This window comes from Cellulomonas algicola, from assembly GCF_019024305.1.
Classification (GTDB): Bacteria; Actinomycetota; Actinomycetes; order Actinomycetales; family Cellulomonadaceae; genus Cellulomonas; species Cellulomonas algicola.
The window spans coordinates 230,392-345,124 of the sequence record NZ_JAHKSJ010000008.1; the positions used below are offsets into that span (position 1 = coordinate 230,392).

Below are 114,733 nucleotides of genomic sequence, written 5' to 3' on the forward strand. Positions count from 1 at the left end.
CGTGAGCACCACGTCGATGTCGGTGTCGGTCGCGGACGACCGGCCCAGGGCCTCGCCGAGCGCCCGCGTCTCGCTCGTGTGCAGCAGCAGCGCGAACGTGCCGAGCAGCGTCGCACCCACGAGCGCGACGGCGAGCACGGCGGCGAGCAGTGTGCTCTGCGCGGCGGCGCGGTGCCGCAGCACGCGCAGCGTCCAGCCCAATCGAGCCTCCGGGGACCTCGTCGTCAGCACGCGCCGACGGGGCGACGGGCGCGGGATGCGTCGATGCTAAGCAGCCGTTCGGCGGGTGTGGGAGCGATTCCGCAAGTCCGAGACCGACCTGTGACCTTGCGCAACTCAGGGGGTGAGGAGTCGGTCGGCGGCCCGCGGGGATCGCGACGGAGGCTACTCGTCTGTATATTCCGGCTGGAATAGTTCGACCGGAGGAAGGAGACACGCGTGCCCGAGCTGTCCGCCGTCGCCGTCCTCGTCCTCGGCCTCCTGCGCGAGCACCCGCGGCACCCCTACGACGTCTTCCAGACGCTCGTCGAGCGCCGCGACACCCGGCTCGTGCGCGTCAACCCCGGCGCGGTCTACCACGCGGTCGAGCGGCTGGCCCGCGACGGCCTCGTCGAGGCGCTCGGCACCGAGCGCAGCGGCAACCGCCCCGAGCGCACCACCTACCGGCTCACCGACGCCGGCCGCAGCGCGTACGAGCGGCGGCTCGCGAGCTTCCTGGGCGACGACCACCCGGTCCACCCCGTCTTCTCCGTCGGCCTCGCCGAGGCGGTGGACCTGCCGCGCGACGTCGTCCGCGACGCGCTCGTCCGGCGCCGCGAGCGCGAGGCCGAGCGCCTCGCCGAGCTCGAGTCCGCCTACACCCGCGTGCGCGCGCAGGGCCTGCCGCGCCGCCACCTGCTCGACGTCGAGCACGACGTCGCACACCTGCGCCACGAGGTCGAGTGGCTCGACCGCACCGTCGCCGAGCTCGACGACGACGCCCTCGGCTGGGACGACCCGTTCCCCGCCGCCTTCCTCGAGGCCCGGCACCGCCGCCCCGCGGCGACCGCGACCAGCCGCTGACCCCGCAGGTCGGGGCACGCCACGCCACCGACCCCGCGCCGCACCCACCCCGCACCGACCGTCCCCGGAGGACCCATGACCACCGAGCAGCCCCGCGCGCTCGTCGACCTGCACGGGCGCAGCCCGTGGAGCGTGCTCCCGCCGCTGTGCCTCGGCTTCTTCATGATCATGATCGACACCACGATCGTGAACATCGCCGTCCCCACCCTCGTCACCGAGCTCGACGCGTCGTTCACCGAGGTCGGCTGGGTCAACAGCGCGTACCTGCTGACGTTCGCGGTCCTGCTGCTCGTCACGGGACGCCTGGGTGACCGGTTCGGCCCCAAGCCCGTCTTCGTCGTCGGTCTCGTCGTGTTCACGCTCGCGTCGCTGTGGTGCGGCCTGTCCGGCTCGATCGGGATGCTCATCGCCGCCCGGGCCGTGCAGGGCGTCGGCGGCGCACTGATGACGCCGCAGACGATGTCGATGATCACGCGCGTCTTCCCGCCCGCGCGCCGCGGCGCCGCGATGGGTGTCTGGGGCGCCGTCGCGGGCGTCGCGACGATCACCGGCCCGGTGCTCGGCGGCCTGCTCGTCGAGACCGTCGGCTGGGAGTGGATCTTCTACGTCAACGTCCCCGTCGGCGTCGTCGCGCTGTGGCTCGCGCTGCGCCGCCTGCCCGCGCTGCCCACGCACGCGCGGACCTTCGACGGGCTCGGCGTCGTGCTGTCCGTGCTCGGCATGTTCCTCGTCGTCTTCGGCCTGCAGGAGGGCGACACCTACGACTGGGGCACGGTCGTCGGGCCGGTGACGATCTGGGAGATCGTCGGCCTGGGCGTGCTCGTCCTCGTCGGGTTCGTGCTGTGGCAGCGGCACCTGGGCGACGACGCGCTCATGCCGCTGCGCCTGTTCCACGTGCGCAACTTCTCGCTGTCCAACGTCGCCGGTTTCGCGGTGACGTTCGCGATGACCGGCATCTTCTTCCCGTTCACGATCTTCGCCCAGCTGGTCCTCGGCCTGTCGCCGCTCCACGCGGCCCTCATCGGCCTCGGCGGCTCGCTGCTCTCGGGCGTCGTCGCGCCCGTCGCCGGACGGATGTCCGACCGCGTCCCGGCGAAGTGGATCGTCGCGACGGGCTTCGCGATCCTCGTGGTCGTCGTCGCGTGGCTCGCGGCCGTCATCCGTCCCGAGGTGCCCGTCTGGCAGCTCGTCCTGCCCATGACGGTGTTCGGCATCGGCACCGGCATGCTCTTCTCGCCGCTGGCCGCGACCGCCACCGCAGGGCTCGACCAGCGCAACGCGGGCGCGGGCGCGGGCGCGTTCAACACGAACCGCCAGATCGGCGGCGTCATCGGGTCGGCGGCCGTCGTCGCGATGCTGTCGTCGCGCCTCGGCATCGCGATCCCCGCGGCCGCGCAGGACGAGGCCGCGGCGCTGCCCGAGCAGGCCCGCCAGGCGTTCCTCGACGGCTTCTCGCGCGTCGACCCCGACCAGTTCTCGACGGGTGCGGGCGCAGCGGCCGCACCGCAGCTCCCCGACTCGGTCCCGGCGGACGTCGCGCGGCAGATCACCGACGCCGCGACGCAGGCCGTGCACGCCGGCTTCTCGACGGCCGTCGCGCAGACGCTGCTGCTCACGGTCGCGGTCCTGGCGCTCGGCCTCGTCGCGTGCCTCGCGATGCACGCGGTCCGGCCCGCGCACCACCCCGCGCAGCCCGCGCCGGAGCCGGCGCGCGCGGAGGCCTGACGCGGCGGCTGCGCCGGTGCACGGCCGGGTCGGGTGTCACCACGCCCGGCCCGGCCGTCTGCTGTCGTCAGCCCGCGGCGGGCACCGGGCGGAAGGTCAGGAGCGTGCTGCCCGCCGGGAAGGCGCGGACGGACAGCCGCTCGAGCGTCGTGCCGCCGGCGCCGTCGAGGAACCGCCGGCCCGCCCCCAGGACGACCGGCTGCACGACCACGCGCAGCTCGTCGAGGACCCCGGTCGGCAGCAGTGAGGCCACGAGCGTCGACGAGCCGAAGACGGCGACGTCCTTGCCGGGCTGCTCCTTGAGCGCGCGCAGCCGCCCCACGACGTCGTCGGCGACGAACTCGGTCGGCCCCCACGGGTGCGCGCTCAGGGTCCGCGACGGCACGACCTTCGGCAGGTCGTTCATGAAGCCCGCCACGACGGGGTCGTCCCGGTACGCCTCGGGTGTCGGCCAGTACGACGCCATGAGCTCGAACGTGCGACGCCCCATGACGATCGTGTCGATCGCGTCGCCCTGCGCGGCGGAGTACCGCTCGAGCTCGTCGTCGGTCGTGAACCAGTCGAGGCCGCCGTCGGGTGCCGCGTGGAAGCCGTCGAGGGACACGAGGACGTAGGCGTAGACGGTGCGCACGGGCGCCTCCCGGGGGTCAGGGCCGGGCGGCGGCACGGGGACGCGCGACCGCCCGGCGGGTCGTCACCAGGATCGACCCGACCGGGCGGCCGGACTCGTCGGGGTGCGCCCGGCCGGTGCGGTCGACCGGTCGGGCGCGGGGTCACGCCTGCGGCGGGCGCGTCATGCTGAGGACGTCGAGGGCCGCGTCGAGCTGCTCCTCGGTGACCTCGCCGCGCTCGACGTAGCCGAGGTCGACGACGGCCTGCCGGATGGTCAGGCCCTTCTTCACGGCGTGCTTCGCGATCTTCGCGGCGGCCTCGTACCCGATGACGCGGTTGAGCGGCGTGACGATCGACGGGGACGACTCGGCGAACGCGCGGGCCCGCTCCTCGTTCGCCTCGAGGCCCGCGACGGTCTTGTCGGCGAGCACGCGGCTCGCGTTGGCGAGCAGGCGGATCGACTCGAGCACCGCGGACGCGATGACGGGAATCTGCACGTTGAGCTCGAACGAGCCCGACGCACCGGCCCACGCGACGGTCGCGTCGTTGCCGACGACGCGTGCGGCGACCATGAGCACGGCCTCGGGCACGACGGGGTTGACCTTGCCGGGCATGATCGACGACCCGGGCTGCAGGTCGGGGATGAACAGCTCGCCCAGGCCCGTGTTCGGGCCCGAGCCCATCCAGCGCAGGTCGTTGCAGATCTTCGTGAGGCTCACGGCGATCGTGCGCAGCGCGCCGGACAGCTCGACGAGACCGTCGCGCGACGACTGCGCCTCGAAGTGGTCGCGCGCCTCGGTCAGCGGCAGCCCGGTGTCCTCGCGGAGCAGCTCGATGACCCGCTGCGGGAAGCCGGCGGGCGTGTTGATGCCGGTGCCGACGGCCGTGCCGCCGAGCGGGACCTCCGCGGCGCGGGGGAGCGCGGCCTGCAGCCGCTCGACGCCGTACCGGACGGCCGCGGCGTACCCGCCGAACTCCTGGCCGAGCGTCACCGGCGTGGCGTCCATGAGGTGCGTGCGGCCCGACTTCACGACGGTCGCCCACGCGTCGGCCTTGTCCTGCAGCGCGGCGGCGAGGTGCTCGAGCGCGGGGACGAGGTCGCGCACGACGCCCGCGGTCGCGGCGACGTGCACGGACGTCGGGAAGACGTCGTTCGACGACTGCGACGCGTTGACGTGGTCGTTCGGGTGCACGTCCGCACCGAGGCCGCGCGTCGCGAGCGTCGCGAGCACCTCGTTCGTGTTCATGTTCGACGAGGTCCCCGAGCCCGTCTGGTAGACGTCGACCGGGAAGTGCTCGTCGTGCGCGCCCGACGCGACCTCGTCGGCGGCGGCGACGATCGCGTCGGCGACGTCCTGCGGCAGCACGCCGAGCTCGGCGTTCGCGCGCGCGGCGGCCTTCTTGATCCGGGCGAGCGCCTCGATGTGCCCGCGCTCGAGGGTGCTGCCGGAGATCGGGAAGTTCTCGACGGCCCGCTGCGTCTGCGCGCGGTACAGCGCGGCCGCGGGGACCCGCACCTCGCCCATCGTGTCGTGCTCGATCCGGAACTCGGGCGACGACGACGTGCCCGTGACAGGTGCGGAAGTCATGCGGTCCATCCTGCCGCACGGCGCCGGAGCACCGGACGCGTGACGATGGCCACATGACGTCTCCGACGCCCGCGTGCCCCGCCGAGAGGTTCCTCGAGCACGGCCGCCTGGTCCGTACCCCGCGCCGCCTCGACGACCGCACGCTCGTCCTGGAGCACCTCGCGGCCCGGCTGCTCGCACCGGGCGAGGCCGCACCCGAGCGGGCCCTGACCGCGCGACTCGCCGAGGTGTCCGACGACCCCGTCCGCCTGCGCCGCGACCTCGTCGAGGCCGGTCTGGTGGGTCGGCGGCAGGACGGCGGCCTCTACTGGCGCGAGCGCCTCACGGTCCACGACGAGGAGCCGGACGCGCGCCCGGGCCCCGAGGACTCCTGGCTCTGACGCGCGGCCCGGGGGTTCCGCTGCGCCCTGCGCGGGCGGTCAGCCGATGTCGCCGACGGACTCCGTCAGGTGCACCTGGCCGTCGGCGAGCGTGTACTCGAGTCCGACGATCGCGCAGCGTCCCTCGGCGATCGCCTCGGCGAGGGACACCGAGTAGCCCTGGAGCATCTGCACGGTGTGCCGGACGTGCTCGTGGCCGAGCGTCGCGGCGTCGACGTTGCCGATGCCGCCCTCGCCCGCGAGGTTGACGATCGACGGGATGACGCGGTCGACGACGGCGCGCACGAACCCGCGCGGGAGCGAGCCGTCCTGCAGCGCGGCGGTCGCGGCGGCGACGGCCCCGCAAGAGTCGTGACCGAGGACGACGACGAGCGACGCGCCCAGCACCTCGACGCCGTACTCGATCGACCCGATGACGGTCGTGTCGAGCACGTGCCCGGCGGTCCGGACCACGAACACGTCGCCCAGGCCCTGGTCGAAGATGATCTCGGCCGCGACCCGCGAGTCCGAGCAGCCGAAGATCACGGCGAACGGGTGCTGGGCGGTCGAGAGCTCGGCGCGGCGGTCGATTCCCTGCGACGGGTGCTCCATCTCGCCGCGCACGAAGCGGGCGTTCCCCTCACGCAGTGCGGACCAGGCTTCGGCGGGCGTCACGTTCGGCACGACCGACATGGTGGCAGCAACCCGCCCGGGCGGCAGCGGATGACCGCCAGGCGGTCGCGGACGGTGCCCCGCGACCCGCGTTCCCGTGGCGGACCTGCGACGACAGGAGTAGGCAAGGTCATGGCGCGACGCTGCGCCGACGGGGGAGGTGGCTCGTGCGACGCCGGACGAGAGCGCTCGTGATGGTGGCGGCGGTCGGTCTGCTCGCGCCGCTCGCGGCGTGCGCGGCCGAGTCGGGGCCGCCCGTGCTCACGTGGTACATCAACCCGGACGACGGCGGGCAGGCGGAGATCGCCCGCCGCTGCACCGACCAGGCGGGCGGTGAGTACCGCCTCGAGGTGTCGGTCCTGCCCCGCGACGCCGCCTCGCAGCGCGAGCAGCTCGCCCGACGGCTCGCCGCGAAGGACACGTCGATCGACCTCATGAGCCTCGACCCGCCGTTCATCCCGGAGCTCGCCGAGCCCGGGTTCCTCGCGCCGATCCCCGACGACGTCGCGCAGCGCGTCTCGCAGGACGTCGTGCAGGGCGCGCTCGACGGCGCGACCTGGGGCGACAAGCTCGTCACGGTCCCGTTCTGGGCGAACACGCAGCTGCTCTGGTACCGCAAGTCGGTCGCGCAGGCCGCAGGGCTCGACCCGGCGACGGCACCCGTGACGTGGCAGCAGGTCATGGAGGCCTCCAAGTCCCAGGACAAGTACCTCAGCGTGCAGGGCGCCAAGGCCGAGTCGCTCACCGTCTGGATCAACGCGCTCGTCGAGTCGGCCGGCGGGCAGATCCTCGAGAACCCCGAGGCCCCGGCCGACGAGCTCACGCTCGGCCTCGACTCCGACGCGGGGCGCGCGGCGGCCGAGATCATCGGCACCATCGGCAAGGACGACCTCGCCGGGCCGGCGCTGCCGACCGAGGACGAGAACGCGTCGATGACGATCTTCCAGGGGGATCGCGGCTCGTTCATGGTCAACTGGCCGTTCGTCTGGCCCGCGACCAAGGCCGGCGTCGAGGACGGCGCGATCGAGCAGTCGGTGCTCGACGACATCGGGTGGGCGCTGTACCCGCAGGTCGACGAGGCGCAGGAGTCCCGGCCGCCGTACGGCGGGATCAACCTCGGCGTCGGCGCGTTCAGCCGGTACGTCGACCAGGCGTTCGCCGCGGCCGAGTGCATCGTGCAGCCCGAGAACCAGGTCTACTACTTCGTCGAGAACGGCAACCCGCCGTCCAACACGACGGCCTTCGACGACCCGCAGGTGATCGAGGCGTTCCCGATGGCGCCCGTCATCCGCCAGTCGCTCGAGCAGGCCGCGCCGCGACCGCAGACGCCCTACTACAACGAGGTGTCGTCCGGTCTGCAGGAGACGTGGCACCCGCCGTCGTCGGTGAACCCCGACACGACGCCGCAGAAGTCCACCGACTTCATCACCGCGGTCCTCCGCGGCGACCAGCTGCTGTGAGAGGGGAGGGGTCATGACGAGCCAGGCGACAGCCCCCGCAGCGGCGGAGATCCGCGGCACGGCCGGGCGATCCGCGAAGGCGCTGCGGTCCGACCGTGCACGAGCCGAGGCGCGGCTCGGCTGGTACCTCGCAGGTCCGGCGTTCGTCGTCATGCTGGCGGTCACGCTGTACCCGATCCTGCAGGCGATGTACGACTCGCTGTTCCGGTACCGGCTCACCGCACCGGACGACCGCTCGTTCGTCGGTCTCGCGAACTACGGCGTCGTGCTCTCCGACGCGGTCTGGTGGCAGGCGTTCGGCGTGACCGTGCTCATCACCGTGATCACGGTGGCGGTCGAGCTCGTCCTCGGGTTCGCGCTCGCGCTCGTCATGCACCGGGCGATCAAGCGGCTGCGCGGGCTGCTGCGCACGGCGATCCTCGTGCCCTACGGGATCATCACCGTCGTCTCCGCGTTCGCGTGGTTCTACGCGTTCGACATCAACTCCGGCTACGTGAACACCTGGTTCGACTGGGTGCCGGGGATCGACGAGAACCTCAACTGGTTCGCCGAGTTCGGCACCGCGATCTTCGTCATCATCGCCTCGGAGATCTGGAAGACCACGCCGTTCATCTCGCTGCTGCTCCTGGCCGGTCTGGCGCAGGTGCCCGGCGAGCTCGACGAGGCCGCCGAGGTCGACGGCGCGACATGGTGGCAGCGCCTGCGCCGGGTCACGCTGCCGAACATGAAGGCCGCGATCATGGTCGCCGTCCTGTTCCGGGCCCTCGACGCGTTCCGCATCTTCGACAACGTCTTCATCATGACGAACGGCTCCGCGGGCACCACCGTGCTGTCGCTGCTGGCCTACCGGACGTCCATCGGGAGACTCGAGATCGGCCTCGGGTCCGCGATCTCGGTGCTGCTGTTCCTGGCCGTGATCGGCATCTGCTGGATCGCGATCAAGCTCTTCAAGGTCGATCTCGCCGGCGCGAGGGGGGAGAGCTGATGAGCGCCCTGACCACCCGCATGAAGGTCGCCTGGGCCGTCATCACGGTCCTGGTCCTGACCTACGCGCTGTTCCCCGTGCTGTCGATCATGGCGACGTCGTTCAAGCTGCCCAGCGAGCTGAACACGGGGACGTTCCTCCCGTCGCAGTGGACGTGGACGAACTACAACGAGATCCTCGGGCCCGACGGGTCCGCGCGGGACCTGTTCCTGCCGGCGCTGCGCAACTCGATCGGCATCTCGCTCATCGCCACGGCGATCGCCGTCGTGCTGGCCACGCTCGCCGCCTACGCGATCGCGCGGCTCGACTTCCCCGGCAAGCGGCTGATCCTCACGACCGCGCTGGGCGTCTCGATCTTCCCCGTCATCTCGATCGTCACACCGCTGTTCAACCTGTGGCGCAACATCGGCCTGTACGACACGTGGGCGGGTCTCATCATCCCGTACCTGTCCCTCACGCTCCCGATCTCCATCTGGACGCTCGCCGCGTTCTTCCGGCAGATCCCGTGGGAGCTCGAGCAGGCCGCGCAGGTCGACGGCGCGACCAGCTGGCAGGCGTTCCGCAAGGCGATCGTGCCGCTCGCCGCACCCGGCGTGTTCACGACCGCGCTCATCGCGTTCTTCATCGCGTGGAACGACTTCGTCTACGGCATCTCGCTCACCTCGACGAGCCGCGCGCGTCCCGTGCCCGCGGCCCTCGCGTTCTTCACCGGCGCCTCCCAGTTCGAGGAGCCGACCGGTGCCATCTCCGCCGCGGCGGTGATCGTCACGATCCCCGTCGTCATCCTCGTGCTGCTGTTCCAGCGCCAGATCGTCGCGGGCCTGACCCAGGGCGCGGTCAAGGGCTGACCCGAAGGAGACCTCCATGGCTGCGATCACCCTCACCGACATCCAGAAGCGCTACCCCGACGGCTTCCACGCCGTGAAGGGCGTGAGCCTCGACATCGCCGACGGCGAGTTCGTCATCCTCGTCGGCCCGTCCGGCTGCGGGAAGTCGACGCTGCTGCGCATGATCGTCGGGCTCGAGGACATCACCGACGGCGAGCTGAAGATCGGCGGGGAGCGCGTCAACGAGAAGGCGCCGCGCGACCGCCAGCTCGCGATGGTGTTCCAGAACTACGCGCTCTACCCGCACCTCACCGTCGCCGAGAACATCGCGTTCCCGCTGCGGCTCACCAAGGGCCAGTTCACCGAGGCGCAGATCCGCGAGAAGGTCAGGTTCGCCGCCGAGACCCTCGAGCTGCAGGACCACCTCGAGCGCAAGCCCGCGAACCTGTCCGGCGGCCAGCGGCAGCGTGTCGCGATGGGCCGCGCGATCGTCCGCGACGCGCGCGCGTTCCTGTTCGACGAGCCGCTGTCCAACCTCGACGCCAAGCTCCGTGGCCAGATGCGCACCGAGATCGCCCGCATGCAGCGCCGCATGGGCACGACCACCGTGTACGTCACGCACGACCAGACCGAGGCCATGACGCTCGGCGACCGCGTCGCCGTCCTCCGCAAGGGCGAGCTGCAGCAGGTCGCGTCGCCGCGCGCCCTCTACGAGCACCCCGTCAACCTGTTCGTCGCCGGGTTCATCGGCTCGCCGCCCATGAACTTCGTGCCCGGTGAGCTCTCCGGCGACACCCTGAGCCTGCCGTTCGCCGACGTGCCGCTCACCGACGACCTGCGCGCGCGCATCGGCAGCCGCCAGCTCGTCATCGTCGGCATCCGGCCCGAGCACTTCGAGGACGGGACCGTCGCGCAGCGGCAGGGCCGCACCGGCGGTGTCACCTTCGAGGCGGACGTCGACGTCACCGAGTGGCTCGGCTCCGACCTGTTCGCCTACATCCCCTTCGAGACGCACGAGTCGGTGCGCGGCAAGCTCGAGGAGCTCGACCGGGACCTCGACGGCGAGGGGCTGCGCACGCAGCTCGTCGTGGCGCTCGCGTCGGACTCCCGCGTCCGCGACGGCGACCGGGCCACGCTCTGGTTCGACGCGTCGAAGATCCTCGTCTTCGACCCCGAGACGGGCGAGAACCTCACCTTCGACGACCGTGAGGCGAAGGCGATCGACGAGCAGAACGAGCAGGACCGCAAGGCGTCGCTCGAGCGGGCGCACGCGCGCGAGCAGCGCGACCGGGAGCGCACGAAGACCGCCTGACGGTCAGGCGCGACGGCGTCGCCGGTCCACCGACGACGGCGACGGCGCGCCGCGCTGCCCGCGGACCGGGCGGGCGGAGGTCGCGACGGGCCGCCGTCAGGCGTCGAGCTCGGCCGACGTCGGGGGGTTCGCGCCCGGGCGCGACACGGTGATCGCGGCGATGCGCGCGCAGCGCTCGAGCACGCGCTCGACCGTCGCCGCGTCCACGTCGCGGAGCGCCTCGCGACGGTCCGCGCCCAGCAGCCCGGCGGACCACAGCCCGTCGATCAGGCCGCCCATGAACGAGTCGCCCGCGCCGACGGTGTCCGCGACCTGGACCTTCGGCGCCGGCACCGTGATGCGGGCCCCCGCCGACGTGCTCGCGAACGCGCCCTCGCCGCCGTGCGTCACGACCACGAGCGCGGGGCCCGACCGGCTCCACTCCTCGGCGATCTCCGCGGGCGCGACGCCCGGGTGCAGCCACGCGAGGTCCTCGTCGCTGACCTTGACCACGTCGGCCAGCCGCACGAGCGCGTCGACGTACGGCTGCGCGTGCGCGGGCGAGCCCATGAGCGCGGGCCGCAGGTTCGGGTCGTAGGTGATGGTCGAGGTCCCCTGACGCCGCGACACCTCGTGCGCGACGCGCGCGCCGCCGGGCTGCAGCACCGCCGCGATCGACCCGGTGTGCACGACGACCGGGTCGCCCGCGAGCTCGTCCCACGTGGACGGCAGGTCCCACTCGAGGTCGAACTCGTACGTCGCGACCCCCTGCGCGTCGAGATGCGCGGTCGCGACGGGCGTGCGTGCGGGGGAGCGGTCGCCCTGCAGCACGCGCACGTGCGACGCCTCGAGGTGCCGACGCACCGCGTCCCCCTCCGCGTCGAGCCCGAGCCAGGTCAGCAGGTCGACCTCGCGCCCCAGCCGACCGAGGCCCAGCGCCACGTTCGCCGGGCTGCCGCCGGGGTGCTCCGCGCGCGAGCCGTCCGGTCGACGCACCGCGTCGATGAGTGCCTCGCCGATCACCAGGGCCCGCTCGCTCACCGGTCGTCCTCCTGCTCGTTCGTGGGGGTCGTGGGCGACCCGGACGTCGGCTCGTCGGCCGCGCGCACCGCGGCCAGGCGCTCGCGGGCGCCGTCGAGCCACTGCTGGCAGCGTGCGGCGAGCGCCTCGCCACGCTCCCAGAGCCGCAGCGACTCCTCGAGCGACGCCCCGCCGGCCTCGAGCCGGGCGACCACTGCGACGAGCTCGTCGCGCGCCTCCTCGTAGGTCAGCGCCGCCACGTCGGCGTCCTGCTGCGGAGGGCTGTCGGGGGTGCTGCGGGAGGGCGTCGTCGGCACGACGCACAGTCAACCACCCGCCGCCGACCCACCCGTCCGTCCGTCACCGACCGGACGCCCGACGTCGTCAGGGCGTGACGACCTCCGCGGCGATCTCGCCCTGCGCGACGCGGACGCGCAGCCGGTCGCCGGGGTCGACGTCGACAGGGTCGCGCACGACCGCGCCGTCGGCGCGCTGCACGACGGCGTACCCGCGCTCGAGCGTCGCCGCGGGGGAGAGCGCCCGGACCTGAGCCGCCAGCCCCGCGACCTCCGCACGGCCGTGCACGAGCTCGGTGTGCAGCGCCCGCCGGGCGGCGTCGCGCAGCACGTGCACGCGCGCCTCGTGCCCGTCGACGAGCGCGGTCGGCTGCGCGAGCACCGGCCGGCTGCGCCAGTGGTCGAGGCCCGCCTGCTCGCGGGTGAGCCGGTGCACGAGCGCACCGCGCGACCGGTGCCGCAGCTGCAGCACGCGTGCCCGCTCCTCGCTCACGTCGGGCACGACGCGCTTGGCGGCGTCCGTCGGCGTCGACGCGCGGAAGTCCGCGACCAGGTCGAGCAGCGGCGCGTCCATGTGGTGCCCGATCGCCGAGACGAGCGGCGTCCGGCACGCCGCCGCCGCCCGGACCAGCGTCTCGTTGCTGAACGGCAGCAGGTCCTCGAACGACCCGCCGCCGCGCGCCACGACGACCACCTCGACGCGCGGGTCCGCGTCGAGGTCCGCGATCGCCGCCGACACCTCGGGCACCGCGCGCGGCCCCTGGACCGTCACGCGCCGGATCTCGAACCGCACCCCGGGCCAGCGCGCCCGCGCGTTCGACACGACGTCGTGCTCCGCGTCGCCCTGCTGCGCGCACACGAGCCCGACGACCGCAGGCAGGAAGGGCAGCGGCCGCTTGCGGGCGGGGTCGAACAGCCCTTCGGCGGCCAGCACGCCCTTGAGGTGCTCGATGCGCGCGAGCAGCTCGCCGAGCCCGACGAGGCGCACGTCGTCGGCCTGGAACGTCAGGTCGCCCTTCTTGGCGTGGAACCGCGGGCTCGCGTGCACCACGACGTGTGCGCCGTCGGCCGCCGCGTCGCCCAGCCGTCGGATCGCACCGGCGGGCGCGGTGACCGACAGCGACATGTCGAGGTCGGTGTCCCGCAGCGTGAGGAAGTACATGGTGTTCCAGCGCTTGAGGTTGAGCACCTGCCCCTCGACCCACACAGGCGGCATCCGCGCGATGTAGTCCGCGATCTTCGGCGCGAGGTGCCGGACGGGCCAGGGGCGCTCGGGCGTCGTCTCGGCCGCGCGCAGCGGCAGCGGCAGCCGCGCGGCGGGCTCCTGGGGTTCGGTGCTCACCCGCACAGCCTGCCCCACACCGCGGACAACCTCAGTCGTCGGCCGAGACCTGCCCCGCGCCGTCGACCCCCTCATGACGCCCGCTCACGTCCCCGACGCGGGCGTCATGAGGGGGTCGCGGTCCGGTCGACGCGTGCGAGGCCCGTGGACGTCGCGTGGAGGTGCGCGAACGCACACCCGCGCGGGGTCGTCCGCGCGCGGTGCGAACGTAGACTCGCGACGTGACCTCTGCGACCGACCAGGCCCCCGGCGTGCCCCCGACCAAGCGCGTGCTGCTCGCCGCGCCCCGCGGGTACTGCGCCGGCGTCGACCGGGCCGTCGTCGCCGTCGAGAAGGCCCTCGAGCACTACGGCGCCCCCGTGTACGTCCGCAAGGAGATCGTGCACAACAAGTACGTCGTCGAGACGCTCGCCGCTCGCGGCGCGATCTTCGTCGACGAGACCGACGAGGTCCCCGAGGGCGCGCGCGTCGTGTTCTCCGCGCACGGCGTCTCCCCGGCCGTGCACGCCGCGGCCGCCGCCCGCTCGCTCCAGACGATCGACGCGACGTGCCCCCTGGTGACGAAGGTGCACAAGGAGGCCGTGCGGTTCGCGGCCGAGGACTACGACATCCTGCTCATCGGCCACGAGGGCCACGAGGAGGTCGAGGGCACGCAGGGCGAGGCGCCCGAGCACATCCAGGTCGTCAACTCCCCGGAGGCCGTCGACGACGTCGTCGTGCGCGACCCCGAGCGCCTCGTGTGGATCTCGCAGACCACGCTGTCCGTCGACGAGACGATGGAGACCGTCCGCCGGCTGCGCGAGCGGTTCCCGCACCTGCAGGACCCGCCGAGCGACGACATCTGCTACGCCACGCAGAACCGCCAGGTCGCCGTCAAGAAGCTCGCGCCGCACTGTGACGTCGTCATCACCGTCGGGTCCGCGAACTCGTCGAACTCGGTCCGCCTGGTCGAGGTCGCGCTCGACGCCGGCGCACGCGCGTCCTACCGCGTCGACAAGGCGTCCGAGATCGACCCGGCCTGGTTCGACGGCGCGACGACCGTCGGCGTCACGTCCGGCGCGTCCGTGCCCGAGATCCTGGTCCGCGACGTCCTCGAGCTGCTGGCCGGCCTGGGCTACGGCGAGGTCGAGGAGGTCCGCACGGCGACCGAGGACCTCATGTTCTCGCTCCCGCGCGAGCTGCGCGCCGACCTCAAGGCCTCCGGTGCGACCCCGGAGCGCCCGCGCCGCGAGGGGCGCCGCTCCCTCGACGTCCAGCCCGCCTGACCCGTCGCAGGTCCGGACCGCGCCGACCGGCGCGCCCGCGCCGCTCACCGCCCGGGGCCGGGCGCGTGGGCGGGCCCCCGTCCTGAACCCGCGACCGGGGTGTGCGAGGGTGGAACGATGCCCCCCGCCAGCCCGTCGCGGCGCACCTCCCTGTCCTACGGCCGCGGTCTCGCCGGCATCCAACGCCGCGTCTTCTGGCCCGCGCTCGGGATCGTGCTCGGCGTCGCCGCCCTCGCGATCGCGTTCCCCGACACCGCGGAGGACGTGGTCGGCGTGCTGCAGGAGAACGTCATCGGCGTCTTCGGGTGGTACTACGTCCTGCTCGTCGCGGGCTTCGTGGCGTTCGCGCTGTGGCTCGGGCTCGGACGGTGGGGTGACCTCACGCTCGGCACGGACGACGACCGGCCGGAGTTCGGGCTGCGGACGTGGTTCGCGATGCTCTTCGCCGCCGGGATGGGCATCGGCCTCGTCTTCTACGGCGTCGCGGAGCCGTTGAGCCACTTCGCGAACCCCAAGCCCGGGGTGACCGGCACGCAGGCGCAGCTCGCCCAGTCGGCGCTCGCGCAGACCTACCTGCACTGGGGCGTCCACGCGTGGGCGATCTACGTCGTCGTCGGCCTGGCCGTCGCGTGGGCCGTGCACCGGCGCGGGCGGCCCGTCTCGATCCGCTGGGCGCTCGAGCCGCTCCTCGGCGACCGGGTCCGCGGCACGCTGGGCGACGCGATCGACGTCGCGGCCGTCGTCGGGACGATGTTCGGCGTCGCGACCTCGCTGGGCCTCGGTGTCCTGCAGATCTCGGCCGGCCTGCGGCACGTCGGTGTCGCGTCGTCCGGGCGGACCACCCAGGTCGTGCTCATCGTGGTCATCACCGCGATCGCGACCTGGTCGGTGCTCAGCGGCCTGGACCGCGGCCTCAAGTGGCTGTCGAACATCAACGTCGCGCTCGCGGGCGTGCTGCTCGTCGCCGTCCTCCTGCTCGGTCCGACGCTGTTCCTGCTGCGCGACTTCGTGCAGTCGATCGGCGTCTACCTCTCGTCGGTCGTCTCGCTGACCTTCAACGTGAGCGCGTACGCGGGCCCGGAGGGCGAGGCGTGGCAGGCCATGTGGACGACGTTCTACTGGGGCTGGTGGATGTCCTGGGCGCCGTTCGTCGGCGTGTTCATCGCCCGCATCTCCCGCGGGCGGACGGTGCGCGAGTTCGTGGCCGGGGTGCTGCTCGTGCCGACGCTCGTGACGTTCCTCTGGTTCTCGGTGCTCGGCGGGGCGGCCATCTACCGCGAGATCTTCGGCACGGGCGGCCTCGTAGGTGCGGACGGCACGGTCGTCGCGGAGAACGCGCTGTTCGACGTGCTCGCCGGCCTGCCGTGGGGATCCGTGCTGTCGGTGCTCGCGATCGTGCTGATCGGGCTGTTCTTCATCACCTCGGCCGACTCCGGGTCGCTCGTCGTGGCGATGCTGTCGTCCGGCGGCAACCCCGACCCGAGCCGGCCCGTGCGCGTGATCTGGGCGACGCTCGGTGGACTGCTCGCGATCGCGCTGCTGCTCGCCGGGGGGCTGGTCGCGCTGCAGACGGCGGCCATCCTCATCGCCCTGCCGTTCTCGCTCGTGATGATCGGGATGGTGGTGTCCCTGGCCCGCGCGCTCGGCCGCGAGCACCACGAGCTGCTCCGCGCGCAGCGCCTCGAGGCCCGCGCGCGGCTGACGCGGCACGTCACCGAGCACGTCACCGGCGAGGTCACCTCGCTGCTCGCGCGCCGGTCCCGCGCCGAGACGTCCCCGCGCCCGTCGCGCCTGCTGCGCCCCCGCTCGCACGGGAAGGACGCCCCAGGGCCCGACCGGCGCGACGACTGAGCGGCGTGACCCGAGCGGCCGCGCGACCCGTTCGGCTTCGTGGCTCAGCGGTCGCCCGAGCGTCAGGCGGTCGTCGACCCGTCGCCCGCGGCGCGGCGGTCCTCGGCACGCGCGAGCTCCGCGTCGAGGGCCCGCGCGTCGCGCCGCTCGACGCCGTCACCGAGCACGCGGTCGTCGAGCGCCACGATCTGCTCCTCGGCGGACGCGACGAGCTCGGGTGCGCTCACGACGGAGAGCTGCGGGTTGACCGGCGTCGGCGTCGGGAGGTCGCCGTCGACGACGTGCAGGTCGGCGAACCGGCGCGCGCTCACCAGGACGCGCGTCTCGAGCGAGCCGACGGCCTGGTTGTAGGCGCCCGCGGCGGAGTCGATCGCCCGCCCGAGGCGCGTCAGGTGGGCGCCCATCGTGGCGAGCCGGCCGTGCAGCTCCTTGCCGAGCGACAGGACGGCCTGCGCGTTGCTGGCGAGCGCGTCCTGCCGCCACGCGTAGGCGACGGTCCGCAGCAGCGTGAGCAGCGTGACGGGGGTCGCGAGCACGACGTTCCGCTCGAACGCGTACTCGACGAGCGTCGGGTCCTGGTCGGCGGCGGCGTGCAGGAACGACTCGGCGGGGACGAACATCACGACGAACTCGGGCGCGGGCGCGAACTGGTCCCAGTACCGCTTCGACGCGAGGTCGTCGACGTGCTTGCGGACGTGCCGAGCGTGCGCGGCGAGCCGGTCCGCGCGCACAGCAGGGTCGTCCGTCTGGGACGCCTCGAGGAAGCCGAGGAACGCGACCTTCGCGTCGACGACGACGTGCTTGCCGCCCGCGAGCCGCACGACCATGTCGGGGCGCAGCAGCCCGTCGTCGGTCCGCACCTGCTCCTGCTCGACGAAGTCGACGTGCGCGAGCATCCCGGCGGCCTCGACGACGCGGCGCAGCTGCACCTCGCCCCACCGGCCGCGGACCTGCGACGACCGCAGCGCGGTGACGAGCTGCGCCGTCTCCCCGCGGAGCTGCTCGGAGGCCACCCGCATGGCGCGGACCTGCTCGCCGAGCGCCGCGTGCCCCTCGACGCGCGCCCTCTCGGCCTCGGCGAGCTCGGCGCGGACCTGGTCGAGCGTGCGGGACAGCGGCTCGACGAGCGCGCGCACGGCCTGCTCGCGCTGGGCGAGCTCGCCGACCTGCGTCTGGTGGTCGGCCGCGAACCGCTGGTGCGCGAGCGCGAGGAACTGGTCGGAGCTCGTCGCGAGCGCGTCGGCGGCGAGCGCACGGAACTGGTCGGCGACGCGCTCGGAGTCGGCCTGCGCTGCGGCGAGGCGGTCGGCGGTCGCGGCGCGCTCCGCGTCGAGCACCGCACGGGCGCGGGCGACCTCGACCTCGGCGGCGTGCAGGCGGGCGGCCGTGCGGCGAGCCGACGACGACGCGAGCAGCCACGCGACGGTCGCGCCGGCGACGAGGCCGACGAGGAGGCCGACGAGCAGCGCGGTCGTGTCCATACCCGCACCCTCTCAGCCGCCACCGACACGGGCCCGGGTGTGCGCCGGCGTGGCGCCGACCCGCGCCGCACGGTCCGACATGCTGCCTATGCTGGGCCGATGCCGCCCGAGGACGTCGCCCCGACCCCGTCCGCCGCGTCGGTCCCGGCCCCCGGCCCCGTGCCGGTGCCCGCGCCCGACGCCGCCCACCCCGCCACGTCCGCCGCGCCCGCGCTCGCGCTGCGCGGCCTGTGGCGACGCTTCGGCGAGAAGATCGCCGTCGCCGGCGTGGACCTCGACGTGCCGGCGGGCTCGTTCTACGGGCTCGTCGGCCCGAACGGCGCAGGCAAGACGACGACGCTGTCGATGGCGACCGGCCTGCTCCAGCCCGACGCGGGCACGGTGCTCGTCCACGGGCAGGACCTGTGGGCGTCGCCGCTGCAGGTCAAGGCCATGCTCGGCGTGCTGCCCGACGGCGTGAAGCTCTTCGACCGCCTGACGGGCGAGCAGCTCATCACGTACGCGGGCCTGCTGCGCGGCCTCGACCGCGACACGACCGCGGAGCGCACGCGCGACCTGCTCGCCGCGATGGACCTCACGAAGGACGCGGGCACGCTCGTCGTCGACTACTCGGCGGGCATGACGAAGAAGGTCGCGCTGGCCTGCGCGCTCGTCCACGTCCCGCGCCTGCTGGTGCTCGACGAGCCGTTCGAGGCCGTCGACCCGGTGTCCGCGGCGAACATCCGCGACATCCTCGCGTCGTACGTCCGCTCGGGCGGCACCGTCATCGTGTCGTCGCACGTCATGGACCTGGTCCAGCGCATGTGCGACCACGTCGCGATCATCGCCGGCGGGCACGTGCTCGCCGCGGGCACCGTCGACGACGTGCGCGGCGACGCCAGCCTGGAGGACCGGTTCGTCGACCTCGTCGGCGGGCGCGTCAGCGGGGAGGGGCTCGCGTGGTTGCGCACCTCGTCCGACTGAAGCTCACGCTGCTGCGCAACGGGCTCAAGCGCAGCGTGTGGCAGGTGATCGGCCTGGTCGTCGGCCTGCTCTACGGGCTGTTCGTCACCGTGATCGCGGTCGCGGGGATCGTCACGGTGTCCGTCGCGTCGCCCGACCTGCTGCCCACCGTCGTCGTCCTCGCCGGCTCGGCCGTGATGCTCGGCTGGTGGGTCGTCCCGCTCGTCGCGTTCGGCGTCGACTCGACCGTCGACCCGGCACGGTTCGTGACGTTCGCGATCCCGCGCCGCCAGCTCGTCGCGGGCCTCGCGATCGGCGGGCTCATCGGCGTCCCCGGCGTCATGACGACCCTCGTCTCGCTGGGCACCGTCGGCGCGTGGTGGCGTGACCCCGCCGCGCTCGTCGCCGCCATCCCGGCCGCGCTGCTGTTCCTCGTGACCGCTGTCGTCGGCAGCCGCGCGACGACGACGCTCGTCGCACCGCTGGTCGCCCGTCGACGCGTGCGCGAGGTGCTCGCGATCGTGGCGCTGCTGCCGATCTTCCTCATCGGCCCGATCCTGTCGAGCCTCGGCGGTGCGTTCGACGGCGCCCAGCTCGACGGCTTGGTGAACGGCCTCGCGTGGTCGCCGCTGGGCGCTGCCTGGGGCGTGCCCGCGGCCGTCGTCGACGGTGACTGGCTCGTCGCGCTCGGTCGGCTCGCGGTCGCCGTCGTGACGCTCCTGGTCCTCGCCGTCGCGTGGGACCGCAGCCTCGCGCACAGCCTGGTCAACCCGATCCAGGAGCACGTCGGCGGCAAGGGCCGCGACCTCGGCTGGTTCACGCGGCTGCCCGCGACACCGCTCGGCGCCGTGACAGCGCGCTGCCTCACCTACTGGGTGCGCGACCCGCGGTACGCGGCGTCGCTCGTGTTCATCCCGATCGTGCCGATCTTCCTGTGGTTCTCGTCGCCCGGCGGTGAGCTGCTGCTCATCCTCGGTCCGGTCGCGGCCTACTTCATGGGGTGGGGGATCTCCGCCGACGTGGCGTACGACGGCTCCGCGTTCTGGACGCACGTCGCCGCACCCCTGCGCGGCTCGGTGGACCGACTGGGTCGCGTGCTGTCCGCGGCGCTGCTCGGCGTGCCGCTCGTGCTCGTCTGCGTCGTCGCCCCCGCGCTCGTCGTCGGGCGCGCCGACGCGCTGCCCGCGCTGCTCGGCGTCTCGTTCGGCGTGCTGCTCACCGCGTGGGGCGCGTCGAGCATCGCGTCGGCGCTCGTCGTCTACCCGGTCCAGAAGGCAGGGGAGAACCCTTTCCAGACGAAGTCGAACGGCGGGACGACGGCCGTGGTGTCGCAGTTCGCCGGGTCGCTCGCCGTCGCCGCCGCGTCCCTGCCCGAGGGGGTGCTCGCGCTGATCGCCGTGCGGCAGGGGATCACATGGCTCGGATGGGTCACGCTCGTCGTCGGCCTCGCGCTCGGGACGGTCGCGCTCGTCGTGGGCGTGCGCGTCGGCGGGCGGATCCTCGAGCGACGCCAGACCGACCTCCTCAAGCAGCTCGTCGCGTTCGCCTGACGCCGCCGCGTCGGGCGGCCGGGCCACGCCGCGACGGGGGCGCCGGGTCGCGGCCCACGGCCGGGCGGCCCTCGGGCGGCATCGCCGTGCGGTGACCGCCCGTAGACTTGCCGCCCGTGGCACTCACCATCGGCATCGTCGGCCTGCCCAACGTCGGCAAGTCCACCCTCTTCAACGCGCTGACCCGGGCGCAGGTCCTCGCGGCGAACTACCCGTTCGCGACGATCGAGCCGAACGTCGGCGTCGTGCCGCTGCCCGACCCGCGCCTCCAGGTGCTCGCCGACCTGTTCGGCTCCGAGCGCATCCTGCCCGCGACGGTGTCGTTCGTGGACATCGCCGGGATCGTCAAGGGCGCGAGCGAGGGCGAGGGCCTGGGCAACAAGTTCCTCGCGAACATCCGCGAGGCCGACGCGATCTGCCAGGTCACGCGGGCGTTCGCCGACCCCGACGTCGTGCACGTGTCCGGCGCGGTGAACCCGAAGGACGACATCGAGATCATCAGCACCGAGCTGATCCTCGCCGACCTCCAGACCCTCGAGAAGGCGATCCCGCGCCTCGAGAAGGAGGTCAAGGGCAAGAAGGCCGACCCCGCGCTCCTGGCGGCGGCCGTCGCCGCGAACGAGGTCCTCGAGAAGGGCCAGACGCTGTTCGCCGCGGGCCTCGCCGACGACGAGCACGTCGCGCAGCTCCAGCTCATGACGGCCAAGCCGTTCATCTACGTCTTCAACACCGACGACGCCGGCCTCGCCGACACCGCGATGCAGGACGAGCTGCGCGCGCTCGTCGCGCCCGCCGACGCGATCTTCCTCGACGCGAAGTTCGAGTCCGAGCTGGTCGAGCTCGAGCCCGACGAGGCCGCCGAGATGCTCGCGGAGAACGGCCAGGACGAGGCGGGTCTCGACCAGCTCGCCCGCGTCGGCTTCCACACCCTCGGACTGCAGACCTACCTCACGGCCGGCCCGAAGGAGGCCCGCGCCTGGACGATCCGCCAGGGCTGGACCGCGCCGCAGGCCGCCGGGGTCATCCACACCGACTTCCAGAAGGGCTTCATCAAGGCCGAGGTCATCTCGTTCGACGACCTCGTCGCCGCCGGCTCGGTCGCCGCCGCGCGCGCAGCTGGCAAGGCCCGCGTCGAGGGCAAGGACTACGTCATGGCCGACGGCGACGTGGTGGAGTTCCGCTTCAACGTCTGACCCGGGTCGGGAGTGCGGAGGTGCCCGTGGCGTTCCGGTTCCTGCGCGACGGCCGATTGAGGCTCCCGTCTGGAGTGACGCTCGATCGGTCGCCGGCCTGGCTGCTCCGAGCGGAGGCCGAGAGGCTCTGCGACGGCGCCGACCTCGTGCTTCACCACGTCTATCCCGACACGGTCGACATCACGAGAGACCGGGACCTCGTCCGGACCCTGGTCTCGCGAGTCGACTCGGACGAGCACCTGATCTACGCCCGGCACTACACGGGCGACGGACTCAGCGTCGTCACGCTCGACGAGCACCACTGACCGGTCCATCGCTGACGGGCTCCCTCGTGCGCGGGGACGTCCCGCTGTCACCTCGCCGGGAAGGTCTCGCGGACCAGCTCCTGGGACGTCTGCCAGACGCGGCGGGCCTCGTCCTGGCTGCGCAGCGACGGGTAGAGGGCCTGCTCGCCGGGACGGCCACCGACGTTGCCCGGGCCCTGCGGGCCGTAGAGCCGGCCGGGCTGCGCGTCGGGCGAGGTCGCGGCGTAGAGGGCAGGGAGCGCGGCGGTCTCAGGGGTGCCGACGAGGATGCCGCGCGCGGACAGCCATCGGATGACGCGGACGGCACGCGTGTCGTCGCCGCGTCCGAGCTCCGCGCGGGCGGACAGCAGGCTGGTGGGTGCGACGCCCGGGTGGGACAGGTTGCTCGTGATGCCCCAGCCGGCGGCGGCGCTGCGCCGCTGCAGCTCGAGCGCGAACAGCCCCAACGCGATCTTCGACTGCCGGTACGCGGCCATGCCGTCGTACGAGCGCTCCCAGCTGAGGTCGTCCCAGTGGATGCTCCCGCGTCGCGCGGCGATGCTGACCTGCGACGTCACACGCGCACGTCCCTCGCGCAGCAGCGGGAGCAGGTGCGAGACGAGCGCGACGTGCCCGAGGTGGTTGACGCCGAGCTGGAGCTCGAACCCGTCGGCGGTGGTCTGCCGGTCGGGCGGGGTCATGACGCCGGCGTTGTTGACGAGCAGGTGGACGGGGTCGCCCTCGCTGCGCATCGCGTCGCCGAACGCGGAGAAGGACTCCAGGCTGTCGAGGTCCATCGCGTGCAGCGACACCGTCGCGTCCGGCACCGTCGCGCGGATCGTCACGACCGCGGCCTCGCCCTTGCGGACGTTGCGGACCGGCAGCACGAGGTGCGCGCCGGCGGCGGCGAGGCGGGTCGCGATGCGCAGGCCGATGCCGTCGCTCCCGCCGGTGAGGACCGCGCGGGTGCCGGTGAGGTCGGGGACGGTGACGTCGTGGGGTGCGCGTGCCATGGGTGGGCTCCTTCGTGGATGGGGATGTCACGACCCTCGCCCGGACCGCGGCCGCTATCCAGGACCTGCCAGTCAGTGGTTCCGCAGATCACCGCCGGGTAGAACGGTCACGACGACCAGAGGAGGACGCGTGGCGATCGACCGGTCCGGCATGGCGCAGTTCCTGCGGCACCGACGCGAGGTGCTGCAGCCCGAGGACGTCGGCATGCCCCGCGGGCGACGCCGGCGGACGGACGGCCTGCGCCGCGAGGAGGTCGCCACGTTGTGCCACATGTCGACGGACTACTACGCGCGGCTCGAACGGGGGACGGGCCCGCAGCCGTCGGAGCAGATGATCGCGTCGATCGCGCAGGGCCTGCACCTGACGGTCGCCGAGCGCGACCACCTCTACCGCCTCGCGGGCCACCGTCCGCCGCCCAGCGGGACCCCGAGCGAGCACGTCAGCCCCGGACTGCTGCGCATCTTCGACCGGCTCGAGGACACCCCGGCCGAGATCGTCACGGAGCTCGGCGAGACGCTGCGCCAGACGCCGCTGGGCGTCGCGCTCACCGGCGACCTCATGCGCTACACCGGGCCCGCGCGCAGCATCGGCTACCGCTGGTTCACCGACCCGACGAGCCGCCTCCTCTACGCGCCCGAGGACCACGCGCACCTGTCGCGCCTGTGGGTGTCCGGGCTCCGGGAGGTCTCGGCCGTGCGCGGGCGTGGCTCGCGTGCCGCGGCGCTCGCGGACGACCTGCTGACGCGCAGCGAGGAGTTCCGCACCCTCTGGGACCGGCAGGAGGTCGGCGTCCGCCCACCGGAGGTGAAGCACTTCGTGCACCCCGAGCTCGGGACCCTCGAGCTCACGTGCCAGACGCTGATCGACCCCGGCCAGTCGCACTCGCTGCTCGTCTACACGGCCGTCCCGGGCTCGGAGACGTACGAGAAGCTCCAGCTCCTGTCCGTCATCGGCGCCACCGCGCTGCGCTGACGGCGGCGCGCGCTCAGCCGAGGAGGTCCGTCGGGTCCGCGAGCGGGACCAGGCCGTCCGCGGCGGCGCGCAGGTCGGGGTCGCTCGCGACGAGGGCGTCTGCCTGGAGCTGCGCGACGGCGACGTACTCGCCGGTGCGGACGCCGGACCAGCCGTGCTGCAGCGCCAGGTCCCACGCGCGACGACGGGAGACGCGGTCGCCGAGGAGCCGGATCGTGGTCTCCGTCATGCGCGTGTGGGCGTCCAGGGCGTCGACGCGCTCGCGCTCGCCCGCGCGGACGGCCGCGAGCAGCAGGTCGAGGCCGTCGACGAGCACGGACTTCGGAGCGACGAGCTGGACGTCGGGGGCGAGGCGGCGGTCGTCGTCGACGAGCCACAGCAGGGTCGGGGCGTCGATCGCGTAGCGCGGCATAGGGAGATCGTGGCGCGGGACGGGAGCGCCGACCAGGGGACGCGCAGCCACCGGACGGCCGGCGGGCGCCCGGCGACAGCGACGGGCGCGTCCGCTTCAATGGCGGGAGCACGCCTCGACGGGCGACGGACGCCCGCCGGGACAGGGACGAGACGAGGGAGCGCACGTGTCGTACGTCGTCGATTTCCAGGACGTCTCGACGGTCGGGCTGGAGTCGTCGCCCGTCGCGGACGCGCTCGCCGGCCTGCGCGCCAACGAGGCCCGGTACTTCCGGACGAAGTACGACCACGTGTTCACGACCGAGCCGGCGTCGGACGCCGCCGGCACGGTCGCGTACGTGCATCGCATCCTGAAGGAGGAGCGCGATCTCGTCATCGGCTCGCGGCCGCTCGAGGCGGCGTCCTTCGAGGTCGACGGCGTCCGGTGGACGTACGTCTTCTACGAGTCGGGCCTCTCGGTCAACGTCCTGTACACGCTCGCCGAGGGCGGCAAGCGTGCGGTCGGCTTCAAGCTGTCGGACGGGATGGACGTGCCGGACGAGCTCGCCGACCGCTTCAAGTTCGCGCGGCAGCGGTCCAAGCTCGCCGGCACGATCCGCGGCTCGTTCTTCGTCCTCAAGCACGAGTACTGACCCGCACCCCGCGTCCGGTCAGCCCGCGGCGCGCGCCACGAGGTCGCGGATCGTCGACTCGACCGCCGACGTGACGGCGGTGATCGCGAACGCCGTCGGCCACAGCTCGCCGTCGTCGAGCGCGGCGTCCTCGTTGAACCCGAGCGTCGCGTAGCGGGTCTTGAACTTCGACGACGCCTGGAAGAACAGCACGACCTTGCCGTTCTTGGCGTAGGCCGGCTGGCCGTACCAGGTCTTCGGCTGCAGGTCCGGCGCGACCTCCGCGACGATCGCGTGGATCCTCTCGGCGATCTCGCGGTCGGCATCGGGCATCTCGGCGATCTTCTCGAGCACGTCCGCGAGCCCGGCGTCCGAGCCCTTGCGCTTGGCGGTCCGCACCTCCTTGGCGCGCTCCTTCATCGCGGCGCGCTCCTCGGCGGTGAAGTTCTGGCCCTGCTCGTCGGTGCTGGCGGCGTTCACGTCGTCCTCCGGGTCGTGGTGCGTCGTTCCGTGCGACCGATGCTAGGAACGCCCTGGTGGCGACCGCTTCTTCGATCCTGACCGGTGCACGGCCACGTGGACCTGTGCGCCCGCTCCTAGGCTGGCGCGCGTGAGCAGCAGCCTCCAGGGTCGGGTCGCCGTCGTGACGGGCGTCAGCAGACGACGCGGCATCGGGTTCGCGGTCGCGTCGCGGCTGGCGCGGATGGGCGCGAGCCTCTTCGTCCACCACTGGTCCCCGCACGACGCCGTGCAGCCCTGGGGTGCGGACAGCACCGCCGACGTCCTCGACGCGCTGCGCGCCGACCTCGTCCCCGGCGCCTCGCTCGCGGACGCGAGCATCGACCTCGGCTCCGACGACGGCCCCGACGCGCTGGTCGCCCAGGCGCGCGCCGCCTTCGGCCACCTCGACGTGCTGGTCTGCAACCAGGCCCGCAGCGGGGGAGACGGCGCGCTCGCCGACGTGGACGCCGCGATGCTGGACGCGCACTGGCGGGTCAACGCCCGCGCGACGCTGCTGGCGACGCAGGCGTTCGCGGAGCAGCACGACGGGCGGACCGGTGGGCGCGTCGTCTGGATGACGTCCGGCCAGCAGCTCGGGCCGATGCGGACCGAGATCGCGTACGCGGCGTCGAAGGCCGCCCTCGCGGGTGTGACGGCGTCCGTGGCGGCGGACCTGGCCGACCGCGGCATCCTGCTCAACACGGTGAACCCGGGCCCGGTGAACACGGGCTACCTCGACGACCTGGTCGCGTCGGACCCGGCGGCGGCCGGCTCGGCGTTCCCCGGCGGACGCTTCGGCGAGCCGGACGACCCGGCGCGGCTCATCGCGTGGCTCGTCAGCGACGAGGGCCGCTGGATGGTGGGGCAGGTCCTCAGCACCGAGGGCGGCTTCCGCCGCGGGTGACGCGCGGCGGGGTCGCGCGCGGCCGCCCGACCCCTCGTCAGCCGGCGACGGGGGCGAGGACGAAGACGCGCAGGTCGCGGCCCGAGCGGGCGGCGTACTCGTCGTAGCCCGGCCAGACGGCGCGCAGCGCGTCGAGCAGGCGCTCCCGCTCGGCGTCCGACGCCAGGTGCGCGACCACGTCGACGGTCCGCCCGTCGACGGCGACGCGTGCGCGGGCGTCGGCGAGGAGGTTGAGCGACCACGCGGGATGGTGCTGCTGGCCCCAGTTGGACCCGATGACGACGAACCGCTCGCCGTCGCGCGCGTAGAGGAGGACGGCGTCGCGCGGCTCACCGCTGCGCCGGCCCGTCGTGGTGAGGACGAGCTGGGGGAGGGTGGGCCGGCCGAGGACGCTCCAGCGCCCGTCGGTGGCCTGCTGGATGCGGCGGTCGAGGCCGGAGACGGTGCGCCCGACGCGGGCGAACGCGCGCGTGCGGCCGAGGCGTCGCAGGAGGGAGGTCACGGGTGAATCTTGGGGCATGCCGGTCAGACGTCTGACCTGGCGACGTGAGACACCTCGCCGTAGCACACTTCCGGAGCCCGCGGGAACGAATTGCCCGTTCAGGGGCCTGGGATCACCGGATCGGACATGTTTCCCCGATGTTTCCCCAGGCCACGTGTCTCGTATCGTGGACGGTACCAGCCAGTATCAATCAGGTAACGATCGGGCCGCGAGTCACAACGTGCCCGATATGTCCGACGCTGCTTGACTAGCGTGTGCCCAACTCACGGCGGACGTGTACCCATCCGTCGTCCGGCGCACGGTCACCCCGGGCGCACGGCGGCGCCGCACGTCCTCCCCTTCCCAGGAGGAACATTGAAGATCAGGCGAATCAGCGCCATGGCGGCCCCGGTCGCCGTCGGCGCCCTGGTGCTCGGAGCGTGCTCCGGACCTGAGACGGGCTCGGAGATCGAGGAGGACACCTCGGTCAGCGTCGGTTGGAACCAGCCGTTCTACTCGCAGAACAACCTCACGTCGGTCGGCAACGCGACGACCAACGCGAACGTTCTGTACCTGACGAACGCGCAGTTCAACTACTACGACGGCGACCTCAACCTCGTGAAGAACGAGGACGTCGGCACGTACGAGAAGGTCTCCGACGACCCGCTGACGATCAAGTACACGATCAACGAGGGCGTGAAGTGGTCGGACGGCACCCCCGTCGACGCGGCCGACCTCCTCCTGTACTGGGGCCCGCAGGACGACGACTTCGACAACGTCCAGCCGGAGTACGACGAAGAGGGCAACGTCACCAACCAGGACGCCATCGACGCCGGCGTCTACTTCGACGGTTCCTCCGTCGCCATGACCCTGATCAACGACGCGCCCGAGATCTCGGACGACGGCCGCTCGGTCACGCTGGTCTACTCGGAGCCCCGCTCCGACTGGGAGGTCTCCTTCCAGCCCTCGCCCGTCGCCGCGCACGCCGTCGCCAAGCTCGCGCTCGGCATCGACGACGCCGAGGAGGGCAAGCAGGCCATCATCGACGCGTTCTCGGAGAACAAGACCGAGGACCTGTCGAAGATCGCCAAGGTCTGGAACTCCTCGTTCGACTTCACCTCGCTGCCCGACGACAAGTCGCTCTACCTGTCGTCCGGCGCGTACGTCATGTCGGAGTACGTCGAGAACCAGTACATGACGCTCCAGGCGCGTGACGACTACGAGTGGGGTCCCAAGCCCAAGGTCTCGTCGATCACGATCCGCTACACGGAGGACCCGCTGGCGTCCGTCACGGCCCTGCAGAACGGTGAGGTCGACCTCATCCAGCCGCAGTCGTCCGTCGACGTCATCAAGACCCTCGAGGGCCTCGACAACATCGACTACACGACCGCGCCCGAGGGCACGTTCGAGCACGTCGACACCATCATGAACAACGGTGGTCCGTTCGACCCGGCGACCTACGGCGGCGACGCCGAGAAGGCCCGCAAGGTCCGCGAGGCGTTCCTCAAGACGATCCCGCGCCAGGAGATCATCGAGAAGCTCATCAAGCCGCTGCAGGAGGACGCCGAGACGCGTGACTCCTTCACGGTGGTCCCGGGTTCGCCGACCTACGACGACGTCATCGCCAACAACGGCTCCGACGCCTTCGCCGAGGTCGACATCGCCGGCGCGCAGGCGCTGCTCGCCGAGGCCGGCGTCGCGACCCCGGTCAGCGTCCGCTTCCTCTACGGCAAGTCGAACGTCCGCCGCGCGAACGAGTACCAGCTCATCGCTGCCTCCGCCGCCCAGGCCGGCTTCACCGTCGTGGACGAGGGTGACGACCAGTGGGGCTCGCGCCTGTCCGACACGGCGTCGTACGACGCGTCGCTGTTCGGCTGGCAGTCGACCAACACGTTCGCCCTGAACTCCGAGGGCAACTACGTCACCGGTGGTCTGAACAACTTCGGTGGCTACTCCAACGCCGACGTCGACCAGTGGTACGTCGACATGGCCACGGCCTCGGGCGACGAGGAGAAGGAGCTGACGACCAACATCGAGAAGCAGCTCTTCGCCGACGCGTTCGGTGTCCCGATCTTCCAGTTCCCCGGCGTGGTGGCGAACCGCTCCGTGCTGAAGGGCGTCTCGACGATCCCGCTGTCGCCGACGATCTTCTGGAACTACTGGGAGTGGGAGATCAGCGCCGACGACTCGCTCGACGCGCCGACGGCGACGCCGGCCGCGACCGAGGAGACCGAGGGCTGACCCTCAGCTCGCTGTAGCACGCACGACAGGGGGTGCCGCGGCCACCAGGCCGCGGCACCCTCGTCGTTCGCCCGGGCACCGACCGCATGGTCGCTGACCTGGGCAGACACCGACGTGGGACCTGCGGCACCACCGACGCCGCCGAGCCCTCGTAGAATCGTTCTTCGCCACCATCCCCACGCGAACGAGGTCAGGACCCCATGGTCACCTCTGAGAAGAGCCTCGCGCCGGCTCCGGCAGCGGCCACAGCCGCACCGGCCGCGCAGGCCCCCCGGCGCCGAAGCCTCAGCGCCTCCGCGCCGACGTTGACCTTCATCGGTCGCCGTCTGCTGTCCTCGGCGATCGTCCTTCTCGGGGCGACGTTCATCGTCTACATGCTCCTCGCGTACGCGCTGGACCCCCTCGAGGACCTGTACGCCAGCAGCGCTCCCAACAAGGAGCAGCTGATCGAGGCCCGCATCCGGGCGCTCGACCTCGACACGCCGCCGGTCATCCGCTACTTCAAGTGGCTCGCCGGCGTGCTCGGCTACCTGATCGGGCGCGGGACGCTCGGCCAGAGCTGGGTCACCAACCAGGAGGTCACGGACCTCCTCGCGAGCGCGATCCCCTCGACGGTCCAGCTCGTCGGCGGCGCCACGGTGCTCGCCGTCGTCCTCGGCATCACCGTCGGCATCGCCTCGGCGCTGCGGCAGTACACCGGGTTCGACTACTCGGTGACGTTCATGTCGTTCGTGCTGTATTCGCTGCCGTCCTTCTGGGTCGCGGTGCTCCTCAAGCTGTGGGGCGCCATCGGCTTCAACGACTTCCTCGCGGACCCGACGCTGAGCACCGCGATGATCGTGTTCCTGTCGGTCCTGGCCGGGTTGATCTGGCAGGTGCTGATCGGCGGGGACCTGCGACGGCGGCTCATCACGTTCGTGACGTCCGCGCTCTCGACCGGCCTCGTCATCTTCGCGGTGCTCGAGAGCGGCTGGCTGCTCGACCCGAGCCTCGGCATGGTCGGCATCGCCGTGCTCGGCGCCGGTGCGGCCGTCGGCCTCACCGCGATGACCACCGGCCTGCACAACCGGCGGGCGCTGCTGTCGTCGCTCACGGTCGTCGCCATCGGCGTCGCGCTGTGGTTCCCGCTGCAGTACCTGTTCGTCGTTCCGGGCTTCAACGGCCTCTGGGTCCTCGGCCTCGGCGTGCTGTCGGTCGTCGTCGGCCTCGTCGTCGGGCGCCTGTACGGCGGCCCGGACTACGGCCAGTCGATGCGCAACGCCGCGATCACCGCGTTCGTGGTCGCCGGCCTGATCTTCGTCGACCGGATCATGCAGGTCTGGAAGCCCTACAGCGACTCGAGCTACATCAACGGCCGCCCGATCGCGACCATCGGCTCGCAGACCCCCGGCCTCAACGGCGACTACTGGGTCGAGTCGCTCGACCGGTTCACGCACCTGATCCTGCCGACCATCGCGCTCATCCTCATCTCGTTCGCGTCGTACACCCGGTACTCGCGCGCGAGCCTGCTCGAGGTCATGAACCAGGACTACATCCGCACCGCGCGGGCCAAGGGCCTGCCGGAGCGGGTGGTCACCGTGCGGCACGCGTTCCGCAACGCGCTGATCCCGCTCGCGACGATCATCCCGCTCGACATCGCGGCCCTGTTCGGCGGCGCGATCATCACCGAGCGGATCTTCTCGTGGAGCGGCATGGGCTCGCTCTTCATCCACTCGCTGGGGGCGAGAGACGCCGACCCGATCATGGGGTACTTCCTCGTCGTCGGGACGCTGCTCGTCCTCGCCAACATCGTCGTGGACTTCGTCTACGCCGCCCTCGACCCCAGGATCCGGGTGAACGCATGACCACGCCCACGCCCATCACGCCCCAGCAGCTGGACGGTCCCGAGCACCACGACGTCGTCGAGAACGCGATCGAGCTCAAGGAGGTCGAGGGGCTCTCGCAGGGCCGCATCGTCCTGCGCCGGTTCCTCCGCCACCGCGGCGCCATGGCGTCGGCGTTCGTCCTGCTGTGCGTCGTCGTCCTGGCCACGACGTCGATCGGCTGGGGGCCCATCCCCGGCTGGTGGAAGTACTCGCCGTCCGACCTGTCGCCGATCGTCAACTCCGGCGGCGCCCCGACGCTGTCCTTCTCGGGCGGCCTCACCATCGGCGAGCACCCGTTCGGTCAGGACAACATCGGCATGGACGTCTTCGCGCTGGTCATGCGCGGCACGCAGCAGTCGCTCACCGTCATGGTGATCATCGGCCTGCTCGCGTCGGCCATCGGCATCGCGATCGGCGCCTCGGCCGGCTTCTTCCGCGGCCGCCTGGACAACCTGCTCATGCGGTTCACGGACATGGTCATCACGATCCCCGTGATCATGGTCGGCGCGATCCTCGGTGCGTGGGTCGGCGGCGCCAACCCCGTGACCCTGGCGCTCGCCCTCGCGGCGGTCAGCTGGACGTCCATGGCCCGTCTGGTCCGTGGCGAGTTCCTGTCGTTGCGCGAGCGGGAGTTCGTCGACGCGGCGCGCGTGGCCGGTGCGAGCAACGGCCGGATCATGTTCAAGCACATCCTGCCGAACGCGGTCGGCGTCATCATCGTCAACGCGACGCTGCTCATGGCCGCGGCGATCCTGCTCGAGACGGCGCTCAGCTACCTCGGCTTCGGCATCGCGTTCCCCGACGTCTCGCTGGGCAACCTCATCAACGAGTACCAGACGGCGTTCGCGACGCGGCCGTGGCTGTTCTGGTGGCCAGGTCTGTTCATCGTGACGATCGCACTCTGCATCAACTTCATCGGCGACGGCCTGCGCGACGCGTTCGACCCGCGTCAGCGGCGCATCCCGACGCGTCGGGCCCTCGCCCGGGCGTCGCGTCGCGCCGAGCGCAAGTCCGGCGTCCCGGCGACCGCCGGAGCCTGATCCCGTGACCCGCCGTTCAGAGCGCGAGCGCCGCGACGCTGGCCACCAGCAGGATCGCCAGCGCGGCGATCGTGCCGGTGTGCCAGCGCACGCGCGGTCGCTCGCGCTCGAACCGCGGGTCGTCCAGGAGCCCGGCGTCCCGGGCCTCCTCCCAGCGCTGCCGCACGATCGCGGCCGCGTCGCCGGAGTCGGTGCCGGCCAGGTCGCCGGGGCGGACGCCGCCGCCGGGGCCGTAGGTGCTGCTCGGCAGGTTCTTGTCGGCGCCCGCCTGCGTGCGGCCGGTGCGGACGGCGCTCGGTGCGGGTGCCGCCCAGGCCGAGTAGGAGCCGTACACGGTGCGCAGCGTCAGCGCGTACTGGGTGCCGATCTCCTGGACCGCCGGCCAGGGGATCTCCACGGTCCGCAGCACGTTGCGGATCTCGACGCCCGCGGGCGTCACGATCACCGCGGGACGCCAGTAGGCGGCCCAGGCGCCGACGGCGACCAGCGCCAGCAGCGGCAGGTAGGGGAGCGTCGTCGACGCGTCGTCCACCAGACCCGTCACGGCGCCCACCAGGCACAGCACCACGACACCACCGGCAACCCATCGGCCGAACCCCGGCCGGAACTCCACGACGTCCGCCACCATGCGGTCATCGTCCCAGACGGCTCCGGACCGGCTGCGCGCCACCGCGCGACCGCCCCGGCCCCCGCACGGAAGGAACTGCTCGACCAGTGAGCACCGAGACCCTCGCGAACGCCCCGGCCCCGACGCCGGACGGCAAGGCGCCCATCCTCGAGGTCCGTGACCTGACCGTCGAGTTCTTCGTCGACGGCGAGTGGTACCCCGCCGCCACGGAGGTCACCTACGACGTCCGGCCAGGCGAGGTCCTCGCCATCGTCGGCGAGTCCGGGTCGGGCAAGACGCAGTCGTCGATGTCCCTCATCGGGCTGCTGCCGCCGAACGGCCGCGCGACCGGCTCCGCGAAGCTCGCGGGCCGCGAGCTCCTCGGCCTCACGCACAAGCAGCTCAGCTCGGTGCGCGGCAAGGAGGTCGCGGTCATTTTCCAGGAGCCGATGACCGCGCTGAACCCCGTCTACACCGTCGGGTTCCAGATCATCGAGACCCTGCGCGTGCACTTCGACCTGGGCCCGAAGGCCGCACGGCAGCGCGCGATCGAGCTGCTCAAGCTCGTCGACATCCCGGACCCGGAGCGTGCGGTCGACAAGTATCCGCACCAGCTGTCGGGCGGCCAGCGCCAGCGCGGCATGATCGCGCAGGCCCTCGCGTGCGACCCCAAGCTGCTCATCGCGGACGAGCCGACGACGGCGCTCGACGTCACCGTCCAGGCCGAGATCCTCAAGCTCATGCGCGACCTGCGCAGTCGCATCGACTCCGGCATCGTGCTCATCACGCACGACATGGGTGTCGTGGCCGACCTGTCGGACCGCGTGCTCGTCATGAAGAACGGCCGCATCGTCGAGTCGGGCCTGTCGGACACGATCTTCAACCAGCCGACCCACCCGTACACGATCCAGCTGCTCGAGTCGGTGCCGCACCTGGGCTCGGCGACGTTCCAGGCGCCGGGCGCGGAGCACGACGTCACCTCGACCTCCGCCACGACCGCGACGCCCGTCCAGGCGCCCGCACCGGCGGCGACGCCCACGGGCTACGCGCTCGAGGCGAAGGACCTCATCATCGAGTACCCGTCGCGCGGTCGGATCCCCGCGTTCCGGGCGATCAACGGCGTCGACCTGTCGATCGCGCGCGGCGAGGTCCTCGGCCTCGTCGGCGAGTCCGGCTCGGGCAAGACGACCGTCGGCCGTGCCGCCGTCGGCCTGCTGCCCGTCGCGGGCGGGTCGCTCAAGGTCAACGGCGTCGAGCTCGCGGGCGTGAAGCCGAAGACGCTGCGCGAGGTCCGCCAGGACGTCTCGATCGTCTTCCAGGACCCGGGCTCGTCGCTCAATCCGCGTCTGCCGATCGGCGAGTCCATCGGCGAGCCGCTCAAGCTGCACGGCATCGCCAAGGGCGCCGAGCTGAGCAAGCGCGTCGAGGACCTGCTGGACCGCGTGCACCTGCAGCGGTCGATGCGCAACCGGTACCCGCACGAGCTCTCCGGCGGTCAGCGCCAGCGCGTCGGCATCGCCCGCGCGCTCGCCCTGAGCCCCAAGCTGCTCATCGCCGACGAGCCGACGTCGGCGCTCGACGTGTCGGTCCAGGCCCGCGTCCTCGAGCTGTTCCAGGAGCTGCAGCGCGAGTACGGCTTCGCGTGCCTGTTCATCAGCCACGACCTCGCGGTCGTCGAGATCCTGTCGCGCCGCATCGCAGTCATGAACAAGGGCCTGCTCGTCGAGGTCGGCGACCGCGACGCGATCCTGCGCAACCCGCAGCAGGACTACACCAAGCGCCTGCTCGCCGCTGTGCCCGTGCCCAACCCCGCCGAGCAGAAGGTGCGCCGTGAGGAGCGCGACCGGCTCATCGAGGAGGCGGAGGCGGCGCTGCGCCAGGCCGACGCCGAGGCCGAGGCGTACGCGCACGGCACGGGTGCGGACGCCGCCGAGCTGCGCAAGCAGCAGTCGAAGGGCCAGGGCCAGGCGTCCGACCCGCGCGGTGGCGCCGAGGGCGGCTTCTGACGCTCCCGCTCCGACGAAGGCCGTGCCCGGGTGCTCCTCGGGCACGGCCTTCGTCGTCCTGGCAGCGCCTTCGCGGGCGCGACGCCGCGTGGCGAGAGTCCCCCGTACCCGAGTTGTCCGGCAGAGTTCAGTTCCGGGTGGTGACGACCGATATCCGCAGGTGGCGGCGGTGTGAGACCGTCCAGGCGAGACGTCCGCCGGGGGAGTCCCGTGCGGCACACGATCCGGGAGGTCGCAGGCGTGCGCAGGTCGACGGTGGGGGGTGCCGCGCTCGTCGTGGTCCTCGGGCTCGTGCTCGGCGGCTGCACGCAGCCGGAGCCGGACCCGGAGCGGGCGGGGACGGTCGTCGTCGCGGTCGGCAGCGCGTTCGGGTCGCTCAACGCGGGGACGACGCTCGGGCGGACGCCCGGCAGCACGCTGGTCCGCTCGCTCGCGCAGTCGGGCTTCGTGTCGGTCGACGAAGTCGGCGCGGCGGTGTTCGACGAGTCGTTCGGCACGGTCGAGAAGGTCGCGGACTCGCCGCTCACGGTCCGCTACACGATCTCCCCGACGGCCCTGTGGTCGGACGGCGTCCCCGTGACCCCCGACGACCTGGTCCTCGAGTGGGCGGCCCGCAGCGGCCTCTACGACGACGTGACGCCCGAGATCGACGCGTCGGGCGAGGTGACGAACGGCGACGCGCTCGACGCGGGTGTCGCGTTCGCCGCGACGTCGCCCGCGCTGGTGCACGTGCCCGCGGTGCCGATCGTCGAGGGCACGAGCGTGACGCTCGTCTACGACGTCCCGGTCGCGGACTGGGAGGTCGCGCTCGACGTCAACGTCCCGGCGCACGTGCTCGGCGCCACGGTGCTGGGGATCGACGACCCCGCGGAGGCCGCGGCGGCGGTCAGCGCCGCGATCCTGGGCGAGGACAAGGGCGCCCTGCGGTCGCTGTCGCTCGCGTGGCGGACCGGTCTCACCGCGGACCTGCTGGCGGAGGACGCGACCGCGGCCGTCACGACGGGGCCGTACGTCGTCGACCGTGTCGTCGGAGAGGAGCGCGTGGACCTGGTCCGGAACGAGTCGTACGAGGGTGCGCGGCCGGCTGCGTTCGACCGCGTCGTGCTCCGCACCGCGCTGCACCCGCTCGACCAGGTGACCGCGCTGCGCGACGACGAGGTCGACGTGATCGCGCCGACGGACACCGCCGACGTGCTGGACGCGCTCGAGGACGTCGAGGACGTGACGACGCGCTCGGGCGGCGACGCGACGCTCCAGCTGCAGCTCCAGGTGGCCGGCGGCGGCCCGTTCGACCCCGCGACCTACGACGGGGACGCCGCGAAGGCGGCCGCGGTCCGGAAGGCGTTCCTCGCGACGGTGCCGCGCGACGCGGTGGTGTCGTCGGTCGCGGAGCCGCTGTGGGCGGACGCCGCACCGGCCGACGCACTCCTGCCCGCGGCGGGCGCGAACGTCGGGGAGGTCGAGGTCGCGGAGGCCGACGTCGCGGACGCCGAGCGTGCGCTCGCCGACGCGGGGGTCCCGACACCCGTGGTGGTGCGCGTCCTCACCGACACCGCCGACCCGGTGCGGCTCGGTGTGCTCGACCTCGTGACCGAGCAGGCCGCCGAGGCCGGGTTCGCGGTGCGCCGCTACGAGCAGGCCGACGGCATGGTCGCCGACCTGCGCGGCGCCCCGTCCGCGTGGGACGTCGCGCTGCTGCCCGTGCCGCAGTCGGACCTGGGCGCGGCGGCGACCGCGGCCCGCTGGCGCACCCAGGGGTCGACGAACGTCACGGGGTGGACGTCGCCCGAGACGGACGCGGCGGTCGACGCGCTGACCGCGATGGTCGACCCCGAGGCCCGGACGGACGCGTTCGACGCCGTGGCCGCGACGCTCGCGGACGGGGCCGCCGTGCTGTCGCTCGTGCGCCAGCCGGTCGTCGTCGCGACGCGCGACGCGGACCCGGAGGACGAGGGCCGGCTCCCGCAGCTCGAGCCCGTTCCGCCGCTCGCGCTGAGCCGCGCGGACCTCACGTCGTGGTGGGACTGGGCACGCACGGACGCGTGACGACCGCCGAGCCCGGATCGCGGCCGCGGGCGGGCGACGCCCGGCGGGGTGACGGGCGGCAGGGTGACGGGCGCCACGGCGGACTCGGGGGTCGGGCGGGTAGAATCGTCCGGCGCCACGTCCCGGCGCGCTCCCCACCTGCGAAAGCCGAGTACACCCATGCCTGAGTCCACGACCGTCACCGGCGTGCGCGCCGACCTGCGCAACGTCGCGATCGTGGCCCACGTCGACCACGGGAAGACCACCCTGGTCGACGCGATGCTGTGGCAGTCCGGCGCCTTCGGCGAGCACGCCCACGTCGACGAGCGCGCGATGGACTCCGGCGACCTGGAGCGCGAGAAGGGCATCACGATCCTCGCGAAGAACACCGCGGTCCGGTACGCCGGCCCCGCGGCGGCCGCGGTGGGTCAGCCCGACGGCATCACGATCAACGTCATCGACACCCCGGGCCACGCCGACTTCGGCGGCGAGGTCGAGCGCGGCCTGTCGATGGTCGACGGCGTCGTCCTGCTCGTCGACGCGTCCGAGGGCCCGCTGCCGCAGACCCGCTTCGTGCTCCGCAAGGCGCTCGCCGCGAAGCTCCCCGTCATCCTCGTGGTCAACAAGGTCGACCGCCCCGACGCCCGCATCGAGGAGGTCGTCCACGAGGCGACCGACCTGCTGCTGGGCCTCGCGTCCGACCTGCACGAGGAGGTCCCGGACCTCGACCTCGACGCGATCCTCGACGTCCCCGTCGTGTACGCCGCCGCGAAGGCCGGTCGCGCGTCGCTGAACCAGCCCGCCGACGGCGGCCTGCCGGACTCGGAGAACCTCGAGCCGCTGTTCGCGACGATCCTCGAGAAGATCCCCGCCCCGACGTTCGACGAGGGCGCGCCGCTGCAGGCGCACGTCACGAACCTCGACGCCTCCCCGTTCCTCGGCCGCCTCGCGCTGCTCCGCATCTTCAACGGCACGCTGCGCAAGGGCCAGACGGTCGCGTGGGCGCGGTCCGACGGCTCGCTCCAGAACGTGCGCATCACCGAGCTCCTGGAGACGAAGGCCCTCGAGCGCGTCCCCACGGACTCCGCCGCGCCGGGCGACATCGTCGCCGTCGCCGGCATCGAGGACATCACGATCGGCGAGACGCTGACCGACCCCGACGACCCGCGCCCTCTCCCGCTCATCACGGTCGACGACCCGGCCATCTCGATGACCATCGGCATCAACACGAGCCCCCTCGCGGGCAAGGGCGGCAAGGGGCACAAGGTCACCGCCCGCCAGGTCAAGGACCGCCTCGACAAGGAGCTCATCGGCAACGTGTCGCTCCGCGTCGTCCCCACGGACCGCCCCGACGCGTGGGAGGTCCAGGGTCGTGGCGAGCTCGCGCTCGCGATCCTCGTCGAGCAGATGCGCCGTGAGGGCTTCGAGCTCACCGTCGGCAAGCCGCAGGTCGTCACGAAGAAGGTCGACGGCCAGGTCCATGAGCCCGTCGAGCGCATGACGATCGACGTCCCCGAGGAGTACCTCGGCGCGGTCACGCAGCTCCTCGCGCAGCGCAAGGGCCGCATGGAGACCATGTCGAACCACGGCACCGGCTGGGTCCGCATGGAGTTCCTGGTGCCCGCGCGCGGCCTCATCGGCTTCCGCACGCGGTTCCTCACCGACACGCGCGGCACGGGCATCGCGTCGTCCATCTCCGAGGGCTACGAGCCGTGGGCCGGCGCCATCGAGACCCGCCAGTCGGGCTCGCTCGTCGCCGACCGTGCGGGCGCCGTGACGCCGTTCGCCATGATCAACCTGCAGGAGCGCGGCTCGTTCTTCGTCGAGCCCACGTCCGAGGTCTACGAGGGCCAGATCGTCGGCGAGAACTCCCGCAACGAGGACATGGACGTCAACATCACCAAGGAGAAGAAGCTCACCAACATGCGCTCCTCCACGGCGGACAACTTCGAGAACCTCGTGCCGCCGCGCAAGCTCACGCTCGAGGAGTCGCTGGAGTTCGCGCGCGAGGACGAGTGCGTCGAGGTGACGCCGGAGATCGTGCGCATCCGCAAGGTGGTGCTCGACCAGACCGAGCGCGCCCGCATCACCGCGCGCAACAAGAAGTCCTGACGCCGGTGGCGCCGGTCGGCGGGCTCGTCGCGGTGCACGCGCACCCCGACGACGAGACCCTGTCGACCGGCGCCCTGCTCGCCACCTGGGCGCGCGCGGGGCGGCCCGTCACGGTCGTCACGTGCACGCGCGGCGAGCGCGGCGAGGTCATCGGCGAGGCGCTCGCGCACCTCGAGGGCGACGGGCCCGCGCTCGCCGCGCACCGCGAGAGCGAGCTCGCGGCCGCGCTGTCCTCGCTCGGCGTCGCCGACCACGTCTACCTCGACTCGGGCGGCCCCGCGGGGGAGCGGTTCGAGGACTCCGGCATGGCGTGGCTCGGCACCGGACGCGCCGGAACGGCCGTCGACCTGCCCGATCGCGCCTTCGTCGGCGTCCCGGTCGACGAGGCCGCCGCACGGCTGGCCGACGTCCTGCGCGCGCGCCAGCCCGACGTCGTCGTCACCTACGAGCCCGACGGCGGCTACGGGCACCCCGACCACGTGCACGCGCACCGCGTGACCCTGCGCGCCGTCGAGCTCGTCGCGGCCGACGACCTGCACCCGACCGTGCTGTGGGCCGCCCAGCGCGGCGCCCACCTGCGGGCCGCGTACCGCGCGCTGGCCGGCGGCTCCGTGACGCTCGCGCTCGGCGACGAGCGCGGCGACCTCACGCTGCCCGACCCCGACGGCCCCCTCCCGTCCGTCGCGGTCGACACGCTCGACCTCGCGGTCGACGTCCTGCCCGTCCGCGCCGCCGTGCTCGACGCGATGCGCGCCCACGCGACCCAGGTCCGCGCGGTCCGCGCGCTCGACGGGACCCCCGGCCTGATCGGCTGCTACGCCCTCAGCAACGACGTCCTCGCACCCGTCCTCCCCGTCGAGGGCTACCGGGTGGCCGCCGGTCGCGTCGACGTGCTCGCCGGGGTGCCCGGCGTCCGGCCGGTAGCCTGACCGCCGTGCAGCCACTGAGCACCGACGTCCTCACGAAGGCCGCGTCCACGTTCGTCCTCGGCCTCGTCGTCGGCGCCGTCGGGACCGCGATGCACCGCAGCGTGCCCCCGTGGGGCGTCGTCCTGTGCCTCCTGCTCGTCGCCTGCGCCGCGCTCCTCTCCCGCGCGTGGGGCGGGGGTGTCGCCGTGGCGGGCCTCGCGGGCGGCATGTTCCTCAGCGTCACGACCCTGGCCCGCTCCGGACCGGGCGGCGACGTGCTCGTGCCCGCGCAGCAGGGCATCGGATGGGTGTGGGTCGTCGGCGCCGCCGGGGTCCTGATCCTGGTCGCCCTGGCTCCGCGCGCGCTGTTCCGCGACGAGCCGCGCGGCGAACGTCCTCGCCCGGTCGCGGTGACCGAGGGCGTCGAGACGGTCGACGAAGGCCGGGGCGGGGGTGACGCCCGACCCGTCGACGGCGGCGTCGTCGGCGGCGAGCCCGACGACGGGTCCGGTGCGCGGCCGGGCACCTCGCGATGACCGACACCCCGACCGTCGCCCCCGACGACTTCCGGGCCGCGGTCGGCCGGCTGCCCGCGGGCGTCGCCGTCGTGACCCTGCGCTGGCGCGGCACCGACCACGCCGCGACCGTCGGCTCTGTCGTCTCCGTGTCGCTCGAGCCCCCGCTGCTGCTGTTCTGCGTCCACGTCGACGCCCGGCTGCGCGACGCCCTCGACGAGGTCGACACGTGGGCGGTCTCCGTCCTCGCCGACGACCAGGCCCCCACGGCCGACTGGCTCGCGTCGGCCGGCCGGCCCGCGTTCGACCAGCTCGCCCGGGTCCCGCACCGGCCCGCCCCCGTGTCGGGCGCCGCGTGGCTCGACGGCGCGGCCGCGTGGTTCGACTGCCGCACCGCGGACGTGCACCGCGCCGGTGACCACGACGTCGTCGTCGGCAGCGTGCTCGCCGCCGAGCAGGGACGCGCGGGTGCCGGGGGCCTCGTCCACCTGCGCGGACGCGTCCGACCCGTCCGCTGAGACCACGTCGCGACGACCGACCGGCGGGCCTCGACCGTCGACCCGTGGGGGACGTGCGTGAGAGTCGTGCGCGCCGGGTGAGAACCCCGACGCGCGGCACCGAACACGTCGTCGCCTCAGGCGCGCACCGTAGACTCGCGCGGGCGCGCGTCAGTGCGCAGCCACGCGCCGAACCATGCGCACCAGCAGGGGAGCAGGATGACCGAGCGGACCGACCGCGACCACTCCGAGCGGCCGGGGACCCCCGCCGCCGACGCCGACGCGACCACCGCGGACGACGCCACGCGTCGTGCCGGCGAGGACGCGGTCGAGGCCCCGACGGAGGCCCACGCCGTCGTCGAGACCGGGAGCGAGCAGGCCGCGGAGCCCGATGCCGCCGAGCGTGACGGCTCCGCGACCGCGGTGACCGCCCCCGGCGACGAGGGCGCTGCGGACGCGTCGGCGGGCACCGCGCCGGACGTCACCGCGACCGGCGCTCCCGTCGTCGGCGCGACCGGCGCTCCCGCCGACGCGGTGGACGGCGCTCCCGCCGACGCGGTGGACGGCACCCCCGCTGACGCGGTGGACGGCACCCCCGCCGACGCCCCGACCGCTGTGGCCGCCGCGACCACCCCCGCTGACGCCGCGACGTCGGTGGACGAGCCCCTCGACGCGACCTCGACGTCCGAGCCGGCAGCCGACACGACCGCCACCGCGTCCGCGGACCACGTCACGTCCGACGCTGCGCCTGTCGAGGTCGGCTCGGACGCCGCGCCGACGGCCGAGGCGACCGCGGCCGCCCTCGCTGGCGCCGACGCGCCGGACGACGTGCCCGTCGAGTCGGACTCGGGCGCGGTGCCGGGGGCCGACGCCACCGCGCCGGCTCCCTCTCGCTCTGACCTGTCGGACGACGTGCCCGTCGAGCCGAGGTCGAGCGCGTCGCCGGAGGCGGACGCGACTGCGGCGGCACCCGCGGACGACGTCACGTCGGACGACGATCCCATCGCGGCGCCCTCCGCGCCCGCGGCGACGACCGACGCGACCGCGCACATCCCCGCTGACGCCGCCACGACGAAGGACGTGCCCGTCGAGCTGGCCTCGACGTCCGCGCCGACGGCGGACGCCGACGCGCCTCCGGCCGGTGACCGGGCGCTTCCCGACGCCGACGCGAGCGCGCCGGCGACGTCCGACGAGGCGTCCACTCCCGTGGCGGGCGAGGCTCCCGCGGCTGGCGGGGAGACGGCGTCGGGAGACGCGGCGTCCGCGGACACGGCGGACACGTCGTCGACCGTCTGGCCCGTGTGGGGTGCTCAGGCGGCCGCGGCGCGCGCCACGTCGCCCGCCGAGCCTCTCCGTCCGAGCGAAGCCCTCGCCGCGGACGCGACCCCGACGGTGGGCGCCGCCCCTGCCGGAGACCCGGCCGCATCCGCGCAGCCGGCGCCGCCCGACGCGGTGCCCGGCTCGGCAGACGGCTCGGCAGACGGGCCGGCGACGAGCGAGGCCGACGCGGACGTGGACACCGCGACCCGTGCGGTGCCGCGCGTGACGGGCGCCGACGACACGGCGGTCCTCCCGGCTGCCGGGGGCGTGAGCGACGGCGCGCAGGGCGCGGCGACCGTCCCGGCCGGGCGCGCGACCTCGGGCGAGCCGTCCGGTCCGGCCACGGCTGGGCCCACCGGTCCGGCCGCGACAGAGCCGACGGGACCCGCCGCGACGCATCCGTCCGGCTCGGCCGAGACCTCGCCGTCCGGCGGTGCCGTGGCGCAGCCGTCCGGCTCGGCCGGGACCTCGCCGTCCGGCGGTGCCGTGGCGCAGCCGTCCGGCTCGGCCGGGACCTCGCCGTCCGGCGGTGCCGTGGCGCAGCCGTCCGGCTCGGCCGGGACCTCGCCGTCCGGCGGTGCCGTGGCGCAGCCGTCCGGCTCGGCCGGGACCTCGCCGTCCGGCGGTGCCGTGGCGCAGCCGTCCGGCTCGGCCGGGACCTCGCCGTCCGGCGGTGCCGTGGCGCAGCCGTCCGGCTCGGCCGGGACCTCGCCGTCCGGCGGTGCCGTGGCGCAGCCGTCCGGCTCGGCCGGGACCTCGCCGTCCGGCGGTGCCGTGGCGCAGCCGTCCGGCTCGGCCGGGACCTCGCCGTCCGGCGGTGCCGTGGCGCAGCCGTCCGGCTCGGCCGGGACCTCGCCGTCCGGCGGTGCCGTGGCGCAGCCGTCCGGCTCGGCCGGGACCTCGCCGTCCGGCGGTGCCGTGGCGCAGCCGTCCGGCTCGGCCGGGACCTCGCCGTCCGGCGGTGCCGTGGCGCAGCCGTCCGGCTCGGCCGGGACCTCGCCGTCCGGCGGTGCCGTGGCGCAGCCGTCCGGCTCGGCCGGGACCTCGCCGTCCGGCGGTGCCGTGGCGCAGCCGTCCGGCTCGGCCGGGACCTCGCCGTCCGGCGGTGCCGTGGCGCAGCCGTCCGGCTCGGCCGGGACCTCGCCGTCCGGCGGTGCCGTGGCGCAGCCGTCCGGCTCGGCCGGGACCTCGCCGTCCGGCGGTGCCGTGGCGCAGCCGTCCGGCTCGGCCGGGACCTCGCCGTCCGGCGGTGCCGCGGCGCAGCCGCCCGTCGCGCCCGGGCGTGACGCGGCCGCCGACCGGGCGGCACCGTCTCCCGCCGAGGGCTCGGCGTCGCCGACGTCCGCCCCGGCGGGTGCGCCGACGCCTTCCGGTGACCCCGTCGACCCCGCTGAGCAGGAGCCGACACGTGCGCCCGCGGCGGGCGCTGCGGCGGCCGCGGCTGCAGCGTCGACCACCCCGGCGCGCACCGGCCAGCAGGCTCCGACGCGCGATGCGGCCGCTGGCCCGGTGACCGCCGCGGGCTCCGGTCAGCAGGCTCCGACGCGTGTCTCCGCGACGGGCGCTGCCGCGGCTCCGACCGGCGCGACGACGCCGACGCAGGCGCGGCCGTCCGCGGACGGGACGCCGGCGGCACCGCTCGCCCCGACGGCACCGCTCGCCTCGACGGACCCGGCGCCGACCGCGTCGCGCCCCGGCGCTGCAGCCCCGACGACTCCGGCGGTCCCGGGGGCCCCCGCGGACCGGACGCGCGAGGCGCCGGCAGGAGCGGGCGTTGCGGGCCCGGCGGCGGCAGCGGCTGCGACCGGTGCGGCGACCGCGGGTGCGGCGACGGCGGGTGCGGCGACCGCGGGTGCGGCGACCGCGGGTTCGGCGACCGCGAGCGCAGCTCCCGCGGCTGCCGCCGCGCCCGGTGGGGCGTTCGCGCCGGTCGGATCGCGCGGGCCGGACCCGCTCGCACCGCGCATCGCGTCCGGGCCAGTCCCGCAGGACGAGGACGACCGCGCGGAGTCGCCGCTCGACGTGTTCGAGCCGGAGGACGGTCGTCGCCGCTGGGTGCGACCGGTGCTGGTGATCGCCGGCATCCTCGTCGTGCTGGGCGGGCTGTACGTGGGCGCGTCGTTCGCCCTCGCGGACCGGGTTCCGCGTGGCGCGACGGTCGCGGGCGTGGACGTGGGCGGCCTGTCGTCGCAGGAGGCGGTGGCCCGGCTGCAGGAGTCCCTCGCGGACGCGTCCACGCAGCCGGTCCCGGTCGAGGCGCAGGACGTGCAGGCGACGGTGGACCCGGCGACGGCGGGTCTGGTGTTCGACCCGCAGGCGACCGTGGACCGCATGACGGGCGTGGACCTGGCGGACCCGCTGCGGCTGTGGGACCAGATCGTGGGCGTGGGCGCCCGGCAGCCGGTGACGCAGGTCGACGACGCGGCGCTGTCCGCCGCGCTGGAGGACCTGGGCTCGTCGCTCGTGCTCGCGCCGGTCGACGGGACGATCGTCTTCGCGGACGGCACGGCGAACGCGACGCAGGCGGCGGACGGCTGGGAGCTGGACGTCGAGGGTGCGACGCAGGTGCTGCACGAGGGCTGGCTCGACGCCGCCCGCCCGCTCGCGCTGCCGACCACGACGGTCGAGCCGGCGATCACGCAGGAGAAGACGGACGCGGCGCTCGAGGTCGCGAAGAAGGTCGCGTCGGGTCCCGTGTCGGTCACCGTGGGCGACCGGTCGGCGACGCTCGAGCCGGCGGTCGTGACGGCGAACGCGTCGTTCGTGCCGGTGGACGGCGAGCTCGTGCTGCAGATGAACGGCGAGGCGCTGAGCGCCGCGGTCCTGGAGGACCTGCCGGACCTGCTGACGGCGTCGGAGGACGCGCACTTCGACCTGTCGTCGGGTGCGCCGGTGATCGTGCCGGGCACGCCGGGCACGACGCTGGACCCGGCGTCGCTCGCGACGGCGGTCGCCGACGCGGCCGTGGCGAGCGCGCGGTCGGCGACGGTCGAGCTGGTGCAGGCCGACCCGGCCGAGTCGACGGCGGAGCTCGAGGCGCTCGGCATCAAGGAGATCGTCTCGGAGTTCTCGACCCCGCTGACGTCGGAGCCGCGCCGGACGCAGAACATCGCGAACGGTGCGTCGAAGATCAGCGGCACGCTGATCCGCCCGGACGAGACGTTCAGCCTGACGGACGCACTGGGCCCGGTGGACGCGGCGCACGGCTTCGTGCAGGCGGGCGCGATCGTCAGCGGCGAGCACGTCGACGCGTGGGGCGGCGGTCTCTCGCAGATCTCGACGACGACGTACAACGCGGCGCACTTCGCGGGGTTCGAGGACATCGAGCACAAGCCGCACAGCGAGTGGTTCGCGCGCTACCCGGAGGGCCGCGAGGCGACGATCTTCACGGGCACGCTCGACATGCGCTGGAAGAACAACACGCCGTACGGCGCGCTGGTGCAGTCGTGGGTCGAGGGCGGCCGCGTGTACGTCCGGATCTGGGGCACGAAGTACTGGACGGTCGAGTCGACGACGAGCCCGCGCTCGGGGGTCGTGTCGCCGACGACGGTGTACTCGCAGTCCGCGACGTGCGAGCCGCAGTCGGCGGGCAACCCGGGCTTCTCGGTGACGGTGACCCGCAAGCTGTACCTGAACGGCGAGCTCAAGGACACGGACACGAACTCGTGGCGGTACAAGCCGCAGAACAAGATCGTGTGCGGTGCGCCGCCGTCGGCGACCCCGCCGGCCAGCCCGTGACCTGACCGGCACGCGCGCGCGGAACCCGTCGAGGCCCCGGCCCGGCGGGTTCCGTCGTCTGCGGGTCCGCCCGTGAGCCCAGCCGCGCGCACGCCGCCCGGTCAGCGCGGGCGGCGCGGCGGCGGGGGAGGGACGCGCTTGGCGAGCACGACGTCGGCGCCGGGCACGTCGACGTCACCGCCGCGCGTGCGGACGGTGAGCCCGTCGTCGTCGCAGCGCACGACGTCGCCGAGGACGTCGGTCAGCTGCGGCTCACCGGGCGCGGGGTCGTCGTCGCGCCGACGCCGGACGACGACGCGCTCCCCGGGCCGCAGCGTGCGCCAGTCGAGGCTCACGCGGCGACCTGCCGGGCCCTGCGTGCGACGGTCAGGGCGTCCCGCGAGGTCGGCGACGGCGACCGCCGGTCCCGCCGCCGTGGACACGACCTCACGCCTGCTCGCATGTGGGGGATACTAGGCAGACCCCCTGCGCGTTGGAGGACGCACCGTGACCTATGTCATCGCCGAGCCTTGTGTGGACGTCAAGGACAAGGCGTGCATCGAGGAATGTCCCGTGGACTGCATCTACGAGGGCAAGCGGTCGCTGTACATCCACCCGGACGAGTGCGTGGACTGCGGGGCCTGCGAGCCGGTCTGCCCGGTCGAGGCCATCTACTACGAGGACGACGTCCCCGAGCAGTGGAGCGAGTACTACAAGGCGAACGTCGAGTTCTTCGACGACCTGGGCTCGCCGGGCGGTGCCGCGAAGATGGGTGAGATCGACAAGGACCACCCGATCATCGCGACGCTGCCGCTCCGCGTGCACGGCGACTGACGCCACCTGCGTGGGCTTCCTCACCGGCGCGCTGCCGGACTTCCCCTGGGACACGCTCACCCCGTTCGCGGAGCGGGCGCGCGCGTACCCGGGCGGCATCGTCGACCTGTCGGTCGGAACCCCGGTGGACCCGACGCCCGCGGTGGTGCGTGACGCGCTCGCCGCGGCCGCGGACTCGCCGGGCTACCCGCTCACGCACGGCACGCCCGACCTGCGCGACGCGGTGGTGCGCTGGTTCGCACGACGCCGCGGCGTGCCCGGCCTGGACCCGGCGGCGGTGCTCCCGACGGTCGGCTCGAAGGAGCTCGTCGCGCTGCTCCCGTCGCTGCTGGGCCTGGGCGACGGCGACGTGGTGCTGCACCCGGCGACGGCGTACCCGACGTACGACGTGGGTGCGCGGCTCGCGGGTGCGACGCCGGTCCCGACGGACGACCCGGCGGCCGTGCTCGCGGACCCGTCGAGCGGCGGTGCGGTGCGGCTCGTCTGGCTGAACTCGCCCGGCAACCCGGACGGCTCGGTGCTGGGTGTCGAGGACCTGCGTCGCGTGGTGGACGCCGCGCGTGCGGCGGCGGAGCGCGACGGCCGGCCGGTCGTGGTGGCGTCGGACGAGTGCTACGCCGAGCTCGCCTGGGAGGAGCCGTGGGCGTCGTCGGGCGTCCCGAGCGTGCTCGACCCGCGCGTCACGGGCGGCGACCTCACGGGGCTGCTCGCCGTGTACTCGCTGTCGAAGCAGTCGAACCTCGCGGGCTACCGGGCGGCGTTCGTCGCGGGCGACCCGGCGCTGGTGGCCCGGCTGCTCGAGCTCCGCAAGCACGCGGGCATGATCGTCCCGGGGCCCGTGCAGGCGGCGACGACTGCGGCCCTGGCCGACGACGAGCACGTCGCGGAGCAGCGCGAGCGGTACCGGCGGCGACGCCGGCTGCTGCGCGGTGCGTTCGAGGAGGCCGGGTACGTCGTCGACCGCTCGTCCGCGGGGCTGTACCTGTGGGTGCGTCCGGACGGCGGAGGTCAGGACTGCTGGTCGACGGTGGGCGACCTGGCCGAGCAGGGGATCCTGGTCGCGCCGGGCGCGTTCTACGGCGCGGCGGCGGCCGGGCACGTGCGGGTCGCGCTGACCGCGTCGGACGAGAGGATCGCGGAGGCGGCCGCTCGCCTCACCGGTGCATGACCCACGTCAGGGACGGTCTGTGAGGACCGTCACACCGGGACCCTGGTCCCGTCACGGATTGGTCACGGCAGGCTAGCCGCAGGTACCGTCAAGGCTGGCCAACGAGGGCCGGAGCAGCTGGCCGAGCAGGCCGCACGAACCGACCGCCGGACGCCCAGCGCATCCCCTGGGCCAGGGTCGTCGCAGGAAGGAACCACATGTCGGACGTCGTCACCGCGCCGGTCCAGCTGATCGTCGACGGCCAGTCCCGCGACCTGCCCGTCGTGACCGCGTCCGAGGGGAACGACGGGATCGTCGTCTCCTCGCTCCTGCGCGACACCGGTCTGGTCACGGTGGACCCGGGCTTCATGAACACCGCCTCGTGCGAGTCGAAGATCACGTACATCGACGGCGACGAGGGGATCCTGCGCTACCGCGGCTACCCGATCGAGCAGCTCGCCGAGCAGTCGTCGTTCCTCGAGGTCGCCTACCTGCTCATCCACGGCGAGCTGCCGTCGCCGTCGGAGCTCGAGGCGTTCGAGGAGCGCGTCAACCGGCACACGCTGGTGCACGAGGACTTCCGCACGTTCATGGGGACGTTCCCGCGCAACGCGCACCCGATGGCCGTCATGTCGTCGGCGCTCAACGCGCTGTCGACGTTCTACCCGGAGTCGCTCGACCCGCACGACCCCGAGGCCGTCGAGCTCGCGACGGTCCTCATCCTCGCGAAGACGCGCACCATCACGTCCTACGTGCACCGCACGTCGAAGGGCGAGCCGCTGCTCTACCCCGACTACTCGCGCGGGTACGTCGAGGACTTCCTCCGCATGACGTTCGCGGTGCCGTACCAGCAGTACGAGCCGGACCCGGTCGTCGTGCAGGCGCTCGACAAGCTGCTCATCCTGCACGCCGACCACGAGCAGAACTGCTCGACGTCGACGGTGCGCATCGTCGGCTCGTCGAACGCGAACCTGTACGCGTCGGTCGCCGCGGGCATCAACGCGCTGTCGGGCCCGCTGCACGGCGGCGCGAACGAGGCCGTGCTCAAGATGCTCGACGAGATCAAGGCGAACGGCGGCGACGCGACCGCGTTCATGAAGCGCGTGAAGGACAAGGAGCCCGGCGTCCGCCTCATGGGCTTCGGCCACCGCGTCTACAAGAACTACGACCCGCGCGCCGCGATCGTGAAGGAGAGCGCCGACGCGGTCCTCTCGGCGCTCGGCAAGAACGACGAGCTGCTCGACCTGGCCCGCGGCCTCGAGGAGATCGCGCTCAACGACGACTACTTCGTGTCGCGCAAGCTCTACCCGAACGTCGACTTCTACACGGGCCTCATCTACAAGGCGATGGGCTTCTCGGAGTCGATGTTCACGCCGCTGTTCGCGCTGGGCCGCATGCCCGGCTGGATCGCCCAGTGGCGCGAGATGATCAACGACCCGCAGACGAAGATCGGCCGCCCGCGGCAGGTCTACACGGGCGCCGTCGAGCGCGACTACACGCCCGTCGCGGATCGCTGACGCGACAGCACCGCCCGACGGAGGGGCCCGGCACGCTCGACGTGCCGGGCCCTTCTCGGCCCTCCGGCCCACCCGCGCGTCGACGACCCGGGCGGACCGATGCGCCCGGTCCGCCGTCGGGCATGGTCGGCATCAGGGTCCGAGCGTGAGCCGGACCTGGCCTGTCGCGGGGGAGTCGGCGGCCGTCGCGGCCGTCCACGACGCCTCGGTGCGGTCCCACGCCTGACCGCCGGCCTCGACGTGCGTGAGTCCCAGCGGTGCGGCGACGGCGACGGCCCACTGCGCCACGGCCCAGGTGAACCGGTCGGCGTTCGCCGGGTCGGACGCGGCGAGCGGCGCGACGTCGACGACGACGGTCGTGCCGCCGCCCTCGCGCGGCTCCGCCGTCAGGGGCAGCTCGCCGAGGTCACGGTGCAGCCGCGCGGTCACCGCGGCGACGGCGCCGGTCCCGGGGTCGGGATCGCGCAGCGTGCACGAGAGCGCGGCGGGGGACCAGCCGGTGAGCGCGGAGGCGTAGGCGCGGGCGCGGACCTCGTGCTGCGCGTACGCGTCGGGGTAGCCGGACCGCTGCACGGCCTGGGCCGCCTCGGTGATCGGCAGCTCCTCGTACCCGGCGACCTGGACCAGGTGGTCGTAGAAGATCCCGGTCGCGTAGACGGGGTCCTGCACCTGCTCGGGCGTGCCCCAGCCCTGCGACGGCCGCTGCTGGAACAGGCCGAGCGAGTCGCGGTCGCCGTAGTCGACGTTGACGAGCTTCGACTCCTGCAGCGCGGTGGCGAGACCGATCGTCACCGCGCGGGCGGGCAGGCCGCGGCGGACCGCGGTCGCGGCGATGAGCGCCGCGTTGTCCGCCTGCTCGGGCGAGAGGAACCACGTGGTGCCGTCGACGGTCGCGGCGCACCGCTGCACGACGGGCGGGGCCTCGTCCTGCAGGCGCAGCACGGTGACGACCGCGGCGACGCCGCCGCCGAGGGCGACGACGAGCGCGACGGCCAGGCAGCCGGCACGTCGTCCGCGGTGCCGCCGGGGGCGTCGGCGGGCCACGGCGTCAGTTCGCGTGCAGGGCGGCGTTGAGCTCGACGCCCGCGCCCGCGCGTGCGACGGCCTCGACCCCGCCCGTGAGCGAGTTGCGCCGGAACAGCACGCCGTGCGCGCCGGCGAGCTCGCGGGCCTTGACGACGCGCGGCTCGGCGGCCGGGTCGGGGGTGCCGTCGGCACCCCACCCGAGCAACGTGACCTTGGTGCCCGCGGTGACGTACAGCCCGGCCTCGACGACGCAGTCGTCGCCGAGCGGGATGCCGAGGCCCGAGTTCGCGCCGAGCAGGCTGCGCCGCCCGACCGACACGACGACGCGGCCGCCGCCGGACAGCGTGCCCATGATCGACGCGCCGCCGCCCACGTCGGAGCCGTCGCCCACGACGACGCCCCCGGAGATGCGGCCCTCGACCATCGACGTGCCGAGCGTCCCGGCGTTGAAGTTGACGAACCCCTCGTGCATGACGGTCGTGCCGCTCGCGAGGTGCGCGCCCAGGCGGACGCGGTCGGCGTCGGCGATGCGCACCCCCGACGGGACGACGTAGTCGACCATGCGCGGGAACTTGTCGACGCCGAGGACGGTCACCGGGACGCCCGTCGCGGCGCGCAGGCGGGCGCGCGTCGTCTCGAACCCGTCGACGGCGCACGGCCCGCGGTCGGTCCACACGACGTTCGGCAGCACGCCGAAGATGCCGTCGAGGTTCTGCCCGTGGGGCTGCACGAGGCGGTGCGACAGCAGGTGCAGGCGCAGGTACGCGTCGGCGGTGTCGGCCGGCGGGGAGTCGAGGTCGACGACGGTCCGCACGACCTGCACGCGCACGCCGCGCGCGTCGTCGACGCGCTCGCCCGCGACGAGCTCCGCGGGGGCCGTCGCGTCGGCCGGCGGCTCGCCGAGCGCGGGCGCGGGGTACCAGGTGTCGAGCGTCGTGCCGTCGCCGGCGACCGTGGCCAGGCCGAAGCCCCAGGCCGTGCGTGCTGTCATGCGGACAACCCTAGACAACGTGCAGGCGCTTACCGTCCGGTAGCCCCCGCGACGGGCCGGGACGGACCGGAGCGCGTCATGCACGGCGGCTAGGGTCGCCGTGTGACCGCCACGACGCCTGCCGCCCTCGACCTGCGCGCCGACCTGCTGACCCTGACGCGCGCGGTGTGCGACGTCCCGTCGGAGAGCGGCGACGAGACCGCGCTCGCGGACGCCGTCGAGTCGGCGCTGCGCGCGTACCCGCACCTCGAGGTGCTGCGCGACGGCGACGCGGTCGTCGCGCGGACCGCCCTCGGACGGCCGACGCGCGTCGTCGTCGCGGGCCACATCGACACCGTGCCGATCGTCGACAACGTGCCGACGCGGGTCGAGGGCGAGGGCGCCGACCGGGTCGTCTGGGGCCGCGGCACCGTCGACATGAAGGCGGGCGTCGCGGTGCAGCTCGCGCTCGCGGCCGAGCTCGACGCGCCGACGCACGACGTCACGTGGGTGTTCTACGACCACGAGGAGGTCGACGCCGACCTCAACGGCCTCGGCCGGCTCGTCCGGACCCACCCGGAGTGGCTCGCGTGCGACTTTGCGGTGCTGTGCGAGCCGACCGCGGGCGGCCTCGAGGGCGGCTGCAACGGCACGCTCCGGGCCGAGGTCCGGCTGACCGGTGTCGCCGCGCACTCGGCGCGCGCGTGGACGGGCCGCAACGCGATCCATGCCGCGGGCGAGGTGCTGCGGCGGCTCGAGGCGTACGAGGCCGCGTCGGTCGAGGTCGACGGGCTCGTGTACCGCGAGGGCCTCAACGCGGTGCTGATCACGGGCGGCACGGCGGCCAACGTCATCCCCGACGCGTGCGTCGTCACCGTGAACTACCGGTTCGCGCCGTCGCGCAGCGTGGAGGAGGCCGCGCAGCACGTGCGCGACCTGCTCGACGGCTACGACGTCGTCGTCACCGACGCCGCGCCCGGCGCGCGTCCCGGCCTCGACCACCCGGCCGCCGCCGCGTTCGCCGAGGTCGTGCTGGCCGTCACGGGTGGCGCGCCCGCGGCGAAGCTCGGCTGGACCGACGTCGCGCGGTTCTCCGCGCTCGGCGTCCCCGCCGTCAACTTCGGCCCCGGCGACCCGCTGCTCGCGCACAAGGTCGACGAGCACTGCCCCGTGGACCAGATCGAGGTCTCGCACGCCGCGCTGCGCGCCTGGCTCACCGCCTGACGACGGCGCCGCCGACCGGCCCGGACGAGGCACCGGGCGACGGACCGGCATCGCTGCGGCGACGGTCCGGTGACGGTGGCCGGTCCGGGCCGCGAACCCCCAGGGCCCACGCCTAGAGTCACCCCATGAGCGACGACGGTCAGCCCGCACCCGGCCAGGGATACCGCAAGGGACCGGTGATCCTGCGCGGCCGGCAGATCCCCTCCAGCACGTCCGACCAGCGCCTGCTGAGCCGCGGCGACGGCGCGTCCTGGCTGCACGGCGACCCGTGGCGCGTCATGCGCATCCAGAGCGAGTTCGTCGAGGGCTTCGGCGCGCTCGCCGAGGTCGGGCCCGCGGTGAGCGTGTTCGGGTCGGCCCGGACCCCCGTCGGCAGCGCCGAGTACCGGCTGGGCGTGGAGGTCGGGCGCCTGCTCGCGGGCGCAGGGTACGCCGTCATCACCGGCGGCGGCCCGGGGATCATGGAGGCCGCGAACCGCGGCGCGTTCGAGGAAGGCGGCCTGTCCGTCGGGCTCGGCATCGAGCTCCCGTTCGAGCAGGGCATGAACCCGTACGTCGACCTCGGCGTGAACTTCCGCTACTTCTTCGCCCGCAAGACGATGTTCGTCAAGTACTCCGAGGGCTTCGTCGTGCTGCCCGGCGGCTTCGGCACCTTCGACGAGCTGTTCGAGGCGCTCACGCTCGTGCAGACGCACAAGGTCACGAGCTTCCCGATCGTCCTCGTCGGCCGCTCCTACTGGCAGGGCCTCCTGGACTGGGTGAGCGGGCCGGTCCTCGAACGCGGCATGATCTCCGCCGTGGACCTCGAGCTGCTCAAGGTCGTCGACGACGCCGAGGAGGCCGTCGACATCGTCCGGGAACGCGGTGCGGAGCTGCGCGCCCAGGAGGAGGCCGCCGCGCGCGCGACCGCGGAGGCGGAGTCGTCGCCCGAGGCCGCGGGGTGACCGGCGGGGCCGCGCCACCCACCGGCCCGGTCGCACCGGCGCCCACCGCCGCGGTCGACGGGGTCCCGCCGGCGGGGGCACCGCTGCGGCTGCGCGGCCGCGTCGTCGGCGCGGACCGGCCCGTCGTCATGGCCGTCGTCAACCGGACGCCCGACTCGTTCTACGCCGCCGCGCGCCACGACGACGCGTCCGCGGACGCTGCCGTCGCGCGCGCGGCCGAGGAGGGCGCCGGCATCGTCGACCTGGGCGGTGTCCGCGCAGGGCGCGGCCCGCACGTCGACGCGGCCGAGGAGGTCGCCCGCGTCGTCCCGCTCGTCGCCCGCGTGCGCGCCCGCCACCCCGACCTGCTCGTGAGCATCGACACCTGGCGAGCCGACGTCGCGCGCGCCGCGGCCGACGAGGGCGTCGACCTGGTGAACGACACGTGGGCGGGCCACGACCCGCACCTCGTCGAGGTCGCCGCCGAGCGCGGGCTGGGCGTCGTGTGCTCGCACACGGGCGGCGCGCGACCGCGGACCGACCCGTTCCGCGTCGCGTACCCCGGCGACGGGCTCGACGGCGTGCTCGACGACGTGCTGGCGACCGTGACCGCCGGCGCCCGCCGGGCCGTGGCGCTCGGCGTCGACCCCGCATCGGTGCTCGTCGACCCGACGCACGACTTCGGCAAGAACACCTGGCACTCCGTGCACCTGCTGCGCCGCACGGCGGCGCTCGTCGCGACGGGGTTCCCCGTCCTCATGGCGCTGTCCCGCAAGGACTTCGTCGGCGAGAGCCTCGACCTGCCCGTCGACGACCGGCTCGAGGGCACGCTCGCGGCGACGTCGGTCGCGGCATGGCTCGGGGCACGCGTCTTCCGGGCGCACGACGTCGCCGCGACGCGGCGGACCGTGGACATGGTGGCGGTCCTGCGCGGCGACGCGGCCCCCGCCCGGGCCGTGCGAGGGCTGGCATGAGCGGCGACCGCACGGCCGCGGAGTCGACGGACGAGGGGGCGACGCCCGCGGCGCAGGACGCGGCCACGCCGCTCTCCCGGGACGGGTCCGCGCCCGTCACCACGGACGCGGCTGCGCCTCCTCCCGCGGACGCGGCGGGGCCGGTCGCCACGGATGCCGCCGACGTGCGGGCCCCTGCGGTCCCGCGTGCGTGGTTCGACCCGCGCGGCTGGCCGTGGTGGGTGCAGACGCTCGCCGTGTACCTCGCCGGGCGGGCGTTCAGCGCGGTCGCGCTCGTCGTCACCGCGCAGGCGCAGGTCGAGAACTACTGGACGCCCGCGCAGCCGTCGTACCTGCAGTTCACGGGCTTGATGTGGGACGCGAGCTGGTACCGGCAGGCGGCCGAGCAGGGCTACCCGGACACGCTGCCCGTCGGCGAGGACGGGCTGGTGCAGCAGAACGTCTGGGCGTTCTTCCCGCTGTTCCCGATGCTCGTCCGCGGGCTCATGGTGCTGACCACGGGTCCCTGGTACGTGGTCGCCCCGCTCACGGCGCTCGTCCTCGGCGCGGCTGCCGCCGTCGTGATCCACCGGCTCGTCGAGCGCGGTGCGCCGCGCGCCGTCGCCGCACGTCCCGGCCTGCCGCTGGCGACGGTCGCGCTCGTCACGGCGTTCCCGACGGCGGTCGTGCTCCAGGTCGCGTACACCGAGTCGCTCGCGCTGCTGCTCGTCGCCGCCGCGCTGCTGCTGCTCGTGGAGCGGCGCTACCTCGCGATGTCTGTCGTGGTGATCGCGCTCGGCTTCACGCGCGCGGTCGCGCTGCCGATGGCCGCGGTGATCGTGGTGCACGCGGCGGTGCGCTGGTGGCGCAGCCGGCGCGGCGAGGACCACCTCGGTGCGCGTGACGTGGGTGGTCTGGCCGCGCTCGCGGTGGCCGCGGGCGTCTCGGGCGTCGCGTGGCCGCTGATCTGCGGCTGGGTCACGGGCGTGCCCGACGGGTACCTGCAGACGCAGGAGTCGTGGCGCGGGCTGCGCGAGGTCCAGCCCTTCGGGGCCTGGGGGTACGTGTCGCGGTTCTGGTTCGGCGAGTGGGCGCCGTGGGTGCTCGTCGCGGGCTTCGCGCTGGTGGTCGCGGTCCTCCTGGTGCCCGCGGCGTGGCGTCTCGGCAACGAGCTGCACGCCTGGCCCGCGGCGTACCTGCTCTACATCGCGGCGGTCATCGAGCCCGGCAGCAGCCTCGCGCGGTTCCTCGTGCTCGCCTTCCCGTTGGGCGCTGTCACGGCCGGCGTCGTGACCCGACCTGCGGCGGCGAGGCGGCTCTGGTTCACCGGCGTGCTCGTGCTCATGCTCGCGCTGCAGCTCGTCTGGGTCTGGAACATGTGGCGGCTGACCCCACCGCAGGGCTGGCCGCCGTGACCGGTGCACCTGGACCGGCGTCCGACGCGGAGCCGATCGGGCGGTCCGGGTCGCATCGGTCGAGGTGGGGGACCCTCGGGTGAACTAAGATGGTCGGCGGACCACCGGCCAAGCGGGCCTCTCGTCGCGCGCTCCGCGCACGAGCACCCGGCCGGGACGCACGAGCGAAGGAGAGGCCCCCCGTATGGCCGCGATGAAGCCGAGGACCGGCGACGGACCGCTCGAGGTGACGAAGGAGGGGCGCGGCATCGTGATGCGCGTCCCGCTCGAGGGCGGTGGACGGCTGGTGGTCGAGCTCAACGCGACCGAGGCCGCCGAGCTGGGCGAGGCCCTCACGTCCGTCGTCTCCTGACGACGGACCGCACGACATGGCGAGGCCGACGACAGGTTTCACCGCTTCCATCGGCCGGACGCCGCCCGAGGTGACGTCGGTCGGTGGCGGGCTCGCGACGAGCCCGCTGCTGACCGACGGCTCGGTCGACGCCGTCGCTGTCCCGGTCGCCCCACCGGGACCCGGCGACGAGGGCGTCGAGGCCCGCGAGGGCACCGCCGACGCCGCGGCACGCTACGGCGTCGACCTCGCGGAGATCGCCGAGCGGGTCCGCCTCACGGGCGCCGCCGGCGAGGCGTACGTCCTGCAGCTCCCGCGACCCGTCGGGTCCGCGGTCACCCTGCCCTGGGCCGGGCTGCCCCCGCGCCTGGTCGTCGTGGGCGTCGGCGACGGCTCCCCGCGCGACGTCCGTCGTGCCGGGGCCGCTCTCGCGCGGGCCACCCGCGGGCTGCGCCGCGTCGTCACGACGGTCGGCGCCTACGCCGGCCAGTCCTCGTCCGACGAGGCCGCCGCGGCCCGCGCCCTCACCGAGGGCTACCTGCTCGCCGCGTACCGCACGCCGACGGTCGCGACCGGCAAGCCCGACCTCGCACCGGCGCCGCTCGTCCTGCTCGGCAGGGACGGCACGCGCGTCGCCGCGGCGATCGACGCGGGGCGGACCGCCGCGCGCGCGACGTGGCTCGTGCGCGACCTGGCCGCGACCCCGTCGAGCACCAAGAACCCCGCGTGGTTCGCCGACCAGGCGCGCCGGCTCGCCCGCACCGCCGGGCTCGAGGTCACCGTGCGCGCCCCGCGCGAGCTCGCCGCCGAGGGCTTCGGCGGGATCCTCGCGGTCGGCGCCGGCTCGGCGTCCCCGCCGCGGCTCGTCACCGTGTCCTACCGGCCCGCCACCGCGGGTCCCGACGCGCAGCACGTCGTCGTCGTCGGCAAGGGCATCACCTACGACACGGGTGGCCTCTCGATCAAGCCGCGCGAGGCCATGGTCCCGATGAAGACCGACATGACGGGCGCCGCCGTCGCGCTCGCCACCGTGCTCGGCGCCGCCGAGTCCGGTGTCGCCCACCGTGTCACCGCGGTGCTGCCGCTCGCCGAGAACCACGTCGGCGCCGCGTCGTACCGGCCCGGTGACGTGCTCACGCTGTTCGGCGGCACGACCGTCGAGATCGCGAACACCGACGCCGAGGGGCGCCTCGTCCTCGCGGACGCGCTCGCCTGGGCGGACGCGCACCTCGACCCGGACGTGCTCGTCGACGTCGCCACGCTCACCGGCGCCGCGACGCTCGGCCTCGGCAAGCAGCACGCCGCGCTCTACGGCACCGACGACGCGCTCGTCGCGGCCCTGGCCGCCGCGGGGGAGACGTCGGGCGAGCTCGCGTGGCCGATGCCGCTGGTCGCCGAGTACGAGGAGGCGGTGTCGTCCGACGTCGCCGACCTGCGGCACGTGCCCTCCGACCGCCGGATCGGCGGCGGGTCGATCACGGCCGCGCTGTTCCTCCAGCACTTCGTCGGCGACCGGCGCTGGGCGCACCTCGACATCGCCGGGCCTGCCCGCGCGAGCGCGGACAAGCACGAGGTCACCGAGGGCGCAACCGGCTACGGCGCGCGCCTGCTGCTGGAGTTCCTCGCCGAGCTGCGCTGACGGTCACGCCCGCGTGGCGGGCAGGCCGTCGTGCCGCGGACACCGACCGCGGTGCGACGCGCGAGGCGGACCGCTCAGCGGCGGACCGCGACCAGCAGGCCGTCACCCGTGGGCAGGAGCGCGGGCAGCAGCCGGTCGTCCGCGCGCACGACGCGGCCGACCTCGCGGATGGTCGTCGTGGTCTCGTCGCGCCGGGCCGGGTCGGCCACGCGGTCGTGCCAGAGCGCGTTGTCGACGGCGAGCACGCCGCCGGGCCGGAGCAGGCGCACGGCCTGCTCGACGTAGCCCGGGTAGGACTCCTTGTCGGCGTCGACGAACACCAGGTCGTAGCCGCCGTCGGTGAGGCGCGGCAGGACGTCGAGCGCCCGGCCCGAGATCGTGCGCGTGCGCGTGCCCCGGACACCCTCCTCGGCGAAGGCCTCCTTGGCGGCCCGCTGGTGCTCGACCTCGAGGTCGATCGTCGTGAGGACGCCGTCCGCGGGCATGCCGCGCAGCAGGTACAGCGACCCGACACCCGCCCCGGTGCCGACCTCGACGACCGCACGGGCCTGCGCCGCCGCCGCGAGCACCGACAGCGCGGCCCCCGACCCCGGCAGCACGGGCGTGCAGCCGAGCTGCGCCGCACGCTCGCGGGCGCGCAGGAGCACGTCGTCCTCGGGGAGGAACTCCTCGCAGTAGACCCAGCTCTGGGCCTTGTCGGTGGAGATGGCAGCCTCCCGGGGCGGTGCAGTGGGGCGTGGGATGCGGCCAGCCTATCGGTGCACGCGCGGCCCCCGAGGGAGGCGGGCGGGCCGGCCGCGGAACTTTCCGGGCCGTCGACGCGTTCCACCAGGACGCACGTCACGATTCGAAGACCGCCGCGCGACCTGGGAGACTGGTGCCCCGTCCGCAGACCCCGAAGGAGCCCGACCCGATGACCACGCCCCCGGCCGCCTGGCAGCCGCCGACGTGGGAGCAGATCGTCCGGGACCACTCGGCGCGTGTCTACCGCCTCGCGTACCGCCTCACCGGCAACCGGCACGACGCGGAGGACCTCACGCAGGAGACCTTCGTGCGCGTGTTCCGGTCGCTCAACACGTACACGCCCGGCACGTTCGAGGGCTGGCTGCACCGCATCACGACGAACCTGTTCCTCGACCAGGCGCGCCGCAAGCAGCGGGTCCGCATGGACGCGATGGGCGACGACTCCGACCGCTACGCGTCGGTCGACAGCCTCGGCAGCCCGGAGCGCGCGTACGAGCACGGCAACCTCGACCACGACGTGCAGCGCGCGCTCGACGAGCTGCCGCCCGAGTACCGCGCCGCGGTCGTGCTGTGCGACATCGAGGGACTGTCGTACGAGGAGATCGCGGTCACGCTCGGCATCAAGCTCGGCACGGTGCGCTCGCGCATCCACCGCGCCCGGGCGCGGCTGCGCGACTCGCTGGGGCACCGAGCGCCCGAGGTGCAGGGCACGCAGGCCGCCGCGCGCGTCACCGCGTCGGACGCGGCCGTCGAGCCCACGCTGCACGCGGTCGGCACGGGCCGGGGGAGCGTGGGGTGAGCCACCTCGGGTCCCGGATCAGCGCGCTCGTCGACGGCCAGCTCTCGGTCGCCCAGACGGAGCGAGCGCTCGCGCACGTCGCGCTGTGCGCGCAGTGCGCGACCGAGCTCGCCGCGGCCCGCGCCGCGCGCCGGGCCCTCGCGTCCGCGGCGGACGACGTCGCGCCCGCGCCCGACCTGACGGCCCGCCTCCTGTCGCTCGCGCCGGACCCGGACGCCGCCGACGCGCGCCGGCCGCAGCCGCCGCGTGACCCGTTCGCGGCGCCGCCCGACCGGTTCGCGCTCGCATCGGCCGGCCTCGTGCCGCGCTCGTGGACGGGCCGCTCGACCGCGGGCCTGCGCCCCGACCTCACGTCCCGCCGCCACCCCACGCGCCTCGCCGTCGGGTCGGTCGCCGGGCTCGGTGCCGTCGCCGCGATGCTCTTCGTGCTCGGCGAGCGCCCCGAGATCGTGCCCGTGAGCCACCCCGGAGCCGACCTCGCGCTGCTCGCGCAGCCCGCCTCCGGGCCGGGCACGGCTGACGGGCGTCCCGTGCTCGACGACGCCGTCCGCGCCGGTCAGGTCGACCCCGCGACGACGTCGTGGCTGCGCGCGCACGCCTGGTCGTTCCCGACCGACCTGCCCGACGGCTGGTCCGTCACGGGCCTGCGCTGGGCGCAGGGCGGGTCCGTGCTCGAGGTCGACGTGACCGGTCCGGCCGGGACGCTCGTCGTGACCGAGCAGCAGGGCCGGCTCGACACCGACGCGATCGCCGGTGCGCGCGTGCACGACCTCGGTGGGCGTGCCGTGTACGTGCTCGCGTCCGAGCCGTCGCACCTCGCGTGGCAGGCCGACGCGACCGTCGTGCAGGTCGTCGGCGCCGACGGGCACGACGTCCTGGCGCCGCTCGTGGCAGCCTTTCCCGGAGGCGCCTACGACGACGGGGTGCCCGCGCGCATCACGCGCGGCTGGCAGACGGTGACGGGAGCCCTGCAGACCCCATGACGACCCCCGACGAGGCGAGCCGACCGACCGAGCCGGCAGCCGCCCCGGGTGCGACGCCTCGACCCGCCGACGCCACGGCGGAGCCGCAGGCGCCCGCGAGCACGCCTGCGACCCCGGCCGCACCCGAGACGTTCGAGAACCCGTTCGCCAGCCCGTCGGGGCGGCGCGTCCTGCCGCCCGACCCCGCGCCGCGCCTGGCGCCGACCGCGGCGCCGGTTCCGCCCGCCTCGTCGCCGGAGACCTCCGGTGGCGCGGCGACGGGGACGTCGCACGCCGCCCACGGCACCGATCCGCGCCACGGCCGGGCCGGTGCCGACCCGCGCTACGGCCAGCCCGGCCCCGACCCGCGCTACGGCCAGGCGGGCCCCGGCAGCGGGCCGGGCGGCGCCTCGACCGGGTTCCCGGACCGTGCGCCGTTCCCGCAGCCCGACCCCCGCACCGACCCGCGGTTCGTACGCGTCAGCCGCCGCGCCGCCCGGAAGGCCGCGGCAGCGTCGCGCGTCGACCTCGGGACGGCCGCCGCGGAGCACCCCCTCGGAGCCCCCGCCCCCACGTACCGTCCCGACGCGCGGGGTGACGCCGCCGCGGGCTACGTCCCGCTCGGTGTGCCGGGCGGCGACGCGGGGCACGCGGGAACCCCGCAGGTCGTCGCCCCGCGGCGTCGTCGGCGGGCGCTGTCGGTCGTCTGGGTGGTGCCGCTCGTGGTGCTCGCGCTCGTCGCGGGCGTCCTGGGCGGTCTGCTCGGCGCGCGGCTCGGCGAGGACGACCACCTCGCGGACGCGGGCCTGCCGACGACGGTCCCGGGTGCGGCGGACGTCGCGCGCGCGCCCGAGTCGGTCGCGGGCATCGCGGCGACGGTCCTGCCCAGTGTCGTGTCGATCGAGGTCGACGGGCCGCAGGGCACGGCGACGGGCTCGGGCTTCGTGCTGCGTGCGGACGGCTACCTCGTGACGAACAACCACGTGGTCGCCGAGGCCGCGGACGCGGCGACGTCGATGACGGTGACGTTCGCCGACGGCAGCGAGGAGAGCGCGACGGTCGTCGGGCGGACGTCGGAGTACGACCTCGCGGTGCTCAAGGTCGACGTGACCGGGCTGACGCCGCTGCTGCTCGGTGACTCGGACGCGGTCGTCGTGGGCGACCCGGTGGTCGCGATCGGCGCGCCCCTGGGCCTCGCGGGCACGGTCACGACGGGCATCGTCAGCGCGCTCAACCGGCCGGTGTCGGCGGGCGACGAGGAGGACACCGCGTTCATCAACGCGATCCAGACGGACGCGGCGATCAACCCGGGGAACTCGGGCGGCCCGCTCGTCAACGCCAAGGGCGAGGTGATCGGCGTCAACTCGGCGATCGCGCAGCCGCCGGGCACGCCGTCGACGTCGGGCGGCAGCATCGGCCTGGGCTTCGCGATCCCGTCGGAGCAGGTGCGCCGCACGGCCGAGCAGCTCATCGAGACGGGCCGGGCGACGTACCCGATCATCGGCGTGCTGCTGGACCAGCGGTACGTGGGCGAGGGTGTGCAGGTGTCGACGGAGGACCGGGACGGGACGCCCGCGGTGTCGGCCGACGGCCCCGCGGAGCGAGCGGGCATCCGGCGCGGCGACGTGATCCTCGCGATCGACGGCCGGCCCGTCACGGACCCGGACGAGCTGATCGTCGCGATCCGGGCCCGGACACCCGGGGAGACGGTCGTGCTGCGCGTGCGGACGGGCTCCGACGAGCGCGACGTGCGGGTCCGGCTCGACGAGGCCGACGCCCGCTGAGACGCCTCCGGGCGGGCCGCCGACCGGGGCCTGCCGGCGGTCCGCGCGGGGTACCCTGACCCGGTGTTCGGAATCAACGGCGGGGAGCTGCTCGTGCTCTTCCTCGTCGCGGCCTTCGTGATCGGCCCCGAGCGCCTGCCGAGGTACGCGGAGCAGCTGGGCCACTGGGTCCGGCGCGCACGCCAGTTCGCCGCCGACGCCAAGGCGCGCGTCGACGAGGAGCTCGGCGAGGAGGCCCGCGACGTCGACTGGGCGGCGCTCGACCCGCGCAAGTACGACCCGCGCCGGATCGTGCGCGAGGCCCTGCTCGACGACCTGCCGTCGACGTCCGGACGTCGTCCCGCTGGAACCCCGCCGACGGCCCGTGCCACCGCGGCGACCGCCGGCGGCGCTGCTGCGGCGGCCGCTGCCTCGAAGGGTGGCGGGGTCAAGGTCGCGGGCGACCCGGGCGAGCGATGGCGGAGCGCACCGTTCGACGACGAAGCCACCTGACGTAGCGCGTCGGCGCGCGGTCGCCGACGTGGCCGGTCGAGGTCCACCTCACCGGTCCCGCCGCCCGCGCAGACGCACCCCCCGCACGCACCCCGTCGTCCCGCTCCTGGGCGGGCACGGCGCACCGACAGAATGGACTGAGGGTCCGCATGGCCACGCACCGCTCGCGCATCTTCTCCGGGATGCAGCCGACGTCCGACTCGCTCCAGCTCGGCAACTACCTGGGCGCCCTCACGCAGTGGGTCGCGCTGCAGGACGACCACGACGCGATCTACTGCGTCGTCGACCTGCACGCGCTGACCGTCAACCCGGACCCGGCGGTCCTGCGGGACCGGACGCGCCGCACGGCGGCGCAGTTCCTCGCCGCGGGTGTCGACCCGGCCCGGTCGATCCTCTTCGTGCAGTCGCACGTCCCCGAGCACGCGGAGCTCGCGTGGCTGCTGTCGTGCCAGACGGGCTTCGGTGAGGCCGGCCGGATGACGCAGTTCAAGGACAAGTCGAGCAAGCAGGGGACCGAGGGCACGACCGTCGGGCTGTTCACGTACCCCGTGCTCATGGCCGCGGACATCCTGCTGTACGACACGAACCTCGTGCCTGTCGGCGAGGACCAGCGCCAGCACCTCGAGCTGTCCCGCGACCTCGCGCAGCGGCTCAACCACCGGTTCGGCAAGGACACGGTCGTCGTGCCGGAGCCGCACATCGTCAAGGCGACCGCGAAGATCTACGACCTGCAGGACCCGACGTCGAAGATGAGCAAGTCGGCCGAGAGCCCGAACGGCCTGATCGAGCTGCTCGACGACCCGAAGGTGATCGCGAAGCGCATCAAGTCGGCGGTCACGGACACCGAGCGCGAGATCCGCTTCGACCCGGCGGCCAAGCCGGGCATCTCCAACCTGCTGACGATCTACTCGGCGCTCGCGGGCCGGCCCGTGGACGCGCTCGTCGCGGAGTACGAGGGCAAGGGCTACGGCGACCTGAAGAAGGACGTCGCCGAGGTCGTGCTGGCGTTCCTCACGCCCTTCCAGGAGCGTGTGCACGGCTACCTCGCGGACCCGGCGTCCCTCGACGCGGTGCTCGCCGACGGCGCCGACCGGGCGCAGGAGATCGCGGCCCCGACGCTCGAGCGCCTCTACGACCGGTTCGGCCTGCTGCGTCGTCGGGGTTCGCGCCGGGTCGTCCGCGACGAGGTCGACGCCGGGGTGGGGATCGGGGCATGAGGCTGCCGGAACGCACCGGCGACCAGCTCCGCATCGGGGTCGCCGTCACGGTCCCCGAGCCGTGGGGCAGCGAGCTGCGCGCCGCGCGGTCCCGCTACGGCGACCCGCTCGCCGACTTCATCCCGCCCCACATCACGCTGCTGGGTCCGACGGTCGTCGAGCCCGAGGAGATGGCGGAGGTCGAGGAGCACCTCACGAAGGCCGCGGCGCGGCACACGCCGTTCGTCGTGCGGCTGCGCGGGACGGCGACGTTCCGCCCGGTGTCGCCGGTGGTGTTCGTCGAGCTCGCCGACGGCGCCGAGGGCTGCGCGGCGCTCGAGCGGTCGGTCCGGACCGGCGTGCTCGACCAGGAGCTCCGGTTCGACTACCACCCGCACGTCACCGTCGCGCACGAGGTGCCCGACGACCGGCTCGACGCGGCCGCGGCCGGGCTCGCTGACTTCGAGGCCGCGTTCGTGGTCACGGAGTTCCACAGCTACCTGCACGGCGACGACGGCGTCTGGCGTCCCGTGCGGGACTTCGCCCTCGACCTCGGGTCCGCACCCGTGGGCCTGCTGACGTCGGACGACGCGTCCGACGCGGATGCCGGAGCGGTGCGCCCGACCTAGGGTCGAGGCATGACGAGCGAGCCGACGGACGTGACCAGCCCGGCGGCCGGCTCGGGGGCCGCCCAGGCGCGTGCGCAGCGGACCGAGGACGCGTCGCTGCCGCGCAAGCGCCCGTCGCTCGTCGAGCGTGCCAAGGCCGTCCTCGCGTGGTGGCAGCAGACGCGTCCCGCGCGCGCGAACGCCCGCTTCGGCGCTGCCGGGGGCGGGCTGCTCACCGGCGGGATCGCGTACGCCGCGCTGTTCTCGGTGTTCGCCGGGCTCACCATCGGCTACACGATCTTCATGGCGGTGCTCGGCGACAACGCCGACCTCCGCCAGCAGGTGCTCACGGCGATCGACGACACGCTGCCCGGGCTCATCGACACGGGGACCAACACGGGGCTCATCGACCCCGACTCGCTCGTGCTGAACCCCGCGCTGACGGTCGCGGGCATCGTGGCCCTGGTCGTCCTCGTGCTGAGCGCGATCTCCGCGACCGCGGCGCTGCGCACCGGGGTGCGCGCGATGTTCGGGCGCGTCACGGGCGACAACGCGGTCTTCTCGAAGCTGCGCGAGCTCGGTGGGTTCGTCGGGATCGCGCTCGCGGTCCTCGTGTCCGCCGTGCTCACGACCGCGGCGACCGCGGCGTCCGACTGGCTCACCACGCTGGTCGGGTGGCCGGACACCTCGGGCACCGTGGCGGCGGCGCTCGTGTCGTTCGTCGTCGACGCCGCGATGTTCATGCTGGTCGTGTGGTTCCTCGCGGGGCAGCGGCCCGCCTTCAAGGACCTCTGCTGGGGAGCCGTCATCGCGGCCGTGGGCATCGGCGTCGTCCGGCTGCTCGGCACGTCCGTCGTCGCGGGCAGCGCCACGCGCAACCCGGTGCTCGCGTCGTTCGCCGTCATCGTCACGCTGCTGATCTGGATCAACCTGCTGGCGCGCATCGTCCTGCTCGCCGCCGCGTGGACCGCGGACCCGCCGCAGGAGAAGCCTGAGGACGTCGAGAGCCCGGTGGGCACGGACTGACGCGAACGGCGGACGAGGGCTCCGGAGCCCCGGCGACCGCGGCGCGCGGCCGGACGCGCTCGGACGCGCCCGGACGCGGGCCGACGCGAACGGCGCGCGACGTGGACGGGCGTGCTCAGAGCAGCGCGCGGATCGCGGGCGCGTGGAGGCGCAGCCTGGTGATCCGGGCGCGGGTCGAGGCCGGCTCGCCGATCTCGCCGAGGCGCAGCATCCCGGGGTCGCCGCGGCGCTGCCCCTCCTCGATCCGGTCGGACGCGTCGCTCATGCGGACGGTCACGTGGTCGAGGATCGCGGCCGGGGCGACGTCGCCGTACGCGTCGGCCATCACACGCAGGCCGTGCGCGGCGGCGGCCGGGTCGCCGTCGGGGAACAGCAGCGGCGCGTTCCACGCGAAGATCGCGAGGTCGTCGATCGGGTGCCCCGGACCGGCGACGTCCCAGTCGAAGACGCCCGCGAGCTCGTCGCCGTCGAAGGACATGTTGTACATGGCCGCGTCGTGGTGGCAGACGATCTCGCCGGGCTCGAGCGCGCGCTCGAGGAACCGCCAGCGCCGGCTGTCGCGCGGGAAGCCGGCCACGACGTCGTGGAAGTGCCGCAGCCACCGCATCGCCGACCGCACCTGGCCGTCGGTGAGCGGCTCGACGCCGATCGGCACGACACGGCCCGGCAGGTAGGTGAGGACCTCGCGGCCCTGGTCGTCGGTGCCGAGCACGCGCGGGACGTGCGGCAGGTCCGTCGTCGCGAGGAAGTCGAGCAGCTCGTGCACGGCGGGGGTCCACGGGCCGGTCGGGCGGCGGACGGTGTCGCCGACGCGCACCGCGCCGCCGACGTTGCCGCCCTCGAGCGGGACCTCGACCTCGGTCGCGTCGGGACCGGGACCGGGAGCGGCGGTGGCGTCGGGGGTGAGCACGACCGACACCGTACGGGACAAGCCCGTCAGCGCGCCGCGCGCTCCGGGACCTCGACGCCGCGCCGCTCGAGCTCCTCGCGGACCGTGCGCGGGATGTCGCGGCAGCCGCACTCCTGCGCGTGCGCGAGGTGCCACGCGACGCGGTCGTCCATCGGCGCACCCTGGCCCAGCACGTGCGCGTCGTGCCACTCGGCGTTCATGCGCCCAGCCAAGCACCGCACCCCGGGGGCGTCGAGGGGCCGGAGGTCCCGGGGACGACGCGAGGCCGCCCCGACGACGGGACGGCCTCGCGGTGGAGCTGGTGCGTCAGAAGGCGCGCATGATCGTCGCACGCTTCACTCGCCTCCCCGCAGCCTCGGTGGGTGCGCCGGGTCAGAAGGCGCGCGTGATCATCGCACGCTTCACTCGCCTCCCCGCAGCCTCGGTGGTGCGCCGGGTCAGAAGGCGCGCGTGATCATCGCACGCTTCACGCGCCTCCCCGCAGCCTCGGTGGTGCGCCGGGTCGGAAGGGGCGCGTGTTCTTCGCACGCTTCACTCGCCTTCCCCGCGGTCCCGGTGGTGCGCAGGTCAGAAGGCGCGCGTGATCATCGCACGCTTCACTCGCCTTCCCCGCGGTCCCGGTGGTGCGCAGGTCAGAAGGCGCGCGTGATCATCGCACGCTTCACTTCCTGGATCGCCTTCGTGATCTCGATGCCGCGCGGGCACGCCTCGGTGCAGTTGAAGGTCGTGCGGCAGCGCCACACGCCCTCCTTGTCGTTGAGGATCTCCAGGCGCTGCGCCCCGCCCTCGTCACGGCTGTCGAAGATGAAGCGGTGCGCGTTGACGATCGCGGCGGGGCCGAAGTACTGGCCGTCGGTCCAGAACACCGGGCAGGACGACGTGCACGCGGCGCACAGGATGCACTTGGTGGTGTCGTCGAACCGCTCGCGCTGCTCGGCGGACTGGCGACGCTCCTTGGTGGGCTCGGTGCCGGTCGTGATGAGGAACGGCATGATCTCGCGGTAGGACGCGAAGAACGGCTCCATGTCGACGACGAGGTCCTTGACGACCGGCAGGCCCTTGATGGGCTCGACGGTGATCGGCTTGGACGGGTCGAGGTCCTTGAGCAGCGTCTTGCAGGCGAGGCGGTTGCGGCCGTTGATGCGCATCGCGTCGGAGCCGCACACGCCGTGCGCGCACGAGCGGCGGAACGTGAGCGAGCCGTCCTGCTCCCACTTGACCTTGTGCAGGGCGTCGAGCACGCGGTCGGTGCCGTGCGCCTGCACGCGGAACTCGTCCCAGTGGGGGACCGGCGTGGCGCCGTCGTCGGTCGGCAGGTAGCGCATGACCTTGAGCGTGACCTCGAACGAGGGCACGGCCCCGACCTCGGGGGTGGCGTCGAGCGTGGCAGTCATCAGTACTTGCGCTCCATCGGCTGGTAGCGGGTGACGGTGACGGGCTTGGACCCGAGCACCACCTGGTAGTCGTCGAAGACCGTCGTGTGCGCGAACGACCCCTTGTGGTCGCCGTCCGAGTCGCTGCCCCACAGGCGGTGGCCCTTCGCGGCCAGCGGCCGGCGGTACGCCATCGTGTGCTGCATGTAGCCCTTGTCGTCGCGGTCCGGGTAGTCCTCCCGGAAGTGCCCGCCCCGCGACTCCTTGCGGTTGAGCGCGCCGACGACGACGGTCTCGGCGATGTCGAGCAGGAAGCCCAGCTCGACGGCCTCGAGGAGGTCGGTGTTGAACGTGCGGCTCTTGTCCTGGACGCTCACGGACGCGAACCGCTTGCGCAGCGCGCGCAGGTCGGACAGCGCCTGCTCGAGCGACTCCTCGGTGCGGAACACCTGGGCGTTGGCGTCCATCGTCTCCTGCAGCGCGCGGCGGATGTCGGCCACGCGCTCGCCGTCGCCGCGGGTGCGGATGGTCTCGAGCTCGGCCTCGACGGTCGCGGCGGGGTCCTCGGGGATCTCGACCCACTGCGCGCCGACGGCGTACTGCGCGGCGCTGATGCCGGCGCGCTTGCCGAAGACGTTGATGTCGAGCAGCGAGTTGGTGCCGAGACGGTTCGACCCGTGCACGGAGACGCACGCGACCTCGCCCGCGGCGTACAGGCCGCGGATGACGTCGGTCGCGTTGCGCAGGACCTCGCCCTCGATGTTCGTCGGGACGCCGCCCATCGCGTAGTGCGCGGTCGGGTAGACGGGCACGGGCTCGGTGTACGGCTCGACGCCCAGGTAGGTGCGCGCGAACTCGGTGATGTCGGGGAGCTTCGCGTCGATGTGCGCGGGCTCGAGGTGCGTGAGGTCGAGCAGCACGTAGTCCTTGTTCGGACCGGCGCCGCGGCCCTCGCGGACCTCGTTGGCCATGGACCGGGCGACGATGTCGCGCGGCGCGAGGTCCTTGATGGTGGGCGCGTAGCGCTCCATGAACCGCTCGCCCTGCGCGTTGCGCAGGATGCCGCCCTCGCCGCGCGCGGCCTCCGACAGCAGGATGCCGAGGCCCGCGAGGCCCGTCGGGTGGAACTGGAAGAACTCCATGTCCTCGAGCGGGATGCCGCGGCGGTACGCGAGCGCCATGCCGTCGCCGGTCAGCGTGTGCGCGTTCGAGGTGGTCTTGAAGATCTTGCCGGCGCCGCCGGTCGCGAGGACGACCGACTTGGCGCGGAAGACGTGGATCTCGCCGGTCGCGAGCTCGTACGCGACGACGCCCGAGACGTTGACCTCCTCGCCGTCGGGCACGTGGCCCGCCGCGAGGTCGTGGTCGACGAGCAGGTCGAGCACGTAGAACTCGTTGAAGAACTCGACGTCGTTCTTCACGCACTGCTGGTAGAGCGTCTGCAGGATCATGTGCCCGGTGCGGTCCGCGGCGTAGCAGGACCGGCGGACGGCCGCCTCGCCGTGGTTGCGGGTGTGGCCGCCGAACCGGCGCTGGTCGATCTTGCCCTCGGGCGTCCGGTTGAACGGCAGGCCCATCTTCTCCAGGTCGAGGACCGCGTCGATGGCCTCCTTGGCCATGACCTCGGCGGCGTCCTGGTCGACGAGGTAGTCACCGCCCTTGACGGTGTCGAACGTGTGCCACTCCCAGTTGTCCTCCTCGACGTTCGCGAGCGCGGCGCACATGCCGCCCTGCGCGGCACCCGTGTGGGAGCGCGTCGGGTAGAGCTTGGAGATGACGGCGGTCCGCACGCGCGTCGACGACTCGAGGGCCGCGCGCATGCCCGCGCCGCCCGCGCCGACGATGACGACGTCGTACTGGTGGGTCTGCATCGGTGGCGATGCCTTCCTGCTGGCGAGCTGGGGGTGGGGGTGGTCCGACGTCGGCGTCAGGCCGTGCAGAACGAGGGGAGCAGGTCCGCCGGGCTGCCCGTCGGGCAGGGGTCGAACGTGAAGATGACCAGCGTCCCGAGCACGACGACGAGGACGAACGCGAAGTACAGGAGGCCCTTGAGGACCAGGCGCGTCGTGTCCTTCTCGGCGTAGTCGTTGACGATCGTCCGCATGCCGTTGGTGCCGTGGATCATCGCGAGCCACAGCATGAGCAGGTCCCAGACCTGCCAGAACGGCGACGCCCACTTGCCGGCGACGAACCCGAAGTCGATCGCCGTGACGCCCTCACCGGCGACCAGGTTGACGAACAGGTGCCCGAAGATCAGCACGACGAGCAGGACGCCCGACGCGCGCATGAAGACCCAGCCGTAGAGCTCGGTGTTGCCGCGCGTGGTGCGACGGCCGGGGCCCGCCTTGGGCGGACGCGGGGCCTTGGGGTCGGCGACGAGGCTCATCACTCACCTCCGAAGACGTGCATGAGGTGACGGGGCAGGAAGCCGGCCATCGTCACGACGAACAGGCCGAGCACGACCCAGAGCATCACGCGCTGGTACTTCGTGCCCTTGGACCAGAAGTCGACCAGGATGATCCGGATGCCGTTGAAGGCGTGGAACACGATCGCGGCGACGAGCCCCGCCTCACCCAGACCCATGATCGGGTTCTTGTAGGTGGCGATGACCTCGTTGTACGCCTCGGGCGACACCCGCACGAGCGACGTGTCGAGCACGTGCACGAGCAGGAAGAAGAAGATGGCGACGCCGGTCACGCGGTGCGCGACCCACGACCACATGCCTTCGCGCCCTCGGTAGAGCGTTCCAGCCGGCGCTTTGGCAGGCGCTGCGGGCACTGGGGGGCCTCCTGGCGAGTCAGGGGTGAGCCACGGCGGGAACGTCCCTGACCCCGCCGTGCCTGTCGGTCTCACTGTATAGACACGTCCCCCTCGCTCCCCGCCGGGCTGGGCCCTTGGTCCCGCGCGGACGCCCGTTTGTGAGCAACTCCACACGCGGCGGGCCCGGTGACCGGCGCCGCTAGCCTGGGCGCCATGTCGACCGCGTCCACGTCCTCGCCCGTGCCCGCGCAGGGTCCGATCCCGGGCTTCCACGCGGTCGTCCCCGCCGGCGGCGCGGGCACGCGGCTGTGGCCGCTGTCGCGCGCGGGGCACCCCAAGTTCCTGCACGACCTCACGGGGTCGGGCCGCACGCTGCTGCAGGCGACGGTCGACCGCCTCCTCCCGCTCGTGGGCGACGACGGCGTGCTGGTCGTGACGGGTCACCGGCACGCGGACGCCGTGGCCGCCCAGGTGCCGTCGCTCGTCGGCGGCGTCGACGGCGACCGGCTGCTCGCCGAGCCGTCGCCGCGCGACTCGATGGCCGCGATCGGGCTCGCGGCGGCCGTCCTGCTCGAGCGGCACGGCGAGGACGTCGTGCTCGGGTCGTTCGCGGCCGACCACGTCATCAGCGGCACCGAGGCGTTCGAGCGCGCGGTGCGCGAGGGCGTCGTCGCGGCGCGCGCGGGCTACGTCGTGACGGTCGGCATCCGCGCGACGGGGCCGTCGACGGCGTTCGGGTACGTCCGGTCGGGCCAGCCGCTGGGCCTCGCCGACGCGCCGACCGTGCACCACGTGCGCGGCTTCACCGAGAAGCCCGACGAGGAGACCGCGACGGCCTACCTGGCGACGGGGGAGTACCGCTGGAACGCAGGCATGTTCGTCGTGCGGGCGCGCGTGCTGCTCGACCACCTCGCGACGCAGCTGCCCACGCTGGCCGACGGGCTCGTCGAGATCGCCCGGGCCTGGGACGGCCCGGACCGCGACGAGGTGCTCGGCCGGGTGTGGCCGACCCTGACGAAGATCGCGATCGACCACGCGATCGCCGAGCCCGTGGCCGCCGCGGGCGGCGTGGCCGTCGTGCCCGGCGACTTCACGTGGGACGACATCGGCGACTTCGTGTCCCTCGGCGGCCTCCTCGCGGACCCTACGCTCGGTGACGCCACGACCGTGCTGCGCGTCGACGCCCCCGACGCGCTCGTCGTCGCGGCCGGAGGGCGCACCGTGACGGTCGTCGGCCTGCCCGACGCGGTCGTCGTCGACACCCCCGACGCGGTGCTCGTCACGACGCGCGCGCACGCGCAGTCCGTGAAGTCGGCCGTCGACGGCTGGCGCGACCGCGGCCGCGACGACCTGATCTGACGGCGCCTGCGGTGCCCGCGCGCGGCTGACCTGCGACGCGGCACCGATCGCGGTCCGTGCCGCGGCCACCGCGGACGCCGAGGCCCGTCCGCGCCCTGCGGGCTAAGGTCGAGAGCGTGCCCGACACGTCCACCTCCGTCCCCACGCTCGTCCCGGCGCTCGACGTCCCCGCGCGGTCGACCGACCCGCAGGTGGTGCGGCTCGTGGCCCTGCTCGACACGTTGCGCGACGAGCTCGTCGAGGTCCGCCGCGACCTGCACGCGCACCCGGAGCTCGGGCGCACGGAGGAGCGGACGACGCGCGTGGTCGCGGAGCGCCTGCGCCTCGCGGGGCTGTCCCCGCACCTGCTGCCGGGGTCCGGCCTCGTCTGCGACATCGGGCCGTCGCCCGCCGTCTCGGGGCGCCGGCGGATCGCGCTCCGCGCCGACCTGGACGGCCTGCCCGTCGCCGACGCGTGCGGCCTGCCCTGGGCGTCGACGAACCGCGGGGTCGCGCACGCGTGCGGCCACGACGTGCACACCGCCGCGGTGCTGGGCGCGGGGCTCGCGCTCGCGGAGCTCGCGGCGTCGGGCGACCTCGCGACCGGCGTGCGGCTGGTCTTCCAGCCCGCCGAGGAGGTCCAGCCGGGCGGTGCGATCGACGTCATCAACGCGGGCGGGCTCGACGGCGTCGCGCAGATCTTCGGGATCCACTGCGACCCGAAGGTCGACGTCGGCCAGGTCGGGACGCGCATCGGGCCGATCACGTCGGCGAGCGACGAGGTGCAGGTCGTGCTGACGGGCTCGGGCGGGCACACGTCGCGCCCGCACCTGACGGGTGACCTGGTCTTCGGGCTCGGGCAGGTCATCACGCAGGTGCCCGCGATCCTGGGCCGTCGGCTGGACCCGCGCTCGGGCGTCAACCTCACGTGGGGCGAGGTGCACGCGGGCACGGCGCACAACGCGATCCCGGCGTCCGGGACGGTGCGCGGCACGCTGCGCTGCCTCGACGTCCGCGCGTGGGAGAAGGCGTCGGACGTGTTCCACCAGGCGGTCGAGCAGGTCGTCGCGCCGCTCGGGCTCGAGGCGGAGGTCCGCCACCACCGCGGGGTGCCGCCGGTCGAGAACGAGGAGCGCTCGACGGGCGTGCTCGAGGCCGCGGCGCGCGACGTGCTGGGCCCGGACGCGGTGCTCCTCACCGAGCAGTCGCTCGGCGGCGAGGACTTCGCCTGGTACCTGACGAAGGTGCCGGGTGCGATGGCGCGGCTCGGCACGCGCACGCCCGGCGGCCGGACGTACGACATCCACCAGGGCGACCTCCGCGTCGACGAGCGCGCGGTCGAGGCCGGGGCGCTGCTGCTGGCCAGGGCCGCGCTGCTCGCGGGGCGGCCCTGACGCCGCAGGTCGTCGGACGGGCGTCCGATGTCCGGGTCGCCCGTCTCTCCTGTCGAGACGCCTTGTCCGTCACCTGGGCGGACATTCCAACTAGGTAACGGATCCTCGGCGGATACCGCCTGGTAACAAGCGGGACACGTGACGCTCACTACTGTCCGAAGCATCGACGCCGGGCGCGACCGTCCCGGCGACGGCCCACCTGCCGTCCGGCGGTCGGCTGACGAGACCAGGAGAATCGCGTGAAGAAGATCATCCGTGTGGCTGCGCTCGGCGGCGCCGTCGCCCTCGCCCTCGCGGCCTGTGGCAGCGCACCCGAGGACACGAACGAGACCGCCGGCGGAGGTGACACCGCCGCGGCGACCGACTTCAAGGGCTGCATGGTCTCCGACTTCGGTGGGTTCGACGACAACTCCTTCAACCAGTCCGGCATCGAGGGCCTCGAGCGGGCCGTCGACGAGCTCGGCATCGAGCAGGCGACGGCCGAGTCGACGGACGCCGGCCAGTACAAGACGAACGTCGACTCGATGATCCAGGCCTCCTGCGACCTGATCATCACCGTGGGGTTCAACCTGGCCGACACCACAGCCGAGGCCGCGGACGCGAACCCCGACCAGCACTTCGCGCTGATCGACTCCGGTGTCGACCCGGCGCGCGACAACGTCAAGCCCCTCCTGTTCAACACCCAGGAGGCGGCCTACCTCGCCGGGTACGTCGCGGCCGCGATGTCCAAGACCGGTGCCGTCGGCACGTTCGGCGGCGAGCCGTACCCGTCCGTCACGATCTTCATGGACGGCTTCTACGACGGCGTCCAGAAGTACAACGAGGACAACGGCACGGCGGTGAAGGTCCTCGGGTGGGACAAGACCGCGCAGAACGGCACGTTCACGAACACGTTCGAGATCACCGCGAAGGGCGAGGAGGCAACCAATGCCCTCATCGCGCAGGGCGCTGACGTGATCCTTCCCGTGGCCGGCCCCGTCGGGGAGGGCGCGCTGACCGCTGCCCGTGCCGCGGGGGGCGTCCTGGTCATCGGGGTCGACTCCGACTTCTGGGAGCAGCCCAAGTACGCGCAGTACAAGGACATCATCCTGACGTCGGTCCTCAAGCAGATCGGCCAGTCGGTCTTTGACACCATCTCGGCCACGGCCGAGGGCGAGTTCGACGCCGAGCCCTACGTGGGCACCCTCGCCAACGAGGGGGTGGGTCTCGCCCCGTTCCACGACCTGGAGAGCAGCGTCCCGGCGGACGTGGTCACGAAGATCGACGAGCTGAAGCAGCAGATCGTCGACGGTGACCTCACAGTCGAGTCTCCCTCGCAGAACTGATCCACCGCTGTCCGGCCCAGGCGCGTCGTCGAGCGCCTGGGCCGGACAGCGCCGCGCCGTCTCATCGGTCCGTGCGCGACGGATGTCGCGGTGCCACAGTGAGGCCAGGACGGCCCGTCGAAGGAGGACCACGCATGAAGCTCGAGCTCCGGGGCATCACCAAGAGGTTCGGGTCGCTCGTCGCGAACGACAGCATCGACCTGACCGTCAACCCTGGTGAGATCCACGCGCTCCTCGGCGAGAACGGTGCCGGGAAGAGCACTCTCATGAACGTGCTCTACGGCCTCTACGAGCCCGACGGCGGGCAGATCCTGCTCGACGACCAGCCGGTGGCCTTCACGGGACCAGGTGACGCGATGGCCGCGGGCATCGGCATGGTCCACCAGCACTTCATGCTCGTCGACGTGTTCACGGTGGCGGAGAACGTCGTCCTCGGCCACGAGCCGATGCGTGGCGGCCGGCTGATCGACGCTGGACGTGCACGCGAGCTGGTGCGTGAGATCTCCGACCGCTTCGGCTTCCAGGTCGACCCCGATGCTCTCGTCGAGGACCTGCCGGTCGGCGTCCAGCAGCGCGTCGAGATCATCAAGGCGCTCTCCCGCGACGCGCGCGTCCTCATCCTCGACGAGCCGACGGCGGTCCTCACACCGCAGGAGACCGACGAGCTGATCGCAATCATGCGTCAGCTCAAGGAAGCGGGAACCTCCATCGTCTTCATCACGCACAAGCTGCGTGAGGTGCGGGCGATCGCCGACCGCATCACGGTGATCCGTCGGGGCGCGGTCGTCGGGGCGGCCAGCCCGACGTCGACCGAGCAGGAGCTCGCGTCGATGATGGTCGGTCGGTCTGTCACCCTGGGCGTCCACAAGGAGCCGGCGCAGACCTCGGGTCGCCGTCTGGTCGTCCGGGAGCTCACTGTGCTCGACCCGAACGACGTGCCGGTCCTCGACCGGGTCGACCTGACGGTGGACGGCGGTGAGATCCTCGCGGTCGCTGGTGTGCAGGGGAACGGTCAGACGGAGCTCGCCGAGGTGCTGCTCGGGATGCTGAAGCCCACGGGCGGCACGGTCGAGCTCGACGGCAGGCCGCTCGCCGGGCGCAGCATCAAGGAGGTCCTCGACCTGGGCGTGGGGTTCGTCCCCGAGGACCGCACCACCGACGGCGTCGTCGGCGACTTCTCGATCGCGGAGAACCTGATCCTCGACCTGCACGACAGGTCGCCCTTCGCCCGACGTGGCGCCGTCGACGCGAAGGTGGTCCGCGACAACGCCGAGCGGCAGGTGCGCGAGTTCGACGTGCGCACGTCGTCCGTCGAGGCGCCCGTCCGGACCTTGTCGGGCGGCAACCAGCAGAAGGTCGTCCTGGCGCGTGAGCTGTCCCGCCCGCTACGGCTTCTCGTCGCCTCGCAGCCGACCCGTGGTCTCGACGTCGGGTCAATCGAGTTCGTGCACAAGCGCATCGTCGCGGAGCGGGACGTCGGCACCGCAGTCGTCATCGTGTCGTCCGAGCTCGACGAGGTGCTGGCGCTCGCCGACCGCATCGCTGTCATGTACCGCGGACGGGTCGTCGGCGTCGTCGACGGGAAGACCGACCGGGACGTGCTCGGCCTCATGATGGCCGGCGTCCCGCTGGAAGAAGCGCGTGAGCAGGTGACCGAGCACCACACGGCGCTCGGAGGTGCCGACCTCGAGGCCGGCGGCGAAGGAGTGGTGTCCTGATGACCGAGGCCTCCGTGGGCACCGACCGTGCCGAGCACGTCGAGGAGTCCCGGGCGACGAGGATCACTCGCGACATCCTCTCGAGCGATGCGACGGTCGTCGTCCTCGCCATCGTCGTTGCGCTCGTGCTCGCCGCGGTGCTCATCGCGGCGGCTGACCCCGACGTGCAGAAGGCTGCCGGCTACTTCTTCGCCCGGCCCGCCGACTTCTTCACGGCGGTGTGGGACGCCGTCTACGGCGCGTACTCCTCGCTCTTCCGCGGCGCGGTCTTCGACCCGCAGGCCAGCACGCCGGAGCGGCAGGTGCGCCCGTTCACGGAGACGCTGACCGCATCGGTGCCCCTCATCTTCGCCGGCCTCGGCCTCGGGATCGGCTTCCGGGCCGGGCTGTTCAACATCGGTGCTCAAGGGCAGGTCATCCTCGGTGCGACCTTCGCTGCGTTCGCCGGGTTCACCTTCCACCTGCCCGCAGGCCTGCACCTGGTGGTGGCGATCGCGTTCGGTGTCGCCGCCGGCGCCGCCTGGGCCGGCATCGCGGGCGTCCTGAAGGCGCGCACGGGTGCGAACGAGGTCATCGTCACGATCATGCTCAACTCGATCGCGGTCTTCCTCATGGCGTACCTGCTCACCACGGACGCCTTCAAGCGACCGGGCACCAACCCGATCAGCCCCAAGATCGAGCCCACCGCGATGTTCCCGTCGATCTTCGGGCCTCCGTTCCGGCTCCACTGGGGCTTCGTGCTCGCACTGGTCACCGCGGTCGGCGTCTGGTGGTTCATGGAGCGCTCGACGGCGGGGTTCCGGTACCGCGCGGTAGGCCTCAACCCGCATGCCGCCCGGACCGCGGGCATCAGGATCAACTCCGTGTACGTCTCGGTGATGCTGATCGCCGGGGCCCTCGCCGGGATGGGCGGCGTCACGCAGGTTCTCGGTACTGAGGGCGTGCTGCAGGACGGCGTCGCGGGGACGATCGGGTTCGACGCCATCACGGTCGCCCTGCTCGGTCGCTCCAAGCCGGTGGGTACCGTGCTCGCGGCACTCCTGTTCGGGGCGCTGCGGGCGGGGTCGCCGCTGATGCAGACGGTCAGCGGGACGCCCATCGACATCGTGATGGTCGTCCAGGCGGTGATCGTGCTGCTCATCGCGGCCCCGCCGCTCGTACGGGCGATCTTCCGGCTGCCCAGCCCTGACGAACGGCGCGCCCGTCGGACCGCCGTCCTCGCTCCGAAGGAGGTGGCCGCGTGAGCGTCCTGACCGCTCCGGAACCCGGCGGACTCGTCGGCGACGTCGCTCCGGCAGTCCGTTCGCGGGTCAGCTGGAAGGCACCGATCACCTATGCCGTGATGGGACTCGCTTCCCTGCTCGCGTTCGGGGTCTTCACGTCGGGCAGCGCCGAGTCGACGTTCGTGATCTCCACGCCGTCCGACGCCTGGCAGATCGCTCCGGTCACGGTGCCGTCGCGTCTCACGGCGGTCGTCCTCTCGCTGGTGGCACTCGGCCTGGCGGCGTTCGTCGCCGTCCGCACGCGTGCGCGCCGTCGCGTCGGCGTGTGGGTCCCGGTCGTGTTCGGCCTGTGCATCGTCCTCTCGTTCCTCACCTGGGCGGACGCCGGCAAGGTCGCGCCGATCACCTTGACGAGCCTGCTCGTCGGCGGGCTCGTCCTGTCGATCCCGCTCGTGTTCGGGTCGCTCGCCGGGCTCCTGTGCGAACGATCGGGCATCATCAACATCGCGATCGAGGGTCAGCTCCTCGCGGGCGCGTTCCTCGCTGCGGTCGTGGCGTCGATGACGTCCAACGCGTACGCGGGACTGGTCGCGGCACCCGTCGCCGGGGCGCTGGTCTCCGTCCTGCTCGCGTTCTTCTCGATCCGCTACCGCGTCAACCAGATCATCGTCGGGGTGGTCCTCAACGGCCTGGTGATCGGACTGACGGGCTTCCTGTTCTCAGCCGTGCTGTCGGACAACATCCCGTTGCTCAACTCGCCGCCGCGCCTTCCCGTGCTCCCGATACCGCTCCTCAGCGAGATCCCTGTGGTGGGCCCGGTCCTCTTCCGCCAGAGCGCCCTCGTCTACCTGATGTTCGTCATCGTCGTCCTGCTGCAGGTCATGCTCTTCCGCAGCCGTTGGGGTCTGCGCATGCGATCAGTAGGCGAGCACCCGAAGGCGGCCGACACGGTCGGCATCGACGTGAACCGGACGCGCTGGCGCAACACCGTGCTGGGCGGCGCCGTCGCCGGACTCGGGGGTGCGGCGTTCACCGTCGCGCTCGGCCTCGCCTTCACCAAGGAGATGACCGGCGGGAAGGGATACATCGCGCTTGCCGCGATGATCCTCGGCCGGTGGAACCCGCGCGGAGCGCTCGTCGCAGCTCTCCTGTTCGGCTTCGCAGACGCGCTCGGGACCAACCTCTCGCTCGTGGGGACTCCGGTGCCGCCGCAGCTCCTGGCGATGTTGCCCTACGTCGCGACGATCTTCGCGGTCGCTGGACTCGTCGGCCGGGTACGTGCCCCGGCCGCCGAGGGCATCCCTTACGGCAAGTGACGATCGAGGGCCCTGCCGCGGTGCAGCCCTGCTGGACGGAGGAACCGACGTGACGGAGCAGTCTGCGGGGGGAGTCGACTGGGCGGCACTGCGCGGGGCCGCGACCGAGGCGATGGGGCGCGCCTACGTCCCTTACTCGGCGTTTCCCGTGGGCGCTGCCGCGCTCGTCGAGGACGGCCGGGTCGTCGTCGGCTGCAACGTGGAGAATGCGTCGTACGGCCTGACGCTCTGTGCCGAGTGCGCCCTCGTGTCCAGCCTGCACCTGTCCGGCGGCGGGCGGCTCGTCGCCTTCACCTGCGTCGACGGGCACGGGAACGTGCTCATGCCGTGCGGGCGCTGCCGGCAACTGCTGTGGGAGCACGGCGGGGCGCGGCTGCTGGTCGAGACGGTGTCGGGCATCAAGCCGATGACCGAGGTCCTGCCGGACGCGTTCGGTCCGGAGGACCTGGAGGAGCGGGCGTGACGCGCGCCGCGCGAGACGCAGGGAAGGCCTACGCATGAGCAGCACCACCGAGGCGTTCGACGCCGTCGACGTCATCGTCGCCAAGCGCGACGGGCGTCGGCTGACCGGCGCGCAGATCGACTGGGTCGTGGACGCATACACACGCGGCGTCGTGGCGGACGAGCAGATGTCGTCGCTCGCCATGGCGATCCTGCTCAACGGCATGGACCGGGTGGAGATCGCGCGCTGGACGGCCGCGATGATCGCGAGCGGCGAGCGGCTCGACTTCTCGTCGCTGTCCCGTCCGACGTCCGACAAGCACTCGACGGGCGGCGTGGGCGACAAGATCACGCTGCCCCTCGCCCCGCTGGTCGCGGTGTTCGACGTCGCCGTCCCGCAACTGTCGGGCCGTGGCCTCGGCCACACGGGCGGCACGCTCGACAAGCTCGAGTCGATCCCCGGGTGGCGCGCGGCGCTGTCCAACGACGAGATGATGCGACAGCTCGAGGAGGTCGGCGCGGTCATCTGCCAGGCTGGTTCCGGCCTCGCGCCCGCCGACCGCAAGCTCTACGCGCTGCGCGACGTGACGGGCACGGTCGAGGCGATCCCGCTCATCGCGTCGTCGATCATGAGCAAGAAGATCGCCGAGGGCACGGGTTCGCTGGTACTCGACGTCAAGGTCGGGTCGGGCGCGTTCATGAAGGACGAGACCCGGGCGCGCGAGCTTGCGCAGACGATGGTCGAGCTCGGCTCGGACGCCGGTGTCACGACGGTGGCGCTGCTCACCGACATGTCGACGCCCTTGGGGCTGACCGCGGGCAACGCTCTCGAGGTCCGCGAGTCGCTCGAGGTGCTGGCGGGTGGGGGCCCGGCCGACGTCGTCGAGCTGACGCTCTCCCTCGCGCGAGAGATGCTCGATGCCGCGGGACGTCGCGACGCCGACCCTGCGGCGGCCCTGGCCGACGGGCGCGCGATGGACGTGTGGCGCCGCATGATCCGCGCGCAGGGGGGCGACGCGGACGCGCCGCTGCCGGTCGCGCGCGAGACCGAGCAGGTCGTCGCGGCGACCGACGGGATAGTCACGACCGTGGACGCGTACGCGGTCGGGATCGCGGCGTGGCGGCTCGGCGCGGGGCGCGCCCGTAAGGAGGACCCGGTGCAGGCGGGCGCGGGCGTCGAGCTGCACGTCCGGCAGGGGGACGCGGTGCGAGCGGGCCAGCCGCTCGTCACCATGCACACCGACACGCCCGATCGGTTCGACCGGGCGCGCGCTGCACTCGACACCGCCCTCGTCGTCGAGCCGGAAGGTCGGCGGGCTCCCGATCGGAGGATCGTCCTCGGCCGCATCACCGGTTGACGATCTGCCACCTGCACGCACACGACGGTGCCCCGGAGGCTCGCGCCACGGGGCACCGTCGTGCGCGGCGACGGTCAGGACGTACCGACGGACGCCTGGCCGGACTTCGTGAGCCACAGGGACGTGTAGCACGTCTCGGACGAGGCACCGTTGTAGCTCGTCCACTCGGACACGTACTTCGCCACGGCGTCCTGCGTCGCCGTCGAGTTGGGGCGGTACAGCGACCGCGTCGGATATGTCATCGTGCCGTAATTGGACGACGTACTCGGCGATCCCGTCGAAAGAATCTTTGCGTAGGCGCCGGAGTACTTCTCGTACGTGGCTCGGAACGACATGTAGCGGAACCCGTCGCCCGACGACACGAGGCAGTTCTTGTAGGTCACGAAGCCGGATCCGCTCGTCACGGAGCAACCGCTGAGATTCGTCGCGGCGAGCGGCTTGACACCGGTCGTCCGTCCGAGCGAGCTCGGCTTCTCGAAGGAAGAGACGCGGATGGAGCCGTCGTTGAACGTCTCGACCCGCTCGGTCGCGCCCGACCGCGTGATCGTCGACGTCGCCACCGGCGCGGCAGCCCCGTCCAGAGCGTCGACCTTCCCCGTGCGGACGAACTTCTCGATCAGCTCGTCCTGCACCTCCTGCGTGACGCCGTACGTGCTCCAGTACGCCCGGACGTCGGTGAAGTCGCCCGTCGTGCCCTCGGCCGCCTGCGCGGGCGAGATCACTCCGAGCCCGATCGCGACGAGCAGCGCGACGCGGGCGGCCCTGCGCCGCGCGGTCACGGCTTCGCCTCCCACCGGGTCCACGCCGTGTCGTTGCCGACGAGCGCTCGGAAGTCCACCGACTTGGACCCGCCGGAGCCGTAGCCCGTGAACTGCGTGGTGGCGTTCGCCCACGCCGAGCCGGACGAGTTCTGCAGCTTCTTGCGGATGGCCAGGGTCGGCGGGTTCGGGGAGGCGGTGCCTCCCGTGGTCGCGAGGTACGGGCTGTGCACCTCGATGATCTGGTCGGGCCCGCCCTGCGCGAGGGTGTAGGAGATGTAGAAGCCCATCGCGATGACGCCCGTGTCGGCGTGCGCCTGGCAGTCGTAGTAGTTGCGGTAGCCCGAACCGCCGACGGTCGTCCGGCAACCGTCGACGGCGACGGTCCGGATCGACGCTGCTGGTGTGCGGTCGGGCTTCTGCACCTCGGTGACCGTGATCGAGCCGTCCGCGAAGGTCAGCACCGTCGTCGTCGACCGCTTGCCCTGGAGGACCTCGCGGGAGGTCGGTGCGGCACCCGCGAGCGAGTCCCACGTCTCCCCGGCGCTCAGCGCCGCGAGCAGGTGGCCCTGCACGTCGGCCGGCACGTCATAGGTCGTCCACCACGCGCGCAGGTGGGCGTCGACTTCCTCGGGGACCGCGGCCGCCGCGCCGGCGGGTGTCGAGATCGTGGCAAGTCCTACGGTCGCGGCGCACGCGGCAGCGAGCACGCCTCGTCGGAATCTAGATTATGGCACTTTTCACCCCAAGTCCGTGTCAATACCAATGACCAATGTCATTGTGCGTGCCGACCGTAGCGACGTGAAACGCCGGGCGCAATACCCTGGAAGTTGCGTGACGGGGAGATCGACGGGCAGGATCCGAGCATGCCCACCCAGCAGCGGGACGGTGCGGTGACCGCCGCACGGTTGGCCGCCACCGGAGCACTTCTCGGCGTCGCCCTCGTCCAGGCACTGCCGCTCGACGACCGTCTCCTGCCGCTTCTCCTCCTCGCGCCCGTGACGTCGGCCCTCCTCTGGGTCGCCACCTGGCGGTCGGACCGACCCGTCGCCGTGCTCGGCGCGGCGGCCGTGGTCGTCTCGCTCGTCACCGTCTTCCTCGCTCCGGTGGCGTGGGCGCTCGGGCCCCTGGCGCTCGTGGGCGCCGTCGTCGCGGTCGTCGGCGCGCGGTCCCGCGACGTTCTCACGACTCTCGTCGGGGCGGCGCTCGGCGTGTCCCCGGCTGTGACGGGCGGCGTGGTCGACCTCCGCCACCTGGGGCTCCTGGGTGGGCTCACTCTCGTCACCGCCGGCCTCGCGGTCGCCGTCTCCGCGGTCGCACCGCGTCGGCAGGCGCAGACGGGCACCGCCTGACGCGTGATGGCGCGTGCGCCGGGAGCATCGGCGGAGGACGATGACCGAGAGCACTTCCGACCGCCGAGGAGGAACGCGATGAGTGCCGTCCCAGGACAAGACGCGTGGCGCGACGCCGGTCTGGAGCCAGTGACCGGGGACGGCCCGCGACGCCTGACCGATGACGTGGCCGAGGCCGACGACGGCCCGGAGGAGTACAGGCCCGGCTTCGCACGGGCGGACCGAGAGGGACGCGCCGACGAGGCCGACGTCGTCGAACAGGACACCGAGGTCGCGCTCGACGACGACCAGGACCCGGAAGCAGGGTGACGGGCTGTACCGAGCGACGCGGTCCGGCACCGGGTGGCGCCGGTACGGTGGAACCATGACGTCCCCCGCCGCACCCCCTCCTGACGGGGGCGTCGTCCCGGCACCGCCCGTCGTCGACGATCGGCCCGCTGGTCCTGACGCCGCGGACCCGGCCGTCGCCCTGATCGCCGCGCTCCCCAAGGTCCTGCTGCACGACCACCTCGACGGCGGCCTGCGGCCGGCGACGATCGTCGAGCTTGCGGCGGAGGTGGGCCACGAGCTGCCGACGACCGACCCCGAGGCGCTCGGGCGGTGGTTCGTCGAGTCGGCCGACTCGGGCAGCCTCGAGCGGTACCTCGAGACGTTCGAGCACACCGTCGCCGTCATGCAGACCGTCGACGGGCTGCGGCGCGTCGCGCGCGAGGCCGCGGTCGACCTGGCCGCGGACGGCGTCGTGTACGCCGAGTCCCGGTACGCGCCCGAGCAGCACCAGCGCGCCGGGCTGACCCTCGAGCAGGTCGTCGACGCGGTCCAGCAGGGCTTCGCGGAGGGTGTCGCCGAGGCCGCCGCGCAGGGCCGGACCATCCGCGTCGGCACGATCCTGTCCGCGATGCGCCAGGCGGACCGCGCGGACGAGATCGCCGCGCTCGCGATCGCCCGTCGCGGCGACGGCGTCGTCGGCTTCGACATCGCCGGGCCCGAGGAGGGCTTCCCTCCGTCGCAGCACGCGTCCGCGTTCCGCGCGCTCGCCGAGGCGCACGTCCCCGCGACCGTGCACGCGGGGGAGGGGTCGGGCCTCGAGTCGGTGGCGCAGGCGCTGCACGTCGCGCAGGCGTGCCGGATCGGGCACGGCGCGCGCCTCGTCGAGGACATCGCGACCGACGACCTCGGCGACCGCCTCGGGCCGCTCGCGCAGTGGGTGCGCGACCGTCGCGTACCGCTCGAGCTCTGCCCGTCGTCGAACCTCCAGACCGGCATCGCCGAGACGGTCGCCGAGCACCCCGTGACGCGCCTCAAGCGCCTCGGCTTCAAGGTCACCGTCAACACCGACAACCGTCTGCAGTCCGGCACCACCCTCTCCCGCGAGCTCACGCTGCTCGTGCAGCAGGCCGGCTGGACGCTCGACGACCTCCAGGACGTGGCCGTGACCGCGGCCGCCTACGCGTTCGCCCACCACGACGACCGCGACGCACTCATCGACACCGTGATCCGGCCGGCCTACGCCGCCGCCCGGGGAGGAAGGCACCGCGCATGACCACGACGCACGACGCCGCCGGGCTGGCCCGGCTCGTCGACCACACGCTCCTCAAGCCGGAGGCGACCGTCGCCGACGTGCAGGCCCTGGTCGAGGAGGCCGCCCGGCTCGGGGTGTACTCGATCTGCATCTCGCCGTCGTTCCTGCCGGTCGACACGTCCGCGGCGCCCGGGCTGCACGTCGCGACGGTGTGCGGGTTCCCGTCGGGCAAGCACCACAGCGACGTCAAGGCCGCCGAGGCTGCACGCTCCGTGCGGGACGGCGCCGACGAGGTCGACATGGTCATCGACGTCGGCGCGGCGCGCGAGGGTCGGTACGACGCGGTCGAGGCCGACATCGCGGCGGTCCGTGCCGCGACGCCCGGCGACGTCGTGCTCAAGGTCATCATCGAGTCCGCCGCGCTGACCGACGACCAGATCGTCGCCGTGTGCCAGGCCGCCGAGCGCGCCGGGGCCGACTTCGTGAAGACGTCGACGGGCTTCCACCCGGCGGGCGGCGCGACCGTGCACGCGGTCGCCCTCATGGCGCAGACCGTCGGCGGGCGCCTCGGCGTCAAGGCGTCGGGCGGCATCCGCACGGCCGCCGACGCCGTCGCGATGGTCGACGCGGGCGCCACCCGCCTCGGCCTGTCGGGCACCGCCGCCGTGCTCGCGGGCCTCGAGGCCGACGCCGGCTACTGACGCCGTCCCGGACCGTCCGGCCGACCCCTGACCTGCCCGGACGGTCCGGGTCCTCGCCTGCCGCGCGCTCCGCGGGGGTGTCCGGAGCGGCCGATTCACCCGGATGCGGGACGCCCGTCGATTGACTCCTGCCTCGCCGCCCCGGGACAGTGGGGCGGGCCGCGCGATCCGGCGCGGTCACGTCGCGCTGCCCGCGCGGCGAGGCGATCGACGGGAGGACGCGCCGGGATGGCACGGATCCGACGCGCCGCGGTCGTCGCCGCCCTCGTCGTGCCGGTCCTCGTCGCAGGGGGAGTCGTCGCCGTCGCGCTCTCGCACGCCGACGACACCGCGCCCGTCGTCGTCCCGGACGGCTGGGACCGGGCCTGGGAGGACGGCCACGTCCGGCAGGGCGAGTCCGTCGTCCTGGCGTGGGGCGACCTGCCCGGCGCCGACCCCACGCACGCCACGCTCGACCTGCGCTTCGACCCCGCACGGACCGTCGCGGCGCTCGACGCGCTCTACGACACGACCGTCGACGAGCTCGCGGTCGCCGCGCCCGACGGGGCGATCGCGGAGTCGAAGGTCGTGGTCGTCGTCGACGGCACCTGGACCCAGGGGCCGGGGTCAGGCCGCGAGCAGCCCGTGCCCGCCGCGCACGGCGGGCTGTCGGCGCAGACCCGGACCGTGAGCGGTGCGGTCGAGAGCGGCGTCGGCCTGGTCCGGGCGACCGTGCCCGCGCTCGCGGGCGGCGGCGGGTCGGACGCGCCGGCCCCCTCGTGGGACCTCGCGCGAGGCTTCGCCGAGATGGTCCTCGACTTCGCGCGCAGCGAGTCGCCCGACGGCGGCGTCGCGGGCGACTCCGCGGGGACGTTCGCGGCCGCGAGCGCGGCCTACCTCGCGACCGTGAGCGCGGCCGACGGCATCGGTGACCCCGCCGACCTGGTCCGCAGCCCGTCGCTGCCGTGGTCGAGCCCGCGGCTCGGCGACGGCGGGTGGCTGCTGCTGCAGTACCTCGCGGAGCGCGACGACGACCGGGTCGTGTCCCGCATCTGGCGGGGCGGCGACGGCACGCGGACGGCGCTCGAGGCCTACCGCGGGGTCGCCGGCCTCACGCAGTCGGCGCTCAACCGTCGCGTCGCCGAGTACGCGATGCGGACGGTCGCCTGGGACCTCGGGCCGTCCCGCGAGCTCGCCGACGCGGTCGCGGCGCTCGACCCCGTGCTGCTCGCGGGCCGGACCACGCCCGTCGAGGCGGTCGCCGACGACCCGGGCCACTACCGCGTGCCCGACGCGTTCGCGCCCTCCGACTACGGCTACAACGTCGTCCGCCTCCAGCCCGAGCCGGGAGCGCGCACCGTCCACGTGCGCCTGCGGGGCAACAGCGCCGCGCCCGACGCCGGGTGGTCGGTCGGGTTCGTCGCGCTCGGCGGCGAGTCGCCGCGCTACAGCCCGGTCACCGAGGGCGACGACGCCGAGCTCCAGTTCTCGCTGCGTGACGGCGAGGGCGAGGTGTACCTGGTCGTGACGGGCACGCCCGCGCAGCCGCACGTCGTGGACTCCGCGAGCGGGTTCGGCGACGTGCCCCGGTACCCGTACGAGCTCCGGCTCGCCGGTGCGACGGTGGTCGACGAGGCGACGCAGCCCGCCGCGGCCGGCGGGCACCGGCACCCCAACGGGGGCGGCTGGGTCGACGACGCCGCACGCGTCGACGCGACCGCGTGGGTCGGTCCGCACGCCGTCGTCCGCGGTGACGCGCGGGTCACCGGGGCCGCGCGCGTCGAGGGCCGTGCCTGGATCGAGAGCGGCGCCGTCGTCGGCGGGGACGCCGTCGTGAAGGACATGGCCGTCGTGCGCTCGTCCGCGCGGCTCAGCGGGTCGGTCGTCGTCGGCGGGGACGCCGTCGTGGGCTTCACGTGCGACGCGGGCGGCTACGTCGCGTACGAGCCCGCGCGCGTGTGCGACGGGCAGCAGCCGCGCGCCGACGTCAACGCGGTGCCGGCGCCCCTGCCGGCGGACGCGCTCAGGTTCTCCGACCCGCTGCTCGCTCCCGCGCAGCCGCCGGTCACGGCGTCGCCCGAGCCCGGGACGTCACCGTCGCCGCAGCCGACGCCGCAGGCGACGCGGCCGCCGACCGCACCGCCGGCCGGCGCGGGTGGTGCGGGGACCCCGTCGACGCCGCCCGCGAACGGCGGGGGCACGAACGGCGGCGTCGCCCCGCCCGAGCCGGTCACGGCCGGCGGGTGCACCGCGACCTACCGTGTGACGACGACGTGGGAGAGCGAAGGGCGCGCCTGGTACCAGGCCGAGCTCGTCGTGACCGCCGGGTCGGCGGGCGTGAGCGGCTGGGCCGTGTCGTGGACCCTGCCGGCGGGCAAGAACGTGACCGCCGTCTGGAACGCGCAGCTCGGCACGTCCGGCTCGAGCGTGACCGCGGAGAACATGTCGTACAACGGCACGCTGCGTGCCGGCGAGACCGCGACGTTCGGGCTGCAGGGCACCGCGCCGACGCCCGACGTGGCGCGCGCGGTGCATGAGGTCGGCTGCGCGCAGACGCGCTGACCTCGCACGCGACGGCCGCAGCACCGTTCGGTCGACGGCCGCGCCCGGGGCGCCCGGACCCCGGGCCGGCGAGCGGGAGTGCGGGCGGGTCGAGGGCCGCGCCCCGGGGAGCTACAGCCCGAGCACCGAGCGGACGTCGGCCGCGACCGCGTCGAGGCGTGTGCGCGCCGCACGCCGCGCGTGGCCCACGGCCTCGTGGTCGGCGTCCGCCGGGACGGGCTCGACGACCTCGAGGTAGCACTTCACCTTGGGCTCGGTGCCGCTGGGGCGCACGACGACGCGCGTCCCGTCGGACGTGAAGAGGCGCAGGCCCTCGGTCGGGGGCAGGCCGTCGCGGTCGTCGTCGGTGCCGGCGGCCAGGTCGACCACGGACGTCACGTGCACCCCGGCGATGCGCTGCGGCGGTGCCTCGCGCAGCCGCTGCACGGTCGCGGCGATGTCCGCGAGGTCCGCGAACCGTGCCGACACCTGGTCGGTGAGGTGCAGGCCGTGCGTGCGCGCGAGGTCGTCGAGCGCGTCGACGAGCGTGCGGCCCTGCGCCTTGAGCGACGCCGCGAGCCCCGCGACGGTGAGCGCAGCCGAGATGCCGTCCTTGTCGCGCACGTGCGCCGGGTCGACGCAGTAGCCGAGCGCCTCCTCGTAGCCGAACACGAGCCCGTCGACGCGCGAGATCCACTTGAACCCCGTGAGCGTCTGCGCGTGCCGCAGCCCGGCGCTCGTGGCGATCTCGCCGAGCAGGCGTGACGACACGATCGAGCTCGCGAGGACGGCGTGGTCGGTGCCCGCGGCGGCGGCGCGACGCGCGGCGAGGTCCCCGAGGAGCGCACCCGTCTCGTCGCCGTGCAGCATGCGCCAGCCCTCGGCGCCCGCGGTGTCGGGGCCGCGGTAGGAGCGGGTGCGCAGGTCCTGCACCGCGACGGCGCACCGGTCCGCGTCGGGGTCGAGCGCGAGCACGAGGTCGGCGTTCTCGTCGCCCGCCATGCCGATCGCGAGGTCGATCGCGCCGGGCTCCTCGGGGTTCGGGAACGCGACGGACGGGAAGTCCGGGTCGGGGAACTCCTGCTCGGGCACGAGCAGCACGTCGGTGAAGCCGGCCGCGGCGAGCACGCGCTGCGCGACCTTCCCCCCGACGCCGTGCAGCGGCGTGAGGACGACGCGCAGCTTCTTGGCGGCGGCGCGCGCCTCGGGGGACCGGTCGGCGAGCCCCACGACCGCGCCGACGTAGGCGTCGAGCACCTCGGGCCCGAGCACGGTCCAGCCGTGGTCGGCACGCGGCACCGACGCGACCGACGGGACGCGCGCGATCTCGGCGGCGATCGCCGTGTCCGTGGGCGGGACGATCTGCGCGCCCTGCCCGCCGTCGGTGACGACGCGACCGCCCAGGTAGACCTTGTAGCCGTTGTCCTGCGGCGGGTTGTGCGACGCGGTGACCATGATTCCGGCGTCGGCGTCGAGGTGGCGCACCGCGAACGCGAGCACGGGCGTCGGGAGCTCCTCGGGGAGCAGCAGCACCTCGATGCCGACCGCGGTGAGCACGCCCGCGGTGTCGAGCGCGAACTGGCGCGAGTTGTGACGCGCGTCGTAGCCGACGACCACGCGCGGCGGCGGGGTCACGCCGTCGAGCTCGCCCAGCAGGAAGTCCGCGATGCCCGACGCGGCGCGGATGACGACCGCGCGGTTCATGCGGTGCGGACCGCCCGCGAGGCGCCCGCGGAGACCGGCCGTGCCGAACTGCAGCAGCCCCTGGAAGCGGTCGGCGAGCTCGTTGCGGGCGACGCGTCGGGCGTCGAGCGCCTGCCGCTGCGTCGGATCGGGCTCCTGCCCCGGGGCCAGGCCGACAGGTCCGGTGCGGGCCGTCGTCAGCAGGTCGCGCAGCTCCTGCGCCGTCCGCGGGTCGGGATCGTCGTCGATCCACGCCTGCACCTGCGCCTCGAGGTCCGCCCACACCACGTCGCCGGTCATGGGGCCAACGTACTGAAAGCGCCGCGGAAGGTCCCGCCGAAGGTCCCGGTGGCGTGGCGCGCCCGTGTGCCGACGTCCCTGACGTGCACGGACGCCCGCGGCCGGTCGTGCGGCGGCCGCGGGCGTCGGGGTCGTGCGTGGTCGTGCGTGGTCGGGCCGCGGGCGTCAGACGCGCCGGACGACTTCCGCGAGCAGCGCGCTGATCCGCGGACCCGCGGCCGCGCCCGCCTCGAGGACCTCGGCGTGCGACAGCGGCTGGTCGCTGATGCCCGCGCCGAAGTTCGTCACGAGGGACACGCCCAGGACCTCGAGCCCGGCCTGCCGGGCGGCGATCGCCTCGAGCGTCGTCGACATGCCGACCAGGTCGCCGCCGATCCGGCCGGCCATCGCGACCTCGGCGGGCGTCTCGTAGTGCGGGCCGCGGAACTGCACGTACACGCCCTCGTCGAGCGTCGGGTCGACCGTGCGGGCGACGTCGCGCAGCCGCGCCGAGTACAGGTCGGTGAGGTCGACGAACGTCGCGCCCTCGAGCGGGGACGTCGCCGTGAGGTTGATGTGGTCCTTGATGAGGACGGGCGTGCCCGGCGCCCACGCCGTGTTGAGCCCGCCACAGCCGTTCGTCAGCACCAGCACCGACGCACCCGCGGCCGCCGCCGTGCGCACGCCGTGCACGACGCGCCGCACGCCCCGGCCCTCGTAGAGGTGCGTGCGCGACCCGAGCACGAGCGCGTGCTTCGGGGCGTCGTCGGGGGTGCCCGCGATGCGGATCGACCGGATCGTGCCGACGTGGCCGACGACCGCCGCCGCGCTGAAACCCGGGACCTCGGTGCTCGGCAGCTCGGCGACCGTCTCGCCCAGCAGGTCCGCCGCGCCGCCCCAGCCCGAGCCGAGGACTAGCGCCACGTCGTGCTTCGCGACGCCCGTCACGCTCGCGAGGTGCGCGGCGGCCGCGCGGGCCACCTCGAACGGGTCGGTCGCGGGGTCGTCGAGGTCGGGCACGTCGGTGAGGTCGCTCATGCTCGAAGGCTAGCCCGCACCGACGGGTCCGACGCAGGACGCCTCGGCCGCGCGCTGCGACGACGTGCGTGCGGGCCAGGCGGCGGCGTGCGGACGCCCGCGCACGGGCCGGGCAGGCAGAATGGGCACCCGTGAGCACCCCGTCGCAGGACACCGACCGTTCCCGAGCGCCCCGCGTCGTCGTCGTCGGCGGCGGACCCGGCGGCTACGAGGCCGCGCTCGTCGCGCGCCGCCTGGGCGCCGACGTCACCGTCGTCGAGCGTGCGGGGCTCGGGGGCGCCGCGGTGCTGACCGACGTCGTGCCGTCGAAGACCCTCATCGCCACCGCGGAGTGGATGACGATCGCCGACCGCGCGCCCGAGCTCGGCATCCGCCTCGACGGCATCTCGGCGCCCGGGACGGTCGCCGAGTCCGGCGTCGGCTCGCTCGTGCGGCACAGCATCGACCTCGCCGCGGTCAACGCGCGCGTCAAGGCGCTCGCGGCCGCGCAGTCCGCCGACATCCGCGGCCGCCTGGACCGCGAGGGCGTGCGCACGGTGCTCGGCCACGGCCGGCTCGACGGCCCGTCGCGCGTCGTCGCGACCACGGCCGACGGCGAGGAGGAGGTGCTCGACGCCGACGTCGTGCTCGTGTCCACGGGTGCCACGCCGCGCGTCCTGCCCGAGGCCGTCCCCGACGGCGAGCGCATCCTCACGTGGACGCAGCTCTACGACCTGCAGGAGCTGCCCGAGAAGCTCGTCGTCGTCGGGTCCGGCGTGACCGGCGCCGAGTTCGCGGGTGCCTACACGTCGCTCGGGGCGGACGTCACGCTCGTGTCGTCGCGCGACCGCGTCCTGCCGGGCGAGGACGCCGACGCCGCCCAGCTGCTCGAGGACGTCTTCAAGGCGCGCGGCATGACCGTGCTGTCGCGCTCGCGCGCCGCCGGTGCGCGCCGGGTCGGCGACCGGGTCGAGGTCTCGCTGGCCGACGGGCGCGTCATCGAGGCGTCGCACGTGCTGTTCGCCGTCGGGTCGATCCCCACGACCGCGGGTCTCGGCCTCGAGGAGGCCGGCGTGCGTCTCACGCCGTCGGGCCACGTCGAGGTCGACAAGGTGTCCCGGACGTCCGTGCGCGGCGTCTACGCGGCGGGCGACGTGACGGGCGTCTTCCCGCTCGCGTCCGTCGCGGCGACGCAGGGGCGCATCGCGATGTCGCACGCGCTCGGCGACGCGGTGAAGCCGCTGTCGGTGCGTGGGGTGTCCGCGAACATCTTCACCGCGCCCGAGATCGCGACCGTCGGCTCGACCGAGGCGCGGCTCACCGAGCTCGGCGTGCACTACACCGTCAGCACCCTGCCACTGGCCCGCAACCCGCGCGCGAAGATGCTCGGCGTGCGCGACGGGTTCGTGAAGATCTTCGCCGCCGAGGGGACCGGCACGATCCTGGGTGCCGTCGTGGTCGGCCCGCGCGCGAGCGAGTCGATCTTCCCGCTCACGCTCGCGGTGACGCACCGCCTCACGGCCGACCAGGTCGCCGACGCCTCGACGGTCTACCCGTCCATGTCCGGGACGATCGGCGAGGTCGCGCGCATGCTCCACCGTTCCGCGGACTGAGCGCGGAGCGGAGCGGATGGTGCGGGCCGTGCGGCGGCGCGCGCCGGGAGCGGAGCGCAGTGCTCGGGCCGACGTGGGTACGGACTGAGCGCGGAGCGGAGCGGATGGTGCGGGCCGTGCGGCCGCGCGCGCCGGGAGCGGCGCGCAGGGCTCGGGCCGAGCCGGGTACGGACTGCGCGCGGCGCGGAGCGGACGGTGGGGGCCGTGGGGCGGCACGCGCGGGGAGCGGAGCGCAGTGCTCGGGCCGAGGTGGGAACGGACTGAGCGCGGAGCGGCGCGGATGGTGCGGGCCGGGCGGCGGCGCGCGCCGGGCGCGGAGCGCTGGGCTCGGGCCGACGTGGGTACGGACTGCGCGCGGAGCGGAGCGGACGGTGCGGGCCGTGCGGCGGCGCGCGCCGGGAGCGGAGCGCAGTGCTCAGGCCGACGTGGGTACGGACTGAGCGCGGAGCGGAGCGGACGGTGCGGGCCGTGCGGCGGCACGCGCCGGGAGCGGAGCGCAGTGCTCGGGCCGACGTGGGTACGGACTGAGCGCGGAGCGGAGCGGACGGTGCGGGCCGTGCGGCGGCACGCGCCGGGAGCGGAGCGCAGTGCTCGGGCCGAGGTGGGTACGGACTGAGCGCGGAGCGGGCGGTGGGCGGCCGGGCCGTCAGGGTGTGAACGTCGCGGTCACCGGCAGGTGGTCGGAGAGCGTCGACGTGCCCACGGTCGCGGCGGTGAACGTGACGCCCTGACCGAGCACCCAGTCGATGCGGTGCGCGGGGTCCGTGCTCGGCTCGGTGTGCGCGTCCGGTTCGCCCGCCTCGTCGACGGCGCTGACCCACCCGGCGTCGGTGAGGAGGCCGAGCTCGGGCGAGCCGGGCTCGGCGTTGAGGTCGCCCGCGAGGATCGCGGCGCCCGCGACGGGCTCGGCGGCGAGCAGCGCGTCGAGCTGGTCGAGCCGCGTCGGGGTGTTCGACGCGCGGTGCTGCAGGTGGACCGACGTGACGCGCACCGGGGTGCCGGACGCGGTCGTGAGGGTCACGGACAGCGCGGACCGCTGCTGCGGGCCGTCGCCGTAGGGCAGCGGGTGGACGGCCACGTCGGTCAGGCCGGAGCGCGCCAGGACGGCGTTGCCGAACTGCCGGTCGGCCGCCGGGGCGAAGCGGATCGTCATGTCGAGGCGGTGCGCGAGCCACGTGGCCATGTCGGCGCCCCCGCCGAAGATCCAGCCGCGCTCGACCTCCTGGAGCGTGACGACGTCGGGGTCGGCGGCCTCGATCGTGCGCGCGACACCCTCGAGGTCGACGGCCGTCAGCGGGGACACCCCGTAGTGCAGGTTCCAGTCGACGACGGTGAGCGGGCCGTCGGCGGCCTCCGCGGGGACGGTCGCGCCGGTCGTGCTCCAGCCGCGGTGGCCCGCGAGCGCGCCGACCAGGGCCAGCACGACGCCCGGGATGAGGAGCAGGCGCGCGGCGTTCACGCGGGCGGGAACCTTCTCGTCGTCGAGCGGCGGGTCGTCGACCTGCGCGGCGACCTCGGGCGTGCGTCGGCGCAGCCCCGCGACCCCGACGACCGCGGCCGTGAGGACCACGACCCACGCGTTGTCGACCGGCAGCGGCACGTCGTAGTCGAGCATGTAGAGCAGGAGCGGCAGCACGACGCCCAGCCCCGCGAAGCCCGTGCTGATCGCCGTGCGGGGGATCCCGGGCGGGGCCGGGCGGCGCGTGCTCAGGACGGTCGCGACCACGAGCCCGGCCACGACCTGCGTGACGGCGAGCGCGACGAGCGCGACGGGTCCCGAGGTCCACAGGCTCACGCCCGTGCCGACCGCGAGCAGCACCGCGGCACCGACGCGCACGGCGGCGGGCCACACGTCGGGACGCAGCAGGGGCCACGCGCCCAGCGCGGAGGCGCCCAGGAGCACGAGGCCCGCGACGTCGAGCGGCACGTCGGCCTGCGACGCCGTGAAGGCCGGGTTGGCCAGCAGCATCACGGTGACGGCGAGGAACGGTCCGAGCGCCCACAGCCGGCGGGGCCGGCCGGTCGGCTCGGGGGAGGCGTCCGGACCGACGAGCCCGCGCGTCACGAGGAACGGCGCGACCGCGACCGCCGCGGCGACGGCCCAGCCGACGGCGCCGGACCGCCAGACGGCGTCCCACGTGCCGAGCAGCAGCTGGAGGCCCACCGACAGCCCGGACCCGACGAGGAGCCCGGTCGCGGCCTGCCGGGCGCCGCCGCTGCGACCCGCGACGTGCGCGACACCGAGCGTCAGCACCGCGACCGCGACGGCCACCCAGACCAGCCCGGTGACGTCGAGCGCGAGGCCGTCGAGCGCCTGCATGACGAGCCGCAGGACGGCCAGGACGCCCGCACCGGCCAGGACCGTGCGCGCGTCCGGGGTGCCCGAGGGGCGGCGGCGGGCGAGCAGCAGCACGGCTGCCACGAGTCCCGCTCCCGCATACGTCGCGACGGCCGCGCCACCCGCCGCGGCCGTGCCGACCGCGAACCACCGGTCGAGCATCGGGCCGCTGGCCCGGACCGCCTCGAGCGTGGCGACCGTGAGCGCCGCGACGAGCCACACGCGCGTGGGGGTGCCGGCGTCCGGCGGGGTCGTGCTCCGGCCGCTCCCGGTGGACGTGCCGGCGCCGGACGGGACGGGGACGGGGGCGCTGCCGGCGGGGGTGGAGGTGCGGCTGCCGCCGGGTGGGGTGGTCACGCGCCGCACGGTACCCGTCCCGGGGCGCCGGGGACCGCCGACGGGCGGGTTCGTGCCGGAGCGGGCCGTCGTCAGGCGAAGAGCGCCGAGCCGACGAACGGGCCGTCGTCCGTCGTCACGGGCGTGCCGTCGGCGCCGAGCACCAGCGAGCCGTCCGGGACGCCCGGCGGGACGGCGAACAGGCCCGACCCGGTGTGCTGGAGGTACTCCATGAGCCCGTCCTGCGCGGACAGCCGGTTCTGCATCGGCACGTAGTGCGTGCGCGGGTCGCGGACGAACGCGAGGAAGAACAGCCCGGCGTCGAGACGGCCCAGCGCGTCGTTGCCGTCGGTGAAGTTGTAGCCGCGGCGCAGCATGCGCACGCCGTCGTTCTGGTCGGGGTGCGCGAGGCGGACGTGGCTGGTCGTCGCGATGAGCGGTGCGTCGGCCCGGCCCGTCGCCGCGAAGTCGGGTTCGGTGAACTCGGTGCCGCCCGACAGCGGCGCGCCCTCGCCCTTGGTGCGGCCGACGAGCGCCTCCTGCTCGCGCAGCGACGTGCGGTCCCACGTCTCGATGACCATGCGGATGCGCCGCGCGACGAGGTACGTGCCGCCCGTCAGCCACGCCGAGTCGACGCCGTCGCCCGCGTCGTCCTGCGCGGCGGACGCGGGCACCCAGACGTGCGCGTCGAGCGCGTCGTGCTCCTCGGCTTTGACGTTCGCGGTGCCGTCCTTGAAGCCGAACAGGTTGCGCGGGGTGCGCTGCGCGGTGCTCGTCGACGACGTGCGCCCGTAGCCGAGCTGCGTCCACCGGATCGCGGCCGCCCCGAACGCGGCACGGGACAGGTTGCGGATCGCGTGCACCGCGACCTGCGGGTCGTCGGCGCACGCCTGCACGACCAGGTCACCGTCGCTGCGGGCCGGGTCGAGCGCGTCGCCCGGGAAGTGGGGGAGCTCCAGGAGGCCGCCGGGCAGCCGGTCGGCGAGCCCGAACCGGTCGGTGCCGGGCGTGCCGTCGGGCGCCGGGGTGCCGACGAACAGCGACCGGCCGAAGCCGAACGTGAGCGTGAGCCCCGCGGGCGGCAGGTCGGCGGCCTCGCCCGTGTCGTCGGGCGGCGCGTCGTACGGCCCGGACGCGGGCCCGAACGGGCCGGCGGACAGTCCCTGCGTGAGCCGTGCGGCGATCGTCGTCCAGCGGCGCAGCAGCGCCACGAGCTCCTCGCGCGAGTCCGTCGTGACGTCGAACGCCGCGAGGTAGAGCCGGTCCTGCGCGGGCGTGGCGATCCCCGCCTGACGTGCGCCCGTGAAGGGGAAGGTGCCGGGGGCGGCGCTCGCGGACGGCGCGGTGGCCGCCGACGCCGTCGTCGCGCGTGCCGCGCCGAACCCCGCGGCCGCGGCGACTGCGGCGACACCCCCACCGAGGCCCAGCAGGGCGCGCCGGGACAGCCCGGTGGCCGGCGCCGGGGTGTCGTCCGGGGTGGTGGGGGAGTCGACGTCGGTCATCGCGGTGTCAGGCGCCCGTGACGGTCGTGGTGAGGCGCGACAGCGGCTCCGACAGCGCGTCCACGGCGGCGGCGAGGTCCTTGACCTGGTCCTCGGTGAGCTCGTCGTACGACGTGAAGCCCGACTCGACGCTGCCCTGCGCGGTCAGCAGGTCCTGGAGCTCGGCGAACCGCTCGTCGAGCGCGTCGGCCAGGTCGGCGTCCCGCTCCTGCACGACGTCCGACAGCACCTCGTAGGCGACGCGGGCGCCGTCGACGTTGGCCTGGAAGTCCCACAGGTCGGTGTGCGACCAGATCTCCTCCTCGCCGGTGACCTTGCCGGTCGCGACCTCGTCGAGCAGCTCCTTCGCGCCGTTCGCGATCTGGAACGCCTCGAACGTGAACGCCGGGTCGGTGACCTGCTCCTGGAGCTTCGCGGTGTTCGCCACGATGTCGTCCGCGGCCGCCTGCCGCTGCTCGGGCGTGAGCGGCGTGTACGCGACCCCGCCGTTCGCCTCGGGGGCCGGCTGCCACAGGTCCTTCTCGACGAGGTGCCAGCCGGTCCACGTCGCGCCGTCCTCGAGGTCGGCCTCGCGCAGGTCGAGCAGCGGGTCCAGGTCGCCGAAGGACTCGGCGACGGGCTCGACGCGCTCCCAGTGCACGCGCGTCGCGGCGTACAGGTCCCGGGCGGTCGCGTCGTCGCCCGCGGCGTACGCGTCGGCGAACTCCTGCGTGCCCGCGACGAGCGCGCCGACCTGGTCCTTGACGTACGCGACGTACGACGCCTCGGCCGCGGCGAGCTGCTCGGCGGTGTCGCCCGTCGGGCCCGTGTCGGCGCCCGAGTCCGTCACCGTGAACTTCGCGCGGATGCCGTCGCCGACCATGCCCGGCTTGCACGCCGTCCAGTACGTGCCCGGACGCGCCTGCACGACGAGGTCGCGGCTGAGGCCGGGGCCGATGTTCTCGACCTCGGACACGACGCGCAGCCCGTCCTCGCCGAGCAGGTAGAACTCGGTCACGTCCTGGCCGTCGTTCGTGACCGTGAACGTCAGCGGGCCCGACGCGGCCTCCGTGGTGGACACGTCGCACGCGTCGGCGGTCGACGAGACCGTGATCGCGCCCGCGGCCGTGGCGTCGTCGGCGGGGGCGTCGTTCGGGACGCACGCGGCCGCGAGCGGCAGCACGAGCGCGGCGGCCAGGGTGAGCGCGGCGGTGGGCCGGTGGGACATCGGGCTCCTCGAGCAGGCGGGGACCGCGGGGCGGACCGGGAGGTGACGGGTGCGCGGGCCGTCAGCCCGCGGCGGGCGACGCGACGGGTGCGGGGGACGCGGCGGACGGGACCGGTGCGGACGGGGCCGGCCGCGACGGGCCGCCCCACGTCGTGCGGACGAAGAACCACATCGTCGGGACGACGAACGCGACCCACGCGACCGCCTCGACCTTGGTGGTCGCGGGGGAGAAGTTGAGGACGCCCTTGAGGAGCGTGCCGTACCAGCTGGTCGGCGGGATCGTCGCGGAGACGTCGAACGCGAGGTCGTGCAGGCCGGGCAGGATGCCGGCCTCCTGGAGGTCGTGGACCCCGTACGACAGCACGCCGGCGGCGACGAGCACGAGGAACGCGCCCGTCCAGGCGAAGAACCGCCGGAGGTCGACGCGCACCGCACCGCGGTAGAGCAGCCACCCGACCAGCACGGCCGTCGCGAGGCCGAGCGCGGCGCCGAGCAGCGGCGTGACGTCGCCGTCGGACCCGCTCGTGGCCTGTGCGCCGGCCCACAGGAACAGCGCGGTCTCGAGACCCTCGCGGCCCACGGCGAGCAGCGCCATGACGACGACCGCACGCTTCCCGGCCTCGACCGCGTCGTCGAGCTTGTGCTGGAGGTCCGCCTTGAGGTGCCGCGCGGTGCGCGCCATCCAGAAGATCATCCAGGTGATGAGCCCGACGGCGACGATCGACAGCGTGCCGCCGATGGCCTCCTGCGCCTCGAACGACAGTCCCGACGGGCCGAACGTGAGGAGCGCACCGAATCCGAGCGACACGGCGACGGCGACGCCGACCCCGGTCCACAACGCGGGCAGCAGGTGCCGGCGGTCGGTGCGGACGAGGTAGGCGACGAGGATGCTGACGACGAGGGCGGCCTCGAGGCCCTCGCGAAGGCCGATCAGGTAGTTCGCGACCATGACGCTTCCCGGGAGAGGGGCAGTGAGGCGAGGCTTACCTCACCGGGGCGCGACGATACTCCCGTCCGGATCGTCCCCGCGACGTCTGTCCGCGACGTGTGCTGTGACCCCGCTCACGCGGTCGGGGCGCCGCCGGGCAGCGCGTCGGCCGCGTCGGGACCGGCCTCCAGGCGTCGCCGCAGGTCGGGCCACGCGTCGCCGAACGCGGCCAGCAGCGGCAGGTCGGCGACCTCGTCCACGGGGACCCAGCGGACCTCGACGCTCTCCGCGTCGGTCGCGGTCGGCTCCGCCGGGTGGATCTCGTCGGCGAGCACCGTCGTGTAGGACCAGTCCGGGTGCCGGAGCATCGACGAGCCGGTCGGGCGCACGTGCGACGGATCGATCCCGGCCTCCTCGGCGGCCTCCCGCAGCGCCCCCGTGACCGCGTCCTCGTCGGGCGCGAGCGCACCGCCAGGCAGGCCCCACGTGCCGCCCTGGTCGCTCCACGGCGCGCGGTGCTGCAGCACGACCGCGGTGGGCGACCCCGACGCGTCGCGGCGCGCGAGCAGCAGCCCGGCCGCGCCGAACCGGCCCCAGTGCCGTCGTCCGCACGCGCACTCGACCCAGCCGTCACCGGCGGTGCGGTGGTGCGGGACGTCGGACGGGACGACGGGCGACGACGCCCCCGGCGGCCCGCCCGTGCCGTCACCGGGCGCGCGCGGGACGGCCGTCGCCCCGGGTGCCGCGTCGGTCACGCGTCAGCCGACGATCTCGCAGATGGCGGTGCCCGCGCTCACGCTCGAGCCGACGTCGGCGGACAGGCCGGTCACGGTCCCGGCGCGGTGGGCGACGAGCGGCTGCTCCATCTTCATGGCCTCGAGCACGACGACGAGGTCGCCCTCGGCGACCTCCGCACCCTCCGCGACGGCGACCTTGACGATCGTGCCCTGCATCGGTGACGCGAGCGTCGTGCCGTTGCTGCCGGCCTTCGCGGCGGCGCGTCGCACGGGCCGACGAGGGCCCGACGGTCCCGCCGCACCGGCCCGGCCGCCGGGACGCGACGCACCCGGGCCTCGACCGAGCGCGAGCGCGGCCGGCAGGACGACCTCGAGCCGCTTGCCGCCGACCTCGACGACGACGCGCTCGAGCGCGGGCGCCTCCTCCTCGTCCTCGGCGGCGGGCGCGGTGGCACCCGTGCCGAGCGTCGTGAGGCGGTCGGCGAACTCGGTCTCGATCCAGCGCGTGTGCACGGTGAACGGCTCGGCCGGGTCCGCGGGGGCGAACTCGGGGGCGTCGAGCACGGCCCGGTGGAACGGGACGACGGTCGGGATGCCGACGACGTCGAGCTCGGCCAGCGCGCGGCGTGCGCGCTCGATCGCCTGCGGCCGGTCGGCGCCGGTCACGACGAGCTTCGCGATCATCGAGTCGTACAGGCCCGAGACGCTGTCGCCCTCGACGACGCCCGAGTCGACGCGCACGCCGGGGCCCGCGGGGAAGCGGAGCGTCGCGATGCGTCCCGGCGCGGGCAGGAAGCCGCGCGCGGGGTCCTCGCCGTTGATGCGGAACTCGATCGAGTGGCCGCGCGTCTCGACGCGGTCGTACCCGAGCGGCTCGCCCTGGGCGATCCGCAGCTGCTCGCGCACCAGGTCGATGCCGCTGATCTCCTCGGTGACCGGGTGCTCGACCTGCAGGCGCGTGTTGACCTCGAGGAACGACACCGTGCCGTCGGCGCCGACCAGGAACTCGCACGTCCCGGCGCCCACGTACCCGGCCTCGCGCAGGATCGCCTGGCTGGACGCGACGAGCTGCGCGCGCTGCGCGTCCGTGAGGAACGGCGCGGGCGCCTCCTCGACGAGCTTCTGGTGGCGGCGCTGCAGCGAGCAGTCGCGCGTCGACACCACGACGACCGTGCCGTGCTGGTCGGCGAGGCACTGCGTCTCGACGTGCCGCGGCTTGTCCAGGTAGCGCTCGACGAAGCACTCGCCACGACCGAACGCGGCGACGGCCTCGCGGACCGCGGACTCGTAGAGCTCGTCGATCTCGTCCGCCGACCGCACGACCTTGAGGCCGCGGCCGCCACCGCCGAACGCGGCCTTGATCGCGACGGGCAGGCCGTGCTCGGCGACGAACGCGTGGATCTCGTCGACGCCCGACACCGGGTCCGGCGTGCCGGCGACGAGCGGCGCACCGGCGCGCTGCGCGATGTGGCGCGCGCTCACCTTGTCGCCGAGCGCGTCGATCGCGGCGGGCGGGGGGCCGATCCACGTGAGACCGGCGTCGATGACGGCCTGCGCGAACTCGGCGTTCTCGGACAGGAACCCGTAGCCGGGGTGCACGGCGTCGGCACCCGAGCGGCGGGCGACGTCGAGCAGCTTGTCGACGACGAGGTACGTCTCGGCCGCGCGGGCGCCGTTCAGCGCGAACGCCTCGTCGGCGACCCGGACGTGCAGGGCCTCGCGGTCGGGGTCGGAGTAGACGGCGACGGAGCCGATCCGTGCGTCACGGCAGGCGCGGGCGATGCGGACGGCGATCTCACCGCGGTTCGCGATGAGGACCTTGGAGATCACGGGCACGGTCCACCGTAACGTGCGGGACCCGGCGCTCCGCTGCTCCCCGGGGCCGGTCGTCCAAGATTGGGGAACCGCCCAACCCGCGCGGGAGTGCTTGTGTAGGGATCCGACAAGGACAGGCGCCCGTCGTCCTCCGTGCCCGGTGTGGGTTGTCCGGTGGGCACAACGCGCGTGCCCGCGCGGGGGGTGGTCAGGCGGTGCGCCAGAGGCTCGGGACGGTCACGCCGATCTCCCCGAGCAGGCCGCGCAGCAGCGGCAGCGACACCCCGACGACACCGTGGTGGTCGCCCTCGATGCGGTCCACGAACGGCCCGCCCAGACCGTCGACGGTGAACGCGCCCGCCACGGCGAGCGGCTCACCCGTCGCGACGTACGCGGCGACCTCCTCGTCCGACAGGTCCGCGAAGTGCACGACCGTCGACGACGTCGCCCCGAGCGTGCCGCGCGTGCCCTCGCCGCCCTCGTCGGGCGTCGCGCGCTCGTCGATCACCCAGTGCCCCGTGTGCAGCACGCCCGTCCGGCCCCGCATCGCCCGCCAGCGGCGCACCGCGTCGTCGGCGTCGTCCGGCTTGCCCAGGATCTCGCCGTCGAGCTCGAGCATCGAGTCGCAGCCCAGCAGGACCAGGTCGTCCGCGTCGGCCAGCTCGGCCGGCGTGCCGTCCGCGACCGCGCGCGCCACGTCCTCGACCTTCGCCTGCGCGAGCACCAGCACCGCGTCGGCCGGGTCGAGCGTCCCGAACCGCTCGGCGGCGGCCGCGAGGACCGCGGGCTCGTCGACCGAGGACACGACCACGAGCGGGTCGATGCCCGCCGACTGGAGCGTGGCGCGGCGGGCGGGGGACGCGGAGGCGAGCAGCAGGCGGGTCACGTCGCGCGAGCCTAGTTCGTCGGGCCGTCGCGGGCCCGTGCGCGTCGCGGGGCGCGTGCGGGCCGTGTGCGGGCCGGTGCCGACCGAGCGCCGCAGCCGGGGGAGGGAGACGCCGCAGACCGGGACCCAGGTCGGGCCGATCGCACAGGTCGGGCGGGCACAATGGGCCCCGAGCGGGTGCGGCGGGTCGACCGTGCGCACCGACACCCGAGGAGGCCCGGTGAACGACGCGACCAGCGCGGCCGCACACGACGCGGCGGTGGACGAGCACGACGAGGACTGGGACGACGACGAGCTCGTCGACGACGACCCGGACCTGCTGAAGCCGGCTCCCGTCGCCTGGCGGCGGCGCACCGCGATCGAGATGGCGATCTCCGGTGCGATCGGCCTCTACACGTCGTTCGTGCTGTCGATCGAGGCGATCGTCCTGGCGCGTGAACCGGACGCGGTGTTCGGGTGCAGCATCAACAGCGTCATCAACTGCGTGCGGGTCGCGGAGAGCTGGCAGGCGTCCCTGTTCGGCTTCCCGAACGCGTTCCTCGGCATCGCCGCCGAGGCCGTGGTCCTCACGATGGCCGTCGCGATGATCGGCGGGGTGCTGTTCCCGCGCTGGTTCATGCTCGCCGCCGAGGTCGTCTACACCGCGGGCCTCGTGTTCGCGTGGTGGCTGTTCTACGAGGCGTACACCGACATCAAGGCGCTGTGCCCGTGGTGCCTGCTCATCACCGTGACCACCACACTGGTCTGGGCCGGCTTGACGCGCATCAACATCAGGGACGGGCATCTCAACCTGCCGGGCCGGTTCGGTCCGGGGGCCCGACGCTTCGTCGCGGCCGGCAACGACTGGTTCGTGACGATCGCGGTGCTCGTCGTCCTCGCCGCGCTCGTGTTCTTCGGCTACGGCTGGTCGCTGCTCTGACGGCTTCCCACCCCGCCTGACGCGTCCGCCGCGGACGCACCGAGGGGCGGCACCCGGGCGATCCGGGTGCCGCCCCGCGGGGCGGCACCCGGATCGCCCGGGTGCCGCCCCTCGCGTCGTGCGCGGACGCCGTCAGGACGTCGCGAAGACCTGCTTGAGCACGTCGAGCGGCAGCGCGCCCTGCTCGAGGGCCGTCGCGTGGAACGCGCGCAGGTCGAACGCGTCGCCGCGCGTGCGCGCCGCACCGGCCGCCGCGTCACGCGTCTGCTCCCAGAGGCGCTGGCCGATCTTGTACGACGGCGCCTGCCCGGGCCAGCCGAGGTAGCGGGTCCACTCGAACCGCACGAACGACTCGGGCATGTTGACGTTGGCCCGCAGGAACGTCCAGCCCTTGTCGGCGTCCCACGTGCCGCCGCCCCACTCCGCGGGCGCCTCCAGGCCGAGGTGCACGCCGATGTCGAAGACGACGCGCGCGGCGCGCAGGCGCTGGCTGTCGAGCATGCCGAGCCGGTCGCCCGGGTCGTCGAGGAAGCCCAGGTCGGCCATGAGCCGCTCGGCGTACAGCGCCCAGCCCTCGCCGAAGCCCGAGGTCCAGCACGCGAGCCGGCGCCACTGGTTGAGGGTGTCGCGCGCGTGCACGGCCTGGCCGATCTGCAGGTGATGGCCGGGGACGCCCTCGTGGTAGACGGTCGTCTTCTCGCGCCACGTGTTGAACGTCGTGACGTCGGCGGGGACGGACCACCACATGCGGCCGGGGCGCGTGAAGTCGTCGCTCGGGCCCGTGTAGTAGATGCCGCCGGTCTGGGTGGGCGCGATGCGGCACTCGAGCGTCCTGAGCGCGTCGGGGATGGCGAAGTGCACGCCGTCGAGCGCGTCGATCGCCGCGTCGGACGTCTCCTGCATCCACGCGCGCAGGGCGTCCGTGCCGTGCAGCGTGCGCGACGGGTCGGCGTCCAGGGCGGCGACGGCCTGCTCGATCGTCGCGCCCGGGCCGGCGACCTGCGCGGCGACGGCCTCCTGCTCGGCGACGACGCGCGCGAGCTCCTCGAGCCCCCACCGGTACGTCTCCTCGAGGTCGACGGTCGCGCCGAGGAACGCGCGCGAGAACAACGCGTACCGGTCGCGGCCGACCGCGTCCTGCTGCGGCGCCTGCGGCGCGAGCTCGTCGCGCAGGAACGTCGCGAGCGTGCCGTACGCCTGCCGGGCCGCGGCCGCGCCGCGGTCGAGCTCGCCGCGCACGAGCGCGCACGCCGCGGACTCGTCGAGCGCCGCGTCGACGTCGGCGCCCGTGACGAACGTCGTGAAGAACGACGACGCCGGGTCCGCGAGCTCGGACGCCTGGCGGGCGGCCTCCTCGACCTGCCGGACCGCCGCGACGTCCCCGCGCGACGCGGCCAGGCGCAGCGACTCGACGTAGCCGTCGACCGCGCCGGGCAGCGCGTTGAGGCGCGCGGCGACGTTCTCCCAGTCCTCGATCGAGCCGGTCGCCATGATGTCGAAGACGTCGCGCAGCTCCTGGACCGGCGACGCGATGTTGTTGAGGTCGCGTAGCGGCTCGCCGGCCGCGTGCAGCTCGAGCTCGAGGCCCAGGCGCTCGCGCATCGCCGCGAGGGTCAGCTCGTCGACCGCGTCGACCGGTGCGAGGCCGTCGAGGGCCGTGAGCGTGGCACGGGTCTGGTCCGCGCGGGCGTCGTGGCCCGCGGGCGAGAAGTCGGTCATCTCGTGCTCGTGGCCCGGCAGGCCGATCGCCGTCGCGGCGAGCGGGTGCAGGGCGGCGGCGGCCGTGATGTGGGCCTCGGCGACCGCGTCGATCGGGGTGGGCTGGCGGGCTCCGCTGGGGGTGGGCGTCGTCGTCACCCGGACGACCCTACTCGCGGGTACGCCGCCGCCGGCGTCAGCCGCGCAGGCTCCGGATGCCGCGGGCGACGTCAGCCGCGCAGGCTCCAGCGCCACGCGTCGGGGCCCGGCTGGGGGGCCGACGCGCCGCGCAGGACGCGTCGGCGGTCGGACCACGCGGAGGTCGCCGCGACCTGCTCGTCGGCGCCGTGCGCGTCCTGCGACGACGCCGCCACGAGGCCCGCGACCAGCGCCGCGAGCTCGACCTCGTCGGGTGCGCCGCGCACGACGTGCACGTGCGCGGCGGTCTGCTCGCTCACCCGTCGACCTCCCCGTCCTCGTCCTCGTCGAACGCCACCGGGGCACCGCGCGACGCACCCCACTCGGTCACCTCGAAGCCGGCGTCGACCAGGCGCTGTGCGACGTCCGCACCGCCCGCGTCCACGAGGTCGAGCACCGAGTCGAGCGACAGGTCGGACGTCGCGAGCGGCTGCCCGACGACGAAGCCGAGGTGGAACGTGTCGACGTCGGTGCGCTCCGGCGCGGCGTCCGCGTCGCCGTGGTCGTCGTCCGACCACGACATGCCCGTGAGGTCCGCGTGCAGGCCGAGGCGGCTGTGCAGCAGGTCGTACAGCTGCGCGTTGAGCCCGCCGATCTCCGACTCCAGCGACAGCACCCGCGGGTCCTCGTCGGCCTCGTGCGCACCGAACTCCGCGCGCACTCCCACGGCCGTCTCGACGTACGCGTGCAGCGCCGTCGCCAGCCGGTCGACGGCCGCGTGCAGCTCCAGGGCGTCGACGCCCGTCAGCGGCTCCAGGCCGTGGGTGTGCTCGTCGTGGTCGTGCTCGCTCACGCGTCCTCCGTGCTCACAGGGGGATGTTCCCGTGCTTCTTGGGCGGCAGGCTCGCGCGCTTGGTGCGCAGCAGGCGCAGCGCCCGGGTGATCTCCGACCGGGTCTGCGAGGGGGCGATGACGGCGTCCACGTAGCCACGGTCCGCCGCGTCCCACGGGTTGACGATCGCCTCCTCGTACTCTGCCGTGAGGCGCCGGCGCTCGGCCTCGACGTCCCCGCCGGCCTCCGCGACGCCCTTGAGCGCACCGCGCTGCAGGATGTTCACGGCACCACCGGCACCCATGACCGCGATCTGCGCGGTCGGCCAGGCGAGGTTGACGTCGGCGCCCAGCTGCTTGGACCCCATGACGATGTACGCGCCACCGTACGCCTTGCGGGTGATGACCGTGACCAGGGGGACCGTCGCCTCCGCGTACGCGTAGATGAGCTTCGCGCCGCGCCGGATGATGCCGTTCCACTCCTGGTCCGTGCCCGGCAGGAAGCCCGGCACGTCGACGAACGTCAGCACCGGGATGTTGAACGCGTCGCACGTCCGCACGAACCGCGCCGCCTTCTCGGCGGCGTTGATGTCGAGCGTGCCCGCCATCGCCATCGGCTGGTTCGCGACGATCCCGACGGGCTGGCCCTCGACGTGCCCGAAGCCGATGAGCACGTTCTGCGCGTACAGCGGCTGGATCTCGAGCAGCACGCCGTCGTCCAGCACGTGCTCGACGACCGTGCGCATGTCGTACGGCTGGTTGTCCGAGTCGGGGACGATCGCGTCGAGCTCCTCGTCCTCCTCGGTCACCTCGAGGGGCGCCTCGTGCGGGAACGACGGCGCGTCGGTGAGGTTGTTCTGCGGCAGGTACGACAGCAGCGAGCGCACGTAGTCGATCGCGTCGTCCTCGTCGGAGGCCATGTAGTGCGCGACGCCCGAGCGCGTGCTGTGCGTCGTCGCGCCGCCGAGCTCCTCGAAGCCCACGTCCTCGCCCGTGACCGCGCGGATCACGTCCGGCCCCGTGATGAACATGTTCGACGTGCCGTCGGCCATGACGATGAAGTCCGTGAGCGCGGGGGAGTACACCGCACCGCCCGCCGACGGGCCGAGGATCAGGCTGATCTGCGGGATCACGCCCGACGCCGCGACGTTGCGGCGGAAGATCTCCGCGAACTGCGTGAGGCCCGCGACGCCCTCCTGGATGCGTGCGCCGCCGCCGTCGCTGATGCCGACGAGCGGCACGCCCGTGCGCAGCGCGAGGTCCATGACCTTGGTGATCTTCTGGCCGTGCACCTCGCCGAGGCTGCCGCCGAAGACCGTGAAGTCCTGCGAGTACACGCACACGGGGCGGCCGTCGACCGTCCCGTACCCGGTGACGACGCCGTCGCCCGGGATGCGCTTCTTGTCGAGCCCGAAGTTCGTCGAGCGGTGCCGCACGAGCGCGTCCAGCTCGGTGAACGAGCCCGGGTCGAGCAGCGCCTCGACGCGCTCGCGCGCCGTCTTCTTGCCGCGCGCGTGCTGCTTGTCCGCCGCGCCCTGCTCGGCGACCTCGGCCGCCCGGGTCCGCTCGGCGAGGTCGGCGAGGCGGGCCGCGGTGCCGCGCGGGGCGGTGCCGGGGGCGGGAACGCCTGTCTGGTCCGTCTGGGTCACCCGACCGAGGCTAGTTGTGGAACCCCACCAGGCACCTGCAGGGCGATGACCGTGTTCGGGGCGTCGGGTCGTCGGAACCCCACAACCGGGTGCCCCGGGCGTTGTGCGCGACCGCTCGGGTGCGCCCTCGGTCACGGACCACCTGACGGGCCGCTCGTCGCGGGGTCATCATGGGCGGCATGACGTCGTCCTCGTCGCCCGACCGTCCCGCGCTCGACGCGGACGCGCTCCGCTCGCTCCTGCTCCTCCCGGCTGGCCCGCTCGCGCGGATCGACGTCGTCGCGCGCACGGGCTCGACCAACGCGGACCTCGTCGCCGCCGTCGCGGCCGACCCGGACGCCTGGCCCCACGCGAGCGTGCTCGTCGCCGACCAGCAGGACGCCGGCAGGGGCCGCGCCGGTCGCGGCTGGGAGACGGCTCCCGGGACGTCGCTCACCTGCTCGTTCGTCGCCCGGCCGGCCCTGCCGGCGCGCACCTTCGGGTGGCTGCCGCTCCTCGCCGGGCTCGGTGCCGTCACCGCCGTGCGTGCGACCGCCGGCGTGCCCGCCGTCCTCAAGTGGCCGAACGACGTGCTCGTCCCCGCGGGCACCGAGGTCGCAGGCTGGGGTGCCGCACGCAAGGTCGGCGGCATCCTCACCGAGGTCGTCCCCACGCCCACGGGCGTCACGCCCGCCGTCGTCATCGGCATCGGTGTCAACGTCGCGCAGCGCGCCGACGAGCTCCCCGTCGAGCACGCGACGTCCCTCGCGCTCGCGGGTGCGCAGCACGTCACGCGCGAGGCGCTGCTCGTCGCGCTCGTCACCGCGCTCGACGACGTCGCCACGCGCTGGCGCGACGCCGGGGGTGACGCCGTCGCCTCGGGGCTCGCCGACGAGGTCGCCGCGGTGTGCGCGACGCTCGGCACGCCCGTGCGCGTCGAGCTGCCCGGCGGCTCCGAGCTCGCGGGGATCGCCGAGCGGCTCGACGACGACGGGGGACTCGTGGTGGTCGACGCCGCCGGGGCCGCGCACCACGTCCTCGCGGGTGACGTCCGTCACGTGCGGTCCGGGGCGTGAACTAGGCTCGGCACGTGCCCGACGACGGTTCCCCGCCCGCCACCGGTGCCGGGCGACCGGTCGACGAGACCGCGGTCGCCGAGTCGACGGTCGGCGAGCTCGAGGCCCAGCTCCTGGGCGGCGCCCGCCGCTACAGCGCGCACGACCTGGCCCGACGCGCCCACATCGACGTCGACATCGTCCGCGGCTTCTGGACGACCGTCGGCCTGCCGCACGCCGACCCCGACGACACCGTCTACACCGAGCGCGACGCCGAGGCCGTCGACCGGGCCGTCGCCCTGGTCCGCGAGCACGGCCTCGACATCCGCACCGTCCTCACCGTCACCCGCGCGCTCGGCCACACCGCCGACCGCCTCGCGCTGTGGCAGGTCGAGGCGCTCGTCGAGGACATGGAGACGCGCTACGAGCTCGACGACACCACCGCGCGCCTGCTGACCCTGGACCGGCTCGCCGACCTCGCGCCCCTGCTCGAGGCTCAGCTCGTGCACGCCTACCGCCGGCAGCTCGCCGCGATCGCCGGCCGGTACGCCGCCGAGTTCGGTGCGCAGCGCTCCCCGGGCGTCGACGCGTCCGCGCTGCCCCTCGCCCGGGCCGTCGGGTTCGCCGACATGGTGTCCTTCACGCGCCGCACCGCCGGGCTCGGGTCGACCGACCTGTCGCAGTTCGTGCAGCGCTTCGAGGCCGCCGCGCGCGACGTCGTCACCGGCGCGGGCGGCCGGGTCGTCAAGACCATCGGCGACGCCGTGCTCTTCGTCGCCGACAGCCCCGCGACCGGTGCGCGCGTCGCGCTCGGGCTCGCCGAGGCCCTCGGGGGAGCGCTCGACGTCGACCGCGAGCAGGCCGTGGGCGGGCTCGCCGAAGGCGCGCGCGGCGTCACGCCCGTGCGCGTCGGGTTCGTCTGGGGGCGCGTGCTGTCCCGGTTCGGCGACGTGTTCGGCCCTGACGTGAACCTCGCCGCTCGGCTCACCGACATCGCCGAGCCGAGCACGGTCCTCACCGACCCCGAGACCGCCCAGGTGCTCGGGGGCGACCCGCGCTTCGTCCTCGACGAGCGCCCCGCCCTCGACCTGCAGGGCATCGGCACGGTCACCCCCTACCGCCTCACCGCCGCCCCGGTCTGACGGCTGGGGGCGACGGTCGGGCCGACGTCAGAGCAGCGTCTCCTCTGGGTCGACCGGTTCGAGGAGCTGGGGGCCGTTGTTGCGGACCGAGCTGACGAGCGTGGACACCGGGGTCGCGATGAGGCGGGGCGCCGGTGCCTCCAGGAGGCGGCGGGCCTCGTCGGCGCCGGCCGACGGGTCGAGCCACGCGTCCCACGCGTCGCGGCGCAGCATGAGGGGCTGCCGGTCGTGGATGTGCGCGTGCTCCTCGGAGGCCGGGCGCGTGATGACGGTGGCGCTCACGAGCCAGCGGTCGGGGTCGTCGTCGGACTTCGTCGGGTCCTTCCAGAACTCGTACAGCCCGGCGAGTGCGACGAGGTCGTCGTCGGCCGGGTGCAGGTAGAACGGCTGCTTCGTGCGGGTCAGTGCGCCCGGCTCGGGCTTCTTCCACTCGTAGTAGCCGTCGGCGGGGAGCAGGGCCCGGCGGGCGGCGAAGGGGCGCGAGAACGCGGACTTCTCGGCGACGGACTCGACGCGCGCGTTGATCATGCGGGCGCCGACCGACGGGTCCTTGGCCCACGACGGCACGAGCCCCCAGCGGGCGACGCGGAGCTGGCGCGTGATCTCGCCCGTCTCCTTGTCGGCGCGCTCGACGACCATGCGCACGCCGTCGGTCGGGGCGACGTTCCACGACGGCGGGAGCAGCCGGACGTCGTCGGCGACGGTCGCGATCGCGAACTCGTCGGCCAGGGCCTGGTCCTCGCGGAAGGAGGCGTAGCGACCGCACATGCGGGCCAGCCTGCCAGGTCGCACCGACACGCGCGGACGCTCTCGACCCGGCACTGGAGACGGCAAGAACCGGGCGAGGACCCGCCGACCCAGACGGGCGAGAACTCGCGCCGCGGACGTGACGGGACCCATATCGAATCGATTCGCGTCGGCGCGGATCGGGTGCGACCATGGAAGGCGATGACCGCGCGCCCCGCCTCCAGCACCCCTGCGGCGCCGCCCACCCCCCGGACCGCCGCACACGTCACCGCCCCCACCGCGTCCGCCCCCGCGGACGCCACTGCCCCGACCGCCGGGTCGGGCACGCTCACACCGACCCTCGGGTCGCGCGCGACCCCGCAGACGACGCCCGCCGACGCCGTCGCGCCCACGAAGCCGTCCGACACCGCCCCGTCGCCCGCAGCCACCGACGACGCGCCCGCCTACCGGCCGAACGCGAAGTACGTGCTGCTGCTCGGCCTCATGTGCGCGCTGCCGGCGATCTCGACCGACATCTACCTGCCGTCGCTGCCCGACGTCGCGCGCGACCTGAACACGTCCGCGACCGCGGCGCAGCTCACCATGACGGCGATGCTGATCGGCGGCGCCGTCGGCCAGCTCGTCATCGGCCCGCTGTCCGACCGGTTCGGTCGCCGCAAGCCCGTGATGGTCGGCGTCGCGCTGCACGTCGTGACGTCGCTGCTGTGCGCGGTCGCCCCGGCGATCATCCCGCTCATCGCGCTGCGCTCGATGCAGGGCTTCTTCAACGCGTCCGCGACCGTCGTCGCGATGGCTGTCATCCGCGACCGGTTCGTCGGCTCGGACGCCTCCCGGCTCATCTCGCGGCTCATGCTCGTCATCGGGGTCGCACCGCTGTTCGCGCCGTCCATCGGTGGTGTCATCGCCGGTCAGGCGGGCTGGCGCGCGGTCTTCGTCGCGCTCGCGGTGTTCGGCGTGGTGCTGTGGCTGATCGTCTGGCGCCGCCTGCCCGAGACGCTGCCGCCCGACCGCCGCCGCCACGGCGGCCTGCGCACGGCCCTGGCGGGGTACCGCGGGCTCCTGCGCGACCGGCACTTCGTCGCGCTCGCCGTCATGCCGGGACTCGGCGTCGCGGTGCTCATGAGCTACGTCGTTGCCTCCCCGTTCGTGCTGCGTGAGGGCTTCGGGCTGTCCGAGCACCAGTTCTCGCTGCTGTTCGCGATCAACGGCATCGGCCTCGTCGCCGGTGCACAGGTCAACGCCGCGCTCGTGCGGCGGCTCGCGCCGATCCGCATCGTGCGCGTCGTCCTGCCGCTGTCGCTCTCGCTCACGGTGGTGCTGCTCGTGCTCGCCGTCACCGGCCTGGGTGGGCTGTGGGGACTGCTCGTGGTGCAGTGGCTCGTGCTCGCGCTGGTGAACTTCGTGCCGCCCAACGCCTCGGCGCTCGCGCTCAGCCGCCACGGCGAGATCGCGGGGACGGCGGCGGCGTTCATCGGCGCGGCCCAGGCCGGCGTCTCCGGCGTCGTCAGCCCGCTGTCGGGCCTGCTCGGCGGTGACGCGGTCGCGATGGCGGTCGTCATGGTCGGTGCATCGGTCGCCGCGCTGCTCGTGCTCGCGCTCGCGACTCCCGCCTACCGCCGCGGCGGCGCCTGGACGGGCTGACCGCCCGGCCGCCGCACCGTCCGCGGTGACGCCCCGCCCTCCGCAGAGGCGTCAGGGCGTGCGCAGCCGCGACAGGCGTGCGACGGCTTCGTCGAGGACCTCGTCGCGCTTGACGAACGTGAACCGCACCCACGAGCGCAGCGCCCGGTCGACGTCCGACCCGTCGTGCGTGAACGCGGTGACCGGCACGCCGACGACGCCCGCGAGCCCGGGCAGGGCGCGGCACAGCGCGGCGCCGTCGTCGAAGCCCAGCGGCGCGGAGTCGGCGAGCACGAAGTAGGTCCCCTGCGGGCGGACGACGCCGAACCCCGCGGCCTCGAGCCCCGCGCACAGCCGGTCGCGCCGCGACGCGAGCGACGCCGCGAGGTCCCGCACCCACGCGGCGACGTCGGGGTCGCGGAGCGCGAACGCGACGGCCGGCTGGAAGGGTGCGCCGGACACGTAGGTGAGGAACTGCTTGACGGTCCGCACCGCCGTCACGAGGTGCTCGGGGCCCGTGACCCACCCCACCTTCCACCCGGTGAACGAGAACGTCTTGCCCGCGGACGAGATCGTCAGGGTGCGCTCGGCCATGCCGGGCAGCGTCGCGATCGGCACGTGGCGCAGACCGGGGTCGAGCACGAGGTGCTCGTACACCTCGTCGGTCACGACGAGCGCGTCGTGCGCGGTCGCGAGCCGCGCGACGGCGGCGAGCTCGTCGGGCGTGAGCACGGTGCCGGTCGGGTTGTGCGGGGTGTTGAGCAGGACGAGCCGCGTGCGGTCGGTGAAGGCGGCGGCGAGCGCGTCCAGGTCGATGCGGAACCCGTCGGGTGTCGCGCGCAGGGGTGCGGTCGTGTGCGTCGCGCCGGACAGGGCGATGACGGCGGCGTACGCGTCGTAGAAAGGCTCGAGCGTCAGGACCTCGTCGCCGGGGCCGGCGAGCGCGAGGACCGCGGCGGCGAGCGCCTCGGTCGCGCCCGTCGTGACGAGCACCTCGCGGTCGGGGTCCGGGTCGAGGCCGTAGTGCGCTTTCTGGTGCTCGGCGACCGCGTGCCGCAGTGCGGGGATCCCCGGTCCGGGCGGGTACTGGTTGCGGCCGTCGGCGATGGCCTGCGCGGCGGCCCGGGCGACAGACGCGGGGCCGTCGACGTCGGGGAAGCCCTGGCCGAGGTTGACCGACCCGGTCGACTCGGCGAGCGCGGACATCTCCGCGAAGATCGTCGCCCGCACCTGGCCGTCGGCGCCGAGCAGCCCTGACGCGCGCGCGACCTCGCGCCACCGACCGTGCCCGATGCCGTGCTGTGCGTCGTCCGCGTCGCCCATCCGGCGAGGATAGGTCCCGTGGGCGCGTGACGAGGAGCCGCCCGCGTCCCGCGTCCCGGGGTGCGGCGTGCCGGTCAGAGACCGACCGCGCCGACCAGCCCGACGACGAGCAGGACCGCGAGCGACGCCCACGCGCACACCACCCACCACTCCACGTGGTGCTGGCGTCCCACTCGGGACGGCTGCCGGTCGCTCATACCTCCACCATCGGCAGGTGTGGCGCAGGTCTCAACGTGCCGCGCGGGCGAACCCGGAAATCACCCCAACGGCCGTGCAGGACGCGGGACCGCCACGACAGGGTCGTCGGGTCAGCTGCCCGTGGCCGCACGGAGGTCGTCACCGAGGCTGCCGAGCTCGGCGGCCAGGGAGTCGAGGGCGTCGGCTGCCTCGCCGCCCGCGTCGGCCTTGGCGGCCTCGAGGTCGGTGCGGGCGTCCGCGACCTGCTGCTCCGCGTCCGCGACGCGCTGCTGCGCCTCCGCCGACGCGTCCTGCTGCGCGGCCTCGAGCGCCGACTGCGCCTCGGTCACGGCGGCCTCCGCCTCGTCGACCGCGGACTGCGCCTGCGTGCGGGCCTGCTCGTCGAGGCCGGCGATCTTCGCGCGGGTCTCCTCGACCTGGGTGCCCACCTGCTCGGCGTGCGCGCGCGCCTCGTCGACCGCGGCGCGCAGGTCGCCGACCGCGTTCTCGGCCGCGGTCCGGGCGTCCTTCGCGGACTGCGCGGCCTGGTCGATGTCGGCGTCGGAGCACCCGGCGAGGCCGAGGGCGAGGCCCACGGCGAGGGCCGGGGCGGCGGCACGGACGAGCAGCGGGCGGGCGTGCGGGCGTGCGGTCACGGGGTCCTCCTACAGGACGGGCGGGGGCGGGTCCGGCGGATCGGTGCCACAGTCTGCCCGCGTCCGCGCTGGGCGGCACCCCGAGCGGCACCGGCGCCGGCGTGCCGCCCCCGCCGCGCCGTGTCCACGACCTGCGCCGACGTCGGCCCGGACGTGCCCCGCGGCGCCCCGGCCGGACCGGGCGCCGACGCGGCGGGGACGACGACGCCCCGTCCGGCTGAGGCAGCGGCCGGACGGGGCGTCAGGGTCGAGCAGGGCGGCGGTCCGCCCACCAGGGGGAGGAGGGCTGGACGGACCGCCGCGCCGGAGGTCAGGCCTCCTGCTGCTCGGTGCGGCGGTGACGGACGTCCTCCAGCGACGTGCCGTAGTAGGCCGCGGTCATGAGGTCCTTCATGTCGTCGATCATCGGCATCCGCGGGTTGGCGGGAGCGCACTGGTCCTCGTAGGCGCCCATGGCGACCTCGTCGAGACGCGACATGAACTCCTGCTCGGCGACGCCCTGCGCCTGGAAGGACGACGGGATGCCGACCTTGGAGCGCAGCGCCTCGACGGCGAGCGCGTAGGACTCGACGCCCTCGGCCGGGGTGGCCGCCGGCAGGCCGAGCATCTGCGCGATCTGCTGGAACCGCTCCGGGGCGACGTAGTGCTCGTACTTCGGCCAGCTCGTGAGCTTGGTCGGGACGGTGCCGTTGTAGCGGATGACGTGCGGCAGGAGCGTGGCGTTCGTGCGGCCGTGCACCAGGTGGTACGTCGAGCCGACGACGTGCGCCATGGCGTGCACGATCCCGAGGAACGCGTTGCCGAAGCTCATGCCGGCGATGGTGCCCGCGTTGTGCATCTTCTCCCGCGCGTCCCGCGTGGCCGGGTCGGCCGGGTCGCCGTTCACCGACATCGCGAGGTTGTCGAAGATGAGGCGGATCGCCTGCAGCGCCATGCCGTCGGTGAAGTCGTTCGCGTAGACGGACACGTACGCCTCGGTCGCGTGCGTCAGGGCGTCGAAGCCCGAGTCCGCCGCGAGCGACGGGGGCATCTTGGCCGTGAGCACCGGGTCGATGATCGCGACCGACGGGGTCAGCGCGTAGTCGGCCAGCGGGTACTTCTTGCCCGCGTCGGGGTCGGAGATGACCGCGAACGGCGTGACCTCGGCACCCGTGCCCGACGTCGTCGGGATGCAGACGAGCTGCGCGAGCTCGCCGAGCGTCGGGAACTTGAAGGCGCGCTTGCGGACGTCGAAGAACTTCTGCTTGAGGTCGGAGAAGTTGATCTCCGGGTGCTCGTACAGCAGCCACATGACCTTCGCGGCGTC

At 74.0% G+C, this 114,733-nt stretch carries 103 protein-coding genes (2 of these 103 running past the window's edge); 60 read left to right on the top strand and 43 right to left on the bottom strand.

Going from position 1 to position 114,733, the window contains the following annotated elements:
• Positions 1-231: the start of an FtsX-like permease family protein gene (locus KOV94_RS08290; protein WP_218051786.1), read on the bottom strand. The gene continues 3,111 nt to the left of window position 1, outside the view; the window shows 231 of its 3,342 coding nt (coding positions 1-231); its start codon is at positions 229-231; its stop codon lies off the left edge, out of view.
• A gap of 207 nt (positions 232-438) precedes the next feature.
• Between KOV94_RS08290 and KOV94_RS08295 the strand changes: the two genes are divergently transcribed.
• Positions 439-1,062, top strand: a complete 624-nt coding sequence (locus KOV94_RS08295; RefSeq protein WP_124342907.1) for a PadR family transcriptional regulator — start codon at positions 439-441, stop codon at positions 1,060-1,062.
• Positions 1,063-1,137: 75 nt separating this feature from the next.
• Positions 1,138-2,787 carry an MFS transporter gene (locus KOV94_RS08300; protein ID WP_218051787.1) on the top strand — a complete coding sequence of 550 codons (1,650 nt, stop codon included), beginning with the start codon at positions 1,138-1,140 and terminating at the stop codon, positions 2,785-2,787.
• 67 nt (positions 2,788-2,854) lie between these two features.
• On the opposite strand, the gene KOV94_RS08305 is transcribed toward KOV94_RS08300, so the two are convergent.
• Both KOV94_RS08305 and KOV94_RS08310 read right to left on the bottom strand, forming a co-directional pair.
• Positions 2,855-3,418: a dihydrofolate reductase family protein gene (locus tag KOV94_RS08305; protein ID WP_160142808.1), complete on the bottom strand. Its 564-nt coding sequence runs from the start codon at positions 3,416-3,418 to the stop codon at positions 2,855-2,857.
• Positions 3,419-3,560: 142 nt separating this feature from the next.
• On the bottom strand, positions 3,561-4,988 hold the full coding sequence (locus KOV94_RS08310; protein WP_218051788.1) for a class II fumarate hydratase: 1,428 nt from the start codon (positions 4,986-4,988) through the stop codon (positions 3,561-3,563).
• A gap of 53 nt (positions 4,989-5,041) precedes the next feature.
• Here KOV94_RS08310 and KOV94_RS08315 point away from each other — a divergent pair, with 53 nt between their 5' ends.
• On the top strand, positions 5,042-5,368 hold the full coding sequence (locus KOV94_RS08315; protein ID WP_124341479.1) for a DUF2087 domain-containing protein: 327 nt from the start codon (positions 5,042-5,044) through the stop codon (positions 5,366-5,368).
• Positions 5,369-5,407: 39 nt separating this feature from the next.
• Here the strand turns inward: KOV94_RS08315 and KOV94_RS08320 are convergent, their stop codons facing one another.
• A complete protein-coding gene (locus tag KOV94_RS08320; RefSeq protein ID WP_124341480.1) occupies positions 5,408-6,040 on the bottom strand; it encodes a carbonic anhydrase in 633 nt (210 codons plus the stop codon).
• A 146-nt stretch (positions 6,041-6,186) separates the two neighbouring features.
• Between KOV94_RS08320 and KOV94_RS08325 the strand changes: the two genes are divergently transcribed.
• From KOV94_RS08325 to KOV94_RS08340, 4 genes are read left to right on the top strand one after another with little or no spacing between them, the layout of a single operon-like run.
• On the top strand, positions 6,187-7,479 hold the full coding sequence (locus KOV94_RS08325) for an extracellular solute-binding protein (RefSeq protein WP_371852308.1): 1,293 nt from the start codon (positions 6,187-6,189) through the stop codon (positions 7,477-7,479).
• Between the two features lie 13 nt (positions 7,480-7,492).
• A complete protein-coding gene (locus tag KOV94_RS08330; protein ID WP_124341481.1) occupies positions 7,493-8,464 on the top strand; it encodes a carbohydrate ABC transporter permease in 972 nt (323 codons plus the stop codon).
• A complete protein-coding gene (locus tag KOV94_RS08335) occupies positions 8,464-9,312 on the top strand; it encodes a carbohydrate ABC transporter permease (protein WP_124341482.1) in 849 nt (282 codons plus the stop codon). Before KOV94_RS08330 ends, KOV94_RS08335 begins: the two co-directional genes overlap by 1 nt.
• Positions 9,313-9,328: 16 nt before the next feature.
• Positions 9,329-10,603: an ABC transporter ATP-binding protein gene (locus tag KOV94_RS08340; RefSeq protein WP_218051789.1), complete on the top strand. Its 1,275-nt coding sequence runs from the start codon at positions 9,329-9,331 to the stop codon at positions 10,601-10,603.
• Between the two features lie 96 nt (positions 10,604-10,699).
• Here KOV94_RS08340 and KOV94_RS08345 read toward each other — a convergent pair whose 3' ends face one another.
• From KOV94_RS08345 to xseA, 3 genes are all read right to left on the bottom strand, one after another.
• Positions 10,700-11,623, bottom strand: coding sequence for a carbohydrate kinase family protein (locus KOV94_RS08345; RefSeq protein ID WP_218051790.1), 924 nt, complete (start codon positions 11,621-11,623; stop codon positions 10,700-10,702).
• Complete coding sequence (locus KOV94_RS08350) at positions 11,620-11,919, bottom strand: exodeoxyribonuclease VII small subunit (protein WP_124341485.1); 300 nt, start codon at positions 11,917-11,919, stop codon at positions 11,620-11,622. The genes KOV94_RS08345 and KOV94_RS08350 overlap by 4 nt, the downstream gene beginning before the upstream one ends.
• Before the next feature lie 67 nt (positions 11,920-11,986).
• Positions 11,987-13,240: an exodeoxyribonuclease VII large subunit gene (gene xseA, locus KOV94_RS08355; RefSeq protein WP_124341486.1), complete on the bottom strand. Its 1,254-nt coding sequence runs from the start codon at positions 13,238-13,240 to the stop codon at positions 11,987-11,989.
• Positions 13,241-13,461: 221 nt separating this feature from the next.
• Here xseA and KOV94_RS08360 point away from each other — a divergent pair, with 221 nt between their 5' ends.
• The gene (locus tag KOV94_RS08360; RefSeq protein ID WP_124341487.1) at positions 13,462-14,505 is read left to right on the top strand and encodes a 4-hydroxy-3-methylbut-2-enyl diphosphate reductase; all 1,044 of its coding nucleotides are present in this window, start codon (positions 13,462-13,464) and stop codon (positions 14,503-14,505) included.
• 117 nt (positions 14,506-14,622) lie between these two features.
• Positions 14,623-16,356: a BCCT family transporter gene (locus KOV94_RS08365; RefSeq protein ID WP_218051791.1), complete on the top strand. Its 1,734-nt coding sequence runs from the start codon at positions 14,623-14,625 to the stop codon at positions 16,354-16,356.
• A gap of 62 nt (positions 16,357-16,418) precedes the next feature.
• Here the strand turns inward: KOV94_RS08365 and KOV94_RS08370 are convergent, their stop codons facing one another.
• A complete protein-coding gene (locus tag KOV94_RS08370; protein WP_218051792.1) occupies positions 16,419-17,837 on the bottom strand; it encodes a DNA recombination protein RmuC in 1,419 nt (472 codons plus the stop codon).
• Between the two features lie 99 nt (positions 17,838-17,936).
• Between KOV94_RS08370 and KOV94_RS08375 the strand changes: the two genes are divergently transcribed.
• The 4 genes from KOV94_RS08375 (at position 17,937) to KOV94_RS08390 (ending at position 21,827) form a co-directional block, all read left to right on the top strand.
• Complete coding sequence (locus tag KOV94_RS08375) at positions 17,937-18,800, top strand: ABC transporter ATP-binding protein (RefSeq protein ID WP_225916290.1); 864 nt, start codon at positions 17,937-17,939, stop codon at positions 18,798-18,800.
• A complete protein-coding gene (locus KOV94_RS08380; protein WP_124341490.1) occupies positions 18,776-20,329 on the top strand; it encodes a hypothetical protein in 1,554 nt (517 codons plus the stop codon). Before KOV94_RS08375 ends, KOV94_RS08380 begins: the two co-directional genes overlap by 25 nt.
• Positions 20,330-20,445: 116 nt before the next feature.
• Positions 20,446-21,522 carry a redox-regulated ATPase YchF gene (gene ychF, locus KOV94_RS08385; protein WP_124341491.1) on the top strand — a complete coding sequence of 359 codons (1,077 nt, stop codon included), beginning with the start codon at positions 20,446-20,448 and terminating at the stop codon, positions 21,520-21,522.
• 26 nt (positions 21,523-21,548) lie between these two features.
• On the top strand, positions 21,549-21,827 hold the full coding sequence (locus KOV94_RS08390) for a hypothetical protein (RefSeq protein WP_124341492.1): 279 nt from the start codon (positions 21,549-21,551) through the stop codon (positions 21,825-21,827).
• 47 nt (positions 21,828-21,874) lie between these two features.
• Here KOV94_RS08390 and KOV94_RS08395 read toward each other — a convergent pair whose 3' ends face one another.
• On the bottom strand, positions 21,875-22,819 hold the full coding sequence (locus KOV94_RS08395) for an SDR family oxidoreductase (protein ID WP_218051793.1): 945 nt from the start codon (positions 22,817-22,819) through the stop codon (positions 21,875-21,877).
• Between the two features lie 151 nt (positions 22,820-22,970).
• Here KOV94_RS08395 and KOV94_RS08400 point away from each other — a divergent pair, with 151 nt between their 5' ends.
• Positions 22,971-23,792: a helix-turn-helix transcriptional regulator gene (locus KOV94_RS08400; RefSeq protein WP_124341500.1), complete on the top strand. Its 822-nt coding sequence runs from the start codon at positions 22,971-22,973 to the stop codon at positions 23,790-23,792.
• 13 nt (positions 23,793-23,805) lie between these two features.
• On the opposite strand, the gene KOV94_RS08405 is transcribed toward KOV94_RS08400, so the two are convergent.
• Entirely contained in the window at positions 23,806-24,204 is a 399-nt protein-coding gene (locus KOV94_RS08405; RefSeq protein WP_218051794.1) for a hypothetical protein, read from the bottom strand.
• A gap of 166 nt (positions 24,205-24,370) precedes the next feature.
• Between KOV94_RS08405 and KOV94_RS08410 the strand changes: the two genes are divergently transcribed.
• The gene (locus KOV94_RS08410; protein ID WP_218051795.1) at positions 24,371-24,835 is read left to right on the top strand and encodes a DUF8821 family protein; all 465 of its coding nucleotides are present in this window, start codon (positions 24,371-24,373) and stop codon (positions 24,833-24,835) included.
• Positions 24,836-24,853: 18 nt separating this feature from the next.
• Here KOV94_RS08410 and KOV94_RS08415 read toward each other — a convergent pair whose 3' ends face one another.
• Positions 24,854-25,234 (bottom strand): iron chaperone, encoded by a 381-nt coding sequence (locus KOV94_RS08415; protein WP_218051861.1) that lies wholly within the window; start codon positions 25,232-25,234, stop codon positions 24,854-24,856.
• A 190-nt stretch (positions 25,235-25,424) separates the two neighbouring features.
• Between KOV94_RS08415 and KOV94_RS08420 the strand changes: the two genes are divergently transcribed.
• Positions 25,425-26,219 (top strand): SDR family oxidoreductase, encoded by a 795-nt coding sequence (locus KOV94_RS08420; RefSeq protein WP_218051796.1) that lies wholly within the window; start codon positions 25,425-25,427, stop codon positions 26,217-26,219.
• 37 nt (positions 26,220-26,256) lie between these two features.
• Here KOV94_RS08420 and KOV94_RS08425 read toward each other — a convergent pair whose 3' ends face one another.
• Entirely contained in the window at positions 26,257-26,721 is a 465-nt protein-coding gene (locus KOV94_RS08425) for a nitroreductase/quinone reductase family protein (protein ID WP_235843160.1), read from the bottom strand.
• Between the two features lie 378 nt (positions 26,722-27,099).
• On the opposite strand from KOV94_RS08425, the gene KOV94_RS08430 reads away from it, so the two are divergent.
• The 3 genes from KOV94_RS08430 to KOV94_RS08440 all read left to right on the top strand — a co-directional run bounded on the left by KOV94_RS08430 (position 27,100) and on the right by KOV94_RS08440 (position 31,846).
• Positions 27,100-28,941 carry an ABC transporter family substrate-binding protein gene (locus tag KOV94_RS08430; RefSeq protein WP_225916292.1) on the top strand — a complete coding sequence of 614 codons (1,842 nt, stop codon included), beginning with the start codon at positions 27,100-27,102 and terminating at the stop codon, positions 28,939-28,941.
• A 200-nt stretch (positions 28,942-29,141) separates the two neighbouring features.
• Complete coding sequence (locus tag KOV94_RS08435; protein WP_200829797.1) at positions 29,142-30,785, top strand: ABC transporter permease; 1,644 nt, start codon at positions 29,142-29,144, stop codon at positions 30,783-30,785.
• Positions 30,782-31,846: an ABC transporter permease gene (locus tag KOV94_RS08440; protein WP_218051797.1), complete on the top strand. Its 1,065-nt coding sequence runs from the start codon at positions 30,782-30,784 to the stop codon at positions 31,844-31,846. The genes KOV94_RS08435 and KOV94_RS08440 overlap by 4 nt, the downstream gene beginning before the upstream one ends.
• Before the next feature lie 16 nt (positions 31,847-31,862).
• Here the strand turns inward: KOV94_RS08440 and KOV94_RS08445 are convergent, their stop codons facing one another.
• Positions 31,863-32,474 (bottom strand): PH domain-containing protein, encoded by a 612-nt coding sequence (locus KOV94_RS08445; RefSeq protein ID WP_124344113.1) that lies wholly within the window; start codon positions 32,472-32,474, stop codon positions 31,863-31,865.
• An 86-nt stretch (positions 32,475-32,560) separates the two neighbouring features.
• Here KOV94_RS08445 and KOV94_RS08450 point away from each other — a divergent pair, with 86 nt between their 5' ends.
• The 7 genes from KOV94_RS08450 (at position 32,561) to KOV94_RS08480 (ending at position 45,574) form a co-directional block, all read left to right on the top strand.
• Complete coding sequence (locus KOV94_RS08450; protein WP_235843536.1) at positions 32,561-34,459, top strand: ABC transporter ATP-binding protein; 1,899 nt, start codon at positions 32,561-32,563, stop codon at positions 34,457-34,459.
• 240 nt (positions 34,460-34,699) lie between these two features.
• On the top strand, positions 34,700-36,505 hold the full coding sequence (locus tag KOV94_RS08455; protein ID WP_218051798.1) for an ABC transporter substrate-binding protein: 1,806 nt from the start codon (positions 34,700-34,702) through the stop codon (positions 36,503-36,505).
• Between the two features lie 159 nt (positions 36,506-36,664).
• Positions 36,665-38,596 (top strand): translational GTPase TypA, encoded by a 1,932-nt coding sequence (gene typA, locus KOV94_RS08460; RefSeq protein ID WP_124344115.1) that lies wholly within the window; start codon positions 36,665-36,667, stop codon positions 38,594-38,596.
• Positions 38,597-38,601: 5 nt separating this feature from the next.
• Positions 38,602-39,525, top strand: coding sequence for a PIG-L family deacetylase (locus KOV94_RS08465; RefSeq protein WP_218051799.1), 924 nt, complete (start codon positions 38,602-38,604; stop codon positions 39,523-39,525).
• Positions 39,526-39,530: 5 nt separating this feature from the next.
• The gene (locus tag KOV94_RS08470; protein WP_218051800.1) at positions 39,531-40,040 is read left to right on the top strand and encodes a hypothetical protein; all 510 of its coding nucleotides are present in this window, start codon (positions 39,531-39,533) and stop codon (positions 40,038-40,040) included.
• Positions 40,037-40,537, top strand: a complete 501-nt coding sequence (locus KOV94_RS08475; RefSeq protein WP_218051801.1) for a flavin reductase family protein — start codon at positions 40,037-40,039, stop codon at positions 40,535-40,537. The genes KOV94_RS08470 and KOV94_RS08475 overlap by 4 nt, the downstream gene beginning before the upstream one ends.
• 198 nt (positions 40,538-40,735) lie before the next feature.
• A complete protein-coding gene (locus tag KOV94_RS08480) occupies positions 40,736-45,574 on the top strand; it encodes a VanW family protein (protein WP_218051802.1) in 4,839 nt (1,612 codons plus the stop codon).
• 101 nt (positions 45,575-45,675) lie between these two features.
• Here the strand turns inward: KOV94_RS08480 and KOV94_RS08485 are convergent, their stop codons facing one another.
• Positions 45,676-45,909, bottom strand: coding sequence for a putative acetyltransferase (locus tag KOV94_RS08485; protein ID WP_124342510.1), 234 nt, complete (start codon positions 45,907-45,909; stop codon positions 45,676-45,678).
• A 151-nt stretch (positions 45,910-46,060) separates the two neighbouring features.
• Between KOV94_RS08485 and fdxA the strand changes: the two genes are divergently transcribed.
• From fdxA to KOV94_RS08500, 3 genes are all read left to right on the top strand, one after another.
• Positions 46,061-46,387, top strand: coding sequence for a ferredoxin (gene fdxA, locus KOV94_RS08490; protein WP_013772042.1), 327 nt, complete (start codon positions 46,061-46,063; stop codon positions 46,385-46,387).
• Between the two features lie 10 nt (positions 46,388-46,397).
• Positions 46,398-47,555 (top strand): succinyldiaminopimelate transaminase, encoded by a 1,158-nt coding sequence (dapC, locus tag KOV94_RS08495; protein ID WP_124342509.1) that lies wholly within the window; start codon positions 46,398-46,400, stop codon positions 47,553-47,555.
• 197 nt (positions 47,556-47,752) lie between these two features.
• Positions 47,753-49,051, top strand: coding sequence for a citrate synthase (locus KOV94_RS08500; RefSeq protein WP_124342508.1), 1,299 nt, complete (start codon positions 47,753-47,755; stop codon positions 49,049-49,051).
• A gap of 132 nt (positions 49,052-49,183) precedes the next feature.
• Here KOV94_RS08500 and KOV94_RS08505 read toward each other — a convergent pair whose 3' ends face one another.
• Together KOV94_RS08505 and dapD are read right to left on the bottom strand one after the other, a co-directional pair.
• Positions 49,184-50,095, bottom strand: a complete 912-nt coding sequence (locus tag KOV94_RS08505) for a hypothetical protein (protein ID WP_218051803.1) — start codon at positions 50,093-50,095, stop codon at positions 49,184-49,186.
• A 4-nt stretch (positions 50,096-50,099) separates the two neighbouring features.
• A complete protein-coding gene (gene dapD / locus KOV94_RS08510; RefSeq protein ID WP_218051804.1) occupies positions 50,100-51,068 on the bottom strand; it encodes a 2,3,4,5-tetrahydropyridine-2,6-dicarboxylate N-succinyltransferase in 969 nt (322 codons plus the stop codon).
• 102 nt (positions 51,069-51,170) lie between these two features.
• Here dapD and dapE point away from each other — a divergent pair, with 102 nt between their 5' ends.
• The 6 genes from dapE to KOV94_RS08540 all read left to right on the top strand — a co-directional run bounded on the left by dapE (position 51,171) and on the right by KOV94_RS08540 (position 57,532).
• A complete protein-coding gene (dapE, locus tag KOV94_RS08515) occupies positions 51,171-52,271 on the top strand; it encodes a succinyl-diaminopimelate desuccinylase (protein WP_218051805.1) in 1,101 nt (366 codons plus the stop codon).
• 125 nt (positions 52,272-52,396) lie between these two features.
• On the top strand, positions 52,397-53,215 hold the full coding sequence (locus KOV94_RS08520) for an LOG family protein (protein ID WP_124342504.1): 819 nt from the start codon (positions 52,397-52,399) through the stop codon (positions 53,213-53,215).
• Positions 53,212-54,168: a dihydropteroate synthase gene (folP, locus tag KOV94_RS08525; protein ID WP_218051806.1), complete on the top strand. Its 957-nt coding sequence runs from the start codon at positions 53,212-53,214 to the stop codon at positions 54,166-54,168. The genes KOV94_RS08520 and folP overlap by 4 nt, the downstream gene beginning before the upstream one ends.
• A complete protein-coding gene (locus KOV94_RS08530) occupies positions 54,165-55,562 on the top strand; it encodes a hypothetical protein (RefSeq protein WP_225916293.1) in 1,398 nt (465 codons plus the stop codon). The genes folP and KOV94_RS08530 overlap by 4 nt, the downstream gene beginning before the upstream one ends.
• Positions 55,563-55,746: 184 nt before the next feature.
• The gene (locus KOV94_RS08535) at positions 55,747-55,914 is read left to right on the top strand and encodes a DUF3117 domain-containing protein (protein WP_013772033.1); all 168 of its coding nucleotides are present in this window, start codon (positions 55,747-55,749) and stop codon (positions 55,912-55,914) included.
• A 16-nt stretch (positions 55,915-55,930) separates the two neighbouring features.
• Complete coding sequence (locus KOV94_RS08540; protein ID WP_218051807.1) at positions 55,931-57,532, top strand: leucyl aminopeptidase family protein; 1,602 nt, start codon at positions 55,931-55,933, stop codon at positions 57,530-57,532.
• 74 nt (positions 57,533-57,606) lie between these two features.
• Here the strand turns inward: KOV94_RS08540 and KOV94_RS08545 are convergent, their stop codons facing one another.
• Entirely contained in the window at positions 57,607-58,239 is a 633-nt protein-coding gene (locus KOV94_RS08545; RefSeq protein ID WP_124344264.1) for an O-methyltransferase, read from the bottom strand.
• Between the two features lie 206 nt (positions 58,240-58,445).
• Between KOV94_RS08545 and sigE the strand changes: the two genes are divergently transcribed.
• From sigE to KOV94_RS08580, 7 genes are all read left to right on the top strand, one after another.
• Entirely contained in the window at positions 58,446-59,075 is a 630-nt protein-coding gene (gene sigE, locus KOV94_RS08550) for an RNA polymerase sigma factor SigE (RefSeq protein ID WP_225916294.1), read from the top strand.
• Entirely contained in the window at positions 59,072-60,058 is a 987-nt protein-coding gene (locus KOV94_RS08555) for a zf-HC2 domain-containing protein (protein WP_218051808.1), read from the top strand. The genes sigE and KOV94_RS08555 overlap by 4 nt, the downstream gene beginning before the upstream one ends.
• A complete protein-coding gene (locus KOV94_RS20675; protein WP_225916295.1) occupies positions 60,055-61,821 on the top strand; it encodes a trypsin-like peptidase domain-containing protein in 1,767 nt (588 codons plus the stop codon). The genes KOV94_RS08555 and KOV94_RS20675 overlap by 4 nt, the downstream gene beginning before the upstream one ends.
• Positions 61,822-61,884: 63 nt before the next feature.
• The gene (locus KOV94_RS08565; RefSeq protein ID WP_218051809.1) at positions 61,885-62,313 is read left to right on the top strand and encodes a twin-arginine translocase TatA/TatE family subunit; all 429 of its coding nucleotides are present in this window, start codon (positions 61,885-61,887) and stop codon (positions 62,311-62,313) included.
• 149 nt (positions 62,314-62,462) lie between these two features.
• Positions 62,463-63,530 carry a tryptophan--tRNA ligase gene (gene trpS / locus KOV94_RS08570; RefSeq protein WP_124343718.1) on the top strand — a complete coding sequence of 356 codons (1,068 nt, stop codon included), beginning with the start codon at positions 62,463-62,465 and terminating at the stop codon, positions 63,528-63,530.
• Positions 63,527-64,138 carry a 2'-5' RNA ligase family protein gene (locus tag KOV94_RS08575; protein WP_124343719.1) on the top strand — a complete coding sequence of 204 codons (612 nt, stop codon included), beginning with the start codon at positions 63,527-63,529 and terminating at the stop codon, positions 64,136-64,138. The genes trpS and KOV94_RS08575 overlap by 4 nt, the downstream gene beginning before the upstream one ends.
• Before the next feature lie 9 nt (positions 64,139-64,147).
• A complete protein-coding gene (locus KOV94_RS08580) occupies positions 64,148-65,143 on the top strand; it encodes a YihY/virulence factor BrkB family protein (protein WP_124343720.1) in 996 nt (331 codons plus the stop codon).
• Between the two features lie 115 nt (positions 65,144-65,258).
• On the opposite strand, the gene KOV94_RS08585 is transcribed toward KOV94_RS08580, so the two are convergent.
• From KOV94_RS08585 to sdhC, 6 genes are all read right to left on the bottom strand, one after another.
• Positions 65,259-66,053 (bottom strand): phosphotransferase, encoded by a 795-nt coding sequence (locus KOV94_RS08585; protein WP_124343721.1) that lies wholly within the window; start codon positions 66,051-66,053, stop codon positions 65,259-65,261.
• Positions 66,054-66,079: 26 nt separating this feature from the next.
• Positions 66,080-66,253 (bottom strand): hypothetical protein, encoded by a 174-nt coding sequence (locus KOV94_RS08590; RefSeq protein WP_200829766.1) that lies wholly within the window; start codon positions 66,251-66,253, stop codon positions 66,080-66,082.
• A gap of 432 nt (positions 66,254-66,685) precedes the next feature.
• Positions 66,686-67,447, bottom strand: a complete 762-nt coding sequence (locus tag KOV94_RS08595; protein ID WP_218051810.1) for a succinate dehydrogenase iron-sulfur subunit — start codon at positions 67,445-67,447, stop codon at positions 66,686-66,688.
• Positions 67,447-69,297, bottom strand: a complete 1,851-nt coding sequence (gene sdhA / locus KOV94_RS08600) for a succinate dehydrogenase flavoprotein subunit (protein WP_124343723.1) — start codon at positions 69,295-69,297, stop codon at positions 67,447-67,449. The genes KOV94_RS08595 and sdhA overlap by 1 nt, the downstream gene beginning before the upstream one ends.
• Before the next feature lie 56 nt (positions 69,298-69,353).
• Positions 69,354-69,812, bottom strand: coding sequence for a succinate dehydrogenase, hydrophobic membrane anchor protein (gene sdhD / locus KOV94_RS08605; protein WP_124343724.1), 459 nt, complete (start codon positions 69,810-69,812; stop codon positions 69,354-69,356).
• Positions 69,812-70,204: a succinate dehydrogenase, cytochrome b556 subunit gene (gene sdhC / locus KOV94_RS08610; protein ID WP_124343725.1), complete on the bottom strand. Its 393-nt coding sequence runs from the start codon at positions 70,202-70,204 to the stop codon at positions 69,812-69,814. The genes sdhD and sdhC overlap by 1 nt, the downstream gene beginning before the upstream one ends.
• A 195-nt stretch (positions 70,205-70,399) precedes the next feature.
• On the opposite strand from sdhC, the gene KOV94_RS08615 reads away from it, so the two are divergent.
• The 8 genes from KOV94_RS08615 (at position 70,400) to KOV94_RS08650 (ending at position 80,299) form a co-directional block, all read left to right on the top strand.
• Positions 70,400-71,545, top strand: coding sequence for a mannose-1-phosphate guanylyltransferase (locus tag KOV94_RS08615; RefSeq protein ID WP_218051811.1), 1,146 nt, complete (start codon positions 70,400-70,402; stop codon positions 71,543-71,545).
• A gap of 116 nt (positions 71,546-71,661) precedes the next feature.
• On the top strand, positions 71,662-72,918 hold the full coding sequence (locus tag KOV94_RS08620; RefSeq protein WP_124343727.1) for an amidohydrolase: 1,257 nt from the start codon (positions 71,662-71,664) through the stop codon (positions 72,916-72,918).
• Positions 72,919-73,157: 239 nt separating this feature from the next.
• On the top strand, positions 73,158-74,243 hold the full coding sequence (locus KOV94_RS08625) for a BMP family lipoprotein (RefSeq protein ID WP_124343728.1): 1,086 nt from the start codon (positions 73,158-73,160) through the stop codon (positions 74,241-74,243).
• Between the two features lie 134 nt (positions 74,244-74,377).
• Complete coding sequence (locus KOV94_RS08630; protein WP_124341287.1) at positions 74,378-75,961, top strand: ABC transporter ATP-binding protein; 1,584 nt, start codon at positions 74,378-74,380, stop codon at positions 75,959-75,961.
• Positions 75,961-77,205 (top strand): ABC transporter permease, encoded by a 1,245-nt coding sequence (locus KOV94_RS08635; RefSeq protein ID WP_124341286.1) that lies wholly within the window; start codon positions 75,961-75,963, stop codon positions 77,203-77,205. The genes KOV94_RS08630 and KOV94_RS08635 overlap by 1 nt, the downstream gene beginning before the upstream one ends.
• Positions 77,206-77,303: 98 nt before the next feature.
• Positions 77,304-78,500 (top strand): ABC transporter permease, encoded by a 1,197-nt coding sequence (locus KOV94_RS08640; protein WP_124341285.1) that lies wholly within the window; start codon positions 77,304-77,306, stop codon positions 78,498-78,500.
• A 49-nt stretch (positions 78,501-78,549) separates the two neighbouring features.
• Complete coding sequence (locus tag KOV94_RS08645; protein ID WP_124341284.1) at positions 78,550-78,963, top strand: cytidine deaminase; 414 nt, start codon at positions 78,550-78,552, stop codon at positions 78,961-78,963.
• Between the two features lie 34 nt (positions 78,964-78,997).
• On the top strand, positions 78,998-80,299 hold the full coding sequence (locus KOV94_RS08650; protein ID WP_162351211.1) for a thymidine phosphorylase: 1,302 nt from the start codon (positions 78,998-79,000) through the stop codon (positions 80,297-80,299).
• 74 nt (positions 80,300-80,373) lie between these two features.
• Here the strand turns inward: KOV94_RS08650 and KOV94_RS08655 are convergent, their stop codons facing one another.
• On the bottom strand, positions 80,374-81,078 hold the full coding sequence (locus KOV94_RS08655; protein WP_124341282.1) for a hypothetical protein: 705 nt from the start codon (positions 81,076-81,078) through the stop codon (positions 80,374-80,376).
• Positions 81,075-81,767 carry a DUF5626 family protein gene (locus tag KOV94_RS08660; protein WP_124341281.1) on the bottom strand — a complete coding sequence of 231 codons (693 nt, stop codon included), beginning with the start codon at positions 81,765-81,767 and terminating at the stop codon, positions 81,075-81,077. The genes KOV94_RS08655 and KOV94_RS08660 overlap by 4 nt, the downstream gene beginning before the upstream one ends.
• Positions 81,768-81,923: 156 nt before the next feature.
• Between KOV94_RS08660 and KOV94_RS08665 the strand changes: the two genes are divergently transcribed.
• The 5 genes from KOV94_RS08665 to KOV94_RS08685 all read left to right on the top strand — a co-directional run bounded on the left by KOV94_RS08665 (position 81,924) and on the right by KOV94_RS08685 (position 87,173).
• A complete protein-coding gene (locus KOV94_RS08665; RefSeq protein ID WP_162351212.1) occupies positions 81,924-82,409 on the top strand; it encodes a hypothetical protein in 486 nt (161 codons plus the stop codon).
• 165 nt (positions 82,410-82,574) lie between these two features.
• Positions 82,575-82,718, top strand: a complete 144-nt coding sequence (locus KOV94_RS20680; RefSeq protein WP_225916298.1) for a hypothetical protein — start codon at positions 82,575-82,577, stop codon at positions 82,716-82,718.
• Positions 82,719-82,773: 55 nt separating this feature from the next.
• Positions 82,774-83,952, top strand: coding sequence for an adenosine deaminase (locus tag KOV94_RS08675; protein ID WP_218051812.1), 1,179 nt, complete (start codon positions 82,774-82,776; stop codon positions 83,950-83,952).
• Positions 83,949-84,632 carry a deoxyribose-phosphate aldolase gene (gene deoC / locus KOV94_RS08680; protein WP_218051813.1) on the top strand — a complete coding sequence of 228 codons (684 nt, stop codon included), beginning with the start codon at positions 83,949-83,951 and terminating at the stop codon, positions 84,630-84,632. Before KOV94_RS08675 ends, deoC begins: the two co-directional genes overlap by 4 nt.
• Positions 84,633-84,860: 228 nt before the next feature.
• Positions 84,861-87,173, top strand: a complete 2,313-nt coding sequence (locus KOV94_RS08685) for a DUF6055 domain-containing protein (protein WP_218051814.1) — start codon at positions 84,861-84,863, stop codon at positions 87,171-87,173.
• Positions 87,174-87,284: 111 nt separating this feature from the next.
• Here the strand turns inward: KOV94_RS08685 and KOV94_RS08690 are convergent, their stop codons facing one another.
• Positions 87,285-89,135, bottom strand: a complete 1,851-nt coding sequence (locus KOV94_RS08690) for a phospho-sugar mutase (RefSeq protein WP_218051815.1) — start codon at positions 89,133-89,135, stop codon at positions 87,285-87,287.
• A 165-nt stretch (positions 89,136-89,300) separates the two neighbouring features.
• Positions 89,301-90,152: a purine-nucleoside phosphorylase gene (locus tag KOV94_RS08695; protein WP_218051816.1), complete on the bottom strand. Its 852-nt coding sequence runs from the start codon at positions 90,150-90,152 to the stop codon at positions 89,301-89,303.
• Between the two features lie 131 nt (positions 90,153-90,283).
• Here KOV94_RS08695 and KOV94_RS08700 point away from each other — a divergent pair, with 131 nt between their 5' ends.
• Positions 90,284-91,744: an NAD(P)H-quinone dehydrogenase gene (locus tag KOV94_RS08700; protein WP_218051817.1), complete on the top strand. Its 1,461-nt coding sequence runs from the start codon at positions 90,284-90,286 to the stop codon at positions 91,742-91,744.
• A gap of 646 nt (positions 91,745-92,390) precedes the next feature.
• Here the strand turns inward: KOV94_RS08700 and KOV94_RS21220 are convergent.
• From KOV94_RS21220 to KOV94_RS08735, 7 genes are all read right to left on the bottom strand, one after another.
• Positions 92,391-94,439, bottom strand: a complete 2,049-nt coding sequence (locus KOV94_RS21220) for an endonuclease/exonuclease/phosphatase family protein (RefSeq protein ID WP_218051818.1) — start codon at positions 94,437-94,439, stop codon at positions 92,391-92,393.
• A 71-nt stretch (positions 94,440-94,510) separates the two neighbouring features.
• Positions 94,511-95,920, bottom strand: coding sequence for an iron uptake transporter deferrochelatase/peroxidase subunit (gene efeB, locus KOV94_RS08710; protein ID WP_218051819.1), 1,410 nt, complete (start codon positions 95,918-95,920; stop codon positions 94,511-94,513).
• A 7-nt stretch (positions 95,921-95,927) separates the two neighbouring features.
• Positions 95,928-97,127, bottom strand: a complete 1,200-nt coding sequence (efeO, locus tag KOV94_RS08715; protein ID WP_218051820.1) for an iron uptake system protein EfeO — start codon at positions 97,125-97,127, stop codon at positions 95,928-95,930.
• 61 nt (positions 97,128-97,188) lie between these two features.
• Positions 97,189-98,076, bottom strand: a complete 888-nt coding sequence (efeU, locus tag KOV94_RS08720) for an iron uptake transporter permease EfeU (RefSeq protein ID WP_218051821.1) — start codon at positions 98,074-98,076, stop codon at positions 97,189-97,191.
• Between the two features lie 113 nt (positions 98,077-98,189).
• Entirely contained in the window at positions 98,190-98,810 is a 621-nt protein-coding gene (locus KOV94_RS08725; RefSeq protein ID WP_218051822.1) for an NUDIX domain-containing protein, read from the bottom strand.
• Between the two features lie 3 nt (positions 98,811-98,813).
• Positions 98,814-100,628 (bottom strand): acetyl/propionyl/methylcrotonyl-CoA carboxylase subunit alpha, encoded by a 1,815-nt coding sequence (locus tag KOV94_RS08730; RefSeq protein ID WP_218051823.1) that lies wholly within the window; start codon positions 100,626-100,628, stop codon positions 98,814-98,816.
• Between the two features lie 187 nt (positions 100,629-100,815).
• Positions 100,816-101,493, bottom strand: coding sequence for a Maf family protein (locus KOV94_RS08735; RefSeq protein ID WP_124344420.1), 678 nt, complete (start codon positions 101,491-101,493; stop codon positions 100,816-100,818).
• A gap of 220 nt (positions 101,494-101,713) precedes the next feature.
• Here KOV94_RS08735 and KOV94_RS08740 point away from each other — a divergent pair, with 220 nt between their 5' ends.
• Entirely contained in the window at positions 101,714-102,412 is a 699-nt protein-coding gene (locus KOV94_RS08740; protein WP_200829832.1) for a vitamin K epoxide reductase family protein, read from the top strand.
• Between the two features lie 132 nt (positions 102,413-102,544).
• Here KOV94_RS08740 and KOV94_RS08745 read toward each other — a convergent pair whose 3' ends face one another.
• The 4 genes from KOV94_RS08745 to KOV94_RS08760 all read right to left on the bottom strand — a co-directional run bounded on the left by KOV94_RS08745 (position 102,545) and on the right by KOV94_RS08760 (position 106,728).
• Positions 102,545-104,269, bottom strand: coding sequence for a DUF885 domain-containing protein (locus tag KOV94_RS08745; protein WP_124343813.1), 1,725 nt, complete (start codon positions 104,267-104,269; stop codon positions 102,545-102,547).
• Positions 104,270-104,340: 71 nt separating this feature from the next.
• Entirely contained in the window at positions 104,341-104,568 is a 228-nt protein-coding gene (locus KOV94_RS08750) for an acyl-CoA carboxylase epsilon subunit (RefSeq protein WP_218051824.1), read from the bottom strand.
• Positions 104,565-105,101: a hypothetical protein gene (locus KOV94_RS08755; protein ID WP_162351227.1), complete on the bottom strand. Its 537-nt coding sequence runs from the start codon at positions 105,099-105,101 to the stop codon at positions 104,565-104,567. Before KOV94_RS08755 ends, KOV94_RS08750 begins: the two co-directional genes overlap by 4 nt.
• Positions 105,102-105,114: 13 nt before the next feature.
• Positions 105,115-106,728 (bottom strand): acyl-CoA carboxylase subunit beta, encoded by a 1,614-nt coding sequence (locus KOV94_RS08760; RefSeq protein WP_218051825.1) that lies wholly within the window; start codon positions 106,726-106,728, stop codon positions 105,115-105,117.
• A gap of 179 nt (positions 106,729-106,907) precedes the next feature.
• On the opposite strand from KOV94_RS08760, the gene KOV94_RS08765 reads away from it, so the two are divergent.
• Positions 106,908-107,783, top strand: coding sequence for a biotin--[acetyl-CoA-carboxylase] ligase (locus KOV94_RS08765; RefSeq protein WP_218051826.1), 876 nt, complete (start codon positions 106,908-106,910; stop codon positions 107,781-107,783).
• Between the two features lie 14 nt (positions 107,784-107,797).
• On the top strand, positions 107,798-108,904 hold the full coding sequence (locus KOV94_RS08770) for an adenylate/guanylate cyclase domain-containing protein (protein WP_308160447.1): 1,107 nt from the start codon (positions 107,798-107,800) through the stop codon (positions 108,902-108,904).
• Positions 108,905-108,931: 27 nt separating this feature from the next.
• Here KOV94_RS08770 and KOV94_RS08775 read toward each other — a convergent pair whose 3' ends face one another.
• Complete coding sequence (locus KOV94_RS08775; RefSeq protein WP_218051827.1) at positions 108,932-109,672, bottom strand: SOS response-associated peptidase; 741 nt, start codon at positions 109,670-109,672, stop codon at positions 108,932-108,934.
• Between the two features lie 180 nt (positions 109,673-109,852).
• Between KOV94_RS08775 and KOV94_RS08780 the strand changes: the two genes are divergently transcribed.
• Complete coding sequence (locus KOV94_RS08780) at positions 109,853-111,292, top strand: multidrug effflux MFS transporter (protein WP_124343807.1); 1,440 nt, start codon at positions 109,853-109,855, stop codon at positions 111,290-111,292.
• A 51-nt stretch (positions 111,293-111,343) separates the two neighbouring features.
• Here the strand turns inward: KOV94_RS08780 and KOV94_RS08785 are convergent, their stop codons facing one another.
• The 4 genes from KOV94_RS08785 to adhE form a co-directional block, all read right to left on the bottom strand.
• Positions 111,344-112,594 carry a pyridoxal phosphate-dependent aminotransferase gene (locus KOV94_RS08785; RefSeq protein ID WP_218051828.1) on the bottom strand — a complete coding sequence of 417 codons (1,251 nt, stop codon included), beginning with the start codon at positions 112,592-112,594 and terminating at the stop codon, positions 111,344-111,346.
• Positions 112,595-112,668: 74 nt separating this feature from the next.
• Positions 112,669-112,791 carry a molybdopterin oxidoreductase gene (locus KOV94_RS08790; protein WP_124343805.1) on the bottom strand — a complete coding sequence of 41 codons (123 nt, stop codon included), beginning with the start codon at positions 112,789-112,791 and terminating at the stop codon, positions 112,669-112,671.
• Between the two features lie 111 nt (positions 112,792-112,902).
• Positions 112,903-113,427: a hypothetical protein gene (locus tag KOV94_RS08795; protein ID WP_308160448.1), complete on the bottom strand. Its 525-nt coding sequence runs from the start codon at positions 113,425-113,427 to the stop codon at positions 112,903-112,905.
• A gap of 310 nt (positions 113,428-113,737) precedes the next feature.
• Positions 113,738-114,733 carry the 3' end of a bifunctional acetaldehyde-CoA/alcohol dehydrogenase gene (gene adhE / locus KOV94_RS08800; RefSeq protein ID WP_218051829.1) on the bottom strand. Its footprint extends 1,755 nt past the window's final position, so 996 of the gene's 2,751 nt are visible here — the last part of the coding sequence; its start codon lies beyond the right edge, outside the window; the stop codon is at positions 113,738-113,740.

What these genes read in the sequence shown, in the direction of transcription:
- trpS (WP_124343718.1), top strand. Translation starts at nt 62,463, where the DNA reads ATGGCCACGCACCGCTCGCGCATCTTCTCCGGGATGCAGCCGACGTCC.
- KOV94_RS08785 (WP_218051828.1), bottom strand. Translation starts at nt 112,594, where the DNA reads ATGGGCGACGCGGACGACGCACAGCACGGCATCGGGCACGGTCGGTGG.
- KOV94_RS08395 (WP_218051793.1), bottom strand. Translation starts at nt 22,819, where the DNA reads ATGGCACGCGCACCCCACGACGTCACCGTCCCCGACCTCACCGGCACC.
- deoC (WP_218051813.1), top strand. Translation starts at nt 83,949, where the DNA reads ATGACCACGACGCACGACGCCGCCGGGCTGGCCCGGCTCGTCGACCAC.
- KOV94_RS08430 (WP_225916292.1), top strand. Translation starts at nt 27,100, where the DNA reads ATGGCGGCCCCGGTCGCCGTCGGCGCCCTGGTGCTCGGAGCGTGCTCC.
- KOV94_RS08500 (WP_124342508.1), top strand. Translation starts at nt 47,753, where the DNA reads ATGTCGGACGTCGTCACCGCGCCGGTCCAGCTGATCGTCGACGGCCAG.
- KOV94_RS08520 (WP_124342504.1), top strand. Translation starts at nt 52,397, where the DNA reads ATGAGCGACGACGGTCAGCCCGCACCCGGCCAGGGATACCGCAAGGGA.
- KOV94_RS08595 (WP_218051810.1), bottom strand. Translation starts at nt 67,447, where the DNA reads ATGACTGCCACGCTCGACGCCACCCCCGAGGTCGGGGCCGTGCCCTCG.
- KOV94_RS08415 (WP_218051861.1), bottom strand. Translation starts at nt 25,234, where the DNA reads ATGAAGGAGCGCGCCAAGGAGGTGCGGACCGCCAAGCGCAAGGGCTCG.
- KOV94_RS08540 (WP_218051807.1), top strand. Translation starts at nt 55,931, where the DNA reads ATGGCGAGGCCGACGACAGGTTTCACCGCTTCCATCGGCCGGACGCCG.
- sigE (WP_225916294.1), top strand. Translation starts at nt 58,446, where the DNA reads ATGACCACGCCCCCGGCCGCCTGGCAGCCGCCGACGTGGGAGCAGATC.
- efeO (WP_218051820.1), bottom strand. Translation starts at nt 97,127, where the DNA reads ATGTCCCACCGGCCCACCGCCGCGCTCACCCTGGCCGCCGCGCTCGTG.
- KOV94_RS08535 (WP_013772033.1), top strand. Translation starts at nt 55,747, where the DNA reads ATGGCCGCGATGAAGCCGAGGACCGGCGACGGACCGCTCGAGGTGACG.
- KOV94_RS08780 (WP_124343807.1), top strand. Translation starts at nt 109,853, where the DNA reads ATGACCGCGCGCCCCGCCTCCAGCACCCCTGCGGCGCCGCCCACCCCC.
- KOV94_RS08790 (WP_124343805.1), bottom strand. Translation starts at nt 112,791, where the DNA reads ATGAGCGACCGGCAGCCGTCCCGAGTGGGACGCCAGCACCACGTGGAG.
- KOV94_RS20675 (WP_225916295.1), top strand. Translation starts at nt 60,055, where the DNA reads ATGACGACCCCCGACGAGGCGAGCCGACCGACCGAGCCGGCAGCCGCC.
- KOV94_RS08365 (WP_218051791.1), top strand. Translation starts at nt 14,623, where the DNA reads ATGCCCCCCGCCAGCCCGTCGCGGCGCACCTCCCTGTCCTACGGCCGC.
- sdhA (WP_124343723.1), bottom strand. Translation starts at nt 69,297, where the DNA reads ATGCAGACCCACCAGTACGACGTCGTCATCGTCGGCGCGGGCGGCGCG.
- KOV94_RS08300 (WP_218051787.1), top strand. Translation starts at nt 1,138, where the DNA reads ATGACCACCGAGCAGCCCCGCGCGCTCGTCGACCTGCACGGGCGCAGC.
- KOV94_RS08330 (WP_124341481.1), top strand. Translation starts at nt 7,493, where the DNA reads ATGACGAGCCAGGCGACAGCCCCCGCAGCGGCGGAGATCCGCGGCACG.
- KOV94_RS08665 (WP_162351212.1), top strand. Translation starts at nt 81,924, where the DNA reads ATGCCCACCCAGCAGCGGGACGGTGCGGTGACCGCCGCACGGTTGGCC.
- KOV94_RS08335 (WP_124341482.1), top strand. Translation starts at nt 8,464, where the DNA reads ATGAGCGCCCTGACCACCCGCATGAAGGTCGCCTGGGCCGTCATCACG.
- KOV94_RS08640 (WP_124341285.1), top strand. Translation starts at nt 77,304, where the DNA reads ATGGGACTCGCTTCCCTGCTCGCGTTCGGGGTCTTCACGTCGGGCAGC.
- KOV94_RS08320 (WP_124341480.1), bottom strand. Translation starts at nt 6,040, where the DNA reads ATGTCGGTCGTGCCGAACGTGACGCCCGCCGAAGCCTGGTCCGCACTG.
- KOV94_RS08375 (WP_225916290.1), top strand. Translation starts at nt 17,937, where the DNA reads ATGCCGCCCGAGGACGTCGCCCCGACCCCGTCCGCCGCGTCGGTCCCG.
- KOV94_RS08340 (WP_218051789.1), top strand. Translation starts at nt 9,329, where the DNA reads ATGGCTGCGATCACCCTCACCGACATCCAGAAGCGCTACCCCGACGGC.
- KOV94_RS08690 (WP_218051815.1), bottom strand. Translation starts at nt 89,135, where the DNA reads ATGACCGGCGACGTGGTGTGGGCGGACCTCGAGGCGCAGGTGCAGGCG.
- sdhD (WP_124343724.1), bottom strand. Translation starts at nt 69,812, where the DNA reads ATGAGCCTCGTCGCCGACCCCAAGGCCCCGCGTCCGCCCAAGGCGGGC.
- KOV94_RS08580 (WP_124343720.1), top strand. Translation starts at nt 64,148, where the DNA reads ATGACGAGCGAGCCGACGGACGTGACCAGCCCGGCGGCCGGCTCGGGG.
- efeB (WP_218051819.1), bottom strand. Translation starts at nt 95,920, where the DNA reads ATGACCGACGTCGACTCCCCCACCACCCCGGACGACACCCCGGCGCCG.
- KOV94_RS08695 (WP_218051816.1), bottom strand. Translation starts at nt 90,152, where the DNA reads ATGAGCGACCTCACCGACGTGCCCGACCTCGACGACCCCGCGACCGAC.
- KOV94_RS08435 (WP_200829797.1), top strand. Translation starts at nt 29,142, where the DNA reads ATGGTCACCTCTGAGAAGAGCCTCGCGCCGGCTCCGGCAGCGGCCACA.
- KOV94_RS08675 (WP_218051812.1), top strand. Translation starts at nt 82,774, where the DNA reads ATGACGTCCCCCGCCGCACCCCCTCCTGACGGGGGCGTCGTCCCGGCA.
- KOV94_RS08635 (WP_124341286.1), top strand. Translation starts at nt 75,961, where the DNA reads ATGACCGAGGCCTCCGTGGGCACCGACCGTGCCGAGCACGTCGAGGAG.
- dapD (WP_218051804.1), bottom strand. Translation starts at nt 51,068, where the DNA reads ATGACAGCACGCACGGCCTGGGGCTTCGGCCTGGCCACGGTCGCCGGC.
- efeU (WP_218051821.1), bottom strand. Translation starts at nt 98,076, where the DNA reads ATGGTCGCGAACTACCTGATCGGCCTTCGCGAGGGCCTCGAGGCCGCC.
- KOV94_RS08445 (WP_124344113.1), bottom strand. Translation starts at nt 32,474, where the DNA reads ATGGTGGCGGACGTCGTGGAGTTCCGGCCGGGGTTCGGCCGATGGGTT.
- KOV94_RS08615 (WP_218051811.1), top strand. Translation starts at nt 70,400, where the DNA reads ATGTCGACCGCGTCCACGTCCTCGCCCGTGCCCGCGCAGGGTCCGATC.
- KOV94_RS08590 (WP_200829766.1), bottom strand. Translation starts at nt 66,253, where the DNA reads ATGAACGCCGAGTGGCACGACGCGCACGTGCTGGGCCAGGGTGCGCCG.
- typA (WP_124344115.1), top strand. Translation starts at nt 36,665, where the DNA reads ATGCCTGAGTCCACGACCGTCACCGGCGTGCGCGCCGACCTGCGCAAC.
- KOV94_RS08310 (WP_218051788.1), bottom strand. Translation starts at nt 4,988, where the DNA reads ATGACTTCCGCACCTGTCACGGGCACGTCGTCGTCGCCCGAGTTCCGG.
- KOV94_RS08775 (WP_218051827.1), bottom strand. Translation starts at nt 109,672, where the DNA reads ATGTGCGGTCGCTACGCCTCCTTCCGCGAGGACCAGGCCCTGGCCGAC.
- KOV94_RS08370 (WP_218051792.1), bottom strand. Translation starts at nt 17,837, where the DNA reads ATGGACACGACCGCGCTGCTCGTCGGCCTCCTCGTCGGCCTCGTCGCC.
- KOV94_RS08685 (WP_218051814.1), top strand. Translation starts at nt 84,861, where the DNA reads ATGGCACGGATCCGACGCGCCGCGGTCGTCGCCGCCCTCGTCGTGCCG.
- KOV94_RS08440 (WP_218051797.1), top strand. Translation starts at nt 30,782, where the DNA reads ATGACCACGCCCACGCCCATCACGCCCCAGCAGCTGGACGGTCCCGAG.
- KOV94_RS08650 (WP_162351211.1), top strand. Translation starts at nt 78,998, where the DNA reads ATGAGCAGCACCACCGAGGCGTTCGACGCCGTCGACGTCATCGTCGCC.
- KOV94_RS08405 (WP_218051794.1), bottom strand. Translation starts at nt 24,204, where the DNA reads ATGCCGCGCTACGCGATCGACGCCCCGACCCTGCTGTGGCTCGTCGAC.
- KOV94_RS08315 (WP_124341479.1), top strand. Translation starts at nt 5,042, where the DNA reads ATGACGTCTCCGACGCCCGCGTGCCCCGCCGAGAGGTTCCTCGAGCAC.
- KOV94_RS08575 (WP_124343719.1), top strand. Translation starts at nt 63,527, where the DNA reads ATGAGGCTGCCGGAACGCACCGGCGACCAGCTCCGCATCGGGGTCGCC.
- KOV94_RS08475 (WP_218051801.1), top strand. Translation starts at nt 40,037, where the DNA reads ATGACCGACACCCCGACCGTCGCCCCCGACGACTTCCGGGCCGCGGTC.
- KOV94_RS08630 (WP_124341287.1), top strand. Translation starts at nt 74,378, where the DNA reads ATGAAGCTCGAGCTCCGGGGCATCACCAAGAGGTTCGGGTCGCTCGTC.
- KOV94_RS08400 (WP_124341500.1), top strand. Translation starts at nt 22,971, where the DNA reads ATGGCGCAGTTCCTGCGGCACCGACGCGAGGTGCTGCAGCCCGAGGAC.
- KOV94_RS08480 (WP_218051802.1), top strand. Translation starts at nt 40,736, where the DNA reads ATGACCGAGCGGACCGACCGCGACCACTCCGAGCGGCCGGGGACCCCC.
- KOV94_RS08765 (WP_218051826.1), top strand. Translation starts at nt 106,908, where the DNA reads ATGACGTCGTCCTCGTCGCCCGACCGTCCCGCGCTCGACGCGGACGCG.
- KOV94_RS08530 (WP_225916293.1), top strand. Translation starts at nt 54,165, where the DNA reads ATGAGCGGCGACCGCACGGCCGCGGAGTCGACGGACGAGGGGGCGACG.